The organism is Nonomuraea sp. NPDC049129 (genome assembly GCF_040648495.1).
GTDB lineage: Bacteria > Actinomycetota > Actinomycetes > Streptosporangiales > Streptosporangiaceae > Nonomuraea.
Genome location: NZ_JBEZDU010000013.1, coordinates 55,748 through 162,844 on the forward strand (window position 1 = coordinate 55,748; position 107,097 = coordinate 162,844).

Genomic DNA, 107,097 nt, shown 5'->3' on the forward strand with positions numbered 1-107,097 from the left:
GTCGGCTACGCCAGCGCGATCAGCGTGGTGATGTTCGCCCTCAGCCTCGTCTTCGCCCTGGCCTACCAGCGCTTCGTGATGCGCCGCGATCTCGAGGGCGCGACCACCAGGATGGGAGACCGCCGATGAGACGGCAGACGCTGCCCCTGCACGTGATCGCGTGGATCGTCGGCGCGTTCATCCTCATCCCGGTGATCTACGCGCTGCTCGGCGGCTTCAAGAGCACCGCCCAGCTGTCGGTCAACCCGTTCGGCCTGCCCGACCCGTGGGTCCCGGCGAACTACACCGACGTGCTCACCCAGGGCTCGTTCTGGCGGCAGCTGTGGAACAGCACGTTCATCGCGCTGGCCTCGACTGTGCTCGTCGTCGCGCTGTCGGCGCTGGCCGCCTTCGTCTTCGCCAGGTTCGCCTTCCGCGGCAGGGAGGTGCTGTTCACGCTGTTCACGATGGGGCTGATGTTCCCGTTCGCGGTGGCCATCCTGCCGATCTTCGTGCTGCTGCGTACGTTCGGCCTGCTAGACAGCCCGCTCGGCGTGATCCTGACGCAGGCCGCCTTCGGGCTGCCGCTGACGATTCTCATCCTGCGCGGCTTCTTCAGGAGCATCCCCGGCGAGATCGAGGAGGCGGCCACCATCGACGGCTGCTCGGCCTTCGGCTTCTTCTGGCGCATCCTGCTGCCGATGGCCCGGCCCGCGCTGGCCACCGTCTCCGTCCTGGCGATCGTCGGGAGCTGGAACAACTTCATGCTGCCGCTGGTCGTCTTCAGCGACGAGTCCGGATGGACACTGCCGCTGGGCATCCAGCAGTTCCAGGGCCAGTACAGCACCGACACCGCCCGGATCCTCGCCTACCTCGTCCTGGCCATGGTGCCCGCGCTCGGGTTCTACGCCATCGCCGAACGCCACCTGATCGGTGGTCTTACCGCTGGTGCCACGAAAGGGTGAACATGCTGCAGGTGTCCGGAAGCCGGCTCGTCACCGCCGACTCCACTCCGGTACGGCTACGCGGGGTGGGACTCGGGGGCTGGCTGAACATGGAGAACTTCATCACCGGCTACCCCGCCAACGAGACGGCGATGCGCGAGGCCGTACAGGCGGTGCTGGGCGAGGATCGGGCGGAGCTGTTCTTCGAGCGGCTGCTGACCTCCTTCTTCACCGAACAGGACGCGGCGCTGCTGGCCGGGCTGGGGGTGAACTGCGTGCGCATCCCGGTCAACTACCGCCATCTCGAGTCCGACCAGCGGCCCTTCGAGGTCATCGAGCGCGGCTTCCGCCACCTCGACCGGGTGGTCGACCTGCTCGGCTCGTACGGCGTGTACAGCGTCATCGGCCTGCACGCCCTGCCCGGCGCGCAGAACCAGCACTGGCACTCCGACAATCCCACCCATGTCGCCGCATTCTGGAACCATCGCCACTTCCAGGACCGGGCCATCCACCTATGGGAGGCCATCGCCGACCGCTACCGCGAGCATCCGTGGGTGGCCGGGTACAACCCGGTCAACGAGCCCGGCGACCCGAGCGGCAAGGTGATCGGGCCGTTCTACGACCGGCTGGTCAAGGCGCTGCGCGCCGCCGATCCGCGGCACGTGCTGTTCCTCGACGGCAACACCTACGCCACGGACTTCTCGATCTTCCGCGAGGTGTACGGGAACACGGTCTTCGTCTGCCACGACTACGCCCTGGCCGGGTTCGCGCACGGCGGGCCGTACCCCGGCTACACCCGTGGCGAGTGGTGCGACCGGCGCGAGCTGGAGCGGACCTTCCAGAAGCGGTCCCGGTTCCAGAGCGCGACGGGGACGCCCCTGTGGGTGGGTGAGTTCGGGCCCGTCTACACCGGCCAACCCGAGATCGACGAGCAGCGCTACCGGATCCTGCGCGACCAGCTCGACATCTACGACGAGCACGGGGCCGGCTGGTCGCTGTGGACGTACAAGGATGTCGGGCTGCAGGGGCTGGTCCACGCGGCGGGGCCGTACCTCGACAGGTTCGGGGCGTTCATCGGCAAGAAGCGGCGGCTCGGCGCGGACCGGTGGGGCTCCACCATGGAGGAGTCGGCCGACGTCCTGGCGCCGCTGCACACGCTGCTCGACGCCGAGGCGCCCGGCTGGGCTCCCTATCCGTGGGGGGCGCGTTACCAGGCCGACGACCTGATCCGGCACATCCTCATCGCGCAGGCGATGCTGCCCGAGTACGCCGAGCTGTTCAGGGGGTTGTCCGACGACGAGGTGGTGGAGCTGGCCGACTCCTTCGCGCTGGAGCAGTGCGTACGACGGCAGCCGCTGCTCGACCTGCTGGCCGCGAACCTGGGCAAGTAACTGCCGGGGCGGTCTTCGGGCGCGATGCTCCGGCGCCGCTGCTGTCTTCTTCTGGCGACACGGCTGTGGCGTCACGCGGGATTGTCGGTGGCGCACCCTACGATGAGGCTCCTCACGGAGGGATACCCACATGCTGGACTCGCTGATCGTGCCCCTGTTCGTCACCACGGACCTGCCGCCGCAGGCGGACCTGGCCGAGTTCGGGGAGCTGCTGGCAGAGACGGCACGGACGCTGGACCATGACGACGTGAGCTACGCCGCGTTCCTGGCGGGCAAGGTGTTCTGGCTCGACCGCCCGGTGCTGCCCCGGCAGCGGCCCGCGGCCGAGGGCGAGCCCAGGTTCGCGGCGCTGCTCGGCTACCTGGCCGTCTCCGGCACCGGGCACACCTCGCGTGACGTGGTGGCCGACGCGCGCCGGGCGATCGACGCCGCCGTCACCTCCCGCTACGGCGACGTGGGGGCGGCGCCCGCCGTGTTCGCGATCCGCGACCGCGACGTGCGGGAGCGCACCCCCGAGACGGCCGTCTACGTCGGCACCCGCGACGCCGCCGCCGACCTGGTCACGGTCACCCGCCCCTACCTCTGACCCCCTCCGACGGCATCAGAGGTAGGGGCTCTGGAGCGTCAGCGCGGGGTCAGTTCGACGAACGACACGCCCGGCATCGGCAGGTTGAAGTCCACCGTCACCGCACCGCCCTCCGCCGTGACCACGGCCGCCGGGGTCAGCTCGTCCAGGGTGTTGTCCGAGCGCAGCTTGTCCCACTGGTGCTCTTGGGGCCAGTCGCCATCGCCCATCGCCCGCCAGACCGCCCCGATGTTGGAGTGCCACTCGTCGATGCGGTGGTGGGTGAGCGTGTAGTCCCCGTCGAGACCCGCGACCGTCAAGGAGACCGCGCGCGACAGCTCCGGAGCCCCGTCGGCCTGCGCCTGGTTGAACGTGCCGTTCCAGGCCAGCACCCCGACGCGCCCGTCCGCGTGCCGCGCCGCCCAGACCTCGACCCCACCGGCGTCACCTTCGATCACGGTCGCCAGCTCGGCGTCGCCCAGGCGGGTGGCCAGCGTGAGCGCGTGGAAGCGGGGTTTGCGCAGGTTGCCGACCGTCAGCAGGCCGAAACCGCCGTGGAAGAGCCGTGGCGGCCGCCCCAGCTCCTCGAAGTGGTCCGAGGCCACCCAGTGCGACACGGCGGCCAGCCGGCCGGCCGCCGACTTCATGCCGTGCAGCAGGAACGTGGCCCCGAACGGCCCGTCCCCGATGCCGTGGAAGTGGGTCGGGGTGGGGCCCCACTCGGTCCACCAGATGGGGGTGTCCGGCATGCCGTACCTGGCCAGGGTGGGGCGCCAGTCGAGCGGGGCGTTGCCGTAGGTGTGGGTGGAGATGAAGTCTAGCTCCGCGCCCGATTCGGCGACGTGCGCGAGCAGCTCCTCCACCCAGCCGTTGGCCGCCGAGGCGGGCCCGCCGACCCGCAGCGACGGGTGCACGTTCTTCACAGCGGCGGCGCTGACGTCGTAGAGCAGGAAGTACTCCTCGGGCGTGCCCGTCCAGAAGACGGCGAGGTTGGCCTCGTTCCACACCTCGAAGGCCCAGTTCTCGATGAGTTCCTGGATCCCGTACCTGTCGACCAGGTGCTCGACTAATGCTCTGACCAGGTCGCTCCAGGCCTCGAAGTCCTTGGGCGGGGAGACGATCGCCTCGTAGCCGAACACCGTCTTGGACGGGTCGGCGGCCAGGTCGCGCGGCATGTAGCCGAGCTCGACGATCGGCCGCAGGCCGAGCGCCATGATCGTGTCGTAGACCTCGTCGACCTTGCCGAAGTCGTAGACCGCCTGGCCGTCGACCTCCTTGTAGACCCCGAGGTCGTCGCCGAAGATGGCGTGGGCGCGGACCGTCTCGACCCCGAACTCCTCGCGCACGACGCGCAGCGCCTCGGTGAGCTCCGCGCCGATGGGCCGGCCGCCTGTCTCGTCCTTGCTCAGCAGGTACGACAGGTGCTCGGAGCCGATCATGTACCGCCACGGCCGGGGCAGGTCACGGGCCACGGCGGCGGCGTCGACCCGCACGCTGACCGCCGCCGGACCGCCCGCCAGCGGAGCCGCCGGGACCGCCGCCGAGACGGGCCCGACGGTCTCCATGGAGGCGACGGCCGCGACCGTGTACGACGCCGCGCCGTGTCCCGTGTCGACATAGCGGCAGGCGGGCACGGCGGCCACGTCCACGTCGGGCTGCGACACCGCGACGCCGTCCCTGTGCACCAGGTAGCCGATCGCCTCCGGCACGGGTTCCCACGTCAGCGTCACATGGCCCACGCCGGGGACGGCCCGCAGCCCGGCCGGCGCCGGAAGGCTCAGCTCGGCGGCCGGAACCGCCTGCCCCGACGCCTGGTGGATGCGTTCTCGCCAGTCACGGTGCGCGGCATCAGCCGTACTCATCTGGGATTCCCCGATCTGTTGGAGGGTTCAGTTGGTGGGAGGGACCCCCTGAACGGCCCACTCCTCGATTTCCATCACCGGCCGGAGTTTCGCCTCGACGCCCGCGCCACCGAAGTAACGGTGCAGGTCGCCGCCGGTGAGCACGTTGCCCAGGGCGGCCATGACCATGCCCTGGTCGAGCGCGAGGTACCACTTCGACACGGCGCCCGAGCGGACCGCGACGGAGTCGTAGAAACCGCCGGGCCCGTAGGCGTCGAAGTTCTTGCGGATCTTGGCCAGGTTATCCATCGCCTGGGCCCGTGCGTACGGCAGAGCCAGGAAACTGGCGTGCGGGGTCACGACTCCCTCGCCGTAGGCGGTGGGTTCCGGCTGGGCCGGGCGGCAGCCCTCGTACCCGGGATCGGTGCTGGTGCGCTCCTCGTCGGAGGTGTAGCCGGGGGTGTCCATGCCGAGCGGGTCCACGCCGTACTCGCGGTAGCCGCCGCGCGGGTCGTTGGACGGCGAGAAGCCCCAGTAGCCGTACTTCGCCTCGTTCAGGCCGTGCTCGATCTGCGCCTTGACGAACACCGGGTGGTTGCGGCCCCAGCTCCGGGGTGCCCACTTCGCCTCGGGCACGACCAGGTCCGGCATCAGCGCCTCGAACATCGAACCGCCCCAGTTCGGGACGAACCTCATGCCGCGGTAGCCGTATGTGCCCTCCCAGACGTTGACGCCCAGGTACGTCTTCCACGCGCCGACCGGCTTCTGGTCCTGCCAGCCGAAGTCGCAGCCGTTGTCGGGGAAGGTCCGGTAGGGGCCGAAGTAGCTCTGGGGCGGGATCTGGCCGAGCGCGATGCCCACGTACTGGCCGATGCGGGTCTCGGCGGGCGCGCCATAGTGGTGGCAGGTGGACCAGACCTTGGTGCCGGTGCCCGCGTAGTCGCTCTCGACCGAGCAGCCCTCCGGCTTCTGCGGCCAGAAGCCGCCGCGCAGCAGCCCGGTGCCCGCGTCGGGGCGGGCGGCCGGGTCGTAGTACGACGCGAAGTTCATGGACGTGACCAGCTTCGAGGCCCGTGCGGAGTAGCGGGGCACGGCGTTGCGGACCATCATCAGGGCCGTGGCCAGCCAGCCGTTGTCCACGCTGGAGGCGAACAGCGACACGGGGTCGCCGTTGTCGGGCCAGGTGTGGACGAGCTGGAGGGTCGCCGGGTCGTACCAGTTGTAGTACTGGCCGGTCGGGGTGTCGCGGTCCATCCGCTCCAGCGCGTCGAGCACCTTGCCGACGCGGGCCGTGGCCTCGCCGGAGGCGATGACGCGCAGGTCGCGGGCGACGAGCGTGCTCCACAGATAGGTGCCGATGTTGGTGGGCGAGGTGACCTTGGCCCTGGTCTTCAGGTCGCCGGTGACCTTGTCGGACGGGATGCCGGTGGCGGGGTCGACCATGGCGGCCATCGACCGCCACGTGTCCTTTGCGTACTGAAATAACGTGCTATTTCCCGATGAAGCGCTGGCCGGGCTGGGCACAGCGGCGGCGGCCAGCACCAGCAGGCCGGCGATCACGGCGGTCTTGCGCATGGGGGTGCTCCTCAACTCGAGCTACTTGAGTCCGGACGTGGCGATGCCCTGGATGAAGAAGCGCTGCAGGAAGACGAACAGGACGAGGATCGGCGCGACCACGATCATCGCCCCGGCGATGAGCAGGTTGTAGTGGCTGCCCTCGTGGCTGTTGAGGATGTTCAGGGCCACGGGCAGCGTGTAGACGTCCTCCGACTGCGCCACCACGGCCGGCCAGAGGAAGTTGTTCCATGATCCGAGAAAGGTGATCAGGCCCAGCGTGGCCATCGCGGGCTTGCAGAGCGGCAGCACGATCCTGAAGAAGATCCGGAACTCCCCCGCCCCGTCCACCCGCGCCGCGTGGATGAGCTCGTCGGGCAGTTCCGCGATGAACTGCCGCATCATGAACACACCCAGCGGCGTGATCAGCCCCGGCAGGATGATGCCGAGGAAGGTGTTGACCATGCCGAGCCTCGCGATCAGCACGAACTGCGGGATCATCAGCACGATCGCCGGCACCGCCATCTGCACCAGCACCAGCCCGAAGACGGCGTCCCTGCCACGGAAGCGCATCTTGGCGAACCCGTAGCCGACCATCGAGGAGAAGAGCAGGTTGCCGGCCACGATGACCAGCGCGACGAACACGCTGTTCGCGAACGCCTGCCCGATGTGCACCCGTTGCAGTAGTTCGGAGTAGTTGTCCAGCGTGAACGTCTCGGGCCAGAACGTCGGCGGGTCGCGCCGGATCTCCGGCTCCGGCTTGAGCGAGCTGAGCCCCGCCCACAAGAACGGCCCGACGACCAGCAGCAGCCCGACACTCAGGCCGAGGTAGGTGATCAGGTTCTGCCTGCGGGTCCGCCTCACCGCGCCCTCCCGATCCTGAGCTGAAGTACGGCCAGCGCGATGATCACCGTGAACAGCACGGTCGCGGCGGCCCCCGCGTAGCCGTAGTTGCCCACGCCGAACTGCTTGAAGATGGCCAGCGAGGCCGACAGCGTGGAGTTCAGCGGCCCGCCGCCGGTCATGATCAGCGGTTCCTCCAGGAACTGCAGGAACCCGGTCGAGCTGTAGACGGTGCAGAACAGGATCACCGGCCGCAGCTGCGGCAGCGTGACCGACCTGAACCGCTTCCACGGCCCGGCCCCGTCCACCTCCGCCGCCTCGTACAGCTCCCGGGGGATCCCCTGCAGCGCCGCGAGGAGGACCACCATGTCGAACCCGAAGCTCCGCCAGGCCGTCATCACGATGATCGACGGCAGCGCGGTGGCCTGATCCTGCAGCCAGGCGGCCCCCGGGAGGCCGACCAGCCCCAGCAGCCGGTTGACCAGTCCCGCCTCCGGCTCCAGCAGGAACTTCCACGCGACCGCGACGCCGATGATGCTGGTGATGTGCGGCAGGTAGTAGCCGAGCCGGAAGAAGGCGGCGGGCAGCCGGGCGATGCCGGAGTTCAGCGCCACGGCGGCGGCCAGGCCGAGCCCGATGGTCAGCGGCAGCCCGGTGACCACGAAGATCGCGGTGTTCAGCGCCGCCTTGCGCATCGCCTCGTCGCCGGCCAGCCTGATGTAGTTCTCGACGCCGACCGGGTCGACGGCCAGCGGGTCGGTGACGTCCGTACTGCGCATGTCGGTGAAGCTCATGCCCAGCCCGGCCAGCAGCGGCCCGAGGTAGAACACCACGAACATGAGCACGAACGGCAGCACGAACACCCAGCCGAGCCCGCCCCTGCGAAGCAGCGTCATCACTACAGGCCGGTGCCGATCGTGTCGGCCTGCGCCTGGATGGCCTTGGCCGTCTGCTCCGGCGTCTGCTTACCGAGCGCCAGCTTCTCCAGCTCGGTCTCGAACACCTTCGCCACCTGCTCCCAGGTCGGGTACGGCGGCGGCGTCTTGGCGTCCTTCAGCTGCTCGCCGAAGACCGCGAGCTGCTTGTCCGAGGCCAGCTCCGGCTCCTGCCAGGCCGCCTGGACGCTGGGCAGCGCCTTCACCGTGGTGTACCACTTGGCCTGCACCTTGGGGTCGGTGAGCCACTGGATGAACTTCCAGGAGGCGTCGCGGTTCTTGGCCTGCTTGAAGACGACCAGATCGGAGCCGCCGACGAAGCTGGTCGCCGAGACCGGGCCCTTCGGATAGGGCGCGACGTCGAACTTGTCCTTGAAGTCCGCGCCGCCGTCGTTGTTCAGCACGCCGACCATCCAGGGGCCGGAGAAGAAGCCGCCGACCTCGCCCTTGATGAAGTTCTGCGGGAAGGCGCCCTTGGCGGTGTCGTTCGGAGCCAGCTTCTCCTGGAAGAGCGAGGCGTACTGCTTGAGCGCGGTCACCGCCTCGGGGGTGTCGAAGGTGTACTTGCCGTCCTTGACGATCTCGCCGCCGGCCTGCCAGATCAGCGGCACCAGCTCCTGCCAGGAGCCCTCGGTGTAGCCCTGCTGGAAGCCCTTCTTGGCGCCGCCCTTCTCCTTCAGCGCCTTGGCGAACGTGTTGAGCTCGGCCCAGGTGGCCGGCGGCTTGACGCCCGCCTTCTCGGCCTGGTCCGTGCGGTAGTACAGGACGCGGGTCTCGACGTACCACGGAACTCCGTACGCGGTGCCGTTGACGTCCACGGTCTGCCAGGCGCCGGGGAAGAACGCGGCCTTGTCGATGAGGTTGCCGGGCGTGGGGTCCAGCACGCCGGTCTTGGACAGCTCACCCGCCCAGGTGGAGCCGATCATGCTGATGTCGGGGGTGGCGCTGCCCGCGATGGCCGAGGTGATCTTGTCGTGGGCGACGTCCCAGCCCATCGGCGTCACGTTCACCTTGACGCCCGGGTTGGCGCTCTCGAAGTCCTTGGCGAAGGCGCCGAGCGCCTTGCCCTCCTCGCCGATCCCCCAGACGGTGATCTCGCCGGCGGCCGCGCCGGTCTTGACGTCCTGCGCCTTCTCGGGTGCCTTGTCGGCACCGCGCCCGCAGCCGGTGATCAGTATCGCGAGAGTGAGCAGACCGGCGGCGGAGCGCCGGGTCGAGGGGTTCACTTGGGTTCCTCCTGGGGGTGGTGACCGCAACTGGCGCGCAGCACCAGCTCGGTGGTCAGGACGAGGTGTTTCGGGGTGTCGCGGGCGCCGGTGATCAGCTCGTCGAGCGCCCGCGCGGCGCGCGCGCCCAGCTCGCGCATCGGCTGGCGGATGGTGGTCAGCGCGGGGCGGGCGTGGCGGGCGGCCATGATGTCGTCCCACCCGGTCACGGCCAGCTCGTCGGGTACGGCCAGCCCGAGCTCCTCGGCGGCGAGCAGGGCGCCCAGCGCCACTTCGTCGTCGGAGCAGACGATCGCCTCGGGCCGCGCCGGAGCGCGCAGCAGGGTCAGGGCGGCCTGGTAGCCGCACTCGACGGTGTAGTGCTCCGTCGGCACCGCCTCGATCGCGGTGCCGAGGACGGACCTGACCCCCTGCCAGCGTTCGTCCACGTCGTCACCCGTCGCGATCGGCGCGCCGAGGAAGGCGAACCGCTGGTAGCCGTGTCCCAGCAGGTGCTCGGCCAGCGCGCGGGCCGAGGCGGTGTTCTCGCTGCGCAGCGTGTCGGCCCCGGCCAGCGGCTCGCGGGAGACGAAGACGAGCGGCATCCGCATCCGTACCAGCTCGGCGACCAGGTCATCCGGAACCGTGTGGCCGAACACCATCAGCCCGTCCACCCGTCCCGCGAGATCCTTGACCAGGTCGTGCACCCGGCTACGGCCCTTGGTGGACAGGATCACCACCGACCGGCCCAGCTCGGAGGCCACCTCCTCGTAGCCGAGCAGCACCTCGGTGTAGTACGGGCCCGCGAGGTTGGGGAAGACGATGCCGTTGGCGGCGTGGCGGCCCTCGGCCAGGCTGACACCGAGGCGGCTGGGCGTGAAGCGGAGCTCCTCGACCGCCTTCAGCACCTTCTCGCGCGTCTTGGGCGCGACCGGCCCCGTGCCCCGCAGCGCGCGCGACACGGTCGCGATCGACACGCCCGCGCGCCGCGCCACCTCGTAGATCGTCACGTCCATCCAGGCTGCTCCTTTTTGTGTAAGCGCTTCCACCCGCAGCTGTGTAAGCGCTTACAGAAAGGCAGTCTGTCAGGCGTGTCAACATCTCGTACAGACCTCGTCCAGTAACGGTGCGGTTACGGCGATATGGGGTAGGCGGCAGGCATGCTCTATGGCACGGAACATGTCCAGCGCTATCAGGAGACCGACGGCGCCGAGGGACACGACTGGAACAACACCACGACTCTCCTTCTCACCACCACCGGCCGTAAGTCCGGCAAGTCGTACACGACGCCGCTCATTTACCAGAAGCACGGAGGCGTCTGCGTCGTCGTCGCCTCCAAGGGCGGCGATCCCGACCATCCCGAGTGGTACAAGAACCTGCAAGCCAATCCCGAGGTCGGGGTGCAGGTGAAGGCCGAGAAGTTCAAGGCCCGCGCCCGCACGGCCACGGACGAGGAACGGCCCGAACTGTGGCGGCTGATGGCCGCCACCTGGCCCGACTACGACAACTACCAGCAGAAGACCGACCGGAAGATCCCGATCGTCGTCCTCGACCCCATCACCGGCTGACCGCCGAGCCCGCCCCGGCCGGACTGTCGTACGGCGGGGCGGACGGGGCGCCATATCCACCCGGACGCGGCGCCCTTCGGATACGGCGGGGCGGATGGTCCGCCTGGGACATGAGTGACAGATGATGAACCCATGAGCAGCGAACACCACTACAGCGTCACCGTCACCTGGACCGGCAACCTGGGCGAGGGCACCTCCGGCTACCGGTCCTATGGCCGCGACCACGAGGTGGCGGCCGAGGGCAAACCCGCCCTGCCCGGCTCGGCCGACCCCGGTTTCCGTGGCGACCCGGCCCGCTGGAACCCGGAGGAGCTGCTGGTGGCGTCGCTGTCGCAGTGCCACATGCTGTGGTATCTCCACCTGTGCTCGGTCAACGGCATCGTCGTGACCTCCTACGTCGACGAACCGGAGGGCACCATGGTCGTGGACTCCGGCACCGGCGGCGGCCGCTTCTCCGAGGTCACCCTGCGCCCCACGGTCATGATCACCACGCCGAGCCTGCACGCCAAGGCCCTGGAGCTGCACGCCGAGGCCAACAAGCTCTGCTTCATCGCCAACTCCACGAACTTCCCGATCCACCACGAGCCAAGGATCCTCGACTGCCTGAAGGGGTAGCCGCCCTAGAACGTGACGAGCGGATCGCCGATGAAGTCGGCGATGAAGTTGACGAAGAAGAAGCCGAAGAACAGGAAGTTCAGGACCAGGATCACGTAGTGCCACGGCCGGGGGCGGGCGGGTCGCCCTCGATCAGCCCGCGCAGCCGGGGGCTGGTGGCGTGCGCCGCGTCCGTGGTCACCCGGACCATGGCCTCGAAGATGCCCAGCTGGGTGGAGTGGATGAGCGCGTAGACGCCCTGGCCGGCCGAGGCGGCCCACCCTCCCGCGATGAAGGCGAAGATCACCACGAGTACGGACAGCGGAACCCACAGCTTCCAGCCCGGCGGCACCAGCTCTTTCGGGCCGACCCTGGAGACCTTGAACATCTCTTCCGGTGTCGGAAGGTCTGTGACATCGAGATCTGGGCGGCTTACTCCGAGTGGATGCGACATGTCAGGCCTCCTGTGCGTTCAGGGTGATCCAGAACCCCATCAGCTACAAGACCCAATCGGCGCCCGCGGAACGCTGTCGCCTGCCCTGTTCGTTGCCCAGACATGGCTGACATCCCCTATGACAGGAAAGAACAGCTCAAGCAGATAGAGAGCGGGCTGATGCCGGGCGAGCAGATCATCGCGGTGTACGACGCCATCGGCGCCGGGACGGGGTTCCTCGGGCTGACCGATCGGCGGGTCATCGTGCAGGACAAGTCGTTCGTCGGCAAGCGCGTCGCGATCACCAGCATCCCCTACAGCAAGATCTCCGCGGTGAGCGTGGTGAGCAACAAGTCGTTCGCCGGCGGGTTCTTCTCCTCGGGCGCGATCGCCATTCACGTCGGGACGCACACGTACGAAGTCGACTTCCGCGGCGACAACAAGGCGCACCACGTACATAACGTGATCTTGCATCACATATCGCGAACGTAACCAATTCCGTAAGGGGCGCGGCGGCCCGAACTGGCCTATCCTGCGGAAATCACGGGGTCACGTGAAGGGGGCGGGCTGGGTGAGCCGAGTCGCACGCGTCTGTACGGCGGGCCTGGCGGTACTGGCGGTCGCCGCCTGCACCTCCACCCCGCCGACGCCGACCCAGGCGCCGGGCACGGGCGCCGCCACCACCACGCGTCCCGGCACGGCGACCCCGAGTACCTCGGCTCCCAGCACGTCGATCTCGCCGGTGCCGGTGCTCGGGGGCGGGCGGCCCGCGCTCCCCGCCAAGCCCGCCGCCTGCGCCCAGCCACCGGCCGCCACCGACGACATCCGCGCCACGAAGGCCGCCTCCGGCTGGCGGGTCGTGTCCACCGACGAGGGGTACGGCAAGCTGCACGACCTCGCCGTGGGCCGCGACGGCGCCGTCTGGGCCACCCACCTCACCCAGCGCTTGACGGCCGAGTCCGTGGAGACGGCCTTCGCGGGCCTGCGGCGATGGGACGGCAAGGGGTGGACGTCGTACCCGCTGCCGAGCGTTCAGGTGACCGCGCTCAGCGCCACCTCGGCCGCCAACGCGTGGGTGTTCGGCCTGGCGGACGGCAGAACCGGGCTCGTCGGCGCGTTCCAGAACGACACGTGGGCGGCGCGGCGGCTCACCGGCCGGCTCGGCGACACCTTCGGCGCGGGCGGCACCGCGGCGCGCGGCGCGTGGGCGGTCAGCGGCACGTCGGCGCTGTGGTGGACCGGCTCCACCTGGCAGCACCACGACCTTCCGGCCCCGGCCGGCGCGGTGGGCGGCGGCAGCGGGAGCGGCGGCGGTTCGGGGAACAGCGGCGGCGGCAAGCGCGGCGGCGACGTGTGGACGGTCAGCGGTCCGCTGATCGACCAGGGACCGGCCGCCCGCTGGGACGGCGAGGCGTGGCAGCGGGTCGACCTGCCCGTGCTCGGGCCGCCGGACAAGGCGGAGTCCCCGCGTGTCCGGCTCAACGACGTCGTGGTGCTCGGCCCGGCCGACGTGTGGGTGGTCGGCGGGGTGTCATGGCTGGTGCCCGGCGAGTTCACCAAGGACAACGAGCCGCTGGAGCGCGCCCGCCCGGTCGCCTTGCACTGGGACGGCGGCGAGTGGCGGTGCCGGTGGGGCGCGCTGGGGCCGGCGTTCACCCAGGCCGAGCCGGACGGCCGGGACGGGATGTGGGTGCTCGACTCGACGGGGTCGCGGCTGCTGCACTTCAGCCGCGGACGCTGGACGTCGCAGACCGTAGACGGCACGATCGACGCCCTGGCCCAGCGCCCCGGCACGAGCGAGGTCTACGCGGCCGGCTCCTCCAAACCCGAGAAGGACCTGACCCGCGCCCTACTCTGGCGGACCAGCCTCGGCTGAGTCCTCAGGTCAGTGAGGTGTAGAGCTCCATGGTCCGGTGCGCGATGCGTTCCCACGAGAAGTGCTCGACGGCCCTGGCCCGCCCGGCCACCCCCATCGCCGCGGCCCGCGCCGGATCTCCCAGCAGCGCGTTGACCCGCTCGGCGAAGTCGGCGGCGAACCGCTCCGGATCGTGCGGCGTCCCGTCGATCCCCTGGTCGATCGGCACCAGCAGCCCGGTCTCTCCGCCGGCCACCACCTCGGGAATGCCACCGGTCGCCGTCGCCACCACGGCCGTCTCGCAGGCCATCGCCTCCAGGTTCACGATCCCCATCGGCTCGTACACCGACGGGCACACGAACACCGACGCGTGCGTGAGCAGCTGGATCACCTCTGGCTTGGGCAGCATCTCGGAGATCCAGATGACCCCGTCGCGCTCCCGGCCGAGCTCCCGCACCAGGCTCGTCACCTCGGCCTCGATCTCCGGCGTGTCGGGCGCGCCCGCGCACAGCACGATCTGCGCGCCGGTGTCGAAGGTCCGCGCCGCGTGCAGGAGGTGGACCAGCCCCTTCTGCCGGGTGATGCGCCCGACGAAGATGACGTACGGCCGCGCCGGGTCGACGCCGTGCTTCTTCAGCACGTCGTCGCCCCGGTCGGGGGCGTATTGGGCGGTGTCGATGCCGTTGTGGATGACGCTCACCCGCTCGTGCGGGATCTCGGGATAGGCGAGGAGTACGTCGCGGCGCATCCCCTCCGAGACCGCGATGACGGCGTCGGCACCGGCCAGTGCGGTCCGCTCCGCCCAGGAGGAGACGGTGTAGCCGCCGCCCAGCTGCTCGGCCTTCCACGGCCGGAGCGGCTCCAGGCTGTGGGTGGTGACGACGTGCGGGATGCCGTGCAGCATCTTGGCGACGTGCCCGGCGAAGTTCGCGTACCAGGTGTGGGAGTGAACCACCCCGGCGCCCGCGCACGCGGCGGCCATCTCCAGATCCACCCCGAGCACCTGCAGGGCCGCGTTGGCGTCGGCGAGCCCGGCGGGCACCTGGTAGGCGGAGACACCCGGCTCCTCCCGTGCGGCCCCGAAACACCGCACCCGGACGTCGGCCAGCCGCCGCAGCTCTCTGGCCAGATATTCCATGTGCACCCCGGCACCGCCGTACACATCCGGCGGGTACTCCCGGGTGAGCAGATCAACGCGCATGACACGACCTTACGATCCATCGGGCCGCCGGGCACAGCCAGACAAGCCGTAGCGGCGGGCTGTCGGTCGCCATCTTCCGTGAGCCCCAGGCACGAACTACGTTCGGTGGGCGTTTCGTCGATAGATCGGCATTTTGAGGGTAGCGTCACGGATATGAGGTCCAGGAGGGTTCTTGCGGTCGTACTGGCAGGTGGAGAGGGAAAGCGGCTCATGCCGCTCACGGCGGATCGCGCCAAACCGGCCGTTCCGTTCGGCGGAATGTATCGGCTCATCGACTTCGTGCTGTCCAACCTCGCCAACGGCGGATACCTGCAGATCGTCGTACTGACCCAGTACAAGAATCACAGTCTCGACCGCCACATCTCGCGTACGTGGCGGCTGACGGCGATGCTCGGCAACTACGTGACCCCGGTGCCCGCGCAGCAGCGGCTCGGCCCGCGGTGGTTCTCCGGCTCGGCCGACGCGCTGTTCCAGAACCTGAACCTGATCTACGACGAGATGCCCGAGCACGTGATCGTGTTCGGCGCCGACCACATCTACCGTATGGACCCGCGGCAGATGGTCGAGCAGCACGAGGACTCCGGCGCGGACGTGACGGTGGCGGCGATCCGGCAGCCGCTGTCGCTGGCCGACCAGTTCGGCGTCATCGAGACCGATCCGCAGGGGCGGCGGATCGTCGCGTTCCGGGAGAAGCCGAAGGACGCGGTGGGGCTCGCCGACTCTCCCGACGAGGTGTACGCCTCGATGGGCAACTACGTGTTCAAGACCCAGGCGATGATCGACGCGCTGCGGGAAGATGCCCTCGACCCCACGAGCAAGCACGACCTGGGCGGCAACATCATCCCGATGCTCGTCAAGTCCGGCGGCGCGGACGTCTACGACTTCGCGAACAACGTGGTGCCGGGTTCGAGCGAGCGCGACCGCGGCTACTGGCGCGACGTGGGCACGCTCGACGCCTACTACGAGGCGCACATGGACCTCATCTCGGCGCACCCGATCTTCAACCTCTACAACGACAAGTGGCCGATCCACACCGGCCACGACCCGCTGCCGCCGGCCAAGTTCGTGCACAACGACGGCGACCGGGTGGGCCGGGCGATCGACTCCCTGGTGTCCCCGGGCGTCATCGTGTCCGGCGGCACGGCGAACAGGTCGATCCTGTCGCCCAGGGTCGTGCTGCACTCGCACTCGCTGGTCGAGGACTCGGTGCTGATGGAGAACGTCAAGGTCGGCAGGGGCGCGATCGTCCGCAAGGCGATCATCGACAAGAACGTGGTGATCCCCGACGGGGCGCGGATCGGCTTCGACCTGGACTACGACCGCACCCGCTTCGCGCTGACCAGGGGCGGGATCGTGGTCATCGGCAAGAACGAGATCGTCGACCGCTGACCACCCTCACCTGGGCAGGCTGAGCAACCGGTCGACCAGCGTCCTGGCGTGCTCGGGGCCGACCGGCCGGTTGAAGAAGATCGCGTGGTAGTAGATCGGCGCGATCACCACCTCCATGAGCTCCAGCAGCTCCGGCGCGCTTTCGCCCCGCTCCGCCGCGCGCTCCAGCATGCCCTGGAGCTGCACGGCCCGGTCCATCAGGTACGGCTGCCGGTCGTCGTGCACGCGGGTGCCGACCTGGGCGGCGCGCACGTAAAGGGGCCCTAGCGGGCCGGCCACGTCCCGGGCGAGCTGGACGGCGTAGGCCTCCAGGTCTCCGCGGAGCGTGCCCGTGTCGGGCACCGGTGAGCCCTGCGACAGCCGCTCGGTCACGACATCGTCGATGAGCGCGCCAAGCGTGCCCCAGCGCCGGTAGAGGGTCGCCTGGTGCACCCCGGAACGCTCCGCCACCTGGGCGATGCTCAGACTGTCCCAGTCCTCCTTGCTCAGCAGGTCGAGGACGGTTTCGTGCACCGCCGTACGGACTCTCGCGCTGCGGCCGCCCGGCCTGCGTGCAGGTTCCATGCCACCCACATTAACGCGAGATCTCTTGCGTTAGCGCCTCGCATCGTGGTTTCCTTGAAGCGAAATTCATCGCATTAAGCGCGCTTACAGTCGATGGGAAAGGGCTTTCGCATGAACCGCTCCATGATCAAGGTGGTGCTGTCGGACGTGCTCCCGTCCGTCGCCGCCTACTACCTGCTGCGCGCGCTGCACGTCGGCGAGTACGCCGCGCTGTTATCGGCCGCCGTCGTCGGCTTCCTGCGCACCGTCTATGTCGCTGTCAGGGAGCGGCGCCTGGACGGGTTCGCGGCGTTCATGTGCCTGCTCTTCGGCCTCGGTCTCGTCCTGTCCTTCGTCACCGGGGACGAGCGCTTCATGCTGGCGGTCAAGTCGATCACCACGGGCGTCATCGCCGCCGTCCTCATCACCACCTGCGCCGTGCACCGCCCCGCCGCCTTCAGCCTCGCCAAGCGCTTCGGCGCGGAGGACGCGGCCACCGCCGCCCGCTGGGACGCCCTCTACGTGGCCGAGCCCGCGTTCCGCCGCATCTATTACGTCATGACCCTGACCTGGGCGGCGGCCTTCCTGGCCGAGTCGGCGGTCCGCCTCCCGCTCATCTACCTGCTGCCGGTGGACGTGATGGCCGGCCTGTCAACGGCCCTGCTGCTCGGCACGATCGCCCTCATCGCCGCCTGGAGCGCCTGGTACGGCAAGCGCGGCGAGGCGGCGGTCAGCATCAGCCCTTCACAGCGAAATTGATCGATGTGGCGAGGACGGCGGGCTTGAGAGTCCGCGCGCACCAGTGCGCGAATCCGGTGGCCGGCCCCGCCTGCGGCGAGCGGTCGACGCCCGAGTCCAGGCCCTGGTCCTTGGCGCGCTTCATGTCGACCATGCCCTCGACGAACGCCTCGTTGAGGCCGTAGCCGAGCATGGCGGACCGCAACTCGTCGAGCGACTGGCGCTGGTAGCGGACCGGACGGCCCAGCTCCTCGGTCATGATGCGGGCCAGATCGTTGGGCGACAGGTCCTGCGGGCCGAGCACCGGAACACTGCCGACGCCGGTCCAGGAGCGGTCCAGCAGCAGCCCGGCCGCCGTCGCGGCGATGTCGGCGACGGCCACCAGCGGAGCCGGGCGGTCCGCGGCGGCGGTGTCGGTGAAGACGCCGTTCTCGCGGATCGAGTCGGCCTCCTCCAGCAGGTTCTCGAAGAAGGACGGGCAGGTCAGGGCGCGGTAGGCGACGCCGGAGCCGGCGATCAGGTCGTCCATGGCCAGGGAGGCGGTGACCAGCCCGGCCCGGCCGGCCTGCGGGGTGCCGCGGCCGAGCGCCGAGACGCCGACGACATGGCCGACGCCGTGGGCGGCGAACGCTCGCGCGGCCGGGCGGGTGAAGCCGCTGTACGCCTCGTCGGGCGTGGCCGAGGCGTCCGGCGGCACCAGCCAGAAGACGGCGTCGGCCCCGGCGAAGGCGCGCTCGACGGTCACGGCGTCGCCGTGCGAGCCGGTGACCACCTCGACCCGTCCGCGCACGGCCTCGGGAAGCCGGGCAGGATCGCGGACCACGACGCGCAACTCCTCTCCGCGTGCGGGCGCGGCCTCGACCAGCAGCGACAGCAGCCGACGGCCGATGTTCCCGGTGGGGGCGGTAATGACGATCATGAAAACCTCGCGGTCTGTGTCGGATCGGTACAGCCCCTTGATCGTGCAGACCCGAACCCCATTGCCACAATGGGAACTTCAGCAACCAATCATTGCCCGAAACGGAATCATGCCGGTGAGCAGCCCAACCGCGAACCTCGACGCCAACCTCGACGCCAACCTCGCCGTCGCCCTCGACGCCCTGCTGACCGAGCAGAGCGTCACCCGTGCCGCCGCGCGACTGCGCACCTCCCCCGCGGCGATGAGCCGCACCCTGGCCCGGCTGCGCCGGGTGCTCCAGGACCCGCTACTGGTGCGGGCAGGACAGGCGATGGTGCCCACACCCCGCGCCGAGGCGCTGCGGGACGAGGCCGCCGCGGTGGTGCGGCGGCTGGAGGCATTGCTCACCCCGAGCGGCGGGATCGACCCCGCCGCACTGCGGCGCACCTTCACCGTCCAGGCCTCGGATCTGGTCGGCGCGGCGCTGGCACCGGGACTGCTCGAGCTGGCCCGGCACCAGGCGCCGGGCGTCTCGCTGCGGGTGCTGGCCGAGGAGTGGGAGGCGGGCCCCGCGCTGCGCGAAGGCCGGACCGATCTGGAGATCGGGGCCATCGACCACGTCGACCCGGAGACCCGGGTCGAAGAGCTGGTCACGCTGCGGATGGCGGCCGGCGTCAGGGCCGGGCACCCCCTCACCGACGGAACCCTGACGCCCGCCAGGCTGGCCGCGGCCGAGCACGTGGCGGCCAGCCGCCGGGGACGCTTCACCGGCCCGCTGGACGCGGCCTTGGCCGAGCAAGGGCTCAGCCGGCGGGTCAGCGCCGTCCTGCCCGGACATCTGGCGGCGATGGCGCTGGCCGCGGTCGGCGACGTGGTCTGCCTGGTGCCGACCGCGCTGCCGGGCGAGCCCCCTTCACCACTCAGCGACGCGGCGCACGCGCTGGGACTGCGCCTGCTGGAAATCCCGCTGCCGCTGCCACCACTGACGATCGGCATGGCCTGGCACCCGCGCCACACCGCCGACGGGGCTCACCAGTGGCTGCGTGGCGCGGTGCGCCGGGTACTTCGAGAAGCTGGACGCGCCGGCCGCTCCGGTGGCGCGCCGCCGGCCACGCCTTGGCTTCGCCCCTAATACTGCTTGACGCTGTAGTCATACCGGCAGGGCAGCGGATTCTCCGCCCGCACCCGCGCCCGTCCCGTCGGATTGAGCCGCTCGTGATAGTCCCACCACAGCTCGTCCAGCGTGTCCTCCCCCTCCCGCAGGTCGTCCACCACCAGTCCCGTCTCCAGCACCCGCCCGGCCCGGCCTACATCGCCCGCGTCCAGGGCCGCGCGGCACTCCAGCAGGCGGATCCGGCCGTGCCAGCGGTCCTTCGGGCCGAGCTTGTCGATCAGGACCAGAGCCGCGTCCGGGCGGCCGGCGGCGAGCAGGGCGACGAGGGTCTCGATGGTGAGGGGGCGCAACCGCGGCGACAGCGCGTGCGCCCGCTCGTACAGGTCCGCGGCGCGCGACGGGGCGAGGACGGCCAGGTTGCGCAGGGCCCAGGCGTTCTCGGCGCAGACCAGGGAGCGTTCCCAGGCGGCCCGGGCGCCGTCGTGATCGCCGTCGTGATAGAGGTTCACGCCCAGGTGGAGCAGGGTGAACCAGGTGCCGCCCGACTCCTCGACCGATTTCTCCAGCAGCGCGCGCCACTCGGGGCCGACGGTGTAGGAGGACGGCGGCAGGGCGGGGGCGGGTGTGGGGATCGAGCCCTTGCGCACCAGGGCGAGCCATGACTGCTGGTCGCGTCCGATCGTCCAGTCGGCGAACGGCGTGCCCGGCAGGTTGAGCGCCCGGCTGCGCCGCTTGGCCAGGGCCCGGCGCTCCAGCGCGCCCCACCCGCTGCCGACGTGCAGGACCTCCACGGGCACCGCCGAGGCCAGCTCCACGGCCTGCTCGTGCGCGGCCTGGAGGCGGCCGCGGGAGATCAGCCGGTCCACGGCGCGGCTCACGTGGCCGAGCGCCTCGGGCCAGGGGCCGTGGGATCGCGCGGGGTCGGCCTGGAGGAGGCCGTACGCCTCGGTCCAGGACAGGGCGGAGCGGGCGGGCAGGCGTACGTGCTCCAGCTGGGTGCGGGTCAGGCCCGCCTGGATCTCCAGGTACGGCCGGTCCGGGCCGGACAGCCAGTCCTGCCAGTTCCGGCCCGCCGCGCCGGTGCCCCAGCGGAAGTGCTTGCGGCCGCGCAGCAGGTCGGTGGAGACCTGCGCGAGCCCGCCGCCGTCCGCGTCGAGGGCGGCGATCCAGCGGCGTTCGCCGTGCGGCAGCTCGTAGAAGAAGTCGGCGGCCTGCTCGTTGCGGGCCGGGTAGGACTGGTCGGCCTCGCGCCAGCGCGGCACCGGCACCCGGCGCAGCATCCCGTCATAGGAGAAGTGGTACGCCTGACGCGCGGGCGCCAGCACCCGGCTGCCCGGCGTCTGCGGCACCGCCGCGTTCGACCACCAGTAGACCGGGGCATCCACCGCCGAAGGGTTATAAATCCGGACGTGTACGAGGAGCACCGGAGAGCCGGGCGGCAGGTGGACATCGAGCTGGTAGACCAGCCGCCGCATCCGTTCCCACTCGTACATCCGCAGCACCGGCACCCCGTCAGGCCCCGCCACCCGGACGGCGTGGACGGGCGCGCAGGCCAGCGCGGTGTGCCCGAACGTGCCGAGGTTCCACTCCACTCCCCCCGCGAACCACGCGTTGCGCAGCCCGAGGTTGGCCAGCTGCAGGTGGGGCGGCTTGTGCAGGAGCTCGCGCCCGGTCGGCAGGTGCACCAGCGAGCGCAGCCGCCCGCCATACTCCAGCAGGAACTCCGCGCGCAGCAGCTCGTTCTCCAGCACCGCCGTCTTCAGCTCCCGTTCCTCCCGCTCGCGGCCGTAGCCGTCCTGGAAGGTGTACGGCAGGAGCGATTCGGCGTGCCCGTAAGCCAGCTGGGCCGCCATCTCGGCGTCGGCGGCGGCCGTCTTCAGCCCGCCACGCGGATCGGGGAGCGTGCGCAGCGGCGGCAGCGGGTTCTCCGGACCCAGCGGGGACACGGGGAGCACGACTGTGGATGTCCGTAGCATTTGGCGAGTATTTTCCCATAAAACCGACAGATAAGAGCTTCAGCCGGGTTTCGGGCATGATTAGACGGTGAACCGGTACGAACGCTGGAACATGCTGTTAGAGCTCGTCGCCGAGGCCGGCCGCCTGAACGTGTCGGAGACGGCGCGCAAGCTCGGCGTGTCCGCGGCCACGATCAGGCGCGACTTCGACGAACTCGCCGACCAGCAGTTGCTGACCAGGACCAGGGGCGGCGTCATCGCGCACAGCGTCTCGTACGACCTGCCGCAGCGCTACAAGGTCGCCCAGCACGCGCCGGACAACCAGCGCATCGGCGCCGCGGCGGCGGCCCTGGTGCCGGTGGGAGCGACGGTCGGGCTCAACGGCGGCACCACGACGACGGAGGTGGCCAGAGTGCTGGCCAACCGCCCCGACCCGCCTTCCGGCCGCCGCGGCCCGGCGTTCACCGTGGTGACCAACGCCCTGAACATCGCCCACGAGCTGGCCGTACGGCCCCATCTGCATGTGGTCACCACGGGCGGCTCCGCCCGCGCCGAGTCGTACGAGCTGGTGGGCCCGGTGGCGACGGGCATGCTGGCCGACGTCGCGCTCGACGTGGTGGTGCTGGGCGTCGACGCGCTCGACGTCAAGCACGGCGCCAGCGCCCATGGCGAGGGCGAGGCCGCCGTCAACCGGCTGATGGCCACCAAGGCCCGCCAGGTGATCGTGGTGGCCGAAGGCTCGAAGCTGGGCCGCCGGGCGTTCGCCCTGGTCTGCCCGCTGAGCAGGATCAACGTGCTGGTGACGGACTCCACGGCCGCGCCGGAGCTGACCGCCGGGTTCGCGGACACCGGCATCCGGGTGATCCGGGTCTAGGTCCCGCGTTTGATCGTTTCCGGTGTTCCGGCCGACCCTCACCGCTAGGCTTCCCGCTCTGTGCTTGACGCCAGGAAACGGGAAATGTCAGGAAGTGGGGGATCTAGATGTTGATCGCACTGGGCGTGATCGTCGCGCTGATCGTCGGCGTCGCGCTGTGGTGGAAGTTCCGCGACCCGCTCAGGGGTGAGGACTTCTACAAGTTCCACGTCGAGCGTACGTGGGCCTGGGAGCTCGTCCTCACCGAGGAGCAGGAGCGGGCGTTCATGGCCGGGCTGGAGGCCTATGACGAGGAGCGGACCGTCTTCCCGCACCGGGAGGCGGGGGCGCTGCACGTCTACAACCCGCAGATGATGGTCTCGCTGTTCCTCCTCACCGAGCAGTTCGCCGCGATGGGCCCGAGGGCGCTCGCGGATCCGGCGGGCGCCGTACGGCACCTGATCGGCCGCGCCGCGGAGGCGGAGATCGACGGTGTGCTCTACATCGACGACGAGTGGATCCAGGAGCCCGTCGACGGCCTGGACAAGTACGACTTCACCCGCGAGATGGGCATGGCCACGCACGCACAGGGCGTCCACGGGGGCGTCGGCGGCTATGGGAACGAGGACGCCGGCTACGGCATGCTCACGGTGCTCACCGAGGTGCCGGCGCATGTGCGGAGAATGTACGACGAAGCGCACAGCCACGCCTCGCCCGGCGAGATCCGCAACCGTCTCGACGTCTACAAGGCGGTGATCGAGGAGCCGGAGCCCGAGTTCGTCGCGGGGCTCGAGCGCGCCGACGGCGAGCAGAGCCGCTTCACCAACACGCTGATGTACGACTACAGCCGGGTGCTCGCCGATTACCAGGAGCTTCGCCCGCACATGCCGCACGCCCAGCCCGTGGACGTCATGTCCGCCGCCCTGGCGCGGATGCTCACCGAGCGACGCCCCGGCATCACGTGGACCCGGCCGCCGTCACAGGAGCAGCACGACCTCGCCCTGCGGCTGATCTCCACCCGAGGCTGACCCGCGCGAGTCTCAGCGCCGCCGCCGGGGGAAGCGGCCCGTGAAGACCCGTACGTCCGCCGCCTCCCCGGCCAGGTCGCTCGCCCATCTGACCGCCGTCTTCAGTGACGGTTCTGGGGCGTGGTAGGCCCGGTCGACCGACCACCACCAGGTCTTCTCCCGGCGCGCCTCGGCGGCGAGCCCGGCCGCCGCCAGCCCCGCCGGGAGGCCGCCCCGCTCCAGCAGCTCCGCCCACTGCCCCCGGCGCAGGTTGAGGTAGAGCAGGCCCTTCAGCTCGCTCAGCACGCCGAGGTCGCTGACGGCGGCGCGGGACAGGTCCAGCGCGTACAACCGCGGGCAGGACAGCAGCGGTGTCAGGTCCACGGGCCGCTCGGTGCGCAGCGTCAGCGACCGCAGCGTGGCGTGGCCCGCCAGCGGCGCCAGGTCGATCCCGTCCATGGCGAGGTCGAGCAGTTCCACCGGAGTGTCGCGCAGCGGGGTCAGGTCCGCGCCCGGGCAGTTGTCCACCTTCACCTGCCACAGCACCGGCGCCCCGCGCACGGGCCCGAAGTCGACCCAGGGGGCGTTGAGCACCGACAGGCGCTGGATCCGCGGCTCCCAGCCCCGGATGGAGGCCGCGTCGGGGCCGGCGACCGTCAGTGAACGGGTCTGCTCGTGGGCGTGCCGGTTCGGCTCCTTCATGTCACCGAGGTCGATCCACAACTCGCCGTTCTCGACCGCGTAGGCGCCGGCCTGCAAGGCGGTGACGTGCCGCCGCAGCAGGCTGGTCACGGAGTCGGCGACATAGACAGGGCCTTCGTCGTGGTGCGTGCCCATGCGGATGACCTGGCCCGGCCGCCCGTCCGGGCCGGGCGCCAGGTCCACCGCCAGGAAGTCGCCCCCGGTGCTGGTGGCGAACGGGATCCAGCACGGGTGGTCCGACGCCCGCCGCATCGCCAGGGCGGGGCCCACGCCGGTGATGAACGGCTGGTGGCTCCAGCTACGGCCGGCCGCCCACCAGCGGTTCTCCGGGCGGCTCTGGTCCTCCAGCAGTTCGAGGCCGAACCAGGGGTGCCGGTCCAGGAGTCCCTCACCGCCGTCGCCGTCGACCAGCGCGTAGAGGGCGCGCAGGTCCTCGGGGAGCGTCACGCCGTACCGGACCCGGAGCTGGGCCTCCAGCCAGGCCCGGCGCGCTTCGGGGAGCGCGGGGGGCGGGGCGTACTTGTCCGTGCCGGGACCGCCCAGGACCCGGTCACGCTCGCGTAAGTACGCACCGAGCAGCGCGACGGCCTCCTTCGGATCTCCCGCCGGGGCGGCATCCGGCCGGCCCCGCTGGAACTCCGCGGGCTCGGGCGGCAGCACGCCCCGATCGAGGACGTACAGGAAGCCGTGCTCGTCGTGATCCACGCGGTCCAGCGACTCGCTGACCACCGCTTCGAACCGGCCCTTGGCCTCGACCACCAGCTCGATGGCGAGGTGGTCGCCGCTCGCCCCGGCCAGGGTATAAATCTCGCACATCTCCGCGTGCAGGTCGATGTCATCCGCCTCGCCCGGCTCGACCCTCAGTCCGCGATGGCCGGACCCGTCCGGGCCGGTCGCGAACCCCTGCAGTTCGGCCCGCCGCCATCCCGCGGGCGCTCCGGCCGCGATCTTCTCGGCCATCGTACGGAGCACATCGGCGATCTCGGAATCACGATCATGGGTCACAGGACACACCTAACCATCGCGACGCGCCCGCTTCGTACCACGCACGATGATTACCCAGCGTATCGACTGGACACGTAGCGTCGTACAGGCTGTACAGGCTTTGGCCTCGTGGGAGGAAGGGCTCCATGCCGGGCATTGCCGGATCGCCGGCGAAGGCGTTGCGGACGCCGCGCGCCGCGGGAGCCGCGGGGATCCTCGCCGCGCTGCCGCTGGGCGGCGCCATGATCCTGGTGCGCAGGGCGGTGCCCGACCAGCCGATCGGCGCGGCCGCCTATCTCGCCGACACCACCGGCCATCACGCCCTGCGGGTGGCGCTGGTCCTGCTGCCGTTCGGGGGGATCTTCTTCCTGTGGTTCATGGGCGCCGTACGCGACTCCATCGGGGCGCGGGAGGACCGGTTCTTCGCGACCGTCTTCCTCGGCGCCGGTCTGCTGTTCGTGGCCACGCTCTTCGTCTTCGGCGCGACGGCGGACGCCTTTCTGGCCACGATCGGCACGATGCGGGACCCGTCGCGGCCCATGGCCTTCTGGCACTTCGGGCGCCACCTCACCCTGGCCCTGCTGACCGAGTACGCGCCGCGCATGGCCGCGGTGTTCACCCTGACGACCACGACCATCGCGACGCGTCTCGGCATCTTCCCCCGGTGGCTGTCCTGGCTCGGCTACCTCGCCGGGCTGGTGCTCCTCCTGGTCGTCAGCCACGTCGCCTGGTCGGAGATCGTCTTCCCCGTCTGGGTCCTGATCGTGGGCTGCTTCCTGATCGCCGCCCATCACCGGATGATCTCCGCAGACCTGCCCAACAAATGACCCTTTGCGCCATATCAGCTATGTGGCGTCGGGTACGTGGTGATGAGGGTGGCCTCGGCGGCAGGTGGCCGCCGGTCCGACGGGGAGTGTCACTGTGCGAGTTGTCGTTGATCTCACGCGCTGCCAGGGCTACGGGCAGTGCGTCTTCCTGGCGCCGGACGTGTTCTCGATGCACGGCCAGGAAGCGCTCATGTACGACACCGGCCCGGACGACGACCAGCGCGAACATGTGCTGCGGGCGGCGGCGGCCTGCCCGGTCCAGGCCATTCACCTCGACCGGATGACCACCCAGCACAGAACCATGCGGCCGGAGCTGGGCCCCTCCCCCACGGGCGACGGCGAGGCGTTCAAGCGCCAGGGCCGCATCGTCATCGTCGGCGCCTCCCTGGCCGGCGGGCGGGCCGCCGGAGTGCTGCGCAGAGACGGCTTCACGGGCTCGCTGACCCTGATCGGGGACGAGCCGTACCAGCCGTACGACCGGCCACCGCTGTCCAAGCAGGTCCTGACCGGCAAGGTGCCCGCCGAGCGCACCCTGCTCCCCCAGCTTCGCGAGGTCGATGTCACCTGGCTGCCGGAGACCCGGGCGACCGGGCTGGACCTGTCCGCCCAGAAGGTACGGCTCGCCGACGGCGGGGAGATCGGCTTCGACAAGGTCCTGATCGCCACCGGCGCGCGGGCCCGGCCGTGGCCGAAGGAGACGGAGGCCGCGCTCGACGGCGTGTACGTCCTGCGCACCCTCGACGAGGCCAAGCGCCTGCGGGAGCGGCTGGCCGCCGGCGTCAAGCGGGTGCTGATCATCGGAGGCGGATTCACCGGGTCGGAGGTGGCGTCGGTCTGCCGCGAGATGGGCCTGCCGGTGACCCTCGTCGACCACGGGCCCGTTCCGCTGCGCGGCGCGCTGGGCAACGTCATCGGCGCGGTCGCGGCGGACATGCAGCGCGCGGCCGGTGTGGACCTGCGCTGCGAGGTCACGGTGGCGGAGCTGGAAGGGGACGCGGACGGGCGGCTGCGCGGCGCCCGGCTGTCCGATGGCAGCACCGTGGAGGCCGACGTGGCGGTGGTCGCGCTCGGCGCGGTCCGCAACATCGAATGGCTGGAGGGGTCCGGGCTGGCGTGCGGGGTGTGGGGGATCGCCACCGACGCGGGCTGCCGGGCCTTCGACGTCAACGGCGTGGTCACCGACAACGTGTTCGTCGCCGGTGACGTGGCCCGCTTCCCGCATCCGGTCTACCACTACCAGTTCGTCGCGCTGGAGCATTGGGGCAACGCCGTCGCCCAAGCCGAGGTCGCGGCGCACAACATGATCAGCGACCAGGCGCATCGCTGGCCGCATCTGTCGCTGCCGGTCTTCTGGTCCAACCAGTTCGGCGTCAACATCAAGTCGGTCGGCGTGCCGAGCTTCGCCGACGAGCTCATGATCGCGCAGGGTTCGCTGGCCGAGCGGCGGTTCGTCGCCGTCTACGGCTACCGGGGCAGGATCACCGCCGCGGTCACCTTCGACCACGGGATGTGGCTGGACTTCTACCGGCGCCTGATCGAGCAGGCCGCGCCGTTCCCCCCTGACTTCCACACGGTCGACCGGCTCGACGGATCACGGCCCGTTCCGGCCGAAGTGCCGGAGCGGATCAAGCCCGCCGAAGGAGCGACCGTGGTGGTGACCGGCCACGATCCGGGCGAACGCCGCGTCACGCTCGTACGCCCCCAGCGGTAAGTCCATCTCGAACCCACGCGTCCAGGGAGGCACTTCGTGGAGCCGGCAAGCAGCTACCAGCAGATTCTCCAGTTCTCCAACCGGGCCGACCCGTACCCGCTGTACGCCGAGCTGCGCAAGACGCCTGTGGCGCGGCAGGAGGACGGCAGCTACGTCGTCAGCACGTACGAGGAGATCGTGGCGCTGCTGCACGATCCGCGGGTCAGCTCCACCGCGGGGCAGCTGCCCTCCTTCATCTCCACCGATCCGCCCGAGCACGACCGGCTCCGGCGGCTGGCGATGCGTCATTTCGGGCCGCCACATTCGCCGCGCAAGGTCGACAGCCTGCGCGGCGAGCTGCTCCAGATCGTGACGGAGTTGATCGACGGCCTCGGGGACCGGGAACAGGCCGACATCGTCGACGATTTCGCCTACCCGTTCCCGGTCACGGTGATCTGCCGCCTGCTCGGCGTGCCATTGGAGGATGAACCCCGCTTCCACCAATGGGCGGACGAGCTCGTGGAGGTCCTCGGCCCCGGTGAGGACGACCTGGCTGAGCGGGTGAAGAGACGCCAGGCCGTTCTGCTCACGCTGGGCGAGTACCTGGCCGGGCTGATCGACGCCCACCGCGAGAACCCGGGCGACAACCTCCTGTCCGGGATGATCACCGACGAGGGCCCCGACGGGACGATGTCGCGGCAGGAGGTGATCGCGACCGGCACGCTGTTGCTGATCGCCGGCCACGAGACCACGGTCAACCTCATCACCAACGGCATGCTCACCATGCTGCGCAACCCGTGGCTGCTCGAACGGCTGCGCAAGGAGCCGGACCTGGCCATCCACACCATCGAGGAGCTGCTGCGCTACGAGCCGCCGGTGCACTTCCTGCCCAACCGGGTCGCCCTCGACGACATCCCCATCGCGGGTGTCACCATCCCCAAGGGCGCCCACATCATCCTCGCGCTCGCCTCGGGCAGCCGCGACCCCGCACACCTGCGCGACCCCGACCACTTCGACCCCGACCGCCCCTACATCCAGCATCTGGGCTTCGGCGGTGGCGTCCACCACTGCTTCGGCGCTCCGCTGGCGCGTCTGGAAGCCCAGATCGCGCTCCGCGAGCTCGCGCGGCGGCTGGTGAACCCCAGTCTTGTCACCGACCCGCCGCCCTACCGCCCGAGCTCCACCCTGCGGGGTCCGCGCCACCTGGAGATCCAGTACGACGGCGTCAACCCGTACAGCGAGCTACCGGCCACGTAGCCCGGTCAGGAGAGCCAGGTTTCGATGGCGTGCGCCATGGACGGAGCCTGGTCCTCCAGCATCGTGAAGTGGTCGCCCTTCACCTCTCGCTCGGTGTGCTCGCTGTGCCAGGTGGCGCGCCAGTCCCCCGAGGGGGACGGCGACAGCGGCGTGTCCGGATGGAGGAAGAGGATGGGCGCCGCCACCTCGCCCAGCTCGCATTCGCGGAACAGCTTGTAGTAGCGGCCCATCGCCGACAGGCGGGAGTTGGTGAAGGGCCCGAACGCGTCTTCCCTGTCGAACATGCCCTCGACCATCTGCGTCCCGAGGTCGTCGATCACCTTGTCGTCCGGCATGAAGGTGTCGAGCAGGATCAGTCCGGCCGGGTGGACGCCGATGCCCTCCAGATAGGTGGCCGCGGCGTGCGCGAAGATCCCGCCGGCGCAGTAGCCGAGGAGGGCGAAGGGTTTGCCGTCCGCCGCGTTGAGCACGCTGTGCGCCCACATGCGCACCGCGGCGTCGGCCGTACCGGGGAGGCTCTCCTCGGGGGCGAAGCCGAGGACGGGCAGGGCGAGCAGGTCGCGCACCCCCTGGAAGTTCGCCGCGAGCCGGGCGAACTGGGCGGCTCCCCCCAGCGCCATGGGCGTGCTGAAGCAGAACAGCGCGGGCTCGGCGGGGCCGGTCGCCAGCTTGAGCGGCGGCGGGATCTCACCGAGTTCGTCGGGCGAGTCGAAGGAGGGGCGCAGGTCGGCCACGGCCCGCAGCACGGCCAGGCCCTGGTGCGTCTTGCCGGTGCGGGCCGCCTCACCGAACAACGCGCTGAGGCTGTCGCCCGCGTGCGGGTCGCCGGTCCGCGTACCGCCGAACTCCTCCGACAGGTGCCGGGCCAGGGCGGCGGGGCTGGGGTTGTCGAAGACCACGGTGGCGGGCATGCGCAGCCCGGTGGCCGCGGCGAGGCTGTTGCGCAGCTCGACCGAGGTCAGTGAGTCGAAACCGGCCTCCAGGAAGTTCTGGTCGGGGGCGATCGAGTCGGCCCCGGAGTGACCCAGCGCCCGCGCGGCGTGCGCCCGCACCAGGTCACGCAGCCGCTCGACCCGCTGCTCGGCCGGCAGCCCGGCCAGCTCCGCCGCGAGCGACGGGTCGTGCGCGTCCTGACCGGCCGCTTCGCCGTCGGCGGCCAGGATCGCCTGTACGTCGGGCAGCGCGCGGAGCAGCGGCCGCGGCCTGGCGAGGGTGAACACGGAGGCGAAGCGGGTCCAGTCGATGTCGGCCACCACGCGGTGCGACTCGTCGTGGTCGAGGACCTGCTCCAGGGCGCTCACCGCCGCGTCGGGCTCCATGACGCGGACGCCGAGCCGGCGCAGCCGCGCGCCGACCTCCTCGTCCACCATGCCGCCGCCGCCCCAGGCGCCCCAGGCGACCGAGGTGGCCGGGAGCCCACGGGCGCGCCGCGCGTGGGCCAGCGCGTCCAGGAACGCGTTGGCTCCCGCGTACGCGGCCTGTCCCGCCTGGCCCCACACCGCCGAACCCGAGGAGAACAGCACGAATCGCTCCACCGGGTGGCCGGCCGACAGCTCGTCGAGGAGCAGCGCTCCGGCGATCTTGCCTTCGACCGTCTCCGCGAACTCCGCGAGCGTGCTGTCGGCGAGCGGCACGTCGTCGCCCACGACCCCGGCCGCGTGCACGATCGCGGTCAGCGGGTGCCCGTCGGGCAGAGAGCCGAGCACGCGGCGCAGCCCTTCGCGGTCGCCGACGTCGCAGGCGGTGATGGTGACCTTGGCGCCGAGCGCCGTCAGCTCGGCCTCCAGCTCGGCGACGCCCGGGGCGGCCGGGCCGCGGCGGCTGATCAGCGCGAGGTGCTCGGCGCCTCGGGCCGCCAGGCGGCGGGCGAGGTTCGCGCCGACGCCGCCGGTGCCGCCGGTGATGAGCACGGTGCCGTGCGGCCGCCAGGGGGTCTCGGGTGCCGCCTCGCCGAGCGGCGCGCGCTCCATCCGCCGGGCGAAGACGCCCGCCGCCCGTACCGCCAGTTGATCCTCGCTGTCCAGCCCGGACAGCGCGCCGCAGAGGCGGGCGATGCCACGTTCGTCCAGTTCGGCGGGCACGTCGATCAGTCCGCCCCAGGTGTCGGGATGATCCAGCGCGAGGACGGTGCCGATGCCCCACACCACCGCCTGGGAGGGGGACTGGAGTTCGGCCGCGCGCTCCACGGCCACCGCGCCCGAGGTGAGCGCCCACAGCGGTGCGGAGATCTCCGCATCCGCGAGCGCCTGCACCAGCGTGACGGTCATGACCGAGCCGTGGGACAGGACGGGGTGGGCCGGGTGGGGGCGGTCGTCGAGTGCCAGCAGGGACAGCACGCCGGTGACCGGCTCGTCGGGGAGCGCGTCGCGCAGGGTACGCCCGAGCGCGGCCCGGTCGTGGTCCCGCACCTGGATCGGCACCACCTGGGCGCCCGCCTTGGCCAGTCCGTTGACGATCGAGGCGGCGTCGACGCCGTCGGTGTCCGGCAGGGCGACGATCCAGGCTCCGGTCGGCGTCGCGTCGGCCGCCTCCCGTACCGGCCGCCAGGCCACCTGGTAGCGCCAGGAGTCCAGCGTCGCCGCCTGCCGCATCTGGCGTCGCCACGCGGACAACGCGGGCAGCACCTCGTCCAGGGCGGCCGGGTCCACCTCGGCAAACCGCGGCACCTCCCCCCGGTCCACCGCTTCCCAGAACCGCCCGTCGAGCGGGTCGGCGGGCGCGGTGACCACGGGCGCCGACTCCAGCCAGTAGCGCTCCCGCTGGAAGGCGTAGGTCGGCAGGTCCACCCGGCGGGCGCCGGGAAAGAGCGCGGTCCAGTCCACGCCGACGCCACGTACGTGCAGCTCGGCGAGCGAGGTGAGCATGCGGACCTGCCCGCCCTGCTCACGGCGGAGCGTGCCGATGACCACGGCGTCCCTGCCGAGGGCGTCGAGGGTCTCCTGGATGCCCATGGTGAGCACCGGGTGCGGGCTGGACTCGACGAAGACCGCGTGTCCGTGTCCGACCAGCTCGTGGACGGCCGCGTCGAACCGTACGGTCTGACGCAGGTTGGCGTGCCAGTACGCGGCGTCGAGCCCGGCGGTGTCGATCCAGTCACCGGTCACCGTCGACATCATCGGCACGTCGCCCGTTTTCGGGGTGATCGGCGCGAGGTCGCGCAGCAGGCGCTCGCGCAGCTCGTCGACCTGAGCGGAGTGTGAGGCGTAGTCCACCGGTATCAGCTTGGCCCGGATCCCCTCGGCGGTGAGCTCCGCGACCAGGTCGCCGAGCGCGCCGGGCGCCCCGGAGACCACGGCCGAGCGCGCGCCGTTGACCGCGGCCAGGGAGTACTCACCCGGCCGCCGGGCAAGGCGCTCGGTCAGCTCCTCGACCGGCAGCCCGACGGACGCCATGCCGCCACGGCCCGCGAGCACGGCGCCGATGGCCTGGCTGCGCAGGGCGACCACGCGGGCGCCGTCCGCCAGCGACAGGCCGCCCGCCACCGTGGCGGCGGCGATCTCGCCTTGGGAGTGGCCGATCACCGCGTCGGGACGCACACCGTACGAGCGCCACAGCCCGGCCAGCGCCACCATGACCGCCCAGAGCAACGGCTGGACCACGTCCACCCGCTCCAGCGGCGGCGTGCCCGGCTCACCGCGCAGCACCTTGGCCGGCGACCAGTCCACGAACGGCTGGAGCGCGCGCTCGCAGGCGGCGAAGTGCTCGGCGAAGGCCGGCGACTCGTCGAGCAGCTGGGTGGCCATGCCCGTCCACTGCGAGCCCTGGCCGGGGAAGACGAACACCGTCTTGCCCAGTGCTCCGGCCACCCCGCCGACCCCGGCGGGGACCTGTTCGCCCGCGGCGAGGGCGCGGACGGCGGCCAGCAGCTCCGCACGGTCCCGGCCCACTGCCACGGCGCGATGACGGTAGGCCGTACGGGTGGTGGCCAGGGAGAAGCCGATGTCGGCGGCGGACTGGCCGGGGTGGCGCTCCACGTGGGCGCCGAGCCGGTCGAGCTGGGCACGCAGGGCGGCCGCGCTCTTGGCCGACACCGTCCACGCGACCGCGCCCGTTGTCGCCGTCGCACCCGTTGTCGCCGTCGCATCTGCCGGAGACGGGGGGTCGGTCGGGACCTGGTCGTCTGTGGGGGCCTGTTCGAGGATCACGTGCGCGTTCGTGCCGCTCACGCCGAACGCGGACACCCCGGCGCGCCGGGGCCCGCCGCTGTCCGGCCAGTCGACGGCTTCGGTCAGCAGCCGGACGTTCCCCGCGGACCAGTCCACGTGGGACGAGGGCTCGGACACATGCAACGTCTTAGGCAGCAGGCCCGCCCGCATGGCCAGCACCGCCTTGATCACCCCGGCGACCCCGGCGGCGGACTGGGTGTGGCCGATGTTGGACTTGATCGACCCCAGCCAGAGCGGCCGGTCCGCCGGGCGGTCGGCGCCGTAGGTGGCCAGCAACGCCTGCGCCTCGATGGGATCGCCCAGCGTGGTACCGGTGCCATGCGCCTCGACGAGGTCCACGTCGGCCGCTGCGACTCCGGCGTCGGCCAGCGCGCGGCGGATGACCCGCTGCTGGGACACCCCGTTCGGGGCGGACAGGCCGTTGCTGGCGCCGTCCTGGTTGATCGCGGAGCCGCGGACGACCGCGAGCACCGGATGACCGTTGCGGCGCGCGTCGGACAGCCGCTCCAGCAGCAACAGACCGGCGCCCTCGCCCCAGCCGGTGCCGTCGGCGTCGTCGGAGAACGCCTTGCACCGCCCGTCGGGCGCCAGGCCGCGCTGGCGGCTGAACTCCACGAAGATGTCGGGGGTGGGCATGACGGTCACCCCGCCGGCCAGCGCGAGCGTGCTCTCTCCGCTCCGCAGCGACTCGCACGCCCAGTGCAGCGCCACCAGCGACGATGAGCAGGCCGTGTCGATGGTGGCCGCGGGGCCCTTGAGCCCGAACACGTACGAGATCCGGCCCGAGATCACCGCGGTGGAGTTGCCCGTCAGCAGGTGGCCCTCCGCTCCTTCCGCGGGTGCGCCGAGGCTGCCTCCGTACCCGTCGGCGAAGGCGCCGACGAAGACGCCCACCTGGCTGCCCTTCAGCGAGCGCGGGTCGATGCCGCCTCGCTCGAACGCCTCCAGCGCCACCTCCAGCATCAGGCGCTGCTGCGGGTCGGCGGCCAGCGCCTCGCGGGGCGAGATGCCGAAGAATCCGGCGTCGAAGTCGGCGGCGTCGTGCAGGAACCCGCCCTCGCGCGTGTACGTGGTGCCCGGACGGGTCAGGTCCGGGTCGTACAGGGTGGACAGCTGCCAGCCCCGGTCGTCGGGGAACAACGACACACCGTCGCGGCCGTCCGCCACGAGCTGCCAGAGCCCCTCGGGGTCGTGCACATCCCCGGGGAACCGGCAGCTCATGGCGACCACCGCGATCGGCTCGTGTTCGCGGGCCTCGGCCTCGCGGAGCCGTTCCCTGGCCTGCTGGAGATCGGCGGTCACCCGCCGGAGGTAGTCGAGGAGCTTCTGCTCGTCCGCCACGTCACGTCACCTTCCGGAAGTTTCAGAGCCCCTTGTCGATCAACGCGAACAGCTCGTCGGCGCTCGCCGACTCCACGGTCTGGCCGGTGTCCGCCTGTTCGCCGCGCCATTGCGCCAGCAGTCCGCGCAGCCGGGCGGTGACCGTCGACCGTGTCTCCTCGTCGGGCGTGAGCGCGCCGAGCAGGCGTCCCAGCCGGTCGAGTTCCTCCAGCGCCCGCTCGCCCGTGGGCCGGTCGTCGGGCGCTATCTCCGTGAGCAGGTACTCCGCCAGCGCGATCGGCGAGGCGTGGTCGAACGCCAGTGTCGACGGCAGCCGCCGATCGACGGCGGCGTTCAGCCGGTTGCGCAGCTCGACCGCGGTCAGCGAGTCGAACCCCAGCTCGTCGAACGGCCGGTGCGGGTCCACCTCTTCGGCGGAGGCGTGCCCGAGCACGGCGGTGACCTGGTCGAGCACCAGGTCGAGCAGGATCCGCCGCCGCTCCGGTTCCGGAAGCCCGGCCAGTCTGGCCTGCAGACCGGCGCCGGAGCCGCGCTCCGCGGAGGCGGCGCGGCGTGGGCGGGCTCGTACCAGCTCGCTGAGCATCGGCGGCAGGGAGTCGCCGCGCGCGCTCAGCGCCTTGACGTCCAGGCGAATCGGCACCAGGGCCGCCTCGGGCCGGAGCAGGGCGGTGTCGAACAGCGCCAGGCCCGTCTCCGGGGTGAACGGGACGATACCCTCGCGAGCCATCCGGGCGACCTCCGCCTCGGCGAGGGTGTCGAGCATGCCTCCGCCGCCTGTCCACGGACCCCAGGCCAGCGAGGTCGCCGGGAGCCCCTGCGTCCGCCGCCGGTGGGCCAGCGCGTCCAGGAACGCGTTGGCGGCCGCGTAGTTGCCCTGTCCCGCGCTGCCCATCGTCCCGGCGGCCGAGGAGAACATGACGAAGGCCGACAGGTCGAGGTCGTGCGTCAGCTCGTGCAGGTTGAGCGCCGCGTCCGCCTTGGGCCGCAGCACACCGTCCATCCGCTCGGGAGAGAGCGCGGTGATCGGTCCGTCGTCCAGGACACCCGCGGCGTGCACCACGGCCGTGAGCGGACGGCCCGCGAGCAGTTCCGCGAGCGCGTGGCGGTCGGCGACGTCGCAGGCCGCGATCTCGACCCGCGTGCCGAGCTCCGCGAGCTCGGCGCGGAGCTTCTCGGCACCCTCGACGGCGGCGCCGCGACGGCTGGTCAGCAGCAGATCGCGTACGCCGTGGCGGGCGACGAGATGGCGGGCGACTAGCCTGCCGAGCGCGCCGGTGCCACCGGTCACCAGCACGGTCCCCTCAGGATCGAGGGGCGCCGGGACCGTCAGCACGACCTTCCCGATATGCCGGGCCTGCGACATGTACCGGAAGGCCTCGGGGGCACGCCGGAGGTCCCAGGCCCTCATGGGGAGCGGCTGGATCTCACCCTGCTCGAACAGGCGCAGAATCTCGCGCAGCATGTGACCGATCCGCTCGGGACCGGCCTCGACGAGGTCGAACGGCGTGTAGCGGACGCCGGGCGCGATCGGCTCCTTGTCCCGGATGTCGGTCTTGCCCATCTCCACGAACCGGCCACCCGCGGACAGCATGCCCAGGGAGGCGTCGATGAACTCCCCGGCCAGCGAGTTGAGCACCACATCGACCTGGCCGAACTTCTCCGCGAACTCCAGTGTCCGCGAGGAGGCCACATGCGCGTCGTCCAGGGTCGTCGACGGCCACTTGCCGGGACTGGCCGTACCGAACACCTCCGCGCCCAGCCAGCGGGCGAGCTGTACCGCCGCCATGCCGACCCCACCGGCGGCCGCGTGCACCAGCACCCGGTCCCCTGCTTGGAGGCCGGCCATATCGACCAGGCCGTAGTAGGCGGTCAGGAACGCCACCGGCACCGACGCCGCCTCCGCGAACGACCACCCGGCGGGCATCGGCGCCGCCTGCCGGTGATCCGTGACCATCAGCGGGCCGAAGGCGCCGCCGTCGAACAGCCCGAACACCTTGTCTCCGGGAGCGAACCCGGTGACGCCGGAGCCGACCTCGACGACCACACCGGCGCCCTCCAGCCCCATCGCGCCGCTCTCGCCCGGGTACATGCCGAGGGCGTTGAGGACGTCGCGGAAGTTCATGCCGGCCGCACGTACGGCGATCCTGATCTCTCCCGGCCGCAAGGGCGCGACGGCCTCGGGCGCGTCGACGAAGGCCAGGCCGTCCAGCGTGCCCTTGGCCCGGCTGTCCAGCCGCCACGCGGCGCCGTCCGCCGGCGGTGTGAGGCCGGGGTCGGGCGCGGGGGTGAGCCGGGCCGCGAGCAGGTTGCCCTCTCGCAGGACGAGCTGCGGCTCGCCACTGAAGGCCGCGGCGGCAATCAGACCGGCGGCGGCGTGGTCGCTGAGGTCGTCGCGATCGTTGCGGTTGTTCCGGTCGTTGCGGTCGTCGAGGTCCAGGAGGACGAACTGGCCGGGGTTCTCGGCCTGCGCGGACCGGACCAGGCCCCACACCGCGGCGCCCGCGAGGTCACGCCCGCTGTCGGGGGCCATCGCCTTCCTGGTCACGAAGAGAAGCCGCGAATCGGCGAGGCGCGGGTCGGCGATCCAGGTCCGCACCAGGTCGAGCGCACGGTGAACCGCCAAGCGGACCGCTGCGGCCGTGGCATCGACCGTAGCGGCGTCGGTCGCGGCGGTGGCGGTGGCGTCGGCCCGGTTCGTGACATCGGGGTTCACGATGACCAGCTCGGGCGGGTCCTCTCCCGAGTCGATGGCCCGGAGCAGCGCGGCCAGGTCGTCGTACGCCTCGGCGCCGACGATCTCATCGCCGCCGATGGTCCAGCACCGCGCCAGGGACACCGGCTCGGCCGGGATCGGCGTCCAGTCCAGGCGGTACAGCGAGCGTTCCGCGCCGGGCCGTGGACCGGAGAGCGTGTCGAGGGTGATCTGGCGCAGGACCAGCGAGCCGATCGACACCACCGGCTGACCGAGCGGGTCGGCCGCCTCCAGTCGGAAGGAGTCCTCTCCCATCGGGGTCACCCGTACGCGCAGGCTGGACGCCCCGGCGGCGTGCAGTTCCACGTCGGCCCACGTGAACGGCAACGCGGTGTGCTCGGCCGAGGCGGGGCTGAACCCGAAGGCGTGGAGCGCGGCGTCGAGGAGTGCGGGATGCAGACCGAAACGGGCCGCGTCCGCCGCCGCCTGCTCGGGCAGCTCGATCTCGGCGAAGACCTCCTCGCCACGGGTCCAGGCAGCCCGCAGCCCACGGAAGGTCGGCCCGTAGGGAAGCCCCAGATCGGCGAGCCGCTCGTAGAGCCCGTCCACCTCGACCTGCTGGGCATCGGCCGGCGGCCACGAACTCGCCTCGAACGCGGCGGCGGGGAAGCCCGAGGAGCCTAGGGACCCCGAGATCGGGGAGGCCGGGGAGCTCATGGAGCCCGAGCCCGAACCCGAGGTGTCCGAAATGTCCGAGGTGTTCGAGCCCGGGGAACCCGAGGAGGCCGGGGCGAGGGCGCCGGTGGCGTGTCTGTCCCATGGGGCGTCGTCGGTCTGTGAGTAGATCGTGATGGTCCGGGTGCCCGAGTCGTCCGGGTCGCTCACCACGATCTGCAGCCGGACGCTGCCGTGTCCCGGAACGAGTAGCGGCCGCTCCAAGGTCAGCTCCTCGACCTTCCCGCAGCCGACCTGGTCGGCCGCCCTGATGGCGAGTTCCACCAGGCCGGTGCCGGGGAACACGGCGGCCTCGCCGACCACGTGATCGGCGAGCCAGGGGTGCGAGGCGAGGGAGAGCCGGGCGGTGAACAGGAATCCGCCCGAGTCGGGCAGCTCGACCCCGGCGCCCAGCAGCGGATGGTCCGGGGCGTCCAGCCCGATGGACGAGGGGTCACCGCTCGACTGCGCGGGGTTCAGCCAGTAGCGCCGGTGCTGGAAGGCGTACGTGGGCAGGTCCACCCGGCGGGCGCCGGTCCCGGCGAAGAACCGTTCCCAGTCCACCGCCGCGCCACCGGCGTGCGCCTGCCCGACCGCCGTCACCACCTGCTCGGCCTCGTCTCTGCCGCGACGCAGCGCCGGTACGAACACCGGGCCGCGCCCGTCCTGGGGCTCGGGCACACACTCCTGACCCATCCCCGACAGCACCCCGTCGGGGCCCAACTCGACGAAGGTCCGTACGTCCTGGCCATGGAGAAAGGCGACGCCGTCGGCGAACCGCACCGCTTCGCGGACATGGCGCACCCAGTACTCGGCCGTGAACTCCCGCACCGGCGCACCGGTCACGTTCGACACGACCGGGACCGACGCGCTCCCGTACGACAGGCCCTCGGTCACCTCGCGGAAGGCGGCCAGCATCGGCTCCATCCGGGGCGAGTGGAAGGCGTGACTGACCGGCAACCGGCGGGACTTGGCGAACCGGCCCGCGACCCGCAGCACCGCCTCCTCGTCACCGGACAGGACCACCGAGGCGGGCCCGTTGACCGCCGCGATCACCACTCCACCGGCGCCCGCAAGAACCTGCCCGGCGTCCTCTTCGCCGGCCTCGGCGAGAATCCGCCTGGTCTCCTCTTCTCCGGCCTGGACCGCGACCATCGCCCCGCCGGTCGGCAACGCCTGCATCAGCCTGCCCCGGGCCGCCACGAGCGCGCACGCGTCATCCAGCGACAGCACCCCCGCCGCGTGCGCGGCCGCCACCTCCCCGATCGAGTGCCCGAGCAGGAAGTCGGGAACGACGCCCCACGACTCGACCAGCCGATAGAGCGCCACCTCCACCGCGAACAAGGCGGCCTGGGTGTACCCCGTCTGGTCCAGCAGTTCCGGCCGCTCCCACATCACCTCCGTCAGCGGACGCTCCAGCAGCGGATCCAGCCGCGCGCACACCGCCGCCAGGTGCTCGGCGAACACCGGATAGGCCGCCACCAGCTCGCGCCCCATCCCCACCCGCTGGCTCCCCTGTCCAGTGAACAGGAACGCCAGCTTCCCGCCGCTCACCACGCCGTCGGCCACCTGCGACAGACCCGCCAGCAGCCCGGCGCGGTCCGAGGCGGTCACCACGGCACGATGTTCCAGAGCCGCCCGTGCCGTCGCCAGCGAGTAGGCCACGTCCGGCAGAGAAGCGTCTTCCCGCTCCTCCAGGTAGGACCTCAGCCGCTCCGCCTGAGCGCGCAACCCGGCCGCGCTCCTCCCGGAGATCGGCAGCGGCAAGGCCGGCAAAGCCAGGGCCGTCGGCTCTTCGTGTTCGGTCTCGACCGCTTCCAGGACGACATGGGCGTTGGTCCCGCTGATGCCGAACGACGACACGCCCGCCCGGCGCGGGCGTTCGCCACCGGGCCAGGGGATCGGCTCGGTCAGCAGCCGGACGTTCCCGGCCGACCAGTCCACGTGCGAGGAGGGGGTGTCGATGTGCAGGGTTCTGGGCAGTACGCCGTGCCGCATCGCCATGACCATCTTGATCACACCGGCGACGCCGGCGGCGGCCTGGGTGTGCCCGATGTTGGACTTGACGGTGCCCAGCCACAGCGGCCGATCCTGCGGCCGGTCCTTGCCGTACGTGGCCAGCAGCGCCTGCGCCTCGATCGGATCGCCCAGGGTCGTACCGGTGCCGTGGGCTTCGACGGCGTCCACGTCGGCGGGAGACAGCTCGGCGTCGACCAGCGCCTGGCGGATCACCCGCTGCTGGGACGGCCCGTTCGGCGCGGTGAGCCCGTTGCTCGCACCGTCCTGATTGACCGCGCTCCCCCGCACCACCGCCAGCACCCGATGACCGTTGCGGCGCGCGTCCGACAACCGCTCCAGCAGCAGCAGACCCACGCCTTCGGCGAACGCCGTACCGTCCGCCGCCTCCGCGAACGCCTTGCAGCGCCCGTCCGGCGCCAGACCCCGCTGCCTGCTGAACTCGACGAAGATCTCCGGCGTGAAGATGATGGTGGCGCCACCGCTGATGGCCAGGGCGCACTCGCCCCTGCGCAGCGACTCGCAGGCCAGGTGGAGTGCGACCAGGGACGACGAGCACGCCGTGTCCAAGGTGACGGCCGGACCCTCCAGCCCCAGGACATAGGCGATGCGGCCGGACATCACGGCCGTGGAGCCGCCGGTCAGCAGATGGCCCTCGACCCCGTCGGGGAATCCGGCCGGGCCGACGCCGTAGCCGGTGGAGGCGGCGCCGACGAAGACGCCCGTCTCGCTGCCCCGCAGCGTCGCGGGGTCGAGGCCGGCCTGTTCGAGCAGCTCCCATGAGGTCTCCAGCAGGAGCCGCTGCTGCGGATCCGTGGCCAGCGCCTCTCGCGGGCTCATCCCGAAGAAGCCCGCGTCGAAGTCACCCGCGTCCGTCAGGAAGCCGCCCGTGCGGACATAGCACGTACCGGCGCGCTCGGGATCGGGGTCGTAGAGCCGCTCCAGGTCCCAGCTGCGGTCGGCGGGGAACTCCGACATCGCGTCCCGGCCTTCGGCGACCAGGCGCCAGAGCTGTTCGGCATCGTTCACTCCGCCGGGCAGGCGGCAGCTCATGGCCACGATCGCGATGGGCTCGTGCCGCCGGGCCTCCATCTCGTCCATCCGGCGATGGACCGACTGGAGTTCGGCGGTCGCCAGCCTCAGGTATTCGCGGAGCTTGCCGTCATTCGCCATCAGACTCAGACCTCCGTCGCGAGGAGCCAAGCGCGTTGTCGAGGATTGTGAAGAGCTCGTCGTCCGTGGCCGACTCGTACTGCTCGGAGCCGTCCTGTTCGGACTCGGGCGCCTCGCCCTGCAGGTCGTTCCATTTGCGGACCAGTGACCGCAGCCGGGCGGTGATCGCCGGCCGGTCGTCGGTCGCCGCCACCGTGGCGAGTGCGGCTTCCAGCCGGTCGACCTCGGCCAGTACGGCGGCGGCGGAGTCCTGGACGGCCGGGCGGAACGCCTCTCCCACCCGGTCCGCGAGGGCGTTCGGCGTGGGGTGGTCGAAGACGAGCGTGCTGGGCAGGCGCAGGCCGGTGGCGGCGCTGAGCCGGTTGCGCAGCTCGACGCCGGTCAGCGAGTCGAAGCCCAGCTCCTTGAAGGCCCGGTCGGGTAGCACCGAGTCGGGGCTCGGGTGCCCGAGCACGCCGGCCGCCTCGGCGCGGACGAGCCGCACGAGCTCGGCCTTGCGTTCCTCCTCGGGCAGGCCGTCGAGCCGGTGCTTGAGTGTCGAGACGCCGGGCTGGGCGGCCCGCCGTACGTGGGCGCGAGTCTGGTCGCGGACCAGGCCGCGCAGCAGCGCCGGCGGCGGGGTGGCGCTCGACCGCAGCGCGGCGAGGTCCAGCCGGATCGGCAGCAGCACGGGCTCGTCCACCGTCCGGGCCGCGTCGAACAACGCCAGCCCGTCGGCGGAGGGGATCTGGACGAAGCCGGACCGTGCCATGCCGCTCATGGCGGTGTCGTCGAGGTGCGCGGTCATGCCGCTGCGTTGCTCCCAGAAGCCCCAGGCCAGCGACATCGCGGCGAGGCCGTGCGCCCGCCGGTGGGCCGCCAGCGCGTCCAGGAACGCGTTCGCCGCAGCGTAGTTGCCCTGCCCGGCCTCGCCCAGTACGCCCGCCGCCGAGGAGAACAGCACGAACGCCGACAGATCCAGGCCCTCGGTCAGCTGGTGCAGCTGCCAGGCCGCCTCCGCCTTGGCGCCCACCACCGCGTCGACCTGCTCAGCCGTGAGCGACTCCACCATTCCGTCGTCCAGCGCCCCGGCCGCGTGCACCACGGCCGACAGCCGGTGTTCCGCGCGCAGACGGTCCAGGAGCCCGGCCAGCGCCGTACGGTCGGCGACGTCGCACGCCACGATCTCGGCCCGCGCCCCCGAGGCCGCGAGCTCGGCGCGCAGTTCCTCCGCGCCGGGGGCCTCGATGCCTCTGCGTCCCACGAGCACCAGATCGCGTACGCCGTGCTCGGCCACCAGGTGCCGGGCCACCAGCCCGCCGATCATCCCGGTGCCTCCGGTCACCAGCACGGTGCCGTCCCGGTCGAACGGGACCGGCAGCGTGAGTACGACCTTCCCGACATGCCGGGCCTGCGACATGAACCGGAACGCCTCCCGCGCCCGCCGCACGTCCCACACCTGGATGGGCGACCGCTGGAACACGCCCTCCTCGAACAGGCCCAGGACCTCGGCCAGCATCTCGCCCAGACGGTCCGGCCCCGTGTCGATCAGGTCGAAGGCGGTGTAACGGACTCCGGGGGCGATCGTCTCCGTGTCCCGGATGTCGGTCTTGCCCATCTCCACGAACCGGCCACCGACCGGCAGCATGCCGAGCGAGGCGTCGATGAACTCCCCGGCCAGCGAGTTGAGCACCACGTCCACCTGGCCGAACTTCTCCGCGAACTCCAGCGTCCGCGACGAGGCCACATGGTCATCGTCCAGCGGCAGCGACGCCCACTTGCCGGGGCTCGCCGTACCGAACACCTCCGCGCCCAGCCAGCGAGCCACCTGTACGGCGGCCATCCCGACCCCACCGGCGGCCGCGTGCACCAGCACCCGATCACCGGCCCGCACACCGGCCACGTCCACCAGGCCGTAGAACGCCGTCAGGAACGCCGCCGGCACCGACGCGGCCTCCGCGAACGACCAACCGGCGGGCATCGGAGCCAGCAACCGCCGATCGGTCACTCCCACGGGACCGTACGCGCCATCGAGCAGCCCCAGCACCCGATCACCGGGCGCCAGATCGGTCACGGCCGAGCCCACCTCCAGCACCACACCGGCGACCTCGCCGCCGATCGGGACGTCGCGCTCCGGGACCATGCCCAGCGCCACGACGACGTCGCGGAAGTTCATCCCGGCCGCCCGTATCGACAGCCGTACCTCGCCCGGCCCCAGCGGGCGGGCCGCCTCCGGGCACGGGACCAGCGCCAGGCCGTCCAGCGTGCCCGCGCCGGTGGCTTCGAGCCGCCACGGCTCGCCGCCCAAGGGTGGCAGCAGCGCCTCGCCGGTCGTGGCGCGCGCCAGCCTGGGCACCCATACCGCTCCCCCGCGTACGGCCAGCTGCGGCTCGGCGAGCGCGGCGAGCACGGCGGGCAACGGCACCTCGGAGTCGTCGAGGTCCAGCGTCACGAACCGGCCGGGGTGCTCCGACTGCGCGGAGCGCATCAGGCCGAGCACCGCGGCGGCGGCCAGGTCGGTCACGTCCTCGCCGTCCAGGGCGACCGCTCCCCTGGTGACCAGGGCGAACGTGGACTCCTCGAACCGGTCGTCGGCCAGCCAGGACCGTACGGTGGCCAGGGCCCGATGGATCGCCTCCCGCACGTCTCCGCCGCCCGAGAAGGTGACGAACACCAGCTCGGGAGCCGACGGCAAGGAGGCCAGATCGGGATAGACGGGGGCGCCCAGGGCAGCGGCGAGCCCAGAACCCAGCCCGCTCGCGTCCACCACGGCGCAGCGGCTCGGCGAGAGCGTCGGCGTCGGGTCGCCGGTGTACGGCGAGGCGATCCAGCCGACGCGGAACAGCGACTCGCGGCGCGGATCCGGCGCCGACGACGCGAGCGGCCGGGACAGCAGCGACTCCACCGCGGCCACCGGAGCTCCCGAGGGGTCCGCCAGCCGCAGCGAGATCTCGTCCGGACCCGACGGGGTCAGGCGGACCCGCAACGTGGACGCGCCTTCCGCGTACAGCGACAGGCCGGACCAGGTGAACGGCAGGCTCACCCCTGCGGCGGCGCCGTCAAGCAGCGACTCCGCGTGCAGCGCGGCGTCGAGCAGGGCGGGATGCAGGCCGAAGCCCCCCGTCTCCCGCTGTGGCAGGGTGACCTCGGCGAACACCTCGTCCCCGAGCCGCCACGCGGCCTGGAGCCCGCGGAACGGCCCGTCGTAGTCCAGAGCGCGCTCGGCGAGGCGGTCGTAGACCTCGGTCACGTCGACGGCCTCGGCGCCCGGCGGCGGCCAGGCGGACAGGTCGAAGTCCGCCGTGGGACGGGCGGCCGACACGACGCCGGACGCGTGCCGGGTCCAGTCCGTGTCGTCCTCGGGGCGCGCGTGCAGCGTCAGCGGCCGTCGCCCGGTCTCGTCCGGCGCGTCGATCCGTACCTGCACCACCACGGCGGCCTGCGCGGGCAGTGCCAGCGGCGCCTCCAGGACCAGTTCCTCCAGCAGGGCGCAGCCGACCTGGCGGCCCGCGCTGACGGCCAGCTCGGCGAAGGCCGCTCCGGGGAACAGGACCGTGCCGGACACCGTGTGTCCGGCCAGCCAGGGGTGCGAGCGCAGCGACAGCCGCCCGGTGAGGACGACCTCGTCTGAGTCGGCCAGGGACAGCGCCCCGCCGAGGAAGGGGTGGTCGGCCGCGGTCAGGCCCGCCTGCTCGACGTCGGCCGAGTCGCCGGCCTCCAGCCAATAGCGTTCGCGCTGGAAGGCGTACGTGGGCAGGTCCACCTTGCGGGCGTCGGCCGAGGCGAACAGCGGTGTCCAGTCGACCGGCGCGCCGTGCGCGCAGGACTCCGCGACCGAGGTGACGAACCTGGCCGCCGCGTCCTCGTCGCGGCGCAGCGAGCCGATGGCCACCACGCCGGCGCCCGCGGCCTCGGCCGTCTCCTGGACCGCGGCGGTCAGCGTCGGGTGCGGGCTGACCTCGACGAACATTCCGTAGCCCTGCTGGACCAGGCTCTGGACCGCCTGCTCGAAGCGCACCGGGCGGCGCAGGTTGGTGTACCAGTAGGCGGCGTCGAGTTCCTCGGTGTCGAGCGGCTCGCCGGTCACCGTGGAGCAGAACGCCACTTCGGCCGTCCAGGGCACGATCCCGGCCAGGTCGGCCAGCAGCCGGTCGCGCAGCGGCTCGGCGTAGGCCGTGTGTGAGGGATAGTCGACCGGGATCATCTTGGCTCTGACGTCCTCGGCCTTCAGGAGCTCGAGCAGTTCGTCGAGTGCCGCCGAGTCGCCGGCGACCACGACCGCGGTCGGGCTGTTCACCGCCGCTATCGACAGACGGTCCGCCCAGGGGGCGAGCCGGTCGAGCGCCTCGGCGGGCGGGAGCGAGACGGCCAGCATGCCGCCGCGGCCGGACAGGTCTTCGGTGATGGCCCGGCTGCGGAGGGCCACCACCTTGGCCGCGTCTTCGAGGGACAGCGCTCCCGCCACGCAGGCGGCGGCGATCTCGCCCTGGGAATGCCCCACGACGGCCTCGGGTTCGACGCCGTAGGAGCGCCACAGGTGCGCCAGCGAGACCATGACCGCCCATGCCGCGGGCTGGATCACGTCCATCCGGTCGAGTGGCCACGCGGGCGACTCGCCGCGCAGCACGTCCATCAGCTTCCAGTCCACGAACTTCTCGAGCGCGTCCGCGCACTCCGCCATGCGGGCGGCGAACGGCGGCGCGGCGTCGAGGAGTCCGAGGATCATGTCCTTCGACAGGACGGCCTGGCCGGGGAAGACGAAGGCCACTCGGGGCGAGGCGGTCGCCGTGCCGTACACGACGTTCGGGTCGGGGACCGCGTCCGCGACGGCGCGCAGGGCCGCAAGGAGGGTGTCACGGTCGTCGCCGATCACCGCCGCGCGGTACGGGAGGGCGGCGCGCGAGCTGACCAGGGAGTGGCCGACGTCGACCGGCGACAGCCCGGGGTCCTGCTCGACGCGGGCGGCCAGTCGCCCGGCCTGGGCCCGTAGCGCCTGCTCGCTCTTGGCCGTGACCACCCAGGGCACCACAGGGGTGGCCGTCTCGTCGCGGGGGGCCTCGGCGTGCGGGTGTTCCTCGATGATGACGTGCGCGTTGGTGCCGCTGACGCCGAACGAGGAGATGGCCGCGCGGCGCGGGGTGTCCTCCGCCGTGTCCCAGGGGACGTTCTCGGTGAGCAGGGCGATGCTTCCGGACGACCAGTCCACGTTCGGCGAGGGCTCGTCGGCGTACAGGGTCTTGGGCAGGGTGCCGTGCCGCATCGCGAGCACCATCTTGATCACCCCGGCCACGCCGGCGGCGGCCTGGGTGTGGCCGATGTTCGACTTGATCGAGCCCAGGTAGAGGGGTCTGTCCGCCGGGCGGCCCTGACCGTAGGCGGCGAACAGGGCGCGCGCCTCGATGGGGTCGCCCAGCGTCGTACCGGTGCCGTGCGCCTCGACCACGTCGACCTCGGCGGGAGTCAGGCCCGCGGCGGCCAGCGCCCGGGCGATCACCCGCTGCTGGGAGGGACCGTTGGGCACGGTCAGCCCGCTGCTGGCGCCGTCCTGGTTGATCGCGCTGCCGCGGATCACGGCCAGCACCTGGTGGCCGTTGCGGGTGGCGTCCGACAGGCGCTCCAGCAGGAGCATGCCCGCGCCCTCACCCCAGCCCGTCCCGTCGGCGGCCGCCGAGAACGCCTTGCACCGGCCGTCCGGTGACAGCCCGCGCTGCCTGCTGAACTCCACGAACGTGCTCGGGGTCGACATCACCGTGACGCCGCCGGCCAGCGCCATGGCGCATTCGTCCTGGCGCAGGGCCTGGGCCGCGAGGTGCAGCGCCACCAGGGAGGATGAGCAGGCCGTGTCCACCGTGATCGCCGGGCCCTCCAGGCCCATCAGGTAGGAGACCCGGCCGGAGGCGATGCTGCCGTCGCTGCCGTTGCCGATGTAGCCGCCGAGGTCGGCGGGCACGGCGCGGACCCTGGAGCCGTAGTCGTGGTAGATGACTCCGGCGAAGACGCCCGTGGAGCTGCCCCGGGCCGAGGCCGGATCGATGCCCGCGCCTTCGAACGCCTCCCACGCGGTCTCCAGCAGCAGCCGCTGCTGCGGATCCATCGCCAGGGCCTCTCGCGGGCTGATCCCGAAGAAGTGCGGGTCGAACCGCGCCGCGTCGTGGAGGAAGCCGCCGGAACTCGTCAGGCTCTTGCCGGGACTGTCCGGATCCGGGTCATAGAGGTCGACGTCCCAGCCCCGGTCGGTGGGGAACGGCGAGATCGCGTCGGTCCCGGCGACCAGCAGCCGCCACAGCTCCTCGGGCGAGCCCGCGTCGCCGGGGAAGCGGCAGCTCATCCCGATGATCGCGATGGGCTCGGCGTCCCTGTCCTCGGCCTGCCGCAGCCGGCGGCGGGTCTCCCGCAGGTCGGCGGTGGCCCGCCTGAGGTATTCCAGCAGCCTGGTCTCGTTGTCCACGGCTCATCTCCGGGTCGGGGAAGCCGCCTGGTGACGGGCGACCAGCTCTTCTAGATCACGTACGCTGTCGGCGGGGGTCGGCGTCTTCGCCATGTCCTGCTGGATCCGGACCGCGTTCCGCCGGAACCCCTCGTCCTCCAGCAGCCGCACCAGCCCGTCGCGCAGTGTCCGCGCCGAGAGCTGATCGGGCTCGATGACCAGGCCCGCTCCCTGCTGGGCTATCTGAAGGGCCATGCCCGTCTCGTCGTAGAGCTGGGCGGGGACGATGAGCTGGGGCACGCCATGGGTGATGGCCGTGCAGGTGGTCCCCGTGCCGCCGTGGTGGACGATGGCCGAGCAGCCGGGCAGCAGGGAGTTGAGCGGGACGAAGTCCACGATGCGGACGTTCGCCGGGACCTTCGCGCCGTCCAGCTGGTTCTCCTTCAGGGTGGCGACCACCTCGACGTCCAGGTCGGCCACGGCCTCGAACAGCTCGGCGGCCTTGACGCTGCCGCGCCCGCCCCAGACCTCCCTGCCGGACACCCCTAGGGTGAAGCAGACGCGTCGCCGGGACGGCGGCTCTCTGAGCCAGGCCGGGATGGTCGAGGGGCCGTTGTAGGGGATGAAACGGACGCGCAGGTGGTCGTCCTCGCCGGGGAAGCGCAGCCAGGCCGGCATGGAGTCGACCGTGGCCTGGCCGAGGATCACCTCCTCGTCGAAGTCGCAGCCGTACGCGGCCAGCTTCGCCGTGATCCACTCGACCACGGGGTCCTCACGCGGATCGTCCGGTTGCTCCGCGCGCAGCCGGAGGAACAGCGAGCGCATCCGCGCCCAGTGATCGCGCCCGAAGGTGGTCCGTACCTGCGCCGCGCCGCAGGCCCGGGCGGCCACGGGGCCCGGGAAGGTGATGGAGTCCCAGACCACCAGGTCGGGCTGCCAGCTCCGGCAGAAGGCGACCAGGTCGGCGTACATGGACTCGTCGGTGATGAAGTCCAGGGCCATCGGGGAGCAGAAGGCGTCCAGGCAGTCGCGGACGTACTCGTACGTGAGCACCTCGGGGCGCTCCTCCGCGATGTCGTATCCGGAGCCGTATATCTGCCGGTCAAGTGGTGTTTCCGCCAGTCGCTCGGCCACGTCGGACTTTCCGCCGACCGATAAAGCGGTCAAGCCGGTCCGGGTAATGGCGTCGACGATGTCCGGCTGGCCGGCGACGATTACTTCGTGGCCCGCGGCTTTCATCGCCCAGGCGATGGGGACCATGAGAAAGAGGTGCGCGTTTGCCGCGTGTTGAGTGAACAGAACACGCATGAACAATTCCTCCAAATTATTTATCGCGTCGAATGGGACGCTACCTATGCGCGGATGACCGCCCGACCCCTAGGGGACCCCTCACGCTCCCCTGTGCGCGGCCGGATGATCGCCCACACGGGGGACAGCGTGGCCACCAGGGCGGACAGCGTGGCGGAGCAGATCACGGCCAGATAGACCCAGGCCGGCCCCGGGGGCATCGGTGAGCCGTTGACCGCCATGGCGAACGGAATCAGGATGGGGGCGACCGCCGCCGTGCCGAGCACGACGCCGACCATGGCGACCACCACGGCCTCGATCCCCACCATGCGCAGGATCTGGCCACGGGTGAACCCGATCAGGCGCTGTAGACGGAACTCCCTGCGCCGCGAGCCGGCTCCCATCGCCTGGGCGCTGATCACCGAGATGCCGGCGAAGATGATGATCACTCCGGTGAACAGGTAGTTGATCCAGGCCCGGGTCCGCCCCTGCTCGACGGCGGTCGTGGACGGCCCGATGCCGTCGCTGACCCGCAGCGTGGGCAGGCGGCCCGTCGCCTCGACGAGGTCGGCGCGCAGTTTCCGCGGGTCGGTGCCAGGCGCCTCCCGGACCAGGATCTGGGTCGGCGAGCCGGCGGTCGTGTGGGCGGCGAGCAGCGTGGCGGGCATCAGGATCATCTCGCCGCCGGGCCGGTCCGCGAGCAGCGCGACCACCCTCAGGTCCACCTTGGCGCCGTCGCCCAGCCGCAGGGTGATCGCGTCGCCGATCCCCTTGCCGAGCTCGCGGGCGTGCTGCCGGGTGAGGGCGACGGAGTCGCCACGCAGCCCGGTGAGCGTGCCCGCCGTGAGGGAGATGTCCGTGACCCCGGCCGCGCCGTCCGCCGTGAGGCCCAGGAGCGGCCAGCCGTGCTCGCTCTGCGATGGGTCGTACGGCCTCTCGACGTACCCGCTGCTGGTCGCCAGCTCCGACGCGGCCATGACCCCTGGGACGGACCGGACGCGGCCGAGCAGGCCGGGACCGAGGCCGCCGGTGATCACGTGGTCGGCCCGCAGGTCCTCCAGGCGGACCTGCCGGACCTGGTCGGCCTGCGTCATCTGCAGATAGATGTTCGCGGTGCTGATGCCGGTCGCGAGCATGATGGGCAGGATCGCGGTGGCCATGCCGAACGGCCGGGCGCAGCTGTTGAGCAGGGCGAGGCGGCCGATCGTCCTGGGCCGGGCGCGTACGGCCCGGCCGACCAGCCCGCTCATCGCCTTCGTCATCCTGGACGCCACCACGGCCACGCCGAGGATCACCACGATCGCGGCGAGGCAGGCGACGCTCACCGCGGCGGAGCGGATCATCACCATGGCCGAGCAGATCGTCGTGCCCACCACGCCGAGGCAGATCAGGGCCAGCGCCGCGCGCGCCCGGTCGAGCCCGTGGTCCTGCGGCACCGAGCTGAGCGCCGTGGCGGGGCGAGGTCGCGCGGCCCGCCAGATCGGGAAGAAGGCGGCCGCCAGCCCGGTGCACAGGCACACCGCGGCCGCGAGCGCGGCCGGGAGCCAGCCCGGGTCGAACCGCAGCGCCGCCGGTACGACCCCGTCGCGCACCAGGTGCCCGAACAACTGACCGCCGAGGTGGCCGCCGAGCACCGTGCCCGCCACCGTGGCGACCACCGCGATCGTCGTCACCTCGCCGAACATCATCAGGCGGACGCGGCGCGGCGGCGTGCCCATCGCCTGCAGCAGCGTCAGCTCCGGCGCCCGGTGCTCGACCAGGAGTTTCATGGTGCTGACCAGGACGAGCATGCCGACCAGGAGCGTCGTGCCGCCGATCAGGCCGGCGATGGTGATCAGGTTCTCGCGGCCGGCGCGCGCCTGCGCGAACTCCGCGAGCCCCCGGTCGTCCCCGGTGAGCGTCACCGCGGGCTGGCCGCGCAGGGTGGCGCGCACCCGGTCGGCGAGCGCCTGCTCGCCCGTCCCGGGCACGGGGATCACGGCTATCGCGTCCACCGAGTCCGGATGGCCGGACAGCCACCGCGCGTCGTAGGGCGTGAAGAACAACGCGGCCGCCGTGGCCGTACGTCCCGCCGCCGGGGCGACCACACCGGTCACCCGGAAGGTCGCTACGGCGCCGCGGGCCACGACCTGGATCCGGTCGCCCACGCGGCTGCCCGATCGCGCGGCGAGCGCCGCGTCCAGCACGACGTCTCCGGCCGTCGCGGGCGCGGTGCCGGACCGCAGCTCGTACGGCAGCAGCCCGGCGGAGGTCCATTCGTGCCCCGTGGCCCGGGGCGTGTCCCCGCCGAGCATGGTGACGGGGATGGAGACGTCGCCGACGTTGTCGGCGACGCCGGGCACCGCCCGTACGGTCTCCAGCAGGGACCGGCTCAGGCGTACGGTCTCGGACAGGCTCGCCCATTCGACGTCGTCGTCGCGGGGGTCGGCGTCCGGCAGCCGGTAGGACGGGTCGCCCGCGACCACCACCGCGGCGCCGGCCAGCCGCTCGGGCGGGAACGCGGCCTGGATCCCCGCCGCCATCAGCCCCGCGCACGCCGCCACGATGGCGGTGGCGGCGAAGACCGTGGCGAGCACCGCCGAGAACGCGCCCCTGCGGTGGGACAGAGTGCGCAGGGCCAGGCGCCACATCAGGACGGCTCTCCCCGGTCCCACATCGCCAGGTGGGCCATCCGCTCCGCCGCCGCCTTGCTGGGCGGGAGCTCCAGCTCCTCCACGACCCGGCCGCCGGCCATGAAGAAGACGTGGTCGGCGTAGGCGGCGATCCGCGAGTCGTGCGTGGCCACCACCACTGTCTGTCCCGCCCGCGCCGCTTCGCGCAGCAGGCCGAGCACCTGGCCGACGCCCTCGTTGTCCTGCGCGCAGGTGGGCTCGTCGGCGAAGATCACCGGCGCCCGGCCGACGAGGGCCCGCGCGACCGCCACCCGCTGCTGCTCGGCGAAGGACAGGCGGTGCGGCAGGTCGTGCAGGTGGTCGGTCAGGCCGATCTGCGCGATCACCCGGTCCAGCAGGACGGTGTCGACGCTCCGGCCGGCCAGGTAGCCGGGCAGCGCGATGTTCTCCGCCACGTTGAGCGCGGGCAGCAGATTGGACCCCTGGAAGACGAAGCCGAGCCGGTCACGCCGCAGCCTGGTCAGCGACGCGTCGTCGAGGTCGGTCAGCTCCTCGCCGTCGAGGAGCACCGACCCTGACGCCGGCCGCTCCAGCCCCGACGCGCAGCGCAGCAGCGTGCTCTTGCCGGACCGCGACGGCCCGATGACCGCGGTGAGCGCCCGTTTCCGGCAGCCGATCGTGACGCCGCTCAGCGCCTCGAAGCTGCCCTTCCTCGTGTGGTACGTCTGTCGTACGGAATTCAACCGCACGATGTCGTCCTCTTCGCTCCTTGGATTGTCCGCAGGTCTGCTCATAGAACGGATGTTAATCACCGATTCATATTCCGCGCATCGGCCTGAAGGGCCATCCGGGCCCTCCTCTTCAGGGATGGTTCGGTGGCATGAACGGTACTCGGGACGGAAAATCGGACTCTTTGTCGGCGACCATGACATGGCATCAGAATTCTTTGTCGAGAATGTTGAAAAGTTCTTCGGCGCTGGCCGATGCGAGCGTCGGCTCCGCCGGGTCCTCCGTCCGGCCGTGCGCCTCGGCCCACTTCGCCGTGAGCGCCTTGAGCCGGGCGGTGATCCGCGCGTGCCCGTCGGGATCCGGTACGAGCCGGTCCAGCGCCTGTTCCAGCTCGGCCAGCTCGGCCTCCAGCGGTTCGGCGGCCGTGTCGTCGTCGCCGAGCAGTTCGGCCTTGATGAAGGCGGCAACGGCTTCCGGTGTCGGGTAGTCGAAGACGAGCGTGGCGGGCAGGCGTACGTCCGCCGCCGCGCTCAGCCGGTTGCGCAGCTCGACCGCGGTCAGCGAGTCGAACCCCAGCTCCTTGAACCCCCGCACCGGATCGACCGGATCCTCGGTGTCGTGGCCGAGCACGGCGGCGACATGGGTACGTACCAGGCTCAGCAGCATGCGGTCACGCGCCGCCCTGGACAGCGGGGTCAGCCGGTCCGTCAACGAGACGGGCGCGGCGGCGGGGGCCGTGACCGAGGCCGTGGCGGGCGCCCGCCCGACAGGGGCGGTGACCAGGCCCCGGAGCATCGGCGGCGGCCCTTCCTCCCGCGACCGGACGGCCGCGAGATCCAGCCGGATCGGCACCAGCGCGGCCTCGTCGAGCGCGAGCGACTCGTCGAACAGCGCCAGCCCCGCCTCGGCCGACAGCGGCAGCAGGCCGGAGTGACGCAGCCGGCGCAGATCGGCCTCGCCGAGCTGGGCGGTCATGCCGCCCACCTCGGGCGCCCACATGCCCCAGGCCAGCGAGAGCCCCGGCAGACCGGCCGCCCTGCGGTGCGCGGCCAGCGCGTCGAGGAAGGCGTTGGCCGCCGCGTAGTTGCCCTGCCCGGCGGCGTCGAGCGTGCCGGCCGAGGAGGAGAAGAGCACGAACGCCGACAGATCGAGATTTTTGGTGAGTTGGTGAAGATGCCAGGCTGCGCGGGCTTTGGGGTGCCAGACCGTGTCCACCTGCGCGGGCGTGAGCGAGCCGATGACGCCGTCGGCCACGACGCCCGCCGTGTGCACGACCGCGGTTATGGGACGGCCCGCGAGCAGCTCCGCGAGCGCGTCGCGGTCGGCGACGTCGCACGCCGCGACCTCGACGCGGGCCCCCTGCTCGGTGAGCTCCGCGCGCAGCCGCTCGGCGCCCGGGGCGTCGAGCCCCCTGCGGCCGACCAGCAGCAGGTCGCGTACGCCGTGCGCGGCCACCAGGTGCCGGGCCACCAGCGCGCCGAGCCCGCCCGTGCCGCCGGTGACGAGCACGGTGCCGGCTCCGCCGATCGGCGCGGGCACGGTCAGCACGATCTTGCCGGTGTGCCGGGCCTGCGCCATGTGCCGGAACGCCTCGGGCGCGCGTCGCACGTCCCAGACACGGGTCGGGAGAGGTGCGAAGGTGCCTTCCTCGAACAGCTTCACCAGCTCGGTCAGGATCTCCTGGGTCCGATCCGGCCCGGCGTCGGAGAGGTCGAAGGGCGCGTAACGGACGCCGGAGGCGATCGTCTCCACGTCCCGGATGTCGGTCTTGCCCATCTCCACGAACCGGCCGCCGGGAGCCAGCATGCCCAGGGAGGCGTCGGTGAACTCACCCGCGAGCGAGTTGAGCACCACGTCGACCTGGCCGAACTTCTCCGCGAACTCCAGCGTCCGCGACGAGGCCACATGCTCCTCATCCAGCGGCAGCGACGCCCACTTGCCGGGGCTCGCCGTACCGAACACCTCCGCGCCCAGCCACCGCGCGAGCTGCACCGCCGCCATGCCGACCCCACCGGCGGCCGCGTGCACCAGCACCCGGTCACCCGTTTTAAGGTCGGCCAGATCGACCAGCCCGTAGTAGGCGGTCGCGAACACGGCAGGCACGGCGGCCGCGTCCACGAAGGACCAGCCGTCCGGCATGTGCACCATCATCCGGTGATCGGTCACCGTATAGGGCCCGAAACCACCCTCGAACAGCCCGAACACCCTGTCTCCTGGAGCGAACCGGGTGACGCCGGAGCCGACCTCGACGACCACGCCGGCGCCCTCGCCGCCGATGGACGCCTCGCCCGGGTACATGCCGAGGGCCATCAGGACGTCGCGGAAGTTCAGTCCGCAGGCCCGCATGGACACGCGTACCTCGAACTCCTCCAACGGCCGCCGGGCCGCGTCGCAGGCGGTCGCCGCCAGGGCGTCGATCGTCCCCGGCTCGGTGATCTCCAGATGCCAGGACTCCGCACCGGCCGGCGGCTTCAGCAGGCCGTCCTCGCCGGTCCTGGCCAGCCGTGGCGCGAGCGCGTCGCCGTCGCGAAGGGCCAGCTCAGGCTCCTGACCGGTCAGTACGGTGGGCAGCGCCCGGTAGGAGGCCGCCGTGCCGTCCACGTCTACGAGGAGGAACCGGCCGGGGTTCTCGGCCTGCGCGGCACGTACCAGACCCCAGATGGGGGCGTGGGCCAGATCGGGGGTGCCGTCGTCGGCACCGGTGCGCACCGAGTCGCCGGTCACCAGCACCAGCTTGGCGCCGCCGAAGCGCTCATCGGCCAGCCAGCCCTGCAGCAGGCCGAGCGTGCGGCCGGTCAGCTCGCGCGCGTCCGCCGAGGGATCCGCCGAGGGATCCGCCGACGCGGGCTCGCGTCCTGCGGAGACCAGCCCCGCAGGCTCGTACCCGGCGCGGACCAGCACCGCCGTCGGCGGCGGGGTCAGTGCGGCCAGTGCGTCCAGGTCCGGGACGGCGCGCGCGGAGAGTCCCGCGGCGCGCAGGCCCGTGAGCAGCTCGCCGTCGTCGGCGCCGAGCACCGCCCAGTCCTCGTGCGGGCCGCCGATGGCCACCCGCGTCCACTTCACCTGGTACGGCGAGGCGCCCGCCCCGCTCCGGCCGGCGCCGAGCCCGGCGCCGGAGACGGGCCGCATGGCCAGCGAGCCCACGCTGGCCAGCGGCGCGCCCGTCGCGTCCGCCACGGTCAGCAGCGGCGCGCCCGAGCCGTCGGCGGACACCTGGACGCGGACGGCAGTGGCGCCGGTCGCGTACAGGCTGACGTCGGTCCAGCTGAAGGGCAGCTCAACCCGAGGATCCCCGGACGCCATCGCCCTGCCGTCCCGGGGATCCTCGGTCGCCAGCCCGATGGCGTGCAGCACGGCATCGAACAGCGCGGGATGCAGGCCGAAGCTGCCCGCGTCCGCCACCACGCCGTCGGGCAGCTCAATGTCGGCGAACACCGTGCCGTCGCGCCGCCAGGCCGCGCGCAGCCCGCGGAAGGCGGGCCCGTATTCGGTGCCTTCGACGGCCAGCCGCGCGTAGAGGTCGCCGACGTCGATGGGCGTGGCGCCGGGCGGCGGCCATTCGGCCAGGTCGAAGGCGGCTCGTTGGTCCGCGACGGCGAGCGTCCCGGTCGCGTGCCGGGTCCAGGGCCGCTCGCCCGTGGTGGCCCGCGAGTAGACGGTCACCGTACGGCGGCCCGAGTCGTCCGCCCCGGAGACGATCACCTCGATCGTGACGGCGTCCCGCTCCCCCAGTACGAGGGGAGCCTCCAGGGTCAGCTCTTCGACGAGGTCGCACCCGGCCTGGTGACCGGCCGCGACGGCGAGCTCGACGAAGGCCGTGCCCGGAACCAGCACGGTGCCGAGGATCCGATGATCGGCCAGCCAGGGGTGGCCGGCGAGCGAGAGCCTGCCGGTGTACAGCGACCCACCGGTGTCGGGCAGCTCGACCGCGGCGCCCAGCAGCGGGTGAGCCGCGGCCTCGAGTCCGAGCGAGGCGGGATCGCCGCCGTGGTGGGCGAGCTTCAGCCAGTAGTGCCGGCGCTGGAAGGCGTAGGTGGGAAGATCCACCCGCTCGGCTCCGGTGAAGAAGGTGTCCCAATCCACCTCCGCGCCGCGCGCGTACGCCCGGCCGACGGCCGTGATCAGTTGCCCGGCCTCGTCCCGGTCTCGCCGCAGCAGCGGCACCGCCACCGGCGCGGCTTCCCGCTCTGAGGCGCCTTCCTGTACCAGCCCCGACAGCACCGCGTCGGGACCCAGCTCCAGGAGGGTCCGTACGCCCCGCTCGCGCAGGAAGGCGACGCCGTCGGCGAACCGTACCGGCTCGCGCACGTGCCGCACCCAGTACTCGGCCGAGAACCGCGACACCGGCTCACCGGTCAGGTTCGACACCACCGGGATCGCCGCGTCCTGGTACTCCAGCCCGGCGGCCACCTCACCGAAGGCGCCGAGGATCGGCTCCATGCGGTGGGAGTGGAACGCGTCGCTGACCCGCAGCCGCCGGCATCTCAGCCCGCGCCGGCCGAACTCCGCCGCCACCCGCTCCACCGCGGGCTCGTCGCCCGAGACCACGATCGAGGCCGGTCCGTTCACCGAGGCGATCTCCACCTGGCCCGCCACGTCGGAGAGCTCGGCCAGCAGCTTGGCGACCGTTGCCTCTCCCGCCGCGACCGCGAGCATCGCCCCGCCCTGCGGGAGCCCCTGCATCAGCCGGCCCCGCGCCGCCACGAGCGCGCACGCGTCCTCCAGTGACAGCACGCCCGCGACGTGCGCCGCCGCGAGCTCGCCCACCGAATGGCCCATCAGGTAGTCCGGCGCCATCCCCCACGACTCCAGGAGCCGATAGAGGGCCACTTCCAGGGCGAACAACCCGGTCTGGGCGTACTGCGTCTGGTCGAGGAGTTCCGGCCTGCCCCACATCACCTCGGTCAGGGGCACGTCCAGATGGCGGTCCAAGCCCGCGGCGACCGCCTCCAGGTGCTTCTTGAACGTGGGGAACGCCCTGGTCAGCTCCAGGCCCATCCCCACCCGCTGGCTCCCCTGGCCGGTGAACATGAAGCCCAGCCCGGCGCCCTCAGTGTCCCCGGGACCGCTCACGACGTCGACCGGCTCGGCCCCTTCGGCGACCCGCGCCAGACCCGCGACCAGTTGCGCCCGATCGGCCGCCACCACGACGGCCCGATGGCTCAGCAGCGACCGCGTTCTGACCAGCGAGTACCCCACCTGCGCGGGGCCCACGTACTCGGAGGCCGCCACGAAGTCCCGCAGCCGCTCCGCCTGCGCCCGCACCGCGTCCGCGCCACGCGCGGAGACCACCACCGGTACCGGTACATCGGCGACCGGCACCTCAGCGGGGACCGGCTCCTCGGCGGGAACACCCTCGATCACCACGTGCGCGTTGGTCCCGCTGATGCCGAACGACGACACGCCCGCCCGGCGTGGCCGCCCGTCGCGGTCCTGCCAGGGGGTCGCCTCGGTCACCAGCGACACCGCGCCCGCCGACCAGTCCACGTGCGAGGACGGGGCGTCGACGTGCAGCGTCTTCGGCAGTACGCCGTGCCGCATCGCCAGGACCATCTTGATCACACCGGCGACGCCGGCGGCGCACTGGGTGTGCCCGATGTTGGACTTGACCGTGCCCAGCCAGAGCGGCCGATCCTCCGGACGGTCTTGCCCGTACGTGGCCAGCAGCGCCTGCGCCTCGATCGGGTCCCCGAGCGTGGTGCCGGTGCCGTGGGCCTCGACCGCGTCGATGTCGGCCAGGCCGAGACCGGCGTTGGCCACCGCCTGGCGGATGACCCGTTGCTGGGACGGCCCGTTCGGCGCGGTGAGCCCGTTGCTGGCACCGTCCTGGTTGACCGCGCTCCCGCGCACGACCGCCATAATCTGGTGGCCGTTGCGGCGCGCGTCCGACAGCCGCTCCAGCAGCAGCAGACCCACGCCCTCGGCGAACGCCGTACCATCCGCCGCCTCCGCGAACGCCTTACAACGCCCGTCCCGCGCCAGACCCCGCTGCCGGCTGAACTCCACGAAGATCTCCGGCGTGGACAGCACGGTCACACCACCGGCGAGCGCGAGCGTACTTTCGCCTCGGCGCAGCGACTCGCAGGCCAGATGGAGCGCGACCAGGGACGACGAGCACGCCGTGTCCAAGGTGACGGCCGGACCCTCCAGGCCGAGCGCGTAGGCGACGCGGCCGGACATCACCGAGCTGGAGTTGCCGGTGATCAGGTATCCCTCCACCTCTTCGGGCAGGGCTCCGGGCCCGGTGCCGTAGCCGGTGGCGGAGGCGCCGACGAACACGCCCGTCGAGCTGCCCCTGAGGTCGCCGGGGTCGATGCCCGCGCGTTCGAGGGTCTCCCACGCGGCTTCGAGCAGCAGCCGTTGCTGCGGGTCGGTGGCCAGCGCCTCACGTGGCGAGATGCCGAAGAATGCCGCGTCGAAGTCCCCGGCCTCGTACACGAAGCCGCCGACCCGCACATAGCTGCTGCCGGCGTTCTCGGTGTCGGGGTCGTAGAGCCGCTCCAGGTCCCAGCCGCGGTCGGCGGGGAACTCCGACATCGCGTCCCGGCCTTCGGCGAGCATGCGCCACAGCGCCTCCGGCGAGTCGACGCCGCCGGGATAGCGGCAGCCCATCCCGACGATGGCGATCGGATCGTCGTCGAGCGAGGCGGCGGGGGTGGCGACCGGCGCGACGGGGGCCGCCGCGCCGAGCAGCCTGCCCTTGATGTGCTGGGCGAGCGCGGCGGGCGTCGGATAGTCGAAGACCAGCGTCGCGGGCAGCCGCAGCCCGGTGGCGGCGTTGAGCCGGTTGCGCAGCTCGATGGCGGTCAGCGAGTCGAAGCCGAGCTCCTTGAACGCCCGGCCGGCGTCCACCGAGCCGGCGTCGGCATGGCCGAGCACGGTGGCGGCCTGCGCCCGGATCAGGGAGACCAGCACCTGGTCGCGGTCGCTCTCGGGCAGCCCGGCCAGCTGCTGCTCCAGCGCGGAGGCGACACCGCCGGGTACGGCGCCCCCCGCGACGTTGCGCTGCGCGGGCGCGTGGACCAGGCCGCGCAGCATCGGCTGGACCCCGGCGGGGTCGCGGCGCATCGCGGCGAGGTCGAGGCGGATCGGCGCCAGCAGGGCCTCGTCCACCGTCAGGGCGGCGTCGAAGAGCGCCAGCCCGTCCTCGGAGGACAGGCCACGGGCGCCCGACCGCTCCATCCGCGCTATGTCGGTGTCCTGCAGATGGGCGCTCATGTTGCTGCGCTGTTCCCAGAAGCCCCAGGCCAGCGATACGGCGGCGAGGCCGTGCGCGCGCCGGTGAGCGGCCAGCGCGTCCATGAACACATTCGCCGCCGCGTAGTTGCCCTGTCCGGCATCGCCCAGGACACCGGCCGCGGAGGAGAACAGCACGAACGCCGAGACGTCGAGTTCTCGCGTCAGCTCGTGCAGATTCCACGCCCCGGCGACCTTGGGCCGCAGCACCGCGTCCACGCGCTCCGGCGTCAGCGCGGCCACCACGCCGTCGTCCAGCGCCCCGGCCGTGTGCACCACCCCGCGCAGCGGGGTCCGTACCTCGGCCAGCAGTTCGGCCAGGGCCGCCCGATCCGCCACGTCGCAGGCCACGACGCGCACCCGCGCGCCCGCTCCGGACAGATCTTCCAGCAGCTCCGGCGCTCCGGCGGCCGAGATCCCGGACCGGCTCACGAGCAGCAGATCCTGTACGCCGTGCACCGTCACCAGATGACGCGCCACCAGCGCGCCCAGGCCGCCCGTGCCACCGGTGACCAGCACCGTCCCGCCGCCGCCGAACGTGGGCGGCATCGACAGCACGATCTTGCCGGTGTGCCGGGCGAGCGACATGAACCGCAGCGCCTCGCCGGCCCGCCGCACGTCCCAGACCCGGACCGGCGGCAGCTCCAGCGCGCCCCGCTCGAACAGGGCCATCACCTCGGCCAGCAGCTCGCCCAGGCGGTCGGAACCGGCCTCCATCAGGGAGTAGGGGAGGTAACGCAGGCCGGGGTGCGCGTCGGCGACCTGGCCGGGTTCGCGCAGGTCGGTCTTGCCGATCTCCAGGAACCGGCCGCCCGAGGCCACCATGTCCAGGGAGGCGTCGGTGAACTCGCCGGCCAGCGAGTTGAGCACCACGTCGACCTGGCCGAACTTCTGCGCGAACTCCAGTGTCCGCGAGGAGGCCACATGCGCGTCGTCCAGGGTCGTCGCCGCCCACTTGCCGGGGCTCGCCGTACCGAACACCTCCGCGCCGAACGACCGGGCGAGCTGTACCGCCGCCATGCCCACCCCACCGGCGGCCGCGTGCACCAGCACCCGGTCACCCGTTTTAAGGTCGGCCAGATCAGCCAGGCCGTAGTAGGCGGTCAGGAACGCCACCGGCACCGACGCCGCCTCCGCGAACGACCAACCGGCGGGCATGGGCGCCAGCAACCGCCGATCGGTCACTCCTACCGGACCGAACGCGCCGTCCAGCAGCCCCAGCACTCGATCACCGGGCGCCAGATCGGCCACGGCCGACCCGACCTCCAGCACCACGCCCGCGACCTCGCCGCCGATGGGCTCGCCGTGTTCGGGCACCATGCCGAGGGTGACGACCAGGTCGCGGAAGTTGAGACCGGCCGCCCGCACCGACACCCGCACCTCGTCCGGCCCCAGCGGCCGAGCCGCCTCCGGGCAGGGAACCAGGGACAGGCCGTCCAGGCTGCCCTTGACCGCCGCGTCCAGGCGCCATTCCGCGACGCCCACGGGCAGGGCCAGCGTGTCCTTGGTGGCCGCGCGGGCCAGCCTGGGCACCAGCACCTCGCCGGATCGCACGGCCAGCTGCGGCTCGGCGAGCGCCGCCAGCACGGCGGGCACCGGCACCTCGGAGTCGTCGAGGTCCAGCAGTACGAACCGGCCGGGGTGCTCCGACTGCGCGGACCGCAGCAGGCCCCAGACCGGCGCGCTCGCCAGGTCACGTACCTCCGCGTCGGGCCCCGCCGCCACCGCGCCACGGGTCACCACGACGAGCCGCGCCGAGCTCAGCCGCTCATCGGCCAGCCAGGCCTGTACGAGCCCCAGCGCCCGATGCGTGGCCGACCGCGCGCCACCCACCACTTCTCCCGGTGCGGAGCCGTCCGGCCCGACACTCACGAGCGGTGCGGAGCCGTCCGGCCCGACGCTCACGAACGGTGCGGAGCCGTCCGGCGAGAAGCTCACGCTGTCCGACCGGAAGCTCACGAACACGGTGTCGGGGAGCGGATTCGACGAGGTCAGCGTCGCCAGGTCCGTGTACTCGGCGCTCGCGACGCCCGCCCGGCGCAAGCCGTACGGGTCCGGCCCGAGCACCGCGGCGCCCCCGGCCGGCGTCGGCTGAGCGGCGGGCGCCGCCGTCCACTCGACGCGGAACAGCGAATCGCCGTGGGCCACCGAGGCGGCGGAGAGCTGCTGTGCCGAGGTCGGCCGCGAGACCAGCGAGTCCACCGTGGCGACGGGCGCGCCCGAGGCGTCGGCCAGCCACAGCGACAGGCTGTCGGGGCCCGTCGGCGACAGCCGGACCCGTACGGCCGCCGCGCCCGTGGCGCGCAGGGACACGCCGGTCCAGGCGAAGGGCAGGCTCAGACGGTCGTCGGCGGGGTCCAGCAGCGACCCCGCGTGCAGCGCCGCGTCGAGCAGCGCCGGGTGCAGGCCGTACAGTTCGGCGTCGCGGGTCGCCTGCTCGGGCAGCCTGACCTCGGCGAAGACCTCGTCACCGCGCAGCCACGCCGCCTTCAGCCCTTGGAACAGCGGGCCGTAGCCGTAGCCGGCGTCGGCGAGCCGGTCGTAGAGGCCGTCCAGGTCCGCGGGAGTCGCTCCCTCCGGCGGCCACTGGGCCAGGTCGAAGACCTCGGGGGCGACGTCGGGGGCGACATACCCGCTCGCGTGGCGGATCCACGGCGCGTCGGCCGGGGCGTCCTCCGCCCGTGAGTGCACGGTGATGCCGCGCCGGCCCGCGTCCTCGGGCGCTCCGACGGACACCTGCAGCCACACCCCGCCGCGCTCGGGTACGACCAGCGGGGCCTCCAGCGTCAGCTCCTCCAGCAGCCCGCAGCCGACCTGGTCGCCCGCGCGGATGGCGAGTTCGACGAAGGCGGTGCCGGGCAGGAGCGGCGTGCCCGCGGCCGCGTGGTCGGCCAGCCAGGGGTGCAGCTGGACCGAGAGGCGTCCGGTCAGGAGGGCGCCACCGGATTCGGCGAGCGTCACGGCCGCGCCCAGCAGCGGATGGCCGGCGTCGGTCAGCCCCGCCGAGGCGACGTCGCCGGCCGAGGTGCGGGTCTCCAGCCAGTAGTGGCGGTGCTGGAAGGCGTACGTGGGCAGCTCGACCAGGTTCGCGCCGGGGAGGAGGGCGTCCCAGTCGACGGCCACGCCACGCACGTACGCCTCCGCGACCGAGGTCAGCGCGCGGCGCAGATCGCCTTCCCCACGGCGCAGAGTGCCGCCGGCGAACGCGTCGGCCCCGGCCTCGTCGATCGTGTCCTGCACGCTCATCACGAGCACCGGATGGGCGCTCATTTCGAGGAACGCGTCGTGTCCCCCGGCGAGCAGCTCCTCGATCACGGCCTGGAACTCGATCGGCTGGCGGGCGTTGTGGAACCAGTAGTCGGCGGTCAGCTCGCCGGTGTCCAGGAGCCGCCCCGTGACGGTGGAGTGGAACGGCACCTCTCCCGTGGTCGGGGACACGGTTTCGAGCAGCCGGGTCAGCTCCTCGCGCAGCGGGTCGACCTGGTCGCAGTGGGAGGCGACGGTGCTGGCCAGCAGGCGGGCGCGGACGCCCGCCGCCTCGTACTCGGCGACGAGCTCGGCGAGCGCCTGCTCATCGCCCACCGCGGTGCACGACGAGGGGCCGTTCTTCGCCCCGATGGACAGCCGTCCGTCCCAGCAGGCCAGCCGTTCCTCCACCTCGCCGGCCGCCGCGGCGATGGCCGCGATGGCGCCCTTGCCCACCAGGCGCTCGGCGAACAGGCGGCTGCGCAGCACGATCACGCGTACGGCGTCGGCCAGGGACAGCCCGCCGGCCACGTACGCGGCGGCGACCTCGCCCTGGGAGTGGCCGACGACGGCGGCGGGCCGCACGCCCAGCGACTTCCACAGGGCGGCCACCGACACCATCACCGCGAACAGCACCGGCTGGACGACCTCGAGCCGGTCCAGCGAGGGCGCGCCCGGCTCGCCGCGCAGCACGTCGAGCAGCCGCCAGTCGACGTGGGTCTCGATCTCCGCCGCGCACTCCGCCATGCTCCGGGCGAAGACCGGCGAGGTGTCCAGGAGGTCCACCGCCATGCCGGCCCACTGCGAGCCCTGGCCGGGGAAGATGAAGACCACGCGGCGCTCCGCGGTGGCCTCGCCCTCGGTCACCTCCGCGGCGGGCTCGCCTTCGGACAGCGCGGTCAGCCCGGCGAGCAGGCCGGTCCGGTCACCGGCGGCGACCACCGCGCGGTGCTGCCAGGTCGAGCGCGAGGTCACCAGCGAGTGGGCGACGTCGACTGGGCGAAGGTCCTCGTGTTCCCCCAGATGGGCCGCCAGCCGGGCGGCCTGCGCGCACAACGCCTCGGGCGCCTTGCCCGACAACACCAGGGGGACGACGGCCGGGGGCGAACCGCCGTCCCCATCCGGGGTGGCTGCTACGGGCGGCTCCTCCAGGATCAGGTGCGCGTTGGTGCCACTCACGCCGAAGGAGGAGACGCCGGCTCGCCGCGGGGCACCGCCCGCGGGCCAGGGGCGGCTCTCGGTGAGCAGTTCGACCTCGCCGAGGGACCAGTTGACGTACGGCGACGGCTCGTCCACGTGCAGGGTGCGCGGCAGCGTCTCGTGGCGCATGGCCATGGCCATCTTGATCACACCGGCGACGCCGGCCGCCGCCTGGGTGTGCCCGATGTTCGACTTGAGGGAGCCGATGCGCAGCGGCCCGCGTTCGCCCCGGTCACGGCCGTACGTCGCCATCAAAGCGTGCGCCTCGATCGGGTCGCCCAGCTTGGTGCCGGTGCCGTGCGCCTCGACCACGTCGACGTCGGCCGGGGACAGGCCCGCGTTGCCCAGCGCCCGCCGGATCACGCGTTCCTGGGAAGGACCGTTCGGCGCGGTCAGGCCGCTGCTCGCGCCGTCCTGGTTGATCGCCGAACCCCGGATGACCGCCAGCACGGGGTGGCCCCGGCGGCGCGCGTCCGACAGCCGCTCGATCGCGAGGATGCCGACACCCTCGGAGAAGCCGGTGCCGTCGGCGGAGGCGGCGAACGCCTTGCACCGGCCGTCCGCGGCGAGCACCCGCTGCCGGCTGAACGCGGTGTAGGTGCCGGGGGTGGACATCACGGTCACGCCACCGGCCAGCGCGAGGTCGGTCTCGCCGTTGCGCAGCGCCTGGCAGGCCAGGTGCAGGGCGACCAGGGAGGCGGAGCAGGCGGTGTCGACGGTGAGCGTGGGCCCTTCGAGACCGAGGGCGTAGGCGATCCGGCCGGACACCACGCTCGGGGCGTTGCCCGTCACGAGATAGCCCTCGACCTCTTCCGGCGCCTTGTCCAGCCGGGGGCCGTAGTCCTGCGGCTCGGCGCCGATGAACACGCCGGCCTGGCTGCCGCGCAGCGAGCGCGGGTCGATGCCCGCCCGCTCGAACGCCTCCCAGGAGGCCTCGAGCACCAGCCGCTGCTGGGGGTCCATGGCGACGGCCTCACGCGGGTTGATGCCGAAGAAGTCGGCGTCGAACTCACCGGCGTCGTGCAGGAAGTGACCCGACCGGACATAGGTGGCGTTGGGCGCGTCCGGGTCGTCGTCGAACAGCCGGTCGAGGTCCCAGCCCCGGTCGACGGGGAACCCGGTCAGGGTCTCCCCGCTCTCGGCGACCAGCCGCCACAACTCTTCGGGAGTGGTGATCCCGCCCGGATAGCGGCAGCCGACGCCGATGATGGCGAGCGGCTCGTCCGCCCGTGCCCCGGCGGTGACCGGATCGGCTTCAGCCATCTCCGCATCGTCAGCCTCCGTGTCGGCCAGCCCGAGCACCTCGGTGAACAGGTACTCGACGACCGCCTCGGGGGTGGGGTGGTCGAAGGCGATCGTGACCGGCAGCTCGGCGCCGACCGCCTGCGCCAGGCGATCATGCAGCTCGACGGCGGCCAGCGAGTCGAGTCCCAGTTCCCTGAAGCCGCGCTGGGGATCCACCGCGTCGGGGGCGTCTGGGAGCACGGTCCGCAGGACCTCGACGGTCAGGTCGTGCACCAGGTCGGCGAGGAAGCGACGCTGCTCGCTCAAGACACACACTCCGCTCACTCGTGTCATTTCGTACTTGCGGTTGACGTCAATCCGGGGGGGTCACTCGTACTCGCGGCTGAAGGCGATCCGGGGGGTGTCACTCGTACTTGCGGTTGAATTCGATCCGGGAGACGGACACCACCTGGTGGCCGTGCGCGACGACCTCGATGGGCGCGGGGTGGCCCAGGAACATCACGAGGCTCGCGGTCATGCCGTAGGCGCCCGCGTTGGGGATGGTCACGACGTCGCCGGGTGCCAGCGGGGGCAGCGAGACGTTCCTGGCGAGGATGTCGCCGGGGGTGCAGAGCGGGCCGACCAGGGTCGCGGGCGACCGTTCGCCGTCGTGGGTGGCGCCGTTGAGCTCCACCGAGACCGGCAGGAGCCTGCCCAGGCCGGACATGCCGCCGAGAGTGTTGATGCCGGCGTCCAGAATGACGAATCTGCGGCCGCGGCTCTCCTTGACGTTGACCACGGTGCAGACCAGCGTTCCGCAGTCGCCGGCCAGGTAACGGCCGGACTCGCAGGCGATCTGGGGCGTGCCCGCCCGCCAGCCGGCGAACTTCGCGTCGAGGACGGTCTCCAGCCCGGCGCGCAGGCCGCCGTACACGGGCCGCTCTCCACCTGTGAGGTACGGCGCGGCGAATCCGCCGCCGATGTCCAGCAGACGGATCGGCAGGCCCGTCTCCCGCTCCAGGCGCGCGGCCACCGAGATGGTGTGGTCGAACTCGGCGACCAGGCTCTCCTCGTCCTTGGAGTTGCTCAGGGAGAAGAGGTGCGCCCCCGCCAGCCGCGTGCCGGGCACCGCCCGGAGCTCCGGCATCAGCGCGGGGATCGTCTCCTCGTCGAAGCCGAACTGGGAGGGCGCACCGGTCATCCGGATGCTGGTGGCGGCGCCGGGCTCGGCGCTGTTGACGCGCAGCAGGCAGTCCACGAGCACGCCGCGCCGGGACGCGACCTGCCCGACATGCCACAGATCGGTGGGCGACTCGACGGAGAACAGGCGGACGCCGCCGTCGACGGCGACCTCCAGCTCCTCGGTCGTCTTGCCCGGTCCGGTGAGGAGCACCTCGGAGCCGTCGAAGCCCGCGGCGAACGCCGCGTTCAGCTCGCCGGTCGAGCTGATCTCGGCGAGCGCGCCGCCGTCGCGCAGCGCTCGCGCGATCTCCGGGTGCGGGTTGGCCTTGAAGGAGTAGAACAGCGAGAACCCGCCGGGCAGGGCCTGACGCAGGTCCTTCTGCGCGGTGGCGACGCGGTCCAGGTCGTAGACGTACAGCGGGGAGCCGTAGCGAGCGGCGAGCTCGGCGTACCAGTTCACGCGGGACCTCCGTCGAGCAGCAGGGCCAGCTGTTTGCGCTCGTTCTTGCCGTTGAGCGTCAGCGGGAAGCGGGGCAGGACATGACAGGCGGCCGGCACCTTCGCGGGTTCGAGCCGCTGTTTCAGCGCGTTGAGCACGCTGCTGGGCGTCAGATCGGCCTCGACGAAGACCACGAGGTCACGGCCGTCGGCCGGGGGCAGCACCACGGCCGCGCGCACGCCGGGGACGTCCATGGCGGCCGCCTCGATCTCGGTCGTGCTCATCCGGGTGCCCCGGCGTTTGAACATGTCGTCTCTGCGGCCTTCGAAGTACAGGTAGCCGTCCTGGTCGAGCCGGCCGTAGTCACCGGTGTGCAGGCGGACCTCGCCAGTGACTGGGTCACGGCGGTAGGCGCGGGCGGTGAGCTCGGGGTCGCGCCAGTAGCCGGCCATCACGTTGGGACCGGCGACCACGATCTCCCCGGTCTCCCCGGCCGGCAGCGGGCGGCCCGCGCTGTCGAGGATGTCCACCCGGGTGCCGGGCAGCGGACGGCCGACCGCGCCGGGCCGGTCGTGATCGAGCTCCGGCTCCATGATCGTGACGCGCTTGCACTCGGTGATGCCGTACATGCGCACCACCCGAGCGCCGGGAGCGCAGGCCCGTAGGCTGCGGATGGTCGCCTCCGGCAGCGCGGCCCCGGTGTTGGTGAACATCCGCACCTTCGACACCGAGCCGGTCGCCCGCCGGGCCAGGGTCGCGATCATGCCGCCCAGCGACGGGACGACGGGTACGACGGTCGCGCCGGCGTCGCTGATCTGGCCGAGCAGCATCAGGTCGGATCCGTCCTCGGCCAGGACCAGCTCGGCACCGCCGAGGGCGGCGAGGAAGATCTGGTAGAGGCCGTAGTCGAAGGACATGGGCAGCCGGCAGAAGACCACGTCGTCCGGCCCGTAGCCGAGCACCGCGTTGATCGCCGAGGCGGCGAAGGTGACCTGCGCGTGCGGGCAGATCACCCCCTTGGGCGCGGCGGTGCTGCCCGAGGTGTAGATCAGGATGGCGACGTCCGAGGGCAGGACCTTGACCGGCTCACGCGCGGTCGGCTCACGCCCGGCCGGCTTGTACGCGGCCGGCTCATGCGCGGCCGGCTGCCCCGCCAGGTCCTCGACCTCGGGCCAGAAGTCGTCGATGTCGCGCACCGGCATGGTGGCGACCTCGCGCATGGCCTCGCCGCCCCCGATGACCAGCGTGGGCTCCGCGTCCTGAAGGACGGAGCGGAGGTGGAAGGCCTTCATCTCGGGGTGCAGCGGCACGAAGACCGCGCCGAGCCGCGAGAGACCGTAGACGATGGGCACCGTCTCCCGCCGGTTGGCCAGCTGGACGATGACCCGGTCCCCCGGGCCCACGCCACTGGCCGCAAGCCGGCGGGCGACGGCGTGGCTGAGCTCGCCGACCCGCTGGTAGCTCCACGCGCCGCGCGCGTCGCGGACCGCGTCGCCCTCGGGTCTCGCGTCCATGGCCTCATCGAGCAGATCGTGGATGAGGCCCGATCGAAGAAACCGCGTCCCGTCCAATATCGTCCTCCCGCCCAGGTGGGAAAAGGAATTTCCAGGAATGTCGATCAATGAAAAAGCAAATCACTGAAAAGTTATCCCGAACCCTGATTTCCAATAGACCCCTACCGCCCCCCTAAAGCGCCCCTCCCCTCTTCCGCGACCCGCTCACGTTTACCCACCAGGCCCGCCGCCAGCTCCCGCAGACCCGCCCTGTCGACTTTTCTGTTGGGATTCAGCGGCAGCTCGTCGAGATACCGATAGTGCCGCGGAATGAGACCGGCCGGCAGCGTCTCGACGAGCCGGGTGGTGAAATCGGTAGGGGGTAGCCGAACGCCGGTGTAGAACACGACGGGCACGGCGGTGCCGTCCTTCTCGGCACTCACGGTGACCGCGTCGGCCACTCCGGCGACGCCGCGCACGGCGTGATCGATCTCGGCCAGCTCGACCCGCCAGCCGTGCACCTGGATCTGGGCGTCGGCTCTGCCGAGGTAGACGAGTTCGCCGTTGTCGGCGACCCGGACGCGGTCGCCGGTGTTGTACCAGGTGCGGCCGTCCCGCTCGACGAATCGGCCCTTGTCGTCGGCCGGATCGAGGTATCCCGGGGTCAGCTGCGGCCCGGTGATCCACAGTTCCCCCTCGTCGCGGACGGTCCGGCCGTCCTCGTCCACCAGGAGGTGGCCGTGGCCGGGATGTACCGTGCCGATCGGGGACAGGCCGTTGACGCAGCGGCCGGGCGAGGTCTCCCCCGACCAGCGGTGACCGGTGATCGTGATCGTCAGCTCGGTCGGGCCGTAGAGGTTCTCCACGATGGAGGCGCTCGCGGCCCGCTGCCAGTCGGCGGCGTCCGCGCACTTCAGCGCCTCTCCGGCGAAGAAGCTCCAGCGCAGGGTCGGCATCGCGCCCGCGCCGAGCCCGCCCGTCCTGCGCACCAGGGAGATCGCGCTGGGGGTGGAGAACCACACGGTGATCCCCTGCTCGGCCAGGTATCGGGGCAGGTCGCCGTACGCGTGCGGCGGCACGGCCACCGCGGTCCCGCCGGCGGCCCAGGCGCAGAACAGGTCGAACATGGCGCAGTCGAAGGTCAGGTCGAAGGTCTGCGAGAACACGTCGTCAGGGGTGAAGTCGTAGCGTCCGGCCAGCAGTTCGAAGTAGTGCGCGGTGTTCCCGTGGGTGATGGGCACCCCCTTGGGACGGCCCGTCGACCCCGAGGTGAACAGCACGTACGCGGTGTCGGCGGGGTCGACCGGCCGCGGCGCGGCCAGCGCCCGCCCGCCGCCGAGCGCGTCGGGGGTGAGGACGAGCACGTCCACCCCCTGGGCGCGGAGCTCGGCCGCCCGCTTCTGGCCGCGATCATCGACGATCAGCGCCGACACCCCGGCGGCCTCGATCATCTGGCGGGTCCGGGCGGCCGGGAAGTCGGGCTGGAGCGGCACCACCGCCGCGCCCGCGTACAGGCCGGCGAGCAGGCCCGCGTAGGCCGTGCCCCCTTTGTCGGCCAGAACCCCTACGGCGCCGAGCGGGCGGGGCGCGGCCCGCAGCAGCGTGCCGGCCCAGCGCAGCGCCGACCGATGGAGCTCGGCGTAACTCGCCGTGTCCGGCCCGGCCCGGAAGGCCGGCCGCTCGGGCGCCATACCGAGGCCGCGCAGGAAATGCGCGTAGAGGGGTCGCGAATAATCTGCGCTCATCTGAACCACCCATTATGGACATTCGCCTTGCCACCGGATAACGTCGGCGCCGTGAGCTCTTTCGCGATAACCGAAGATTCGCGACAAGGAGATTCGCGACCAGGAGAAAGGAAATCAGCTGTCATGTGGGATGCCCGATTCGAAGAACTCCTGCGGCCACTTCTGCCGTTTCTGCCGCCTGATGACAAGCTCGCCGAAAATGCCGATCTTCCCGGTCTCGGCCTCGATTCGCTCGGCATCGTCGAGCTGCTGGCCGCGCTCGAGGAGACGTACGGCGTGCGATTCAGGGACGAGGCACTGACGAAGGAGACGTTCGCGACTCCGGGCACACTCTGGAAAGTCCTGTCGGGGATTCCCGCGACCTGACCGACCGCCGCCCGACCGGCCGTCCGCCTGATCGACCGGCGCCTGACGAGGTCCACGGGGCCTCGTCAGGCCGATGGGACCGATGGCCGCGGCAGCACCGCCATCCTCGGGTTGACCGGGACCACGGTGAAGCTCCGCGTGGTGACCGGCACCCGGCCGAACATGGCGTCCTGGCCGCTGACGACGACCTTCGTGACGTTGAGCCGCCGCAGCGTGGCCACCACCTCGGGCCAGCGCAGCGGCCGGACGAAGCCGTCGAGCACCATGGCCCGCACGCCCGCCGCGCCGGTCAGCAGCGTCCCGTCGTGATCGTCGACGACCGGCAGCCGCGGGTCGGTGAAGCGCAGAGCGCCGAACACCTCCTCCTCGGCCCTCTTGCGCAGCGGCTCCAGCACGGCCGCGTGCATGGGCGGCCGCATCCTGTACAGCGGCAGCCCGCCGAGCGCCCGGATCCTGCCTTCCAGCCACGCCGCCCGCCGCTCCCGCAGCGAGACCATATAGAAGTCGTGGTCGATGTAGCAGGAGACGTCGTGCCATTCCCCCTGCTCGCGCAGTTCGGCCAGCAGCTCGCTCAGCTTGTCCTCGGGAACGCGGACGAAGGAGCAGGTGACGAGGTCACGGTGCTCGTGCGCGAAGTAGTCCGCCGTACAGCGGGCCAGCTCGGCGGTCATGCGCACGGCGTCGGGGAAGGACAGCGCGCCCGAGTAGGCGGCGGCCGCCTTGCCGCCGAAGCTCGGGCCCGCGCACACGTGCGGGGCGATGTCCAGCGTCCGCTCGGCCCATTCGGCCAGGGCCAGGCTGTTCACCAGGAACGCCACCTGGGCCGCCTCCGAGTAATCGTCCTCCGAGTCGCGGAAGCGGTCGGCCAGCGAGTAGCCCAGCACCTCGTCGGCGCGCGCGACCAGCCGCCGTGCGACGGGGTCGCCGAGCATGAACGCGTCGACGTCGGTGAACCGGGTGGGTCCCATCCCGGGGAAGACGATCGCGGTCCGCATGTCCACTTCACTCACCCAGGCCCTTCAGAAAGTCGATCAGCACCTGGGTGAACCGTTCGGGCTCCTCCAGGTGCGGCGTGTGGCTGGACTCCTCGAAGACCTCCCACCGCACGTCGGGGATGAGGTCGAAGTACGGTCGCACGGTGGCGGGCGTGGCCTCGTCGTGCCGCCCGGAGATGAGCAGTGTGGGCACCTCGATGTCCGCGACGCGGTCCTCCACGCCCCAGTCACGCAGCGAGCCGATCACGTGGAACTCGCTGGGGCCGTTCATGGCGTAGTAGACCGTCGGGTCGTTGTAGATCTCCATGAACGTGGCGACGAACTCGCGCGGCCAGGGGTCCAGGGTGCAGACGTGCCGGTTGTAGAAGACCATCATCGCGTCGAAGTACTCCTGGGAGTCGGTCGTGCCCGCGGCCTCGTGCCGGCGCAGCGTCTCGTCGACGCCGTCGGGCAGCCGGTCGCGCAGCACCCGCATCTCACTCAGCCAGAGCCGGTAGGAGGCGGGGGCGTCGGCGATCACCAGGCCGCGCAGGCCCTCCGGTCTGGCCGAGGCGTGCAGGGCGGCCAGCATGCCGCCCCACGACTGTCCGACCAGCACGTAGTCGTCGCGCACGTCGAGCCGGCGCAGCAGGTTGTCCAGCTCGTCGAGGAACAGCTGCGGCGTCCAGAACTCCGCCCCCTTGTCGGGCAGATGGGTGGAGCCGCCGTTGCCGAGCTGGTCGTAGTGCACGACGGGCCAGCCGTGCTGGGCGAGGACGGCCAGGCCGACCAGGTAGTCGTGCGTGCTGCCGGGGCCGCCGTGCAGGACGACGACGGCCGGACGGCCCGCGCCGCCCGGCTCGCCGGTGATCCGGTACCAGGTCCGGTGCTCCCCGAACGGCACCGTGCCCTTCGTGTGGACGGCGGCCGGCGCGGTCACCAGCCCCGCCTGACGGTGTCCGCGATGTGCGCGCGCTGCTCCTCGGTGACCCACCAGCCGACGGGCACGCACACCACGCGCGGGGCCACGTGGTCGAGGCCGGGCAGCAGCGACGCGTACGGGCGCATGACCGTGTGCAGGTCGTTGCGCTCGTGCACGTTGCTGACCATGATCCCGGCCTCGTCCATGCGCTTCATGAAGCCCTCGCGGTCCTCCACCTTCATCGGATAGATCCAGAAGGAGGACTGGCGGTCGGCGGCCCGCTCGGTCAGCTCGACGCCGGGGACGCCGGCCAGTTCCCTGTCGTAGAAGGCGGCGTTGGCACGGTGCCGGGCCACCACCTCCTCCGCCCACGCCAGATTGGCCAGGCCGATGGAGGCGTTGATGTCGTTCATGTGGAACTTGAAGCCCCACTCCGTGACGTCCGGCGGGTTGCGCAGCCGGTCGGCCGTACGGTCGATGCCGAACCAGCGCAGCCGCTCGGCGCGCCGGCGCAGCTCCTCGTTCGGCAGGACGAGAGCGCCCCCGTCGCCGCAGGTCAGGTGCTTGATGGCCTGGAAGCTGAACACGCACAGGTTGCCATGGCTGCCGATGGGCGCGCCGCGGTAGGTCGCGCCCCACGCGTGCGCGCAGTCCTCTATCACCGGCGGGCGGAACCCGAATCTGGCCTCGGCCTCGTCGAGGATCGCGCGGAGCCGGTCGAGGTCGAGGGGGTAGCCGCCGAAGTGCACGATCATGATCGCCCGCGTCTTCGGCGAGATCTTGCGGGCCAGGTCGTCCAGATCGACGTTGAGGGTGGCCGGGTCGACGTCCACCCACTTGACGCGCAGCCGGTTGGCCATGATCGCCCAGTTGGTGGCCTCCATGGTCAACGGCGTGGACAGCACCTCGCCGCCGTCGTCGGCATCCTCGCGGGCGACCATGTGCAGGGCGAGGTGCAGGCCCGCCGTGGCGCTGTTGACCGTGACCACCTCGTCCCGGCCGATCCGCCCGGCGAGCGCCCGCTCGAACTCCTGGACCTTGGCGCCCTGGCCGATCATGCCGCTGCCGATGACCTGGGCGGCCATGGCCGGCGCCTCGGGAGACATCGCCACCCGGAACAGTGGGATCATGCCGTCACCTCGTGAGGGTGAGATCGTCGAGTTCGGCGTACAACGCCCGGCACTCGGCCATGGTGGGCAGCAGCCCGCGCTTCGCGGCCTCGCGCAGCGAAGGCGCCGCCGCGTCCTTGTCGGAGCGCACGGGCTCGGGCTCGGTGGGCCAGGGCAGGCCGAGTTCCGGGTCGAGCGAGTTGATGATGACCTCAGAGCCCGGCGACCAGGTGCTCGAGCACATGTACACGACGGTCGCCTCGTCGGTCAGCGGCGCGAACCCGTGCGCCAGCCCTTCCGCCAGGTACAGGGCGTGCCGGTTCGCGGCGGTCAGCTCGACCGCGACGTGCTCGCCGTACGTGGGCGAGCCGACGCGGATGTCGAGCACGATGTCGACGATGCCCCCCTGCGCACAGCTGACATAACGGGCCTGACCCGGCAGCGCGATGGCATGCATGCCGCGGATGGTCCCGCGCCGGGACAGCGAGCAGTTGAGCTGCGCGACCGTCAACCGATGGCCCACCGCCCGCTCGAACGCCGGCTGACTGAACACTTCGAGGAAAACTCCCCGGTGGTCGGAGTGGACGTCCGGAGTGATCAGGAAAGCTTTCTCCACGCCAAGCTCGGCTATCTCCATGCGCATGCCTTTCAGCCATAGGAAATCTGGCCGTACGTCGAAATGACGGCACCATGATTGGCTGTCGGAGACGCGCGGAACAACCCCTACCGGCCCCCCTAGCGGCAACTATGGCGCAATATGGGATAAAGTCATTATTTTTCGGAACGTTCCCACTCCGCAGGGCCTGCGTCGTCGGCCGGACGACCCGGATGCGGATCGGCATCGGGCCTGACGTGCGGACATGATCGCGGCAGTGGTGGCTTCGCCCACGAAACATCGCCGCGGATCAGCACCGGGACGACGCCGTTCGCCCTCGCTCAGCAACGCTACAGGGCGCTTAGGGGGACTGGTAAGGGTTGTGTGGAGATAGTGCGTAGATAAGCCTATTTTCAGCAGTCTGCTGGAATCCATCAGAAAAGTCCTCAGCGTTGGCGCTGGAGGTAGGAAACATGCGGGAAACAATAAATTCAACCCTGCATGAGAACGGGAGACGGCGTTGACCGCCACACCGATCACGCAGGAACACTTCCCGCTCGATCAGCGTGCGCCGGCCGTACGGCTGGCCCGGCTGCTCGACGCCGACTCGGTGGTGCCCCTGCACGACCCGGACGCCAGCGGCGTGTCCGCGGCCAGCGGCCGCATCGCGGGCCACAAGGTGATCACCTTCTGCACCGACCCGGCCAACATGGGCGGCGCGCTCGGCGCCGCGGGCTGCGACAAGATCGTGTCGGCCATCGACACGGCGCTGCTCGAAGGCTGCCCGGTGATCGGCCTGTGGCACTCCGGCGGCGCCCGGCTGGCGGACGGCGTGGAGTCGATGGACGGTGTCGGGCGGATGTTCGCCGCGATGACCCGTGCCTCCGGGCGCGTGCCGCAGATCTCGGTCATCCTCGGCCCGGCCGCCGGAGCCGCCGCCTACGGTCCCGCGCTCACCGACGTGGTGATCATGTCCAGGGCCGGCCGGATGTTCGTGACCGGCCCCGACGTCGTGCGGTCCGTCACCGGTGAGCAGATCGACATGGAGTCGCTGGGCGGCGCCGAGACGCACAGCCGCAAGTCGGGCGTCGCGCACATCGTGGTCGACTCCGAGAGCGACGCGTACGAGGCCACGCGCCAGGTGACCCTGCTGCTGGCCCATCGCGCCCGCATCGAACCCCACCTCGCCACGGCCGGGAAGGACCTGCGCTCACTGCTGCCGGAGCGGGCGCGGCGGGCCTACGACGTGCGCCCGCTGGTACGCGAGATCCTCGACGAGGGCACCCCCTTCATGGAGCTCCAGCCGCGCTGGGCCCCCAACGTCGTCGTCGGTCTCGGCCGCCTGACCGGCGGGAGCGTCGGCGTGATCGCCAACAATCCCCTGCGCATGGGCGGCTGCCTCGACTCGCTGAGCGCCGAGAAGGCCTCGCGATTCGTCCGCATGTGCAACGCGTTCGGCATTCCGCTGATCGTGCTCGTCGACGTTCCCGGCTACCTGCCCGGCGTCACCCAGGAATGGGGTGGCGTGGTCAGGCGGGGCGCCAAGCTGCTGCACGCCTTCGCCGAGGCGGCGGTCCCCCGCGTCACGCTGGTCACGCGTCAGTCGTACGGAGGGGCGTACATCGCCATGAACTCCCGCTCGCTCGGCGCGTCCGCGGTGTTCGCCTGGCCGGAGGCGAAGATCGCGGTGATGAGCGCGGAGGCGGCGGTGGGCATCCTGCACCGCAAGCGCCTGGCCGCCGCGCACGACGACGACGAGCGCGCGGAGCTGCGGCAGCGGCTCGTCGCCGAGCACACCCTCGTCGCGGGAGGTGTCGCCCGCGCCGTCGCGCTGGGCGTCGTCGACGAAGTGATCGACCCCGCGCAGACCCGGCCCAAGCTCGCCATGGCGCTCGCGGCGGCCGCGGCGACACGAGGCCGTCACGGCAACATCCCGCTGTGACCGGCTTACCACCACATCAAGAGGAGTGACATGGATCCCATGGCCGAGGCCCTGCTGGGCGGAGCCGCGCCCGGCGACCTGGCGAAGATCGCGTTGCCGAAGGAGTATCCGGCTTCTTACCTCCGGGTCGAGGACACCGAGATGTTCGCTGGCATGGAGGACAAGGACGTGCGCAAATCGCTGCGCGTCGGCCTGGTGCCCATGCCGGAGCTCGCGCCCGACGAGGTCGTGGTGGCGGTGATGGCCAGTTCGATCAACTACAACACCGTCTGGTCGGCGACCTTCGAGCCGCTGCCGACGTTCGGCTTCCTCAAGCGCTTCGGCCGGACCGGCGGGTTCGCGGCGCGGCACGACCAGCCGTACCACGTGCTGGGTTCCGACGGAGCCGGGGTCATCGTCGCGGTCGGCGCGGGCGTGCGGCGCTGGAGCGTCGGCGACCACGTCGTGATCAGTCCGATCCAGGCCGACGACCAGGAAGCGGCGACGCACGACGACGGCATGCTCGGCGCCGAGCAGCGGGTCTGGGGATTCGAGACCAACTTCGGCGGGCTGGCGCACTACACCCTGGCGCGGGCCAGTCAGCTGGCGCCCAAGCCGGCACACCTGACCTGGGAGGAGGCCGCCTGCGTCACGCTGTGCGCGGGCACGGTCTACCGCATGCTGGTCAGCGCCCGGGGCGCCCGGATGAAACAGGGCGACATCGTCCTCATCTGGGGCGCGGCCGGCGGCCTCGGCGCGTACGCCGTGCAGATGGTGAAGAACGGCGGCGGCATCCCCGTGGGCGTCGTCGGCTCGGACTCGAAGGCCCAGATCCTGAGAAGTCTCGGCTGCGACGTCATCATCAACCGCAACGACATCGGGATGACCGACGACGTCGACAGCACGCCCGAACAGGCGATCGCGCTGGGCAAGCGCCTGGGAGCGGCCATCCGCGCGGCGGTCGGCGAGGACCCGCACATCGTCATGGACTACGTGGGCCGGGCGACGTTCGCCACCTCGGTGTTCGTGACCCGCCGGGGCGGCTCGGTCGTCACCTGCGGCTCCAGCACCGGATTCCAGCACCACTACGACAACCGGTATCTCTGGATGCACCTCAAGCGCATCATCGGCAGCCATGCGGCGAACCTGCAGGAGGTGCGGGAGTGCGTGCGGCTGTTCGACCTCGGGATGGTGATGCCGACCCTGTCGACGGTCTATCCGCTGGACGAGGTCGCGGAGGCCACCCGGCTGGTGCAGACCAACGGCCACATCGGCAAGGTCGGCGTGCTGTGCATGGCGCCCGAACCCGGACTGGGCGTCACCGACCCCGCGCGGCGCGCCGAGATCGGCGAGCAGCGGATCAATCCGCTGCGCGGCCTGGCGGACGCCGCCCCCGCGGCGCTGGCGTAGGCGTGGCTTCCAGGAGAAGGCGGAGCTGACAGTGGCCGGACACACTACCGGGATCCTGGCGACCGGTTCGTATCTCCCCGGGGACGAGGTCGCCAACGAGGACCTGGCGGAGCGGGTGGGCGTCGACGCGGAATGGATCCTGCGCAAGACGCAGATCGGGTTCCGCCGGCACGCCGCGGCGCACGAGGCGACCTCGGACCTGGCCGTACAGGCCGGCCTGGACGCGTTGCGGCGGGCCGACATCGACGTGGGCCGCATCGGCTACATCATCGTGGCGACCTCCACCGGCGACTTCCCCCAGCCCCCGACGTCCTACCTCGTACAGGACGCGCTGGGTGCGCGTGCCGCCGCCTGTTTCGACATCAACGTCGTCTGCAGCGGATTCGTGTACGCGCTCGCCATCGCCGACAGCCTCATCGCGCGCCGCCCGGACACCTACGCCCTGGTCGTCGGCGCCGACCTGTACAGCAGGCAGCTCGACTTCACCGACCGCCGCACCTCCGTGCTGTTCGGCGACGGGTCCGGCGCCGCCATCGTCGGCGCGGTGCCCGAGCGCTCGGGGTTCATCGACTTCGAGCTGTCCAGCCACGGTGCCGATCACCGGCTCATCGGCATCAAGGCGGGCGGCAGCAGGCATCCGGCCTCGCCTCAGACCGTCGCGGACGGCGAGCACTACTTCAGAATGGACGGCCGCGCGGTGACGGAGTTCGTGCTGGAGCATGTGCCGCCCGCGATGAAGAGCCTGGTGGACCGTGCTGGGTTCGGGCTGGAGGAGATCGACACGTTCGTACCCCATCAGGCGAACGGCCGCCTGGTGACGGAACTGGTCGAGCGCTGCGGCCTCACCGGCTCGCACACCCCGCGCACCCTCGAGAGGTACGGCAACCTGGGCAGCGCCTCCGTGGCCGTCGCGCTCGACGAGGCGAATCGGTCAGGAATCCTCAAACAGGACGATCTCGTCCTGCTCGCCGGCTTCGGCGGCGGCATGTCGGTGGGCGCCTGCCTGCTCCGCTGGACGACCGGAGCATGACGGCCAGAGCTTTAGCGACCAGAGCTTTAGCGACCAGAGCTTGACGACCAGAGCAGCACGGGAGGCGAGATGACCCAGTTCGACAGGATCGGCATCGTGGGATGCGGGGTGATGGGCTCCGGCCTCGCCGACGTGTGCGCCCGCGCGGGCCTCGATGTGCGAGTGGCGGTCTCCACGGAGGCGTCCGTGGCCCACGGGCGGCGGCGCCTGGTCAGGTCGCTCGACCGCGGCCTGCGCAAGGGGACGATCACCGAGGAGGAACGGGACGCGGCGGTGGGCCGCGTCGTCTTCACCGCGGATCTCAACGATCTCGGCGATCGGCAGATCGTCTTCGAGACCGTCCCCGAGACGGAGTCGACCAAGCTCGACCTGTTCGGCGCGCTGGACAAGATCGTGGAATCCCCCGACGCCATCCTGGCGTCGAACACCTCCTCCATTCCGATCATCAGGCTCGCGCGCGCGACCGGCCGGCCCGGCCAGGTCATCGGCGTCCACTTCTTCAACCCCGTTCCCGCGCTGGCGCTGGTGGAGCTGACCGGGTCGCTCCTCACGACGGACCAGACCAAGACCCGCGCCGAGGCGTTCGTCACCGGAACGCTCGGCAAGCAGGTGATTCACTCCGCGGATCGTGCGGGATTCGTGGTGAACGCCCTCCTGATCCCCTATCTCCTCGCGGCCATGAGGATGGTGGAGTCCGGGTTCGCCACCGCGGAGGTCGTCGACCGGGGCATGGTGCTGGGGTGCTCCCATCCGATGGGCCCGCTGAGCCTGGCCGACCTGATCGGGCTCGACACGGTGGCCTCCATCGCCGACGCGTTGTACGCCGAGTTCAAGGAGCCGAGCTACTCGCCGCCGCCGGTTCTGCTGCGCATGGTGGAGGGTGGTCTGCTGGGCAGGAAGTCCGGACGCGGCTTCTACGACTATTCGTAGGCTCTGCTCGCACCGCAGGGCTCAAGGGTCCTCAGCGGCCCGCGCGGGCCTCGTTCAACGCCCCGATCGGGCCGCGCGCGGTTCAGCATCCGCTCCGGACGCGCGCCATTCAGCGCGCCACTCGGGCGGTGGGCGCATTTAGCGCGCCGCTCGGGTCGAGTTCAGCGCGGCGCTCATTCGGTCGACGACCAGGGCGATGACCTCCGCCGCGTGCTCCGCGAGATAGAAGTGGTCACCGGCGAACGTACGCAACTCGAATCCGGCCGTTGTGTGGTCGCCCCATGCCCGGGCCTCGTCGTGGTCGACCTTGGGATCGTCCTCGCCCCTGAGAGCGATGACAGGACAGGACAGCCTCGGCCCGGGCAGGTAGCGATAGGTGTCCACCGCCCGGTAGTCGCCTCTGAGCGCCGGCAATATCGCCTGCACGAACTCGTCGTCGCCGAGCACCTGCGCGTCGGTGCCGCCCAGACCCCGTAGCTCCCCCAGGAGCCATTCGTCCGAGCGCCGCCCGGCGAAGCCGGGGCGCAGCGCCGACGGTGCCGGTCGCCCCGACGCGAACAGCGCCAGAGGGTACGTACCCTCCCGTTCGAGCCTGCGAGCCACCTCGAAGGCGACGGTCGCGCCCATGCTGTGCCCGAACAGCCCCATGGGCATACCGGTCCACGGCCGCAGCATCTCCACGACGCGATCGGCCAGCTCCCCGATGCTCTCGACGCACGGCTCACCGCGCCTGTCCTGCCTGCCGGGGAACTGGACCGCCAGGACCTCCATCGAGGCCGGCGTCATCCGCGAGACCGGGAAATAGAAGCTGGCCGAGCCGCCCGCGTGCGGCAGGCAGACGAGTACGGACGACGCCTCGGGCGAAGGGTGGTAACGCCGGATCCAGGCTTCACCGGTGTTTACCGCGTCACTCACAGCAATCCCTTTCTCGGCTCGTTTTTCGGGCTGGCGCAAATCAAGAAAAACAGTGGACTTTATCTACGAAACTTCACCTCGCGCTGCACCGCGCGGTGAAATCTCTCGGTAGCCGCCCACATTCGGCCGGCCCTCTTTGCGATGAACAGGAGAATAACTCATTCAGTCCCGCCGCGCGCACAACGAGACCCCTAGATTCATCCGCCGAGTAAGGGCCATTGAGGGGGCTTCGATAGTCCACATCGGGTAGTCGACCTCGGCGTACCAGCCCGAAACCGCAGACCCAGCGTGACGAAATGATGAAATAGCCGAGACGCAATGTGATGAAATCCACCGCCACTCCCAGGCTTGTCCAAATGTATTGACAAGTGCCGTGGCGGCCGTAGGAGAATGATTCTCAAGGGTCTGTGCAAGGATCGGGACGGGGCATGATCCCTCATACCGCGTTAGGGGACGAACGGGAATCACGATGACCCTCATCGAGCGTGACCACGAAATCACGGAGCTGGACAACCTGCTCACCGATTGCCTACAAGGCAAGGGACGGGTCATGGTGATCACCGGACCCACAGGAGTCGGCAAGACCGAACTCGCCTACACCTTCAGCCAGCGCGCCGCCGCGGGCGGCGTCACCTGGCTGAGCGCCACCTGCTCACGAGCCGACCGCAACCTGCCGCTCGGGATGGCCAGCCAGAGCTTTCACAGCGCGGCGCTGCCGATCGAGCACGCCTCGGAGGCGGCCCGGCTGATCGAGGAGGCCGCCTTCAGCGCGAAATCCATCGAAACGTCGGCGCACAATCCCGACTGGCTGCACACCATCCAGGGGCTGTGGTCGATAGTCCTGGAGCTCTCCACGAGTGCGCCGGTGCTCATCACCGTCGACGACGTCGAATATTCGGACGCATTGTCCTGGCAACTCCTGCTCAATTTCGTACAGCGTCTCAACAATGCGAACGTATTCGTCGTGGTGACCGCGACAGAAAACCCGCAGGGCATGGATCCGCTCATCGAGGTGGACCTGATGCGCCACCCGCACTGCCAGCACATGAGATTGGGCACGCTTTCCCAGGAAGGCGTCACGAAGATGCTCTGCAAATCCATGGACCAGGATACGGCGGAAAAACTCGGTCCTGATTTCCATGCGGCCGGCGGCGGCAACCCCTTACTTGTCGAGGCGTTGGTGGAGGACTATTTACACGAGTCCGGCGAAGCCAATTCGCTGGTCATCGGCGATGCCTTCTCCAGATCGGTGCGCGCCCTGCTCCATCGCACCGACCCGACCTCGCTGCGCACCGCTCGCGGCCTCGCCGTACTCGGAGAGGGAGCCTTTCCCAACCTACTGCCCGAACTAATCGAACTTCCGCCGGCGACCGTCCAGCAGACCCTTAACCATCTCGCCGCCGTCGGCATCACCGATGGAGAGCACTTCTGCCATCCTGAGACCCGCTCCGCCGTTCTCGACGACCTCGACGCCGAAGAGCGCAGGGAGATGCACCGGCGCGCCGCCCGGCTGCTCCACATGGAGGGAGCGGCGAGCACCGCGGTCGCCGAGCACCTCATCCACGCCGCCGACTGCCCGGAGCCATGGGCGACGGTGGAGCTGCGTGAAGCCGCCGATCAGACGCTGCTCAACGACGAGCACGAGTTCGCGATCCAATGCCTGAAGCTGGCGATCGCCTTCTGTCACGACGACGCGCGCCGAGCGTCCCTGCGGGTCTCGCTCGCGCGGGCGGAGTGGCTGATCAACCCCGCGGCCACCACCCAGCATCTCGATCATCTGATGTCGATCGCGCGAGAGGGCGGGCTCGGCTTCGACGACCTTCGCATGCTGCTGAGGTTCTTCCTGTGGCACGGACGACTTGAAGAAGCCGCAGAGGTGCTTCGGCGGCTGAACGTCCTGGCCGCCGAATCGGACGAAAAAGACACGCCCATGCGGCTGGAAGTCACTCATCAGTGGTTGTCCACCGCCTTTCCCTCGCTTCTCCTCGAGGTGGCGGACGCCCCTTCCGGCACCCCCAAGCCGGGGACACCCGGCGTATCTCCCCTTCCGGGGGCCGCCCTATTGTCACGCTTCTTGCGGACGGAGGAGAATGAGCAAAAGATCGATACCGCGGAACGCGTCCTCCAGTCCACCACACTGGACGACTCGAACCTTGAAGCCGTAGAGTCCTCTCTTTTCACATTGCTCTACTCCGATCAGGCGGATCGGGCGGCACCACTCTGTGATGTCCTGTTCGAAGAAGCCGTCCAACGGCGCTCCCCCACCTGGCGCGCCGTGCTGGCCGGCGTCCGGGCGCACATCGCCATTCGCCACGGAGATCTAGCGATAGCCGTTAAATATGCCTCTATAGCGTTGGATGTACTACCGCGCCGGAGCCTGGGGATTCATATCGCCCTGCCGCTGGCCGCCTTGATCCGGGTCAACACCGAAATGGGGAAGTTCGACGTCGCGGCGCGCCTCCTCAGGCATCCCGTACCCACCGCGATCTATCAGACCCGGTTCGGGCTGCACTATCTCCAGGCACGGGCCCATTTCCACCTGGCGACAGGCCTGTCGCACGCGGCGCTCAGCGACTTCCTGAGCTGCGGGAGACTGATGCGGGCCTGGAACCTCGACACTCCCGTGCTGGTGCCCTGGCGCCAGGGTGCGGCCGCCGCGCACCTGCAGATGGGCCAGCTGAACCAGGCCAGAGCCTTCCTCCAGGAACCCTATGATCTGCCCGGCGGCGACTCGCTCAGGGCGAAAGGGGCCACGCTGCGGCTGCTGGCCGCCATCGGTGACCTCAAGAAGCGCCCGGCCCTGCTCAGGGAGGCCGTGGACATGCTCCAGGACGCGGGAGACCGGCTGGAGATGGCGTACGCGCTCGTCGATCTGACCCACGCCTTCAACGAGATCGGCGAACTCCACAAGGCCAGGATGATCGGATATTGGGCCGACCGGGTCGCCGACGAGTGCCAGGCCGAGCCGCTGCGCTGGGCGGTGCGGCAGGACGATCCGGCCGAGCAGGAGGCGGAGACCCCGGAGAGCATGGGCCTGCTGAGCGACGCCGAACAGCGGGTCGCCTCCCTCGCCGCGCTGGGCTACACCAACCGGGAGATCTCCCGGAAGATCTACATCACGATCAGCACCGTCGAGCAGCATCTGACCCGGATCTACCGCAAGCTCAACGTGCGTGGCAGAAGAGACCTGCCCTCACAGTTCTCCTACGTCGAACTCCGCTGACCTCACATCTGTCGAACTCCGCTGACCCTCACATCGCCCGATCGGGGCTCTTCTCCTCGATGGACACCCGCCGGAGCTGGATCGTGGCCAGGATCGCCGTGGCCACCAGGATGGCCGTGCCCGACAGCGCGGCCACCCGCATGCCCTCGGTGAAGGCCGTACGCGCCGCCTGGAGAAGGGCCTCCTGCGCGGGGCCCGACAGCTGGGCCGCCACCTGGACCGCCCCGCCGAGCGTTTCACGCGCCGTCTGGGCGGCCTCACCGGGAAGGTCGACGGGCACCTCGAACGTCCAGCGGTAGATCAACAGCCCCATACTGCCCAGGACGGCGACGCCGAGCGCGGCGCCGAACTCGGTGCCGGCCTCCAGCACCGCCGACGCCGAGCCGGCCCGCTCCGGCGGCGCCACCGCGATCACCAGGTCGGAGGCCACCGCCTGTACGGCGCCCAGGCCCAGGCCCAGCAGGCCCAGTCCGATCACGAGTGTCTGCACGCCCGGCTCGCCTTCGAGCTGCGAGAGCACCGCGAACCCCAGACCGGCGACGAACATGCCGCCGCCGATGACGAAGCCGGGGCGGACCCAGCGCACCACCGCCACGGCCAGCATCGACCCGACGAGGGCCATCCCCGCGGCGGGCAGCGTCAGTATCCCCGCGACGAACGGGCGCAGCCCCAGCACCAGTTGCAGGTACTGGGCGATGAAGTAGAACAGTCCCATGAGGGCGAAGATCGCGAGCGTGCTCGTGATCAACGAGATGCCGAAGGCCCGATTCGCGAACAGGCGCAGGTCGAGCATTGGGTCGGCCAGCGCGCGCTGGCGCCAGATGAACGAGGCGCCGGCCGCCAGGCCCAGGGCCATGGCCAGCGCGGCCGTCGGGGTCAGACCCTGCTCGGCGATGTCCTTCACCCCGTAGACGACCGGGAGCACGGCCACCAGCGACAGCACGGTGCTCAACACGTCGAGCCGGCCCGCCTGCGGATCGCGATACTCCGGCAGCAGGATGGGACCGAGCACCAGCAGCAGGGCCATGATCGGCACGTTGATCAGGAACACCGAGCCCCACCAGAATCTCTCCAGCATCCACCCGCCCACGATCGGGCCGAGCACGCTGCCTCCGGAGAACCCGGCCGCCCAGATCGCTACGGCCAGCCGGCGCTGGCGCGGATCGTGGAACATGTTGCGGATCAACGCCAGGGTGGACGGCATGAGCGTGGCGGCCGCCGCCCCTTGCAGGGCGCGCAGGACGATGAGCATCTCCGCGCTGGGCGCGTAGGCGGCCACGGCGGAGGTGATGCCGAAGACGGCGGCGCCGAGGAGCAGCAGGCGCCGTCGGCCGATCCTGTCGCCGAGCGTGCCCATGACGAGCAGCAGGCCCGCCAGCCAGAAGGCGTAGATGTCGACGATCCAGAGCAGTTCGGGCCCGCTCGGCTTGAGCTCCGCGCTGAGGAACGGCAGCGCGAAGTAGAGGACCGTGACGGTGATGGAGATCAGCAGGACGGGGAGGACCAGAACCGCCAGTCCCACCCACTCCCGTCGTCCAGCGGTCGTCGAAGCCGTTTCCATCCCACACTCCTCGGATAGCGTGTACGCGTGCATACGACGTACTCAGACTTGCCTTCGACCGAATTCAAGATCTTTATCGAGTAATAAATTCCGACAAAGAGGCACCAGCGGGTATATATCACGCAATTTTGGTGGCGGTCGGGGGCATTTCATCACACTCGCCGATCAGTTTCATCACGACTTCGTGTGATATAATTTCACTACATATCAATATGCGCGTGACAAAATCTGTGAGGCCAGATGCTCACCTGCGCACAATGCGGCAGACCGTTGTATGCCGCACCTCGGGGGCGACGTCCGCGATACTGCTCGCGGTCGTGCCAGGGTCGGGCGTACAGAGCGCGTGTGGCGGCACGTGCCCTGCCCTGCTCCGAAGGGCCACTCTCTGAAGAGCTCCCCGCGGAACCGGTCATGGAAGTCGACAAGCCTGCCAAGCCCGAGCCGATCCCGAGGGAGCCTCGCGAAGGGCTCACTCTCGAACGCATCGTGGGCACCGGCATCGAGATCGCCGACACCGAAGGCCTGGAGACGCTGTCCATGCGCCGGGTGGCGGCGGACCTGGGCGTCGGCACGATGTCTCTCTACCGATACGTGTCGAGCAAGGACGCCTTGATCGAATTGATGGTCGATCGCGTACACGGCGAAGACAAGAATCTGACGCCCGTTCCGGACGACTGGCGCGCCCGGCTCGAACTGTCCGCGCTGCGCGAGTGGAGACTCTATTCGCGCCACCCATGGGTGCTGCAGGTCATCGCGACCCCGCAGCCTCCGCTCGGGCCGAACATTCTGGCCGACCTCGAGCGAGCCATGGGTGCCTTGGACGGCCTTGGCCTCGATCCGGTGATGATGCATTGGGTGACCATCGCCGTAAGCGCTCAGGTACAAGGCGCCGCCCTGCTTCGCGTCAGCGAATGGGAGGCGGAGCGGCGCACCGGCGTCACCACGCGGCAATGGCGCGCGGCCAAGATGCCGATGCTGTCGGAGATCCTCGAATCCGGGCAGTTCCCTATGCTGTCGAGCTTGCTGGAGAGACAGGAGGAAGTGGCCCACATCGACGAATGGCTCTGGTTCAGTCTGCGCCGACTGCTCGACGGGGTGGCCGTCTTCGTCGAGGATCGGGAGAATTCCGGCTCGGCCGACCTCGGACCGGGCCTGCGCAAGGCGCTGTGAGACCCGAGACTCGGAAAGGTGCTGTGCGCCCCGGGTCGCGGTAAGAGGCTGTGCGCCCTGGGCCGGCTCATTCGGCCACTTTGGTCCGCGTGGTCCACCGAAACAGCGGCGGGCCGCCGGACTCCGGCGCTGCGCCGACCCGTTCGAAATGCTCGTACCCGCCATTGCGTGGAATCTTTATCTTTCCATCCGAGACCACGTCGTGCATGACGCGGAGCGTTCGCGGGACATCGGCGGGGCCGCCTTCGAGCGCGACCTCCACGGGTCCACGGCCGGGCAGGGGTGAGGCGGCGGAGGGGATGGTCATGTCGGGTACCTCCGGTGATCGTGGCCGGGGGTGGCCGGCCATCGGCGATCTCTAGGGGCTCTAGGAGAACGAGCCGGCCGGTTGACGGGCATGGCGGAACTCGGTGGCGAGGGCGCAGACGTACCGGCCGTAGCTGGAGGGCAGGAGTTCCGCGCCGAGGCGGTGGCACTGCTCGGCGTTGATGTAGCCCATCCGCAGCGCGATCTCCTCGACGCAGGCGATGCGTACGCCCTGCCGGGCTTCGAGCATGTGAACGTACTGGCTGGCCTGCAGGATGGAGTCGGGCGTGCCCGCGTCGAGCCAGGCGAACCCGCGGCCGAGTTCGACGAACTTCGCCTTGCCCCGGTCGAGATACACCCGGTTGACATCGGTGATCTCAAGCTCTCCGCGAGCGGACGGCTGGACGTTCTTGGCGATGTCGATGACGTCGTTGTCATAGAGATAAAGGCCGACGACGGCGCAGTTGGAACGCGGGTGCGCGGGTTTCTCCTCGATGGAGACGAGCCCGCCGAGCGCGTCCCTCTCGGCGATGGCGTAGCGCTCGGGATCGCTGACCGGATGGCCGAACAACACGCAGCCGTCCACGTCCGCGGTGTTCTCCTGGAGGATGTCGTAGAACGAATTTCCGTGGAAGATGTTGTCGCCGAGCACGAGCGCCGCGGAATCGTCGCCGATATGGTCGGCGCCGAGAATGAAGGCGTCGGCCAGGCCGACGGGCTCGTCCTGGCGGGCGTAGCTGATGTCGAGCCCGAGGTGGGAGCCGTCTCGCAGCAGGCGTGCCAGGTTCGGCAGGTCCTCCGGGGTGGAGATCACCAGGATCTCTCTGATATTCGCCAGCATGAGCACGGACAAGGGATAATAGATCATCGGCTTGTCGTTCACCGGCAGGAGCTGTTTCGAGACCGCGAGCGTAATAGGATACAACCGGGTCCCGTGCCCGCCGGCCAGAATTATGCCTTTCACGAAATACCCTTCGTCAGGGAAAACCGGTAGCCGGAGTCGATATTCGTGCACCGAGCATCACACCGCTGCACATCGGAATGGACTCCAAGACGACCCTCGTTCACCCCCTAGCCATCCCCCCGCGCCCCCCTATGTCGGCCACTAAACGGTTGCGCCCGGTTTACCGGCGATATGATTTCCACGGCGAAAGACAGATCGTGACCGCAGGGAAGCGGCGTCCAGTGCTGAAGCCTGGGGAGGAGATCACCCGATGAGGATCCTGGTGACGGGCGGCGCCGGCTTCATCGGCTCCCACTACGTACGCACCCTGCTCGGCGGGACCGACGGGGACGTGGAGATCACCGTTCTCGACAAGCTCACCTACGCGGGCAATCCGGCGAATCTTGAGCAGGTCCGTACGAGCGAGAGGTTCACCTTCGTCCAGGGCGACATATGCGACACCGGACTCGTCGAGCAGCTCGTCGCCCGCCACGACCAGGTGGTCCACTTCGCGGCCGAGTCGCATGTCGACCGGTCCATCATGGGTGCCGCCGAGTTCGTGCGCACCAATGTGACCGGCACCCAGACCCTGCTCGACGCGGCGGTCCGCAGCGGCCTCAGGACTTTCGTGCACGTCTCCACCGACGAGGTCTACGGCTCGGTCGCGGAGGGCTCCTCGCTGGAGAGCGACGCGCTGCGGCCCAGCTCCCCCTACTCCGCCTCGAAGGCGGCCTCCGACCTGCTCGCCCTGGCCTATCACCGCACCCACGGTCTCGACGTACGGGTGACCCGTTGCTCCAACAACTACGGCCACCATCACTTCCCAGAGAAGGTCATCCCCCTGTTCATCACCAACCTGCTCGACGGCCGGCGGGTGCCGCTGTACGGCGACGGGGGCAACACCCGTGACTGGCTGCACATCGACGACCATGTGCGGGGCATCGAACTGGTCCGTTCCGGCGGCCGTCCCGGCGAGATCTACAACATCGGCGGCGGCACCGAGCTCACCAACAGGGAGCTCACCGGCCTGCTCCTCAAAGCCTGCGACGCCGACTGGGACCAGGTCTCCTACGTCGAGGACCGCAAGGGCCACGACCTCCGCTACTCGGTCGACTGCACCAAGGCCCGCACCGAGCTGGGCTACCGGCCACGCAAGGACTTCGACACCGGCCTGGCGGAGACCGTCGCCTGGTACCGGAACAATCGCCCCTGGTGGGAGCCACTCCTGCCCGCCCGCACGCCGCCAGGCGCGTGACGACAAGCCACGGACGCGTCCGAGTGCGTCGGCTGCTCGCGGTGGCCGGTTGGGCGTTCCGGTGCGGCGTCTTCAGGAATGTCGTGGTGCGGCCAGGGAGAGGCGGCCACCACGATCCCGTACAGCACGTGGTCGGCGAGTAGCGTCAGACGTTCCGTGACTGTGGTCTTGTCCTTGTGCGGCAGGCCGAGCGCGGGCGCGATGACGGCTTGGAAGCCCGCCCAGACCAGCAGGCCGTAGGCGGGCCCGGCCCACGGGTGCCGGCGCACGGACTCGGGCAGCGCCCCGAAGAGCGCACCGCCGAACGCCCCGTACGACCAGTGCGCGAGTTCGATGATCGCGGGCCGGCGAGCGGCCGGGACACCGCGGAAGAATCGGGGCGTGGTGTGCTCCAGCACGGCCTCCGGCGGCACCTTCTCCATCAGGCCGATCGATGTGGAGAACTGCCTGAGGCCGGACATCGCCATGGCGGCGATCGCGCCCCTGGCCCCGGAACGCAGGATCGGCTTCTTTCGCATGGCGTCGGCCCCCGTTCGTCACAGGGTGGACTACCGAAGGGCGCGAAGGATAAACCTCCTGGTCAGACGGTCGCCGCAGCGGCGCCCCGTCGCGCGTGCGGGGGGCGCCGGTTCGGGTGTCAGTCCTCGATGTGGATGGCCAGCGCCGGGCAGACCACCGCGGCATGCCTGACGTCGGCGGCCTGCTCCGCCGGCGGGTCCGGGTTGAGCAGCACCACGATGCCGTCCTCGTCGCGCTGGTCGAACACCTCCGCCGCGGCGACCACACACTGCCCGGAAGCGACGCACTTGTCCTGGTCGATGATGACCTTCATGGGATCCTCTTGATCGTCGTTGTGGGGGAAGGTCACCAGGTCACGGGGAGTTCGTAGACCCCGTACACGGACCCATCGTGCTTGAACGGGATCTGGTCCAGGTCCGTGGCCAGCCGCAGGGTGGGGATGCGCCGATAGAGGGTGCTGTAGACGACCTGCAGCTCCATCCGGGCCAGCGGCTGGCCCAGGCACTGGTGGATGCCAAAGCCGAAGGCCACGTGGTGGCGGGCGTCGCGCTGGAGGTCCAGCCGGTCGGGGTCGGGGAAGGCGTCGGGGTCGCGGTTGCCGATGTCGTTGGCCATGATCAGCCCCTCGCCGGCGCGGATGACCTGTCCGGCGATCTCGATGTCCGCCAGCACCGCCCGGCGCCGCCCGTTGTGCGTGATGTGCAGGTAGCGCAGCAGTTCCTCCACCGCCGAGGTGACCAGTTTCTGATCCGCCGTGTCGCGCAGGAGGGCCAGCTGGTCGGGGTGTTCCAGCAGGGCGAGCGTGCCCAGCGCGATCATGTTCGCGGTCGTCTCGTGCCCGGCGATCAGCAGCAGCACCCCGATCCCGGCCGCGTCCCGCTGGGACAGCTCCCCGCTCTTGACCCGCTCGGTAAGCCCGGACAGCAGGTCGTCACCGGGGTTGGCGAGCTTCTCGCCCAGCAGCGTGTCCAGGTAGCCGACCAGCCGGCCGAGGGCGGCCGCCCGCTGCTCGGGGTCGGCGTCCCGGTTGATGATGGTCTTGCTGTTGTCCTGGAAGAAGTCGTGGTCGGCGTACGGGACGCCGAGCAGTTCGCAGATCACCAGCGACGGGACCGGCAGCGCGAACGCCTCCACCAGATCGACCGGCTTCGGCCCGGCCAGCAGGTCGTCGATCAGGTCGTCCACGATCTTCTGTACGGCCGGCCGCATCGCCTCCACCCGCTTGATGGTGAACGGCGCCGTCACCATCCGCCGCAGCCGGGCATGCTCGGGGTCGTCCATCATGATGAAGCTGATGGGCGAGCCCGAGCCGACAAGGGCGGTCGGGCTCGGATAGCCGGGCTGGTAGGCGTCGGCGCTGACCCTCGGGTCGGCCAGCAGCGCCCGCTGATCGGCGTAACGGGTGACCAGCCACGGCGTGCTGCCGTCCCACAGGCGGACCTTGGTGAGCGGGCCCTCCTTCTGCTTCTCCCGCAGCACCGGAGGCGGATCGAACGGGCAGCCGGCCGCCCTCGTCATCGGGTAGTCCGGAATCTCGGCCGCGGAGTCCAACGTACTGGTCATCAGGTTCTCCAAGGGAAGTCAGTGGGTGGAGACGAAGTCGGGGAGCGCGTCGACGACCTCTTGGCGACGCAGGCGGGTCTGCTTGGGCATGTTCCAGCCGAGTACGCCGGTGACTCTGCCGTCACTGTGGTAGAGCGCGACGAACCGGCGGGCCGAACGCTCGCCTTCCACCACGGTCACCTCGGCGTCGACGGGCAACACGCCATGGACCTGGATCTTGGTGTCGAACTGGTCGGTCCAGAAGTACGGCACCGGGCAGTAGGGCTGGTCGTCGCCGAGAATGTTGGCCGCGACAATATTGGCCTGTTCGGTGGCGTTGGTCCGGTTCTCCAGCCGCAGCAGGGTGCCGAACCGGTCGTGGTGCCAGCGGGCCACGTCGCCGACCGCGTAAATGCCCTCGGCCGCCCGGCAGCGCGAGTCGCACACGAGTCCGTTCTCCACCCGCAGGCCGCTGTCGGTCAGCCAGCCGGTCGCCGGGTCGGAGCCGATCGCCACCACGACCACGTCGGCCGGCAGCACTTCGCCGGTGTCCAGGTGCACGCCCGTGACCTTGCCGTCCTGGCCGGTGAGCCGGTCGACGCCGGCACCGAGCCGCAGGCGGACGCCGCGCTCGGTGTGCAGTTCGGCGAGCAGTCCCGCGACCGACGGCCCGATCTGGCCGGCCAGCGGTGCCGCCAGAGGACCGGCCATGGTGACCTCGAGGCCCAGGCCGCGCGCGGTGGCGGCGATCTCGGCGCCGAGCACCCCCTCCCCCACGACCACGAGCCGCGAGGCGGTCAGCAGATCCGCGCGCAGGGCCAGCGCGTCGTCCAGCGTGCGCAGTACGTGGACCCCGGTCAGATCCGCCTGCCCGGGCAGCGTCCGGGCGCGCAGTCCCGTGGCCACGACGATGGCCTCGGCCCGCAGGGCCCGCCCGGCCGCGGTGTGCACGGTGCGTACGGCCACGTCCAGGCCGACGGCCGGATCGGCGAGGACGAACTCGGCGTCCAGACTGGACAGCGCGGTCTGCGGTCGCAGCTGAGCCCGTTCGGGGTCCCAGGCGCCGGAGAGGACCTGCTTGGACAGGGGCGGCCGATCGTAGGGCAGGTGCGGCTCCGCGCCGAGGACGGTCAGGCCGCCCTGGTAGCCCTTGCGCCGCAACGCCTCCGCGGTGGCGAGCCCGGCGGCCGAGGCGCCGACCACCAGAACGCTGGAGGGAGCGCTCACGCGTTCTCGCTCAGCTCGATCGCGGCCGCCGGGCACATGCTGGCCGCTTCGCGGACCGTGGTGTGCAGCTGCTCGGCCGGTTCGGCGTCGAGCAGGATCACGATCCCGTCCTCTTCCCGCTGATCGAACACCTCCGGCGCGAGCATCACGCACGTGCCCGCGCCGCAGCATTTGTCCTCGTCCACGCGTACTTTCATCGAGAGTCCCTCCTGTGCCTCTACGGGGTGGTGGAGGTGCCCTCCGCGAGAACCTCCTTCGGTTCGTGGTCAGTTAACCGGGGTCGCAACGTTAAGTCAAGCGACTGATTTAAAATGGGCCGAGACGTGCGCGTACGGAAACGCCAAGAGCCGCCCGGTGCTCGAACACGGGCGGCGGCAGGGCGATCCTGGTCAACCCTTGATGGCGCCCTGGGTGATGCCGTTGACGAAGCTGCGCTGGAAGATGAGGTACACGATCACGATCGGCGCGACGACGATCAGGCAGGCCGCCGCCAGCAGCGGGATGTCGGTGGTGTACTGGCCGACGAAGAGCCCCAGGCCGCCCGGCGCCGTACGCCGGTCCGGGTCCTGCATCATGACCAGGACCAGCATGAACTGGTTCCACGACCACATGAAGTACAGGACCGACAGCGTGGTGATCTGCGGCCACGAGATGGGCAGCAGCACCCGCGCCAGCACGATGAAGTCCCGGGCGCCGTCGATGCGGGCCGCCTCGACGAGTTCGTCGGGGATGTTGGAGAAGTGCGTCTGCATCCAGTACACGCCGAAGGGCATGAACAGCGCCACCTCGGCGAGGATGATGCCGACGTAGGAGTTGGTGAGGCCGACCTCGCGCAGGTTGAAGTAGAGCGCCACCACGATGACCTCGATCGGCAGCGTGAGCCCCAGCACGAACCCGAACGACAGCGCCCGGTTGCCCCACACCTTCAGGACCGTCAGCCCATAGCCGGCCAGCGTGGCGAACGCCACCGCGATCGGCACAACGAAGACCGCGATCAGCAGGCTGGAGCGCATGAGGGCGGTGAAGTTGCCCCGTTCCCAGGCCAGGGCGAAGTTCTCCCACGACCACCGGTCCGGGATGCTCAGCCCGCTGAGCTGCGAGCCCGGAGGATGCAGGGCGGCCAGGACGATGCCGACGAACGGCACCAGGATCATGGCCGCCATCAGGACGAGCACTCCGTACCGGATTCCGACACCGCCGCGCATGCTCAACTCTCATCCCTGGTGAAGTATCGGACGGCACCGACGACGGCGATCACGATCACGGTCAGCACGACGGCCAGCGCGCTGGCGCCGCCGATGTTCCCCTCGTTGAAGGCCAGCCGGTAGACCAGCAGGCCGGGCACATTGGTCTGCCCCGCCGGGCCGCCGTTCGTCGTGGTGAAGACGAGGTCGAAGCTGGCCAGCGCGGCGATCGTGGTGATGACGCCGGCGATCGTGATCTCCTTGCGCACCCCGGGCAGGGTGACGTGCAGGAACTGCCGGTACGCCCCGGCGCCGTCGAGCGTGGCCGCCTCGTACAAGGACGGGTCGATCTTCTGCGCGCCGGCCAGGAAGAGCATCATGCACAGCCCGCTCATCACCCAGGTCCCGATGAGCCCGAGCGCGACCAGCGCCAGGCCGTAGTCGCCCAGCCAGGCGCGGGTGATCACCCCCAGCCCCACCAGGTCGAGGACCTGGTTGACGACGCCGGACTCGCTGTAGAGCCACCGCCAGGTGATGCCGACGGCCACCAGCGGCAGCACCTGGGGAAGGAAGAACACGGTCCGGAAGAACGTCATCCCCCGGCGTACCTTGCCCATCAGCAGGGCCGTCATGAACAGCCCGACCCCGATGGGGATGAACGAGAAGAAGACGATCAGTAGCAGGCTGTGCAGGATGGCCTCGTACAACGCCGAATCACGGAAAATCTTGACGTAGTTGTCCAGGCCGGCGAAGGTCGCGGGCAGGATGCCGTCCCAGTTCAGCAGCGACAGGCGCACCGTGTTCAGCGCCGGCCAGATGGCGAACCCCAGGTAGGCGGCGAGCGCGGGCAGCACGTACAGCCAGCCGCGGGCCCGTCCGCCACGCCGGGGCGGGCGAGCCCGCCCGCTGTCGGCCACCCGCTCCCCGCCGCGGGCCAGGGTGGCCCGCGGCGGGGAGATGGACGTGCTCACATCACGAGCCATGGTGTCCGTCCCACGACTCCTGCAGGGAGCTCAGGAAGTCGTCGACGGTCATCTTGTCGCTGAGAAGCCCCTGGATGCCGGGGGTCAGCTTGTCGATCATGCCGGGCGAGGCGTAGTCGGGGAAGGGGACGATCCCGTTGGCCTGCGCCACCGGCGTGAAGGCGGTCGCGATCTCGCCGCGCAGTCCCTGGGCGCCGAGCTCGGCCTTGGTGTCGACCGGCATGAACCCGCCGTCGAACTCGATCTTCGCCGCTTCCGGCGAGCTCAGGTAGTCGAGGAACGCGGCGGCGACGTTCGGGTGCTTCGTCTTGGCCGAGATGGCGTAGGCGACGCTCGCCCCCGAGGCGACCTTGGCCGGCTCGCCCGATGCAGTGGGCATGAGGAAGAAGCCGGCGTCGGCGCCCAGCTCCTTCTCCACGGCGGTGGCGCCCCAGTTGCCGGTCACCAGGAACGCGCTCTTGCCCTTGGAGAAGTTCGCCAGCGCGTCGGGGTCCGCCGTGGCGCTCGCGCCCGCGGGGAAGAAGCCCTTCTTCGACCAGTCGATCAGCGTCTGGGAGGCCTTCTTCGCGGCGTCGGTCTTGATCGTCCCGCCCGGCTTGCCGTAGACCCAGCTCCGGTAGGCGTCGACGTCGCCGGTGACGTTGAGCAGCGCGTTCCACAGGTGGAAGCCGCCGACCTGCAGCGCGCCGAGGCTCAGCGGGGTCTGGCCGGCGTCCTTCACCTTCTGCATCGCGGCCTCGAACTCGGCCAGCGTCTTCGGCGCCTCCTTGACCATCTTCTTGTTGTAGTAGACGCCGACCACCGACAGCCCGCCCGGCACGGCGTACAGGCCGCCGGTGCCGAACTGCTTGGCCGCCTTGTCGGAGCTGAGGACCTCGAGGCTGGAGGGCGGGAACTTGCCGGTCCACCCGTACGCCTTGTTCCACGGGCCCAGGTCCAGGATGAGACCGGCCGGGACCAGGGAGTTCATCGCGCCCGGGTTGTACTGCGCGATGTCCGGCGCCGCGTCGCCCGACATCGACAGCTTGATCGACTTGACGTAGTCGTTGAACGGCGTCATCTGGGGCTTGATGGTGACGTTCGGGTGCTTCTTCCTGAAGCCGTCGATGAGGGTCTGGGTGGGAGGATCGTTGCTGTAGGCCAGGGTCAGCGTGACCGGGTCGTTGGGGATGGTCGTCGATACGTCGATCTTCTTCGCCGCGTCCCCGCTCGGGGCGGCGGTGCCGCCGGTGCCCGCGCAGGCCGTCAGGGTGAGTGTCGCCGCGGTGCCGAGCGCCACGAGCGCCTGCCACCGACCTGGTGTTGCCATGTGCATGACCTTTCGCCTATCTCCGAGTCGCCAAACTCCAACCGGGTTCTTCAACGGACCTCCTGGCGGCCGCTTCTCACCAGGTCGAACCTGGTTCGCTCGATCTCCTCCAGCGAGTGACGCAGGGCCCCGTGGACGACGGCGTCGTCCTGGAGGGTCGAGACCTCCAGGGCCGGCTGGTCCAGGGGCTGCTCGGCCAGGTGCCGCCGGACCGCGGCGAGCAATGTCTCGCCGCATCTGGCCAGCGGCCCGCCGATGACCACGAGCCGCGGGTCGAGGATCGCCCGGATCGCCGCGACGCCCTTGGCGAAGCGGCGGGCGACCACGTCGAGCGCGTCCAGGGCCGAGGGTGTGCCGTCGACGACGGCGTCCAGCACGGCGTCGAACGCCCGCTCCCCCGCCGCTTCGAGCCGGGCCCGGAAGGCGGCGTCGCCGTCACGCTCGGCCGCCGCCTTCGCCAGCCGGACGATCTCCTCGCCGCCGACCCAGTCCTCGAACGGGCCGAGGCCGTGCGGATGGCGGGGCTCGGGGGGAGTGGCCGCGAACAGGTCGAGAAAGCCCACGTCACCGGCGTCGTTGGAGGCACCGCGGTAGAGCTCGCCGTTCAGCACGATGCCGGCGCCGACGCGCTCGCCCCAGTGAACCATCACCAGCGAGTCCTCGCGGCGTTCGGAATCCCGCCACCGCTCGCCCTGGGTGGCCAGCTTGACGTCGTTGTCCAGGTAGACCGGGCAGCCGAGGGCGTCCTTCATCCGGCGATGGAGAAGGTCGCCGGTCAGGCCGGGCATGCTCGGGATGAGCCGGATGATCCCGGTCGCCGGGTCGACTATGCCGGGTGTGCCCACCGAGGCGAACCACAGGTCGCCGGTCGTGATGCCCGCCGCCTCCAGCGTGCGTGCCACCGCGGGCAGCAGTGTCTCCACCACCTGCTGACCATGGGAACCGCCGCAGAGTTGCACCGCGTCGGCGGCGGCGACCGTACCGGCCAGGTCCGAGACCGCGACCCGCAGCTCCTGCGGGCTGATCGAGAGGCCCAGCACGTAGCCCGCCTCCGCCCGGAAGCGGACGAGCTGCGCGGGCCGTCCGGCCCTGCTGGAGTCGCGATCGAGGGAGCCGAACTCGACGAGTCCCTCCGCGGCCAGCGCGTTGAGCGAACGGGTGACCGCCTGCCGGGAAAGCCCGACCGCCTTGGCCAGCGCGGACACGCTCATGCTGGTCTCGGTCCGCAGCCGCCGCAGGATGGCACCCGCGTTGACCTCACGCATGAACTGCGTGCCAACGGCGACCACCTGCTCCATGACGTCTCCCTGGTCTCGACTTGCGGGTACGCTAGCATAATAATTATGGACCGTACGGAACTAATTCGTCGAGGGGTGTGACCTGCGATGTCATCCGGTGACGACGAGCAGCCCCCGCCGTGGGCGGACACCGTCAGCGGTCTCGCCCACCGCGTTCTCGGGCCGGTGGCCGAGTCGATCCGCTTCGTCACGCGCGAAGGCGCGGGGCGTGGTTATGAGTACGAGGCGAGGGACGGAGCGCTCACCGTCGCCGCGACGGACGGCGTGAGCGCTGCGGTCGCTCTCCATCACTATCTGCGGGAATGCTGCGAGCTGTCCGTGGGCTGGGACACCGTGCTGCCGTTGCGGCTGACGTCCCTCGCGGACAGCCCGCCCCGGCAGGGCTCGGCGCGGGTCCAGGACGGCTACTACTTCAACTTCTGTACGTTCAGCTACACCATGCCGTACTGGGACTGGGCCGACTGGGAGCGCGAGATCGACTGGATGGCGCTGCACGGCATCACCATGCCGCTCGCCATCACCGGCCACGAGGCCGCGCTGCACGCCGCCTACTCCCGCCTCGGTCTCGACGATCACACCATCCGTGGCTTCCTTGGCGGGCCAGGCTACCTTCCATTCCAGTTCATGGGGTGTATGGATGGCTTCGCCGGTCCGCTCCCCGCGTCCTGGATCGACAGTCATCGCGAGCTCGGGGCGCGCATCCTCGACCGCGAGCGCGCCTTCGGCATGACGCCCGTCCTTCCGGCCTTCACCGGACACGTCCCGCACCAGATCGCCGCGTCGTCGCGGGCCGCGCGCCGCGACTGGCAGGGGTTCGAGACCTGGGTCCTCGACCCGGCAGACCCGCTCTACGAGCGGCTGAGCACCGAGATCACCCGCGCCCAGATCAAGCTCTTCGGCACCGATCACCTGTACGCCGCAGATCCGTTCATCGAGATGATCCCGGTCGACGCCGACCCCTCCTTCCCCGGGGCCGTGGCGACGGCGACGCTGGCCGGGCTGCGGGCCGCCGATCCGGACGCGGTCTGGCTCATGCAGGCCTGGCCCTTCTCCTACCAGCGGGACTTCTGGACCGAGGACCGCGTCACCGCCTTCCTCGACGCGATCCCGAATGACCGGATGCTCGTCGCGGACCTGTGGGCGGAGTACGACCCGCTCTGGGAGCGCTTCGAGGAGTTCTCCGGCAAGCCCTGGCTCTGGTGCGCGCTGCTCAACTTCGGCGGCCGCACCGACCCGGTCGCCGACCTGCGGGCGGTGCCGGCCGCGATCGACACCGCCCTGGCTGCGCCGAACCCGCCCACCGGCATCGGCCTGTCCATGGAGGCCACCCGCAACAACCCCGTCTTCTTCGAGCTCGTGACGGACCAGATCTGGAACCGGGTCACCGACCTCGACGCCTGGCTCGACGCCTTCGTCGCCCAGCGCTATGACAGGAGCGCGGCCGCGCTGCGGACCGCCTGGCGCGGCCTCCTGAACACCGTCTACGACACCCGGGGCCTGCGGATCTACCCCGCGCAGTTCAACGGCATCCTCACCGCCAAACCCTCCTACGCGGGGATGGCCGAGGCGCGCGCCAACGTCACCGGCACCCTCTGGTACGACCCGGCGGAGCTGGCCGCGGCCTGGGAACGGATGATCGAGGTGGCCGAGCACGATCACGACCTGGTGACCGGTCCGCTGGGGCACGACCTCGTCGAGGTGGGCATCGCGTTCATGGTCAGGGTCGCCGACCGCTACTACCTCGACGCCGTGGAGCGGTCGGCCGCGCTCGGTACGGCCAGCCGGCCCCATGTCGACCGGTTCCTGCGCGTCTTCGATGACCTGGACCGGATGCTGGCCGCTCGCCCCGAGTACACCTTCCAGCGCTGGGAGTCCAAGGCCCTGTCGTGGGCGACCGACCCGGCCGAACGCGACGTCCTGCGGGACAACGCCCGCCGCATCATCACGGTCTGGGGCACCTCCTCCAGCCCCCTGCTCGACGACTACGCGGGGCGGCACTGGAGCGGGCTCGTCGGCGGCTATTACCGGGATCGCTGGGAGCTGTGGGCGCGTGGCCTCAACGACGCGCTCGCCACGCCCGGCGACGGCCCCGATGCGGACCTGGAAGAGCGGCTCCGTGACCGGGCCGAGCTCTTCCTGCGGGAGGGCCCGGCGGCGGCGCCGCAGGACCTGGGCGACATCGCCACGGAGTCACGCCGCCTGTTCGCCGCCTACGCGGACCAGGCCGACTCGCTTGCCCAGACGTACAAGCAGGCCGGCTCACTTACCCCGACGTACGAACACGATCGATGAGGAGAACGATGCCCCAGGTGGTACCTCCGACCGAGCGCCGGAACCCACGCACCGCCGACATCGACACCCTGGAGTCCCGCGAGGTCCTCCGCCTGCTGCGAGAGGAGGACGCCCGGGCGGTCGAGGCCGTCGGCGCGGCCGGCGACCAGCTCGCCCGCGCGGTGGACGAAGCACATCTCCGGCTGAACCGGGGCGGAACTGTGCACTACTTCGGCGCCGGCGCCTCCGGACGGCTGGCGGTGCTCGACGCCACGGAGATCACGCCGACCTTCGGGGCGGCGCGTGGCCTGTTCACCGCCCACTTCGCCGGTGGGCTCGCCGCCGTCACCGACTCCTCCGTCGACCAGGAGGACGCCGAGGCGCTGGGCGCCGCCGACGCCGCCGTCCTCGACGAGGCCGGCGTGGCGATCGGGATCACGGCGTCCGGGTCCACCCCGTACGTGGCGGGCGCGCTGCGCGCGGCCCGCGCCGCCGGCGCCCTCACGGTGCTGGTGACCTGCAACCCGGACGCTCCGCTCCGCGAGCTGGCCGAGATCAACGTCGTCGCCGCCACCGGGCCGGAGGCGCTGACCGGCTCCACCCGGCTCAAGGCCGGTACGGCGACGAAGGTGATACTCAACTCGTTCTCGACGGCTCTCATGATCAAGGCGGGCCGGACGTACGGCAACCTCATGGTCGGGCTGGTCGCCACCAACGCCAAGCTCGGCGAGCGCGCGGTGAGCCTGCTCGTCGAGGCGACGGGTGAGGAGGAGGCGAGCTGCCGCGCGGTCCTGGCCGACGCGGGCGGCAACATCCCGGAAGCGCTCGTACGGCTGCTCACCGGCTGCTCGGCCGAGCAGGCGCGGACCGCGCTGGAGCGGCATCCGGGCGTCCGTGCGGCCGTCGCCGCGCTGGCGGACGCCGGATGAACCTGGCGGGCGTGGACGTCGGCGGTGGCGGGATCAGGGTGCGGATCGAGGCGGGCGGGTCGATCGTGTCCGGGGACGACGCGTCCCCGGTGCCGCGCGTTCAGGGCAGGGTCGACCTCGATCGGCTCGCGGCGCGGATCATCCGGGTCATCCAGAACGCCCTGGGCGGCCGGGAGCTCGACCGGTTCGCCGGCATGGCGATCGGCACGACAGGACTGCCGGGCCTGGTCCCGGACCCGAGCACGCTCTGGCACGCCCTGCGCGGGCGGTTCGGCCTGGGCACGCTCGTGGTCACCGGTGACATGGTGACCACGCACGTCGGCGCGCTCGGGTTCCGGCCCGGCGTCGTCGTCGCCGCGGGCACCGGCGTCATCACTCTCGGCACCGACCTGGACGGCGTCTGGAACCAGTCCGACGGGTGGGGATACCTGCTCGGCGACCACGGCGGCGGCGCCTGGATCGGGATGCGCGGCCTGCACGCCGCTCTGCGCGCGCATGACGGCCGGGCGGGCGGGTCGCCCGCGCTTCTCGAACGCCTGACGGCGCACTTCGGGCCCCCCTCGGAGCTGGTGGCGCTGGTGTACGCGGCGGGGTCGGCGGCCCACCACTTCGCCTCGTTCGCACCGGCCGTCGGCGAGGCGGCCCGTGACGGGGACCCGGTGGCGCGGCAGATCTGGACAGAGGCCGGCCGGCAGCTCGGCCAGACCGCGCTGGCCGCCGCGTCCGGGCTCGACCCGGTCTTCTCCTGGGGCGGCCGGCTGTTCGACGCCGCGGATCTGCTGATGGAGCCCTTCCAGAGCACTGTCCGTACGCTGCTTCCCGAGGCTCGTTTCGAACCGCCGCGAGGCAACTCCGCCGACGGCGCGCTCGCCCTGGCGCGGACCGCCGCCGACGGTTCGGTACGGCCGTACCACCCCTATGTCTACGTCTTCACCGAAGCGTCACAGGATCGGCCGGACAGCGGACGAACAGGCGGTACGGAACGGCGCCGAGCATCGGCGGCGGCCCCGGAGAAGATGACCTGATGAAACTGTCGGTGCCCGAGTGCACACTGAGCGTATGTCTGACGAGCCTCTCGAACTCGGCGAGATCTCCATCGCCGACTGGCACGCCCACACCGACAAGATGGCGGAAGTCAGCTTCCTGACCATCGCCCGCCGGCTCCCCTCCCTCGTGCGCCAGGCGCTGCGCATGGCCTGGGGAGCCAGCCCGCGCGACACCCTGGCCACCGTCGCGCTCAACCTGCTCGGCGGGGTGTTCACCGCCTTCGGGCTGCTGGCCACGACCGGCGTGCTCGCCGCCCTGTTCAGCCAGGGTCCCACCCCCGACCGCGTGATGGCCGCGCTGCCCAGCCTCGCCCTCGTCGCCACCGCCGCCGCCCTGCGCACCGCCATGCAAGCGGGCGCCGGCTGGGCGGAGTCCCGCCTCACTCCCCAGATCTCCCGGCACACCGAGGAGCGGCTCTACGGCCTGACCAGCCGCGTCGACCTGGTCGCCTATGACGACCCCGACTTCCACGACTCCCTCGAACGCGCCAACATGCGGGGCGTGGCGGTGGCCGACTCGGTGGTGTCCTCGGCCATCGACGTGGTGACGGCCGTGGTCGGCCTCGCGGCCGTGGCCGGGGTGCTCGGTGTCCTCCACCCGGTGCTGCTGCCGCTGCTCCTGCTGGCGGTGCTGCCCGACGCCTGGGCCGCGGTCCGCAGCGCACGGATGCGCTACGCGACGATGTACTCCCTCATCCCGGCCCGCCGCCGCAAGTGGATCATTGCCGAACTGCTGGCCGAGCGCGAGGCCGCCGCCGAGGTCCGCTCGTTCACGATGCGCGGCTTCCTGCTGCGCATGTACGACGCGGTGGCCAAGGCCGAGCAGGAGGTGCTCCTGCTGCTGGCCAGACGGCAGACGGTGGCCCGGCTCGTGGGCGAGGCCTTCGGCGGCCTGGGCACCGGCGTGGTCTACGTCGCGCTCGGCATCCTGCTGGCCATCGCCGCGATCCCGCTCGCCGTGGCGGGCACCGCCGTCCTGGCGATCAGATCCGGTCAGCAGTCCCTGAGCAGCCTCATGTACGCCACCAACCGCCTCTACGAGCAGGGCCTCTACTTCACCGACTTCCTGGAGTTCTGCGCCGACGCCGAACGCCGGCTGCCCGGCCCCCGCCCGCTCACGGCGCCCGAGTCCTTCCAGTGCATCGTCGCCGACAAGGTGTCCTTCACCTATCCGGGCGCCGACGAGCCCGCGCTCTGCGAGGTGTCCATCGAGATCAAGCGCGGCGAGATCGTCGCCTTCGTCGGCGAGAACGGCTCGGGCAAGACCACCCTCGCCAAGATCCTCTCCGGCCTCTACGAACCCGACAGCGGCACCGTCGCCTGGGACGAGATCGACCTGAAAGACGTCAAACCCGACGACCTCCGGCTGCGCACCGCGGTCATCGCGCAGGACCACACCCGCTGGCCGCTCACGGCCCGCTACAACATCACCATGGGCACCGACAAAGGCGAAGCGGCCCTGCACTCGGCCGCCGAGGTGGCCGGGGCCGACGTGGTCATCGGCGACCTCCCCCACGGCTACCGCACGCTGCTCGACCGGCGCTTCAAGGACGGCCACGAGCTGTCCGGCGGCCAGTGGCAGCGCATCGCGGTGGCCCGGGGCTTCCACCGCGACGCGGCGCTGCTCATCTGCGACGAGCCGACCGCCGCCCTCGACGCCCGCGCCGAGCACGCCCTGTTCGAACGCATCCGCAGCCACTCCGACGGCCGCACCGTCCTGCTCATCACCCATCGGCTGGCCAGCGTCCGCTACGCCGACCGCATCTATGTCCTGGAGCACGGCAAGGTGACCGAGCAGGGCACCCACGACACCCTCATGTCACTGGACGGCCTGTACGCCGACCTCTACACCCTCCAAGCCAGCGCCTACCGATAACCGCGGAGCAACGGCGGCGACGGCGAACCACACGCCGTCGTCACCGGCCGTCATACGCAGAACGTTCTCAGCACCACTGGTGACGCGATACGCAGAATGTTCTCAGCACCGCTGGTGACGGCGACCGGACACGACACGGGCCTTGCGGTGGCGCTTGGCAGGCGATCAGCCGATTCTGTCGTGGACCACACCGTCCATGTCGCCGCCCCAGACGTCGTCGTCCTCGTGGAGCCAAGTGGCGGATTCGCGCTCTTTGTCCTCCTGGCCGCTCGCACCGCCCATCCCGCTCATCGGCATGAAGGGGGAGCCTGTCCCGTTCGTGGCGGTGGCCCGAATACCGTTGATCGTCGCCGGGGCTCCCGATCCACTGCCCATGCCGGCGCCGGGATTGCCGGGGTCGGTGGCCGCGGAGTGGTTCGGGCTCTTGGGGGTGGAGTGGATCGGACTGCTGTCCGAGTCGATTGGGCGCTGGAAGTCTGCCAGCTTGGTATGCAGGTTGGTAGGCCGATCCAGGGCGCTCGTGGGATCGTTCGAGCCGTGGGTGGGGTCGCCAGGCGATGTGTCGTTGCCGTTCGCGTCGAGGATGGCCGGCCAACGGGGTGCGTTCGTGCTGCCCGGGGCGGCGTCGGACGATCGGCTGTCCGGCCCTTGGCTGAGGTCCGCCCTGTCCCGGTCCTCGGGATCACCAGGGAAATGGGCGCGCTCGCCATGCGGTGCGGAAGAGTCCGCGCCGGCAGGTAACGCAGGGCCGCCGCCTGAGCGGTCAGTGCCAGTGGGGCTTATATGGGAGGGGGAGCGGTCGGAGGCTCCGGCGGACGGCCTCTCGCCGAATCTGTAGTCGACCGTTTCGGGCTTCTCATGCGGTGCCACCGGATAGGCGATGGCGGGCAGTTCCATCTCCACCGTCTTGGGAAGGGTGCTGTAGATCGCCTCGAGGTCCTTGCTGAACGCTTCCAGCTGCAGTCCTGCCAGCTTACCCAGATTCTTCCAGGTTAAATCCACGCCATGCTTGCCCGACTGCAGGACTCCGTTAAAAATGAGGTCGCCGTGACCATCGCGCCTGAAGCCGAAATTCGAGGTTTCGCGCTCCGCCTCCGGAAGTTCGCCGTCGATGGACTCCTGGTGTTGGCGTACCACTCCGGCCAGGGTCTCGAGCGGACGGCCCATCGCCAGCAGCTTGTCAGAGAGTTCGCCGAGCGCTATGTAAAGAGTTCTCAGGGCCCGCTGTGCCGTTACGGAGGCCTTGCCCTCCCAGACCTTAGCGAGAGCCTCGGCTTCCTGTCCGAGCACCCATTGGGCGTTGGCGACGACCGAACACGCGTCCACGTAGGAGGCGCCGGCATCCTGAATCTCCTTGACGCTGATGCCCTTGATGAAGTCCCTGACCTCCTCAAATCTGCGGTCGTCGTTATCGATCGTCCAGTCCTCACCGCGGGAGGGCTTGAGCCAGTGTGTCTTCTTGTCGGTCTTCTCGACCATGGGTGGCTAGGCTCCGTCCGTGTTCGCGTCGCTGACGTCCTTGTATTTGCCCGCACCGGCGTCGAGCAGCGCAATCGCGATATCGAAGTTCTTGTGGACCTCTCGATAGATCGTGGTGAACTCCTGGTGGCAGGTCTCCAGCATTTTGGCGAACGTGCGACCGCCCTCCCACCGGGCAACGCTCTGCAACTGGGTCCTCAGCTCCTCGAGCGCGGCGTACTTGGTCAGATCATCGATGGAGCCCTGGCCGGCGGCCAGGCTGCTCCCCTTGGCGCTGCCGCCTTCGCCGGTGAAGCGCCCCAGCGCCTCTCTCAGCGCTTTGGCACTTTCCCTGATCACCTTTTCGTTGTAGGTGACGCCATCTCGCTCCGCCTCCAGACCCGGCCAGCTGTCTTCCAGGGCCTTGGGTGGTATCGATTCTGGCGCCATGCTCACGCTCCTAAATCGCGCTTGAGTCGTCGATTGCGAATATCCCGTTGGCCCATGACGCAGTGCTCAATGGGCGCCCATTAAATCTCGGCCTCGGCGCCCCTGATGCGACCGCTACCCCAAGCTCGGATACCTCTGCCGGGGACAGGAGCATGCTGCGGCGACGCTTCCAAAGCGAACTTCTCGCCTTGTCTGATCAACCCGCCGAGGCCTTTGACAAGGTCAGGGAGCAAGACCGAGAGAGATTTGCCAACATCAAAACTCCTGATGATCAGCCCAGAACTACTTCCTCAAATATCCGTGGAAGATCGGGTCGGGTGAGTATCGGCCTGGCGACAGGCCGCCGCACACCTCACAGCGCCGGAAACGACGATACACCATTATGGAGCGAGTGCTCTGTTATTTGCGAGCACACCCCGCCCTCGGGTTCATGATCTCGATCGGTTGCCGAACGTCGCCGAACGACTGGTGGCCGAGGGCCGGCTCGCCACCAGGCCGAGGCGGATGAGGCTGTCCGCGGTGTCGGCGATGGCGGTCTCCGGGGCGCGCGGCTGCCAGCCGAGGACCTCACGAGCCTTGTCCGCGTGGACGAGCGGGATGCGGCCCAGCTGGTCGACCATCGCCCGCAACTCGGGATTCGTCCGCGCCGCGGCCCTGACCTGCTCGTCGGCGAGCTCCAGTTTCGGCACCTTGGCCGCGAGCTCGCCCAGATGGTCGCTCAGGATCCGGGCGGCGTGCAGGAAGCTGATCATCTCGCCGCTGCTGGCCAGGAACCGCTGTCCGGCCGCGGCGGGGTGGATCATGGCCCGCACGTGCAAGTCCACGACGTCCCGCACGTCCACCACGCCGAAGAAGACACGGGGCGCGACCGGCATGTCCCCGTCGAGCAAAGTCTTGACGAGCATGGTGGAGACCGACAGGTGCGGGCCGAGCAGCGGACCGAAGATTCCGGTGGGGTTGATCACGGCCAGTTCGAGGTCATCGGCCTCGGTCCGCGCGAAGTCCCAGGCCGCGCGCTCCGCGATCGTCTTCGACCTGGTGTAGGCCGTGTTGTCGTCGGCGGGGTCGGTCCAGTCGCGCTCGTCGTACTCGTCGCTCGCCTTACGGCTGTACCCGACCGCGGTGAACGACGAGGTCATCACCACCCGCGCCACACCGGCGTCGCGGGCGGCACGCAGGACGCGCAGCGCTCCGTCCCTGGCCGGGACGATCAGCTCGTCGTCGTCCTTTGGCTGACCGGCGGGCAGCGGCGATGCGACGTGGTGGACATAGGCGCAGCCCGCCGTGGCCGCGGCCCAACCGTCGTCCGCGGACAGATCGGCGTGGCAGACGTCGAGCCGATCCCCTGGATCGGCGCCGGCCGCGGCCACCGCCTCGCGGAGGCTGGTTTCGCGGGCGGGCGAGCGGACCGTGGCGCGCACGCGGTGACCGTCGAGCAGCAGCCGGCTGACCAGGTGCGAGCCGACGTGGCCGCTGCCACCGGTGACGAGAATGGGGTCGTTGAGCCGGCGACTGTCCGTTCCTGATGACGATCTCGTGGTCGGCATGTCGTCCCTCGTTGAAGGAGGAAGGAGCAAGGTTTTGGCGTAGACCGTGCGGTGTTCGGGCCCGGTGTCGCGTACGGTCCACGGCCCGACCTCGAGGCTACTTCGAGCGGGAGCAGTTGTCAGAACCTCGTCTCGTGCGAACTTCGCGGCTCATTCGTCCATCCAACCGTGCATGACCACACACACGATGACCCGTACCGTATTGGGCACGACCCTGGCCGCAGGGCTGGTGCTGGGCGGCCTCGCGCCAGCGGCGCACGCCGCGACCGCGCCCGCCACTTTCGGCCCTTCCGGATACGGGGGCATCACGCTGGGGATGAGCACGAAGGCGGCCAAGGCCAGCGGCAAGATCACGCCCGCCGACGGGGCCGGCGTCTCCCCCACCTGCACCGGCTGGAGCCTGAAGGCTCACCCGGTAGGCCGCGACTCCGTCGGCCTCTTCATCTCCAAGAAGCACGGCGTTGCGGTGATCTTCGCGCCCAAGGGCGCCAAGACCCCTGAGGGCATCGGACTGGGCTCCACGTACCGGCAGATCAAGAAGGCCTATCCCAAGCTGAAGACGGCTGCCAGCGGCTACCCGTACGTCGACATCCCCGGCAAGGCGCATGCGTACTATTCCTTCCTCCTCAACAAGGGCAAGGTGTACGAGATGGCGCTGGGGCTCCACAAGCAGGACTGCGTCAACTAATCCGGGGCGGGGCCTCGCCTGACCGGCCCCCATGTTTCTAGTCGGTCTGTTCGGAAAGTGGGAGTTTCCGGGAACCGATGAGAAAGGCATGGACATGGGCGCCGATGACAAGATCCGGAACAAGGCGGAGGAGCTCAAGGGCCGGGCGAAGGAGGCCCTCGGAAAGGCCACCGACGACGAGGACCTGCGGGCCGAAGGGCGTACAGAACAGGCCGAGGGGGGCCTCAGACAGGCCGGCGAGAAAGTCAAGGACGCCGGCAAGAAGGTCAAGGACGCCTTCAAGAAGTAACGGCCACGACGAACACCTCCGGACATGGGGCCGCGGGGGGGGGGGGGGGGCGGGCCGGCGGCCCCCCCCCCCGTGCTTGAACAAA

General features: G+C 70.9%; 72 protein-coding genes (1 of these 72 running past the window's edge). 30 read left to right on the forward strand and 42 right to left on the reverse strand.

The genetic code is table 11. From position 1 onward, the window contains the following. The 4 genes from AB0B64_RS35070 to AB0B64_RS35085 form a co-directional block, all read left to right on the forward strand. Positions 1 to 129 carry the 3' portion of a sugar ABC transporter permease gene (locus AB0B64_RS35070; protein WP_358182752.1) on the forward strand. Its footprint begins 834 nt before the window's first position, so the window shows 129 of its 963 coding nt (coding positions 835-963); its start codon lies beyond the left edge, outside the window; the stop codon is at positions 127 to 129. Further along, on the forward strand, positions 126 to 944 hold the full coding sequence (locus AB0B64_RS35075; RefSeq protein WP_357951513.1) for a carbohydrate ABC transporter permease: 819 nt from the start codon (positions 126 to 128) through the stop codon (positions 942 to 944). Before AB0B64_RS35070 ends, AB0B64_RS35075 begins: the two co-directional genes overlap by 4 nt. Positions 945 to 946: 2 nt before the next feature. Then, the gene (locus AB0B64_RS35080; RefSeq protein WP_358182756.1) at positions 947 to 2,314 is read left to right on the forward strand and encodes a cellulase family glycosylhydrolase; all 1,368 of its coding nucleotides are present in this window, start codon (positions 947 to 949) and stop codon (positions 2,312 to 2,314) included. Between the two features lie 130 nt (positions 2,315 to 2,444). After that, positions 2,445 to 2,900, forward strand: a complete 456-nt coding sequence (locus AB0B64_RS35085) for a hypothetical protein (protein WP_357951510.1) — start codon at positions 2,445 to 2,447, stop codon at positions 2,898 to 2,900. Between the two features lie 38 nt (positions 2,901 to 2,938). Here the strand turns inward: AB0B64_RS35085 and AB0B64_RS35090 are convergent, their stop codons facing one another. From AB0B64_RS35090 to AB0B64_RS35115, 6 genes are read right to left on the reverse strand one after another with little or no spacing between them, the layout of a single operon-like run. Then, the gene (locus AB0B64_RS35090) at positions 2,939 to 4,741 is read right to left on the reverse strand and encodes a hypothetical protein (protein WP_357951508.1); all 1,803 of its coding nucleotides are present in this window, start codon (positions 4,739 to 4,741) and stop codon (positions 2,939 to 2,941) included. Between the two features lie 27 nt (positions 4,742 to 4,768). Continuing rightward, positions 4,769 to 6,295, reverse strand: coding sequence for a glucoamylase family protein (locus AB0B64_RS35095; RefSeq protein ID WP_357951506.1), 1,527 nt, complete (start codon positions 6,293 to 6,295; stop codon positions 4,769 to 4,771). 21 nt (positions 6,296 to 6,316) lie between these two features. Continuing rightward, a complete protein-coding gene (locus AB0B64_RS35100; RefSeq protein ID WP_357951504.1) occupies positions 6,317 to 7,138 on the reverse strand; it encodes a carbohydrate ABC transporter permease in 822 nt (273 codons plus the stop codon). After that, the gene (locus tag AB0B64_RS35105) at positions 7,135 to 8,013 is read right to left on the reverse strand and encodes a sugar ABC transporter permease (protein WP_357951502.1); all 879 of its coding nucleotides are present in this window, start codon (positions 8,011 to 8,013) and stop codon (positions 7,135 to 7,137) included. The genes AB0B64_RS35100 and AB0B64_RS35105 overlap by 4 nt, the downstream gene beginning before the upstream one ends. A 2-nt stretch (positions 8,014 to 8,015) precedes the next feature. Next, a complete protein-coding gene (locus AB0B64_RS35110; RefSeq protein WP_358182760.1) occupies positions 8,016 to 9,278 on the reverse strand; it encodes a sugar ABC transporter substrate-binding protein in 1,263 nt (420 codons plus the stop codon). Further along, positions 9,275 to 10,273: a LacI family DNA-binding transcriptional regulator gene (locus AB0B64_RS35115; RefSeq protein ID WP_357951499.1), complete on the reverse strand. Its 999-nt coding sequence runs from the start codon at positions 10,271 to 10,273 to the stop codon at positions 9,275 to 9,277. The genes AB0B64_RS35110 and AB0B64_RS35115 overlap by 4 nt, the downstream gene beginning before the upstream one ends. A 144-nt stretch (positions 10,274 to 10,417) precedes the next feature. Here AB0B64_RS35115 and AB0B64_RS35120 point away from each other — a divergent pair, with 144 nt between their 5' ends. Together AB0B64_RS35120 and AB0B64_RS35125 are read left to right on the forward strand one after the other, a co-directional pair. After that, positions 10,418 to 10,825, forward strand: coding sequence for a nitroreductase family deazaflavin-dependent oxidoreductase (locus tag AB0B64_RS35120; protein ID WP_358182763.1), 408 nt, complete (start codon positions 10,418 to 10,420; stop codon positions 10,823 to 10,825). 132 nt (positions 10,826 to 10,957) lie between these two features. After that, positions 10,958 to 11,440 carry an OsmC family protein gene (locus AB0B64_RS35125; protein WP_357951495.1) on the forward strand — a complete coding sequence of 161 codons (483 nt, stop codon included), beginning with the start codon at positions 10,958 to 10,960 and terminating at the stop codon, positions 11,438 to 11,440. 91 nt (positions 11,441 to 11,531) lie between these two features. Here AB0B64_RS35125 and AB0B64_RS35130 read toward each other — a convergent pair whose 3' ends face one another. Continuing rightward, positions 11,532 to 11,873: a hypothetical protein gene (locus AB0B64_RS35130; protein ID WP_357951494.1), complete on the reverse strand. Its 342-nt coding sequence runs from the start codon at positions 11,871 to 11,873 to the stop codon at positions 11,532 to 11,534. A 102-nt stretch (positions 11,874 to 11,975) separates the two neighbouring features. On the opposite strand from AB0B64_RS35130, the gene AB0B64_RS35135 reads away from it, so the two are divergent. After that, positions 11,976 to 12,344 (forward strand): PH domain-containing protein, encoded by a 369-nt coding sequence (locus AB0B64_RS35135; RefSeq protein WP_214638874.1) that lies wholly within the window; start codon positions 11,976 to 11,978, stop codon positions 12,342 to 12,344. A 79-nt stretch (positions 12,345 to 12,423) separates the two neighbouring features. Next, a complete protein-coding gene (locus tag AB0B64_RS35140) occupies positions 12,424 to 13,728 on the forward strand; it encodes a hypothetical protein (RefSeq protein ID WP_357951492.1) in 1,305 nt (434 codons plus the stop codon). Between the two features lie 4 nt (positions 13,729 to 13,732). On the opposite strand, the gene glgA is transcribed toward AB0B64_RS35140, so the two are convergent. Beyond that, the gene (glgA, locus tag AB0B64_RS35145; protein WP_357951491.1) at positions 13,733 to 14,908 is read right to left on the reverse strand and encodes a glycogen synthase; all 1,176 of its coding nucleotides are present in this window, start codon (positions 14,906 to 14,908) and stop codon (positions 13,733 to 13,735) included. Positions 14,909 to 15,061: 153 nt separating this feature from the next. On the opposite strand from glgA, the gene glgC reads away from it, so the two are divergent. Continuing rightward, on the forward strand, positions 15,062 to 16,297 hold the full coding sequence (gene glgC / locus AB0B64_RS35150; RefSeq protein ID WP_357951489.1) for a glucose-1-phosphate adenylyltransferase: 1,236 nt from the start codon (positions 15,062 to 15,064) through the stop codon (positions 16,295 to 16,297). Between the two features lie 6 nt (positions 16,298 to 16,303). Here glgC and AB0B64_RS35155 read toward each other — a convergent pair whose 3' ends face one another. Beyond that, positions 16,304 to 16,861, reverse strand: a complete 558-nt coding sequence (locus tag AB0B64_RS35155) for a TetR/AcrR family transcriptional regulator C-terminal ligand-binding domain-containing protein (protein WP_357951487.1) — start codon at positions 16,859 to 16,861, stop codon at positions 16,304 to 16,306. Between the two features lie 111 nt (positions 16,862 to 16,972). On the opposite strand from AB0B64_RS35155, the gene AB0B64_RS35160 reads away from it, so the two are divergent. Next, positions 16,973 to 17,599, forward strand: coding sequence for a VC0807 family protein (locus AB0B64_RS35160; RefSeq protein ID WP_357951485.1), 627 nt, complete (start codon positions 16,973 to 16,975; stop codon positions 17,597 to 17,599). On the opposite strand, the gene AB0B64_RS35165 is transcribed toward AB0B64_RS35160, so the two are convergent. After that, positions 17,577 to 18,497 (reverse strand): NAD(P)H-binding protein, encoded by a 921-nt coding sequence (locus AB0B64_RS35165; protein WP_358182766.1) that lies wholly within the window; start codon positions 18,495 to 18,497, stop codon positions 17,577 to 17,579. The two genes, AB0B64_RS35160 and AB0B64_RS35165, sit on opposite strands and share 23 nt — an antisense overlap. Before the next feature lie 115 nt (positions 18,498 to 18,612). Between AB0B64_RS35165 and AB0B64_RS35170 the strand changes: the two genes are divergently transcribed. After that, positions 18,613 to 19,608 (forward strand): LysR family transcriptional regulator, encoded by a 996-nt coding sequence (locus AB0B64_RS35170; protein ID WP_358182768.1) that lies wholly within the window; start codon positions 18,613 to 18,615, stop codon positions 19,606 to 19,608. Here the strand turns inward: AB0B64_RS35170 and AB0B64_RS35175 are convergent. Then, on the reverse strand, positions 19,605 to 21,536 hold the full coding sequence (locus AB0B64_RS35175; protein WP_358182771.1) for a DUF5107 domain-containing protein: 1,932 nt from the start codon (positions 21,534 to 21,536) through the stop codon (positions 19,605 to 19,607). The genes AB0B64_RS35170 and AB0B64_RS35175 overlap by 4 nt on opposite strands. Positions 21,537 to 21,633: 97 nt before the next feature. On the opposite strand from AB0B64_RS35175, the gene AB0B64_RS35180 reads away from it, so the two are divergent. Together AB0B64_RS35180 and AB0B64_RS35185 are read left to right on the forward strand one after the other, a co-directional pair. Then, a complete protein-coding gene (locus AB0B64_RS35180; RefSeq protein WP_357951478.1) occupies positions 21,634 to 22,419 on the forward strand; it encodes a DeoR/GlpR family DNA-binding transcription regulator in 786 nt (261 codons plus the stop codon). Between the two features lie 107 nt (positions 22,420 to 22,526). Next, positions 22,527 to 23,426, forward strand: coding sequence for a hypothetical protein (locus AB0B64_RS35185; protein WP_357951477.1), 900 nt, complete (start codon positions 22,527 to 22,529; stop codon positions 23,424 to 23,426). 12 nt (positions 23,427 to 23,438) lie between these two features. Here the strand turns inward: AB0B64_RS35185 and AB0B64_RS35190 are convergent, their stop codons facing one another. Next, entirely contained in the window at positions 23,439 to 25,112 is a 1,674-nt protein-coding gene (locus AB0B64_RS35190; protein WP_358182775.1) for an SMI1/KNR4 family protein, read from the reverse strand. 125 nt (positions 25,113 to 25,237) lie between these two features. On the opposite strand from AB0B64_RS35190, the gene AB0B64_RS35195 reads away from it, so the two are divergent. The 3 genes from AB0B64_RS35195 (at position 25,238) to AB0B64_RS35205 (ending at position 28,865) form a co-directional block, all read left to right on the forward strand. Next, positions 25,238 to 25,918 carry a hypothetical protein gene (locus tag AB0B64_RS35195; protein ID WP_357951473.1) on the forward strand — a complete coding sequence of 227 codons (681 nt, stop codon included), beginning with the start codon at positions 25,238 to 25,240 and terminating at the stop codon, positions 25,916 to 25,918. Positions 25,919 to 26,012: 94 nt separating this feature from the next. Next, entirely contained in the window at positions 26,013 to 27,629 is a 1,617-nt protein-coding gene (locus tag AB0B64_RS35200; protein ID WP_358182779.1) for an FAD-dependent oxidoreductase, read from the forward strand. Between the two features lie 36 nt (positions 27,630 to 27,665). Continuing rightward, positions 27,666 to 28,865: a cytochrome P450 gene (locus AB0B64_RS35205; protein ID WP_358182782.1), complete on the forward strand. Its 1,200-nt coding sequence runs from the start codon at positions 27,666 to 27,668 to the stop codon at positions 28,863 to 28,865. Positions 28,866 to 28,870: 5 nt separating this feature from the next. On the opposite strand, the gene AB0B64_RS35210 is transcribed toward AB0B64_RS35205, so the two are convergent. The 10 genes from AB0B64_RS35210 to AB0B64_RS35255 form a co-directional block, all read right to left on the reverse strand. Next, complete coding sequence (locus tag AB0B64_RS35210; RefSeq protein WP_358182785.1) at positions 28,871 to 34,372, reverse strand: type I polyketide synthase; 5,502 nt, start codon at positions 34,370 to 34,372, stop codon at positions 28,871 to 28,873. A 22-nt stretch (positions 34,373 to 34,394) separates the two neighbouring features. Beyond that, a complete protein-coding gene (locus tag AB0B64_RS35215) occupies positions 34,395 to 40,967 on the reverse strand; it encodes an SDR family NAD(P)-dependent oxidoreductase (RefSeq protein WP_358182788.1) in 6,573 nt (2,190 codons plus the stop codon). Next, positions 40,957 to 47,394, reverse strand: a complete 6,438-nt coding sequence (locus tag AB0B64_RS35220) for an SDR family NAD(P)-dependent oxidoreductase (protein WP_358182791.1) — start codon at positions 47,392 to 47,394, stop codon at positions 40,957 to 40,959. Before AB0B64_RS35220 ends, AB0B64_RS35215 begins: the two co-directional genes overlap by 11 nt. 3 nt (positions 47,395 to 47,397) lie before the next feature. Next, the gene (locus AB0B64_RS35225) at positions 47,398 to 48,681 is read right to left on the reverse strand and encodes an activator-dependent family glycosyltransferase (RefSeq protein ID WP_357951463.1); all 1,284 of its coding nucleotides are present in this window, start codon (positions 48,679 to 48,681) and stop codon (positions 47,398 to 47,400) included. A gap of 44 nt (positions 48,682 to 48,725) precedes the next feature. Then, on the reverse strand, positions 48,726 to 51,290 hold the full coding sequence (locus AB0B64_RS35230; protein WP_358182794.1) for an ABC transporter permease: 2,565 nt from the start codon (positions 51,288 to 51,290) through the stop codon (positions 48,726 to 48,728). Beyond that, the gene (locus AB0B64_RS35235) at positions 51,290 to 52,066 is read right to left on the reverse strand and encodes an ATP-binding cassette domain-containing protein (RefSeq protein WP_357951459.1); all 777 of its coding nucleotides are present in this window, start codon (positions 52,064 to 52,066) and stop codon (positions 51,290 to 51,292) included. The genes AB0B64_RS35230 and AB0B64_RS35235 overlap by 1 nt, the downstream gene beginning before the upstream one ends. Before the next feature lie 142 nt (positions 52,067 to 52,208). Then, positions 52,209 to 65,234, reverse strand: a complete 13,026-nt coding sequence (locus AB0B64_RS35240; protein WP_358182797.1) for an SDR family NAD(P)-dependent oxidoreductase — start codon at positions 65,232 to 65,234, stop codon at positions 52,209 to 52,211. A 97-nt stretch (positions 65,235 to 65,331) separates the two neighbouring features. Continuing rightward, positions 65,332 to 66,549: a type III PLP-dependent enzyme gene (locus AB0B64_RS35245; RefSeq protein ID WP_357951456.1), complete on the reverse strand. Its 1,218-nt coding sequence runs from the start codon at positions 66,547 to 66,549 to the stop codon at positions 65,332 to 65,334. Further along, the gene (locus tag AB0B64_RS35250; RefSeq protein ID WP_358182800.1) at positions 66,546 to 68,042 is read right to left on the reverse strand and encodes an AMP-binding protein; all 1,497 of its coding nucleotides are present in this window, start codon (positions 68,040 to 68,042) and stop codon (positions 66,546 to 66,548) included. The genes AB0B64_RS35245 and AB0B64_RS35250 overlap by 4 nt, the downstream gene beginning before the upstream one ends. A 161-nt stretch (positions 68,043 to 68,203) precedes the next feature. Next, positions 68,204 to 69,766, reverse strand: coding sequence for an AMP-binding protein (locus tag AB0B64_RS35255; protein WP_358182803.1), 1,563 nt, complete (start codon positions 69,764 to 69,766; stop codon positions 68,204 to 68,206). A gap of 123 nt (positions 69,767 to 69,889) precedes the next feature. Between AB0B64_RS35255 and AB0B64_RS35260 the strand changes: the two genes are divergently transcribed. Continuing rightward, positions 69,890 to 70,132, forward strand: a complete 243-nt coding sequence (locus AB0B64_RS35260; RefSeq protein ID WP_357951452.1) for a phosphopantetheine-binding protein — start codon at positions 69,890 to 69,892, stop codon at positions 70,130 to 70,132. A gap of 65 nt (positions 70,133 to 70,197) precedes the next feature. On the opposite strand, the gene AB0B64_RS35265 is transcribed toward AB0B64_RS35260, so the two are convergent. The 4 genes from AB0B64_RS35265 to rfbC are packed head-to-tail and all read right to left on the reverse strand — an operon-like array spanning position 70,198 to position 73,780. Next, the gene (locus AB0B64_RS35265; protein ID WP_358182806.1) at positions 70,198 to 71,142 is read right to left on the reverse strand and encodes an ACP S-malonyltransferase; all 945 of its coding nucleotides are present in this window, start codon (positions 71,140 to 71,142) and stop codon (positions 70,198 to 70,200) included. Further along, positions 71,135 to 72,046, reverse strand: a complete 912-nt coding sequence (locus AB0B64_RS35270; RefSeq protein ID WP_358182810.1) for a proline iminopeptidase-family hydrolase — start codon at positions 72,044 to 72,046, stop codon at positions 71,135 to 71,137. Before AB0B64_RS35270 ends, AB0B64_RS35265 begins: the two co-directional genes overlap by 8 nt. Further along, the gene (locus AB0B64_RS35275) at positions 72,043 to 73,158 is read right to left on the reverse strand and encodes an aminotransferase class V-fold PLP-dependent enzyme (RefSeq protein WP_358182813.1); all 1,116 of its coding nucleotides are present in this window, start codon (positions 73,156 to 73,158) and stop codon (positions 72,043 to 72,045) included. The genes AB0B64_RS35270 and AB0B64_RS35275 overlap by 4 nt, the downstream gene beginning before the upstream one ends. Positions 73,159 to 73,162: 4 nt before the next feature. Then, positions 73,163 to 73,780: a dTDP-4-dehydrorhamnose 3,5-epimerase gene (gene rfbC / locus AB0B64_RS35280; protein WP_358182816.1), complete on the reverse strand. Its 618-nt coding sequence runs from the start codon at positions 73,778 to 73,780 to the stop codon at positions 73,163 to 73,165. A gap of 472 nt (positions 73,781 to 74,252) precedes the next feature. Here rfbC and AB0B64_RS35285 point away from each other — a divergent pair, with 472 nt between their 5' ends. The 4 genes from AB0B64_RS35285 to AB0B64_RS35300 all read left to right on the forward strand — a co-directional run bounded on the left by AB0B64_RS35285 (position 74,253) and on the right by AB0B64_RS35300 (position 79,023). After that, on the forward strand, positions 74,253 to 75,674 hold the full coding sequence (locus AB0B64_RS35285) for a carboxyl transferase domain-containing protein (protein WP_357951445.1): 1,422 nt from the start codon (positions 74,253 to 74,255) through the stop codon (positions 75,672 to 75,674). A gap of 30 nt (positions 75,675 to 75,704) precedes the next feature. After that, complete coding sequence (ccrA, locus tag AB0B64_RS35290) at positions 75,705 to 77,063, forward strand: crotonyl-CoA carboxylase/reductase (protein WP_357951443.1); 1,359 nt, start codon at positions 75,705 to 75,707, stop codon at positions 77,061 to 77,063. 31 nt (positions 77,064 to 77,094) lie between these two features. Then, a complete protein-coding gene (locus tag AB0B64_RS35295; RefSeq protein ID WP_358182820.1) occupies positions 77,095 to 78,093 on the forward strand; it encodes a ketoacyl-ACP synthase III in 999 nt (332 codons plus the stop codon). Positions 78,094 to 78,162: 69 nt separating this feature from the next. Further along, positions 78,163 to 79,023 (forward strand): 3-hydroxybutyryl-CoA dehydrogenase, encoded by an 861-nt coding sequence (locus AB0B64_RS35300; RefSeq protein WP_357951440.1) that lies wholly within the window; start codon positions 78,163 to 78,165, stop codon positions 79,021 to 79,023. Between the two features lie 138 nt (positions 79,024 to 79,161). Here AB0B64_RS35300 and AB0B64_RS35305 read toward each other — a convergent pair whose 3' ends face one another. Further along, complete coding sequence (locus AB0B64_RS35305) at positions 79,162 to 79,938, reverse strand: alpha/beta fold hydrolase (protein ID WP_358182823.1); 777 nt, start codon at positions 79,936 to 79,938, stop codon at positions 79,162 to 79,164. Positions 79,939 to 80,407: 469 nt separating this feature from the next. On the opposite strand from AB0B64_RS35305, the gene AB0B64_RS35310 reads away from it, so the two are divergent. After that, a complete protein-coding gene (locus AB0B64_RS35310) occupies positions 80,408 to 83,161 on the forward strand; it encodes an AAA family ATPase (protein ID WP_358182826.1) in 2,754 nt (917 codons plus the stop codon). A 28-nt stretch (positions 83,162 to 83,189) separates the two neighbouring features. Here AB0B64_RS35310 and AB0B64_RS35315 read toward each other — a convergent pair whose 3' ends face one another. Continuing rightward, on the reverse strand, positions 83,190 to 84,722 hold the full coding sequence (locus tag AB0B64_RS35315) for an MFS transporter (protein ID WP_357951434.1): 1,533 nt from the start codon (positions 84,720 to 84,722) through the stop codon (positions 83,190 to 83,192). Between the two features lie 411 nt (positions 84,723 to 85,133). Here AB0B64_RS35315 and AB0B64_RS35320 point away from each other — a divergent pair, with 411 nt between their 5' ends. Continuing rightward, positions 85,134 to 85,892 (forward strand): TetR/AcrR family transcriptional regulator, encoded by a 759-nt coding sequence (locus tag AB0B64_RS35320; protein ID WP_357951432.1) that lies wholly within the window; start codon positions 85,134 to 85,136, stop codon positions 85,890 to 85,892. 67 nt (positions 85,893 to 85,959) lie between these two features. Here the strand turns inward: AB0B64_RS35320 and AB0B64_RS35325 are convergent, their stop codons facing one another. Together AB0B64_RS35325 and rfbA are read right to left on the reverse strand one after the other, a co-directional pair. Then, positions 85,960 to 86,199, reverse strand: a complete 240-nt coding sequence (locus tag AB0B64_RS35325) for a DUF5988 family protein (RefSeq protein ID WP_357951430.1) — start codon at positions 86,197 to 86,199, stop codon at positions 85,960 to 85,962. A gap of 60 nt (positions 86,200 to 86,259) precedes the next feature. Next, entirely contained in the window at positions 86,260 to 87,162 is a 903-nt protein-coding gene (gene rfbA, locus AB0B64_RS35330; protein WP_357951428.1) for a glucose-1-phosphate thymidylyltransferase RfbA, read from the reverse strand. A 250-nt stretch (positions 87,163 to 87,412) separates the two neighbouring features. On the opposite strand from rfbA, the gene rfbB reads away from it, so the two are divergent. Then, positions 87,413 to 88,396 carry a dTDP-glucose 4,6-dehydratase gene (gene rfbB, locus AB0B64_RS35335; protein WP_357951426.1) on the forward strand — a complete coding sequence of 328 codons (984 nt, stop codon included), beginning with the start codon at positions 87,413 to 87,415 and terminating at the stop codon, positions 88,394 to 88,396. Here the strand turns inward: rfbB and AB0B64_RS35340 are convergent. The 9 genes from AB0B64_RS35340 to AB0B64_RS35380 form a co-directional block, all read right to left on the reverse strand. Continuing rightward, a complete protein-coding gene (locus tag AB0B64_RS35340) occupies positions 88,282 to 88,914 on the reverse strand; it encodes a hypothetical protein (RefSeq protein ID WP_358182829.1) in 633 nt (210 codons plus the stop codon). The two genes, rfbB and AB0B64_RS35340, sit on opposite strands and share 115 nt — an antisense overlap. 119 nt (positions 88,915 to 89,033) lie before the next feature. Beyond that, positions 89,034 to 89,228: a ferredoxin gene (locus tag AB0B64_RS35345; protein WP_357951422.1), complete on the reverse strand. Its 195-nt coding sequence runs from the start codon at positions 89,226 to 89,228 to the stop codon at positions 89,034 to 89,036. A 32-nt stretch (positions 89,229 to 89,260) separates the two neighbouring features. Continuing rightward, positions 89,261 to 90,478: a cytochrome P450 gene (locus AB0B64_RS35350; protein WP_358182834.1), complete on the reverse strand. Its 1,218-nt coding sequence runs from the start codon at positions 90,476 to 90,478 to the stop codon at positions 89,261 to 89,263. Positions 90,479 to 90,496: 18 nt separating this feature from the next. Beyond that, a complete protein-coding gene (locus AB0B64_RS35355) occupies positions 90,497 to 91,684 on the reverse strand; it encodes an FAD-dependent oxidoreductase (RefSeq protein ID WP_358182837.1) in 1,188 nt (395 codons plus the stop codon). After that, positions 91,681 to 91,881, reverse strand: coding sequence for a ferredoxin (locus AB0B64_RS35360; RefSeq protein WP_357951416.1), 201 nt, complete (start codon positions 91,879 to 91,881; stop codon positions 91,681 to 91,683). Before AB0B64_RS35360 ends, AB0B64_RS35355 begins: the two co-directional genes overlap by 4 nt. 192 nt (positions 91,882 to 92,073) lie before the next feature. Further along, the gene (locus AB0B64_RS35365; protein ID WP_357951414.1) at positions 92,074 to 92,889 is read right to left on the reverse strand and encodes a carbohydrate ABC transporter permease; all 816 of its coding nucleotides are present in this window, start codon (positions 92,887 to 92,889) and stop codon (positions 92,074 to 92,076) included. A 2-nt stretch (positions 92,890 to 92,891) separates the two neighbouring features. Further along, positions 92,892 to 93,785: a sugar ABC transporter permease gene (locus AB0B64_RS35370; RefSeq protein ID WP_358183061.1), complete on the reverse strand. Its 894-nt coding sequence runs from the start codon at positions 93,783 to 93,785 to the stop codon at positions 92,892 to 92,894. Positions 93,786 to 93,840: 55 nt separating this feature from the next. After that, positions 93,841 to 95,160, reverse strand: coding sequence for an extracellular solute-binding protein (locus tag AB0B64_RS35375; protein ID WP_358182840.1), 1,320 nt, complete (start codon positions 95,158 to 95,160; stop codon positions 93,841 to 93,843). 50 nt (positions 95,161 to 95,210) lie between these two features. Beyond that, positions 95,211 to 96,458, reverse strand: a complete 1,248-nt coding sequence (locus AB0B64_RS35380; RefSeq protein WP_357951408.1) for an ROK family transcriptional regulator — start codon at positions 96,456 to 96,458, stop codon at positions 95,211 to 95,213. An 87-nt stretch (positions 96,459 to 96,545) separates the two neighbouring features. On the opposite strand from AB0B64_RS35380, the gene AB0B64_RS35385 reads away from it, so the two are divergent. The 4 genes from AB0B64_RS35385 to AB0B64_RS35400 are packed head-to-tail and all read left to right on the forward strand — an operon-like array spanning position 96,546 to position 102,580. Continuing rightward, positions 96,546 to 98,750: an alpha-N-acetylglucosaminidase TIM-barrel domain-containing protein gene (locus AB0B64_RS35385; protein WP_358182843.1), complete on the forward strand. Its 2,205-nt coding sequence runs from the start codon at positions 96,546 to 96,548 to the stop codon at positions 98,748 to 98,750. A gap of 8 nt (positions 98,751 to 98,758) precedes the next feature. Then, complete coding sequence (locus AB0B64_RS35390) at positions 98,759 to 99,658, forward strand: N-acetylmuramic acid 6-phosphate etherase (protein WP_357951404.1); 900 nt, start codon at positions 98,759 to 98,761, stop codon at positions 99,656 to 99,658. Next, positions 99,655 to 100,683: a BadF/BadG/BcrA/BcrD ATPase family protein gene (locus AB0B64_RS35395; RefSeq protein WP_358182846.1), complete on the forward strand. Its 1,029-nt coding sequence runs from the start codon at positions 99,655 to 99,657 to the stop codon at positions 100,681 to 100,683. Before AB0B64_RS35390 ends, AB0B64_RS35395 begins: the two co-directional genes overlap by 4 nt. A gap of 34 nt (positions 100,684 to 100,717) precedes the next feature. Then, positions 100,718 to 102,580 carry an ABC transporter ATP-binding protein gene (locus tag AB0B64_RS35400; RefSeq protein ID WP_358182849.1) on the forward strand — a complete coding sequence of 621 codons (1,863 nt, stop codon included), beginning with the start codon at positions 100,718 to 100,720 and terminating at the stop codon, positions 102,578 to 102,580. 165 nt (positions 102,581 to 102,745) lie between these two features. Here the strand turns inward: AB0B64_RS35400 and AB0B64_RS35405 are convergent, their stop codons facing one another. From AB0B64_RS35405 to AB0B64_RS35415, 3 genes are all read right to left on the reverse strand, one after another. After that, positions 102,746 to 104,059, reverse strand: coding sequence for a hypothetical protein (locus AB0B64_RS35405; RefSeq protein ID WP_358182852.1), 1,314 nt, complete (start codon positions 104,057 to 104,059; stop codon positions 102,746 to 102,748). Positions 104,060 to 104,065: 6 nt separating this feature from the next. After that, the gene (locus AB0B64_RS35410) at positions 104,066 to 104,488 is read right to left on the reverse strand and encodes a hypothetical protein (RefSeq protein ID WP_357951396.1); all 423 of its coding nucleotides are present in this window, start codon (positions 104,486 to 104,488) and stop codon (positions 104,066 to 104,068) included. Between the two features lie 428 nt (positions 104,489 to 104,916). Beyond that, positions 104,917 to 106,035, reverse strand: coding sequence for an NAD-dependent epimerase/dehydratase family protein (locus AB0B64_RS35415; RefSeq protein WP_358182855.1), 1,119 nt, complete (start codon positions 106,033 to 106,035; stop codon positions 104,917 to 104,919). A gap of 172 nt (positions 106,036 to 106,207) precedes the next feature. Between AB0B64_RS35415 and AB0B64_RS35420 the strand changes: the two genes are divergently transcribed. Further along, on the forward strand, positions 106,208 to 106,723 hold the full coding sequence (locus tag AB0B64_RS35420) for a hypothetical protein (protein WP_357951392.1): 516 nt from the start codon (positions 106,208 to 106,210) through the stop codon (positions 106,721 to 106,723). A gap of 94 nt (positions 106,724 to 106,817) precedes the next feature. Beyond that, positions 106,818 to 107,012: a CsbD family protein gene (locus AB0B64_RS35425; RefSeq protein ID WP_357951612.1), complete on the forward strand. Its 195-nt coding sequence runs from the start codon at positions 106,818 to 106,820 to the stop codon at positions 107,010 to 107,012. The last annotated feature ends 85 nt before the right edge of the window (positions 107,013 to 107,097 follow it).

Bases quoted from the DNA above. Each gene is read 5' to 3' on its own strand.
- AB0B64_RS35135 (WP_214638874.1), top strand. From the start codon at position 11,976: ATGGCTGACATCCCCTATGACAGGAAAGAACAGCTCAAGCAGATAGAG.
- AB0B64_RS35250 (WP_358182800.1), bottom strand. From the start codon at position 68,042: ATGGACGCGAGACCCGAGGGCGACGCGGTCCGCGACGCGCGCGGCGCG.
- AB0B64_RS35410 (WP_357951396.1), bottom strand. From the start codon at position 104,488: ATGGCGCCAGAATCGATACCACCCAAGGCCCTGGAAGACAGCTGGCCG.
- rfbC (WP_358182816.1), bottom strand. From the start codon at position 73,780: ATGCGCATGGAGATAGCCGAGCTTGGCGTGGAGAAAGCTTTCCTGATC.
- AB0B64_RS35385 (WP_358182843.1), top strand. From the start codon at position 96,546: ATGTCATCCGGTGACGACGAGCAGCCCCCGCCGTGGGCGGACACCGTC.
- AB0B64_RS35300 (WP_357951440.1), top strand. From the start codon at position 78,163: ATGACCCAGTTCGACAGGATCGGCATCGTGGGATGCGGGGTGATGGGC.
- AB0B64_RS35115 (WP_357951499.1), bottom strand. From the start codon at position 10,273: ATGGACGTGACGATCTACGAGGTGGCGCGGCGCGCGGGCGTGTCGATC.
- AB0B64_RS35420 (WP_357951392.1), top strand. From the start codon at position 106,208: ATGACCACACACACGATGACCCGTACCGTATTGGGCACGACCCTGGCC.
- AB0B64_RS35415 (WP_358182855.1), bottom strand. From the start codon at position 106,035: ATGCCGACCACGAGATCGTCATCAGGAACGGACAGTCGCCGGCTCAAC.
- AB0B64_RS35160 (WP_357951485.1), top strand. From the start codon at position 16,973: ATGAACCGCTCCATGATCAAGGTGGTGCTGTCGGACGTGCTCCCGTCC.
- AB0B64_RS35130 (WP_357951494.1), bottom strand. From the start codon at position 11,873: ATGTCGCATCCACTCGGAGTAAGCCGCCCAGATCTCGATGTCACAGAC.
- AB0B64_RS35165 (WP_358182766.1), bottom strand. From the start codon at position 18,497: ATGATCGTCATTACCGCCCCCACCGGGAACATCGGCCGTCGGCTGCTG.
- AB0B64_RS35260 (WP_357951452.1), top strand. From the start codon at position 69,890: ATGTGGGATGCCCGATTCGAAGAACTCCTGCGGCCACTTCTGCCGTTT.
- AB0B64_RS35225 (WP_357951463.1), bottom strand. From the start codon at position 48,681: ATGCGTGTTCTGTTCACTCAACACGCGGCAAACGCGCACCTCTTTCTC.
- AB0B64_RS35320 (WP_357951432.1), top strand. From the start codon at position 85,134: ATGGAAGTCGACAAGCCTGCCAAGCCCGAGCCGATCCCGAGGGAGCCT.
- AB0B64_RS35255 (WP_358182803.1), bottom strand. From the start codon at position 69,766: ATGAGCGCAGATTATTCGCGACCCCTCTACGCGCATTTCCTGCGCGGC.
- AB0B64_RS35215 (WP_358182788.1), bottom strand. From the start codon at position 40,967: ATGGCGAATGACGGCAAGCTCCGCGAATACCTGAGGCTGGCGACCGCC.
- AB0B64_RS35390 (WP_357951404.1), top strand. From the start codon at position 98,759: ATGCCCCAGGTGGTACCTCCGACCGAGCGCCGGAACCCACGCACCGCC.
- AB0B64_RS35350 (WP_358182834.1), bottom strand. From the start codon at position 90,478: ATGACCAGTACGTTGGACTCCGCGGCCGAGATTCCGGACTACCCGATG.
- AB0B64_RS35375 (WP_358182840.1), bottom strand. From the start codon at position 95,160: ATGGCAACACCAGGTCGGTGGCAGGCGCTCGTGGCGCTCGGCACCGCG.
- AB0B64_RS35155 (WP_357951487.1), bottom strand. From the start codon at position 16,861: ATGGAACCTGCACGCAGGCCGGGCGGCCGCAGCGCGAGAGTCCGTACG.
- AB0B64_RS35380 (WP_357951408.1), bottom strand. From the start codon at position 96,458: ATGGAGCAGGTGGTCGCCGTTGGCACGCAGTTCATGCGTGAGGTCAAC.
- AB0B64_RS35230 (WP_358182794.1), bottom strand. From the start codon at position 51,290: ATGTGGCGCCTGGCCCTGCGCACTCTGTCCCACCGCAGGGGCGCGTTC.
- glgA (WP_357951491.1), bottom strand. From the start codon at position 14,908: ATGCGCGTTGATCTGCTCACCCGGGAGTACCCGCCGGATGTGTACGGC.
- AB0B64_RS35310 (WP_358182826.1), top strand. From the start codon at position 80,408: ATGACCCTCATCGAGCGTGACCACGAAATCACGGAGCTGGACAACCTG.
- AB0B64_RS35395 (WP_358182846.1), top strand. From the start codon at position 99,655: ATGAACCTGGCGGGCGTGGACGTCGGCGGTGGCGGGATCAGGGTGCGG.
- glgC (WP_357951489.1), top strand. From the start codon at position 15,062: ATGAGGTCCAGGAGGGTTCTTGCGGTCGTACTGGCAGGTGGAGAGGGA.
- AB0B64_RS35120 (WP_358182763.1), top strand. From the start codon at position 10,418: ATGCTCTATGGCACGGAACATGTCCAGCGCTATCAGGAGACCGACGGC.
- AB0B64_RS35360 (WP_357951416.1), bottom strand. From the start codon at position 91,881: ATGAAAGTACGCGTGGACGAGGACAAATGCTGCGGCGCGGGCACGTGC.
- AB0B64_RS35400 (WP_358182849.1), top strand. From the start codon at position 100,718: ATGTCTGACGAGCCTCTCGAACTCGGCGAGATCTCCATCGCCGACTGG.
- rfbB (WP_357951426.1), top strand. From the start codon at position 87,413: ATGAGGATCCTGGTGACGGGCGGCGCCGGCTTCATCGGCTCCCACTAC.
- AB0B64_RS35090 (WP_357951508.1), bottom strand. From the start codon at position 4,741: ATGAGTACGGCTGATGCCGCGCACCGTGACTGGCGAGAACGCATCCAC.
- AB0B64_RS35085 (WP_357951510.1), top strand. From the start codon at position 2,445: ATGCTGGACTCGCTGATCGTGCCCCTGTTCGTCACCACGGACCTGCCG.
- AB0B64_RS35405 (WP_358182852.1), bottom strand. From the start codon at position 104,059: ATGGTCGAGAAGACCGACAAGAAGACACACTGGCTCAAGCCCTCCCGC.
- AB0B64_RS35195 (WP_357951473.1), top strand. From the start codon at position 25,238: ATGCCGGGCATTGCCGGATCGCCGGCGAAGGCGTTGCGGACGCCGCGC.
- AB0B64_RS35125 (WP_357951495.1), top strand. From the start codon at position 10,958: ATGAGCAGCGAACACCACTACAGCGTCACCGTCACCTGGACCGGCAAC.
- AB0B64_RS35275 (WP_358182813.1), bottom strand. From the start codon at position 73,158: ATGATCCCACTGTTCCGGGTGGCGATGTCTCCCGAGGCGCCGGCCATG.
- AB0B64_RS35080 (WP_358182756.1), top strand. From the start codon at position 947: ATGCTGCAGGTGTCCGGAAGCCGGCTCGTCACCGCCGACTCCACTCCG.
- AB0B64_RS35185 (WP_357951477.1), top strand. From the start codon at position 22,527: ATGTTGATCGCACTGGGCGTGATCGTCGCGCTGATCGTCGGCGTCGCG.
- AB0B64_RS35105 (WP_357951502.1), bottom strand. From the start codon at position 8,013: ATGACGCTGCTTCGCAGGGGCGGGCTCGGCTGGGTGTTCGTGCTGCCG.
- AB0B64_RS35345 (WP_357951422.1), bottom strand. From the start codon at position 89,228: ATGAAGGTCATCATCGACCAGGACAAGTGCGTCGCTTCCGGGCAGTGT.
- AB0B64_RS35340 (WP_358182829.1), bottom strand. From the start codon at position 88,914: ATGCGAAAGAAGCCGATCCTGCGTTCCGGGGCCAGGGGCGCGATCGCC.
- AB0B64_RS35325 (WP_357951430.1), bottom strand. From the start codon at position 86,199: ATGACCATCCCCTCCGCCGCCTCACCCCTGCCCGGCCGTGGACCCGTG.
- AB0B64_RS35075 (WP_357951513.1), top strand. From the start codon at position 126: ATGAGACGGCAGACGCTGCCCCTGCACGTGATCGCGTGGATCGTCGGC.
- AB0B64_RS35425 (WP_357951612.1), top strand. From the start codon at position 106,818: ATGGGCGCCGATGACAAGATCCGGAACAAGGCGGAGGAGCTCAAGGGC.
- AB0B64_RS35315 (WP_357951434.1), bottom strand. From the start codon at position 84,722: ATGGAAACGGCTTCGACGACCGCTGGACGACGGGAGTGGGTGGGACTG.
- ccrA (WP_357951443.1), top strand. From the start codon at position 75,705: ATGGATCCCATGGCCGAGGCCCTGCTGGGCGGAGCCGCGCCCGGCGAC.
- AB0B64_RS35095 (WP_357951506.1), bottom strand. From the start codon at position 6,295: ATGCGCAAGACCGCCGTGATCGCCGGCCTGCTGGTGCTGGCCGCCGCC.
- AB0B64_RS35365 (WP_357951414.1), bottom strand. From the start codon at position 92,889: ATGCGCGGCGGTGTCGGAATCCGGTACGGAGTGCTCGTCCTGATGGCG.
- AB0B64_RS35235 (WP_357951459.1), bottom strand. From the start codon at position 52,066: ATGAGCAGACCTGCGGACAATCCAAGGAGCGAAGAGGACGACATCGTG.